Here is a 115,343-nt window from a genome sequence, read left to right as displayed (position 1 = left end):
TGAAGGGCTGGCCCTCGGCGGACGACGCCGGCGTGCGGCGGGCCGCCGGGATCACGAAGACCTATCCGGCCTCGCGGGCGGCGCACTGGTTCTCCCAGGCACTGCTGCGGGCGGTCATGCTCCTCGACTCCCAGCCCGGGCACGAGTCCCTCATCGTGCTGCCGGACCTGCTGCGCTACCGCGGCCTCGCCGAGCGCACCCGGACCGGACGCGCCGCCGCGGGCGTCCACGTGCTCTTCGTCAGTGAGACCGGGTCCGTCGACGCGCCGGACTGGACCCCGTAGCGCTGGGGAGTGTCTGACGGATCGACGTGCCCTTCCTACCGTCAGGCCGACGTATCTGTTGTCGACCATGGAGAAGTGCGGCTTCCACGGCCCTGGAAACCCGCTCTTCTCCATGATCAACCGGGATCCCGGGGTCGCAGACCCATGTCCCCCCGGCTTCGGACGATCAGTACTCTGACGCGCATGGACACCGCCGTCACCGACCACTTGCTCAGCACGACGCGCGCGGTCCGGCGGAAGCTCGACCTCGAGCGCGAGGTGGAGCCCGAGGTCATCACCGAGTGCCTGCGCCTCGCGGTCCAGGCACCGACGCCGGGCGCCGCGCAGAGCTGGCGGTGGCTGGTGGTCCGCGACCAAGAGCTACGCAACCAGCTCGGCGCGATCTTCCGCGAGGTCGGCACGGCGTACATGCAGCACCGGCGCGAGGCCGCGGGCGAGGCGGCCGAGCGGCAGCCGATGAAGCGGATCCTCGAGTCCGGCCAGTACCTCGTCGACATCATCGAGCGGGTGCCGGTGTTCGTCATCCCGTGCGTGCAGGGCCGGCCGCACGGCACCAACGCCGCCGACTCCGTGTTCTACGGCGGCATCTTCCCGGCCGTGTGGAGCTTCCAGCTGGCGCTGCGCTCGCGCGGGCTCGGCTCCACGCTGACGTCGTACCACCTGGTCAAGGAGGCCGAGGCGGCGCGCATCCTCGGCATCCCCGACGACGTCACTCAGGTGGGCCTGCTGCCGATCGCCTACACGACCACCCAGGACTTCAAGCCGGGCACCCGCCAGCCGGTCGAGGACCTCAGCTACCTCGACCGCTGGGGCACCCCACTGGTCCCCTAGAGCGCCTGGCCGGTGGTGCTGGCGATGTGCGCGGGCGTGTCACCGTCGTGGTCGCCGGTGTTGACGGTGCCGGTCGGCTCGAACATGAGGATGGACGCGCCCTCGGCGGACGACGGGCGGTGCTGCGTGCCGCGCGGGACGACGAAGACGTCACCACGCCGCAGCGCCACCGAGGAGTCCGGCAGCGAGATCGTCAGCTCGCCGTCCAGCACCAGGAAGAACTCGTCGGTGTCGTCGTGCGTATGCCAGACGAACTCGCCCTGGACCTTGGCGATCCGGACGTCGTAGTCGTTGATCCGCGTGACGATGCGCGGGCTCCACAGATCCTCGAACGAGGCGAGTGCGGCGTCGAGGTTGATCGGGGCGGAAGAGGTCATGCCACCCAGCCTCCGCCACGACACAGCCGCACCGTGAGTGCTAGGAATGGCATATGTCGCAAGGATCCTCGCAGTCACGACGACGGCCAGGACGGCACCGGGTCGCGCTGGTCGCCGGGCCGGGGTCGAACCCGCTCGAGATGGCGATCGGCATGGAACTGTTCGGCATCAGCCGGCCGGAGCTCGACGTCGACTGGTACGACCTCGTCGTCTGCTCCGCGGGCGACGACCTCGACGTGCGCGAGGGGCTGTTCACCATGCGCTGCCCCGGCACGCTCGACGACGTCGCGACGGCGGACACCGTGATCGCGCCGAACCGGCCGGACCCGGAGGCGGGCTTCGGCGCCGACACCCTCGAAGCCCTTCGCGCCGCCCACGACGACGGCGCGCGCATGGTCAGCTTCTGCACCGGCGCGTTCACCCTGGCCGAGGCCGGCGTGCTCGACGGGCATACGGTCACCACGCACTGGCGCTGGGCCGACCGGTTCCGCCGCCGCTTCCCGAAGGTCGACCTGCGGCCGAACGTGCTGTTCGTCGACGACGGCCAGGTGCTGACGGCGGCCGGCAGTGCGGCGGCCATGGACCTGTGCCTGCACATCATCCGGTCCGACCACGGCGCGGCCGTCGCCGGCGCCGTCAGCCGGCGGCTGGTCTTCCCCGCCCACCGCGAGGGCGGCCAGCAGCAGTTCATCGAGCGCCCGGTCCCGCGGCCCGACGAGGCCACGCTCGCCGGCGTCCTCGACTGGGCCGCCACCCACCTGGACCACCCACACACCGTCGCCGACCTGGCCGGCCGCGCGGCGATGAGCCCCAGCACGTTCCACCGCCGCTTCCTCGCCGAGACCGGCACGACCCCGCTGCGCTGGCTGCACCACGAGCGCATCGACCACGCCCGCACGCTGCTCGAGACCACGGCCATGGACGTCGCCGAGATCGCGCGGGCCGCCGGGTTCGGGACCGCCGCCAACCTGCGCCAGCACTTCCGCCGGCAGACCGGGCTCGCGCCGACGGCGTACCGGGCGGCTCACGCTGTCGGGTAGCCGCCATTGGCAGCAACCGGTCACGTGATCTTCGCGAGTCAGTCTTTACACCGTCCATGACTGGTCTATACCGTTGCGCACCATCCTGCGCCGTTTCGCCCCGATTCCGCAGTCGGGTGACGGCGCTGACTCGGTGGTGAAGGGCGGTCACCATGCCTGTACGCACGCTGCTCCCACGCACGCTCGCGCTGCTCCTGGTGCCGCTGCTGGCTCTCGGCCTGGTGCCACCGGCGGCGACGGCGTCCGGCTCACTCCCGGTGCGGGCCGCAGTCACGACGGCGAAGGCGGCGGCCGAAAGCGAGGCCGTTCCCGCCGACCTGACCGCAGGACTGCCCGTCGACCCGTCCGAGTTCGGCTCCGGCACCGGGACCCCGGCGGATCAGGAGACCGCGGCACCCACCGGAGTGGAGGACGCCGTCCGCACCGCAGTAGCGGACGACGGCACCGTCCCGGTGATCATCCGGCTGCGCGACCAGGCCGACCTCGACGCCGTGGCCGCACAGGCCGACGCCGCCGCGGACGCGGCACGCGCCCGCCACCGCAGCAGCAGCGCCGCCGCCCTCGAGGCCGCCCGGGTCGCCCGCACCGAGACCGTCATGACCGAGCTCCAGGCGGCCGCCGACGCCACCCAGCCCGCGGTGCTCGACCTGCTCGCCGACCGCGGCGCCACCGCCGTCACCCCGTACTGGATCTTCAACGGCGTCGCCGCCACCGTCGACGCCGAGACGCTCGCCGCCCTCGAGGCCCATCCCGGCGTCGCCAGCGTCGGGCTGGACGAGGAGATCACCCTCGAGGAGCCGATCGAGCCCGCGCCCGGCGTGCCGCTGCTGCCCAGCTGGAGTCTGGAGAAGATCCACGCGCCGCAGGTGTGGGGCGAGTACGGGGTCCGCGGCGAGGGCGTCGTGGTCGGCATCATGGACGGCGGCGCCGACGGCGGCCACCCGGCGCTCAGCGCGTCCTGGCGCGGTACCACCGGCGACCCCGCCACCAGCTGGTACGCCCCGACCGGCGAGAACTACCCGACCCCTGGCGACGGTCACGGCCACGGCACCCACGTCACCGGCAGCATCGTCGGCAGCGCGCCGGGGGAGCTGACCGGCGTCGCGCCCGGCGTCCAGTGGATCGCGGCGAAGATCTTCCGCGACTCCGGCAGCACCACCGAGTCGATCATCCACGACGGCTTCCAGTGGATGCTCGCGCCCGGCGGCGACCCGGCCGCCGCGCCCGACGTCGTGAACAACTCGTGGGGGTCCGACGCGGGCGGCGCGACGACGTTCTGGGACGACGTCGCCGCCTGGGAGGCCGCCGGCATCGTGCCGATCTTCGCCAACGGCAACAACGGCCCGGCGCCGGGCACGGTCGGCTCACCGGGCAGCTTCCCGCACGCGATCGGCATCGGCGCGACGGACGTCAACGACGTGGTCGCGAGCTTCTCCAGCCGCGGCCCGGCGATCTGGGACGGCGAGCGCATCCGCAAGCCGCAGGTCAGCGCGCCCGGCCACCAGATCCGCTCGACCTGGCCGCGGGACCTGCCCGACGGCGAGGACGGTTACCACACGATCTCCGGCACCTCGATGGCCTCGCCGCACGCCACCGGCGTCGTCGCGCTGATGCTCTCGGCCAACCCGGGCCTCACCATCGACGACATCCGCGCCCTGCTGGAGGACACCGCTCGCACCGAGCCGCACATGGGCGACCTGCCGAACGACAGCTACGGCGCCGGCATCGTCGACGCCTACGCCGCCGTCACCCGCGCGGCCTACTCGGGCACGGTCTCCGGCACCGTCACCGGCCCGGACGGCGACCCCGTCGCGGGCGCCACCATCGCCGTCGGCGACACCGCCACCGCGACCACCGACGACACCGGCGCCTACGCCGTCCCCGTCGCGGCCGGCGACCACACCGTCACGGCCGCCGCCTACGGCTACGTCACCGCCACCGAGGACGTCACCGTCGCGATCGGCGAGACCACCACGATCGACCTCGCACTCGACGCCGCCGCGACGCACGACCTCACCGGCACCGTCACCGGGCCCGCCGGACCCATCGCGCATGCCCGCGTCACCCTGGCCGGCACCCCGTTCGACGCCGTCAGCACTGACGACGAGGGCCGCTTCGGGTTCGACGGCGTCGCCGCCGGCACGTACGAGGTCCGGGTCAGTGCGGCCGGACACCAGCCGGCGACCCTCGACCTGACGCTCGACGGCGACGAGCAGCTCGACGTCGCCCTCGACGCCCTGGACCAGCCCACCGACCCCGGCTGGTCGCAGTACCAGAACAACGCCACCCGCAGCGGCATGAGCGGCGACGCTCTGGCCGCCGGCACGCTGCAGCCGAGCTGGACGCAGGACGCGGACAGTCCGGTGACGTTCGCCTCGCCGGTCATCGCCGGCGGCCGGGTGTTCCTCGGCTCCGATGCCGGCCGGCTGGCCGCCTACGACGCCGGCAGCGGCGAGCGGCTCTGGTCGTTCCAGGCCGGCGACGTTCTGCGCGGCACCCCGGCCGTGGCCGGCGACCTGGTCGTCAGCGGCGGCGGGCTCGACGGCGGACTGGTCGCCCTCGACGCGGCCACCGGCGCCCAGCGCTGGTCGGTCCCGACGCCGGACCGGCTCACCGTCTACACCGCGCCCAGCGTGGTCGGCGGCGTCGTCTACGCGGCGACCGGCCCGACGCAGGACCGCGAGGACACCGTGTTCGCGCTGGACGCGGCCACCGGCGAGCAGCTCTGGGCCACCGACGTCGGCACCTCGGTCTTCGCCGGCCCCTCGGTCGGCGAGGGCCTGGCGATCGTCGGGAACGCCGACGACGGCGAGCTGATCGCGCTCGACGCGGCCAGCGGAGAGGTCCGCTGGACCCTGACCCGTGAAGACGACTACTTCATCGGCGGCGCGAGCATCGTCGACGGCACCGTGTTCGTCCCGACGACGGACGGCGACGGCGGCGGCAGCCTGCTCGCGGTCGACGCCGCCACCGGCACGCTGCGCTGGGAGGCCGGCACCCACGGCGACGGCCAGGGCAGCACGCCGGCCGTCTACGGCGACCTCGTCATCGCCGGGTCGCACGGCCTCGGGCTGGTCGTGGCCTACGACCGCGAGACCGGAGAGCAGGTCTGGCAGTACGCGGTGTCCGGCGCCGTGAGCGCGTCGGTCGCGGTCACCGACGACGGCTTCGTGGTCGGCGGCTCGCAGCTGGACTACCGGCTCTGGGCGCTGGACGCCGCGACCGGCGAGCTGGTGTGGGAGGCGCCGGCCGAGGGCAACGTGACGACCTCGCCCGCCTACGCCGACGGGCTGCTGGTCAGTGCCGACGTCCGCGGCAACGTGTTCGCGTTCCACCCGACCGGCACCATCCGCGGCACCGTCGCCGGTCCCGGCGGACCGGTCGCCGCGACCGTCCGGATCGAGGAGACCGGTGCCGAGGCCACGGCCGACCCGGGCACCGGTGCGTTCGAGCTCACCGAGCCGCCTGGCAGCTACACAGTCACCGTCGCGCACTACGGGCTCAGCACGCACACCGAGACGGTCGAGCTGGCGGCCGGCGCCACGGTCACGATCGACGCCGAGCTGACCGCCGTCGAGACCGGAGCCGTCACCGGCACCGTCCGCGACGCGGCCGGCGATCCGCTCGACGGCGTCGCCGTCACCCTGGCCGGCACCCCGCTCGACCCCGTCACCACGGACGGCGGCGGCAGCTTCGGCTTCGGCGACGTCGCCGCCGGCACCTACACCGTCGAGGCGGAGCTGACCGGCTACGCCCCGCTGCGTGAGCGGATCACCGTCACCGCCGGCGAGACGGCGGACGTCCAGCTGACCCTCACCCGGTACGAGGTCGCCGTCGTCGGTGACGACCGCGGCCGCATCCTGGCCGTCCTCGAGGACCTCGGCTACGCCGCGCAGGCCACCGACTACGCTGACGTCGCCGCGCGGCCGGGCGACTTCGAGGTCGTCGTGGCCAACGGCGCCGACGGCACCGAGCCCGGCCAGGAGGCGTTCGACGCGTTCCTCGCCGCCACCGACGCGGCCGGGACCAGCGTCGTCTGGCTGGACCAGTGGTCGCTGGGCTGGGGTGCGATCAACCACCTCGTCGACTACACCGGCGACCCGCAGGCCGCGCCCGGCGACCTCGGCAGCGCCGGCCGGATCTCGCTGGTCGCGACCGCGGAGCACCCGCTGACCGCGGGCCTGTCGCCGGGCGAACGGACCGAGATCCTGACGCCGGGCTCGGCCTGGTCGGCGTTCACGGGCTACTCCGGCGTCACCGTCGCCGAGCTGCACACCGACGAGACCGGCGCGGCGGGCAGCGGCATCGGCTACGCGCCGCGCGGCACCGGCAGCGCGCACGTGCTGCTCGGCTCGCTGGCGGCGGCCGCCAGTTGGGGCGTCCCGGACACCGACTGGCTCGCGCCGGCGTTCGCCGTCCTCGACAACGCCGTGCGCTACGCGGCAGACGCGGAGTTCGGCGCGGTCGCGGGCACGGTCGTGGACGAGACCGGCCAGCCGCTCGCGGGAGCCACCGTCCAGGCGGGTGCGCAGAGCGCCACCACCGGCGCCGACGGCCGCTACCGGCTGCTGCTCGAGCCCGGCGACCACACGCTGCGGTTCGCCCGGCCCGGCAGCACGCCGGTCGAACAGGCCGTCACGGTCACCGCGGGCGGTGAGCTCACCGCCGACGCGACCCTCACGAGCTCCGGCCTCGGCGCGGTCAGCGGCACCGTCACCAGCGGCCGCGACGGCGCCCCGGTCGCGGGCGCGCTGGTCGCGCTCTCCGGGACCGAGCTGACCGCCACGACCGACGCGACCGGCGCCTACGCGCTGGCCGACGTCCCCGGCGGGACGTACGAGTTGCGGGTGTCGGCCGGCGGCCACTTCTCCGCGACCGCAGCGGTCACCGTCGTCGCCGGTCAGGAGGCCGTCGCGGACGTCGAGCTGGAGCCGGCGCCGCGGGTCGGAGTCATCGGCGACTACGCGAGCGACGGCATCGTCGCCCTGCTGACGGGTGCGGAGATCGCCGCCGAGCCGATCGCGTTCACCGACGTCACCCGCGTCGGCGAGTTCGACGTCATCGTCTTCAACGACCCGCCGGACCCGGGTGCCGACGCGTTCGAAGGATTCCTCGACGCGATGGACGCCGCGCAGGTCAGCGGCATCTTCCCGGACGACCGGTTCAGCTCCGACGGTGGCGTGCGGCTGCTACGCAAGTATCTCGGCGACCCGGCCGGCACGACGCCGGTCAGCGGCGAGGGCATCGTCTCGCTGGCGCCGACGCGGCCGGACCACCCGCTGTTCGCCGGCTTGTCCGGCCAGCCGGAGATCCTGCTCGCCGACCGGTACAGCACCGGGATCGTCGGCTACTCCGGCGTCCCGCTGGCGCACACCGTCACCGAGGAGGGTGGCGACCGCGGCGTCGGCGCGGCCTACACCGCACGCACGCCCGGCAGCGTCCACCTGCTGCTCTCGGGCCTGGCCGCGACGCTGCTGCAGCACCCGGCCGAGGACTGGACCGACGACGGCCGCGCGCTCTACCTCAACGCCGTCCGCTGGGCCGCCGCGCCCGGGCTGGGCAGCGTCGAGGGCACGGTCACCGGCGCCGACGGCGTCCGCGTGCCTGCCGACGTCGAGGTCGTCGAGACCGGCCGCTCCGTGTCGGCCGACGAGACCGGCGCGTACGTCGTCCCGCTCGAGGCCGGCGAGTACACGCTGCGGATCAGCGCGTTCGGCTACAAGACCGTCGAGCACGGCGTCACCGTCACCCGCAACGGCGTCACCAGGCTCGACGCCGAGCTGACCCCGGCCGACACCGGGACCGTCCGCGGCCGGATCACCGGCGAGGCGGAGATCAGCGGGCCGTCCGCCCTGGGCGAGCCGATCGCCGGCGCGACGGTCGCGCTGCTCGGCACCCCGCTGACCGCCACGACCGCCGAGGACGGCACCTATGCGCTCGGGCTGGTCGAGCCGGGCGACTACGAGCTCGAGGTGGTCGCCGACGGGCACGTGCGCACCCGGGTCCCGGTGTCGATCACGATCGGCGCGGAGACCGGCGCCGACGTCGAGCTGCGGTCCTCGCCCACGGTCGGCGTCCTGGACGACCACCAGGGGCGCCTCGCCGGGTACCTGCAGCACTGGGGCTACACGCCACAGCCGCTGACCTGGGCCGACACCGCCGCCGTCGGCGACCTCGACCTCGTCGTCGCCAACCTCGGCTCGTCGTCCGGGTTCGACCCCGGCGCCGCGGGCCACGCCGCGTTCGACGACGCGCTGAACCGCGCCAGCGTTCCGGCGATCTGGCTGGACCAGTTCGGCCGCGGCTCGTTCCGCTACCTGTCCGACTACGGCGGCGACCCCGGCGTGGCCGGCGAGACCCGCAACGACGGCGCCGTCACGGCGTCCGCCGCCCAGCCGGAGCACCCGCTGCTGGCCGGCCTGCCGGCGACGTTCCCGCTGGTCGAGGACGACGCCGAGTACTCCTGGTTCGAGGAGTTCAGCGGCACGACGGTGGCGACGGTGCGCTCGGACGGCGGTACCGAGCGCGGCCTGGCCGGCGTCCGGCACCGTGGCGCCCGCGCCGTCGACGTGCTGCTCGGGACGCTGTCCGTGAGCACTTATGGCTACCCGGCGTACGGCGCACAGCCCGGGCTGAGCTGGTCGCCGGAGGCGGAGCGGTTGCTGCGCAACGCGCTCGGCTACGCGCTGGACACCGACCGCGTCGGCGCCGAGGTCCGCGGCACCCTCACCGACACCGGCGGCACGGCGCTGACCGGCTCGGTCACCGTCGCCGAGACGGGTGCGACGGTGCCGGCGCGGCCCGGCGACGGCAGCTTCGTCGTCCCGCTGCCGCCCGGCACGTGGACGCTGCGGGCGGAGAGCTTCGGGCACGTGACGGCGGATGTGCCGGTCACCGTTGCCGCCGGCCAGGTGCTCACCCGGCCGATCCAGCTCGCGACCCGGCCGATGGGCACCGTCGCGGGAACGGTCACGGGTCCCGACGGCGCCGCGGTCGGCGGTGCGCGGGTCGAGCTGCTCGGCACGCCGTTGTCGACGACGACGGGCGCGGACGGCTCGTTCTCGATCGGGTCGGTGCCGGCCGACGGGTGGACGCTGCGCGTGACGGCCGCGGGCTTCCAGGCGTTCGAGCGGTCCGTGGCCGTGCCGGGCGGCGGGACGGTGGACGCCGACGTCCGGCTGCGCGCGTCGCTGCCGGTTGCCGTCGTCAAGGACCTGTCGTCGTCGATCACCGGGCTGCTGCAGGGCGAGGGCTACGCCGTCGAGCAGGTCAGCGGGGCGCAGCTGGCCGGCCTCGCGGAACGGGTCGGCGACTTCCGGCTGGTCGTGTTCAACGGCACGATCCTGACCTCGGAGCGGGCCGCGTTCGGGCAGGTCGTCGACGCCGCGGCGGCCGCGGGCGTCTCCGTCGTCCACGCCGGCCAGTGGGGCGGGTACGCCGTCGGCGCGCTGTCGGCCCTGCGCGGCGACCCGGCCGCCGTCGAGTACGACTTCGTACCCGAGACGGTCGAGGTCGTCCCCACGGCCGAGCATCCGATCTTCGCCGGGCACCCCGTCGGCGAGCCGATCCCGCTGCTGGTCAACCCCGGCGGCAACCAGCAGTACCTGACCTACTCCGGCTACAGCGGCACGACGGTGGGAACCCTGCGGTCCGGGACGGACGGGATGGGCCTCGGCGACGGCATCGGCTACCGGTTCACGTCGGGGACCAGCGTCGAGATCCTGCTCGGCGGGCTGGCGGCCAGCTCGTACGGCCGGCCCGGCGACCGCTGGACGTCCGACGCGGCACGGATCTACCTCAACGCCGTCGCGTGGGCGACCGAGGCCCGGCAGGCGCAGGTCGCGGGGGTCGTGACGGCGGACGGGTCACCGCTCGACGGCGCCACCGTGACGGCCGTCGAGGCGGCGGTGTCGGCGACCACCGGGGCCGACGGCGCCTACGTGCTGGGGCTGGCGGCCGGCGCGCACACGATCCGGGTCGAGGCGTTCGGGTTCGCTCCGGCGACGCGGACCGTCGAGGTCCCGGCCTCGGGGACGGTGACGCTGGACGTCGCGCTGACGCCGCTGCCGCGAGGGAGCGTGGCCGGCACCGTCACGTCGGCGGGCGGCGAGCCGGTGGCCGGCGCCGTCGTCACCGGCACCGGGCCGGACGGCTGGACCGCGACCGCCGATGCGTCCGGCGCGTACGTGGCGAACGGCCTGCTCGAGGGCTCGTACGCCGTCACCGTGACCGCCGCCGGCCACCTGCCGGCGACGGCGTCGGTGGTCGTGACGGCGGACGCCACGGCCACGCTGGACGTGACGCTGGAGCCGCTGGACGTCGGTGTGCTCGGCGACGTGGGTGGAGCCGTGACGGCGTTCCTGCGCGACTCCGGGGTCGCCGCCGCACCGCTGGATTGGACCGTCGCGGCTGGGAGCCTGGACGCCTACGAGGTGGTCGTGGTCAACGGCGGCGAGCCGGACCGCGCGACGTTCGAGGGCGTGCTCACCGCGGCCGACGCCGCCGAGGCGAGCCTGGTCTTCACCGGCACCTGGGGCGTGGACCAGGGCGGCGTCCGCCTGCTCGAGGCGTACACCGACCGGGTCGCCGTCGGGGCCCAGGGCTACGGCGACGGACCGGTGACGATCACCGGCTTCGACCCGTCGCACTCGCTGTTCGCGGGTCTGCCGGACCCGGCGACCCTCATCACCGACGGCGGCTACTACAGCGCGCTGGCGTCGTACGTGGGCCGGCCACTGGCGATGCTGTCCTCGCCGGCGACGGGGATCGCGGCCGGGTACGACTGGCGCACCGGCGGCAGCGTCGAGGTCGTGCTGTCCGCGAGCGCGGTGACCGGCGCGGTCGGTCCCGGGCTGGGCTGGACCGGCGAGGGCGAGCGGCTGTTGCTCAACGCCGTCGACTGGGCCCGCGACGCTTCTCTGACGGCGCCGTCGGTTCCGACGCTGGAGGCGCCCGCGGTCACCGTGAGCGGCACCGTCGCGGCGACCGGCACGGCGGACTGGCCGTCGACGGTGACGGTGCTGGCCGGCGGCTCGGCGGTGGCGACCGCGCGGACGGCGCCGGACGGCACCTGGAGCGTCGCCGCACCGGTCGCCGTCGGCGGGAACGAGCTCACCGCCGTCGCCGCCAACTCCGCGGGCGAGTCGGCCGCGACGGAAGCGGTCGCCGTCGAGCGATGGGAGCCGCAGTGGAGCGTCACCGGCTCCGGCCGGGTGCGCCCCGTCACGCTCGACTTCGAGGGCCCGTCCGCACCGGGAGCGCCCGCCGAGACCGCTGTTCTCGTCGTCCGCGACGCGACCGGCACCGAGGTCGGCCAGCACGACCTGCGCTGGGCCGCCGTGCGCTACCTGCACGTGCTGTCCGGGCTGGCCGGCGGCACCTACACGCTGAGCGCCGAGGTCTCCGTGTCCGGACTGCAGCTCGTCGTCCCCGGTCCCGCCGTGTCGATCCCCGGGACGGGTCGCGACATGGCATGGCCCGCGGGGGTAGGAATGGATCCATGAGTGCGGACAATGAGCGTGCAGTGGTCTCCGGGGTGCCGACCGACCTGCTGATCGGCGGCCAGTGGCGGGCCGCCGCCTCCGGCGCGAGGTTCGACGTCGAGGACCCGTCCACGGGCGAGGTCGTGGCCACCGTCGCCGACGCCACCGTCGAGGACGGGCAGGCGGCGCTGGCGGCGGCGGCCGGGGCGCAGGCCTCGTGGGCGGCCACCCCGCCGCGCGAGCGCGGCGAGCTGCTGCGCCGGGCGTTCGAGCTGGTCACGGAGCGCGCGGACGACCTCGCGCTGGTGATGACGCTCGAGATGGGCAAGGCGGTCAAGGAGTCCAAGGCCGAGGTCACCTACGCCGCGGAGTTCCTGCGCTGGTTCTCCGAAGAGGCCGTGCGCGTCAGCGGCGGCTACTCGGTGGCGCCGGCCGGCGGCAGCCGCCTGCTCACCCTGAAGCAGCCGGTCGGGCCGTGCTTCTTCATCACGCCGTGGAACTTCCCCATGGCCATGGGCACCCGCAAGATCGCCCCGGCCATCGCGGCCGGCTGCACCATGGTCGTGAAGCCGGCACACGAGACGCCGCTCTCGATGCTCGCGCTGGCGCAGATCCTGCGCGAGGCCGGCCTGCCCGACGGCGTCCTCAACGTCATCCCGACCACCGCCAGCGGCGAGGTCTCCGAGCCGATCATCCGCGACCCGCGGCTGCGCAAGCTCTCCTTCACCGGCTCCACCGGCGTCGGGCGCCGGCTCATCGAGCAGTCCGCCGAGCAGGTGCTCCGGGTCAGCATGGAGCTGGGCGGCAACGCGCCGTTCCTGGTGTTCGAGGACGCCGACCTCGACGCCGCCGTCGACGGCGCCATGCTCGCCAAGATGCGCAACGTCGGCGAGGCGTGCACGGCGGCCAACCGCTTCCACGTCCACGAGTCGGTGGCGGACGAGTTCACGTCGCGGCTGGCCGAGCGCATGGGCGCGCTGACGGTCGGCCGCGGCACCGACGACGGCGTCGACGTCGGTCCTCTGGTCAGCGCGAAGCAGCGCGGCACCGTCGAGGAGCTGCTCGCCGACGCCGTCGACCGCGGCGCGAAGCTCGTCACCGGCGGCGGCCGGGTCGGCGACACCGGCTACTTCTTCCAGCCCACGGTCCTCGCCCAGATCCCCGACGACGCCCGGCTGCTGACCGAGGAGATCTTCGGCCCGGTCGCGCCCGTCACCACCTTCTCGTCGGACGACGAGGCGGTGGCGCGGGCCAACGCCACCGAGTACGGCCTGGTCGCGTACGTCTTCACCCGCGACCTGCAGCGGGCTCTTCGGGTGAGCGAGGCTCTCGAGGTGGGCATGGTCGGCCTGAACGCCGGCATCGTCTCGAACCCCGCCGCCCCCTTCGGTGGCGTCAAGGCCAGCGGCTTCGGCCGCGAGGGCGGCGTGCAGGGCATCGAGGAGTTCCTCGAGACCAAGTACGTGGCGATCAGCCTTCCGTAGCGTCGGGGCCGGGAGTACGGTCGCGAAGGTGCGACATGACCATCACGGCCGTACCCACCGGCTCGAGCTCGACGACCAGACGCTGCGCGAGTGGGACTGCACGGTTGTGGCCAGCGATCCCGAGGACGGTCTGGTGCTGGACCGCTCCGCCTTCTACCCGGGCGGCGGCGGCCAGCCGCCGGACCAGGGCGTCCTGATCTGGGGCGGCGTCCAGACCCGCATCGTCGGCGTCCGCCCGCGCGACGACCTCTGGCTGGTCCCCGACCCCGACGACCCGCTGCCGCCGGCCGGCACCGTCGTTCGCGGCGCCGTCGACGACGACCGGCGCAGCCTGCTCATGCGCACCCACTCGGGCCTGCACGTCCTCTGCGGCGTCATGGCGCGCGACTTCGGCGTGCCGGTGACCGGCGGCAACATGGAGCCGGGCGTGGCCCGGCTCGACTTCGACCTCGCCGAGGTGCCGGCCGGGTTCAAGGACGACCTCACCGCGGCGCTCAACACCGAGGTGACGGCCGACCGCGCCATCCAGGTCCGCGTGCTGCCCCGCGCCGAGGCCTACGCGCTCGGCCCCATCGTCAAGACGGCGACCGACCTGCTGCCGCCCGACCTCGAGGACATCCGCCTGGTCGATGTGGTCGGGTTGGACCTGCAAGCCGACGGCGGCACCCATGTCGCGTCGACGAAGCAGATCGGGCGCATCGAGGTGGCCAAGGTCGAGAACAAGGGCCGCGGCTTCCGCCGTATCCGCCTGCGCATCGCCGACTGAGGGCGCTCAGTCGAAAACCGGCTATGATACTTATCAAGCGACAAGTATCATTAGCTCGGGCGAGTGATAAGAAGGTATCGATGCGGCTCGACGGCTTCAGCGCCGCGCAGCGGGCTCATGTGGTGCGTGCGAAGAGCGGCTACAACGCGTTCGTTCCTCCGCCGCTGCCACCTGCCGTCGAACTGTCGCACGCTCTGGCGCGCCGCCTCTCCTCCGCCGACCGCGCTCTGGGTGAACTCGCCGGCATGGCTCGGACCATCGCCAACCCGGCATTGCTGTCCCAGACGATGATGCGCCGCGAGGCCGTGTTGTCCAGCCGCATCGAAGGGACCCGGTCCTCACTGTCGGACCTCGTCCTGTTCGAGGTGGAACGACCTACGGGTGCGGCCTCCGACGACGCCCGCGAGGTCTTCAACTACCTGGCCGCACTCGACCATCTCATCGCGCCCGGGCGACGATTCCCGGTGAGCCTGCCGTTGCTCAAGGAGGCTCACGCGCTGCTGTTCGACGGCGTGCGCGGTGCGAGTACAGCCACACCCGGTGACTTCCGGCGGTCTCAGAACTGGATCGGCGCGTCCGGCTCGCTGCTCGCCGACGCAGCCTACGTACCGCCGCCACCAGAACAGATGTGGTCCGCTCTGGATGCCTTCGAGAAGTACCTGCACGCGGATCACGAACTTCCGCCTCTGCTGACCCTGGCGGCGGTGCACTACCAGTTCGAGGCGATCCACCCGTTCCTCGACGGGAACGGGCGCATCGGGCGACTCCTCGTGATCCTTCTGCTCGTGGAGTGGGGCATCCTGCCGGCCCCCGTGCTGGATGTCTCCGCGTACATCGAGCCACGGCGGGACCGTTACTACGACGGCCTGCTGAAGGTGTCGACACAAGGTGACTGGCCGACGTGGTTCGCCTTCTTCCTCGAGATCGTCGAGGAGCAAGCACGTGACGCGGTCCGCCGGGCCGCTCGGCTGCAGGCCCTTCGCGATGACTACCGCGCCCGCGTCGCCACCGTGGGCTCGTCCGGGCTGCTCGGTCTGCTGGTCGACGAGGTGTTCCGAGTGCCGGGCCTGACCATCGGCCGTGCCCAGGAGGTGCTGGGGGTGACCCACCGGACCGCAGCACTGAACATCGAGAAGCTGGTCAAGGCGGGTGTCCTCGTCGAACTCGCCGGCCATGCCCGGCCGCGGTTGTTCATCGCCAGCGGCATTCTCGACGTCCTCGACGGCGCGGGGGCCGACTGAGGGCGGCTCACTCGCCGACGGCGCCGTCGATGGCTTGGCGGAGGAGGTCGAGGTGGCCGCAGTGCCGCCCGGTCTCCTCGATCAGGTGGACGACGGCGTAGCGCAGGTCGAAGTCGAAGCCCTCGCTGCGCGCGACGTCGTCGAGGGAGTGGGCGGCGATGACCTCGTTGGAGCGCGCGCACTCGGCGAGGTAGGTGCGCACGACGGACGCGAGCGTCTCGCCGGGCTCGAGGTCGAAGCCGCCGGCGTCGTGCTCGCCCCAGGGGTCGGGGACGTCGGGCAGGGCGGCGAAGTCGAGCGCGAACCACCACCGCTCGACGCACATGAGGTGACGGACGATGCCGGCCGGGGTGAGGGTGCTGGGCGGCACCGGGGCCGTGGTGGCCTGCTCGGTGGACAGCCCGGCCACCTTGTTGACCACGGTCTCGCGCAGGAAGTCGAGGCGCAGCACGAGTGCGTCCTTCTCGGCTGCCCGCAGCGGCGGTTCGACCCTCGTGAGCGGCACCACGGCGTCGACGTCGGTCATCGGCCTCACCTCGTGGCTCAGACCGTAGCGGACCCCACCGACAGCGGCTGGACGTTCGGCATTCCGATCCGATCACGCCCATCGATCACGGTTTGAAGAATTCTTCAATTTCGCAGATGATGGATTCATGCCGGTCCCGCTGCACCACGCCAAGGCGGAGTTCTTCCGCATGCTCGGCCACCCGGTCCGCATCCGGGTGCTCGAGCTGCTCCAGGACGGCCCGGTGCCGGTGCGCGACCTGCTCGAGCAGATCGACGTCGAGCCGTCGAACCTCTCACAGCAGCTGGCGGTGCTGCGCCGCTCGGGCATCGTCACGTCGGCCCGCGAAGGGTCCACGGTGGTCTACGCCATGGCGGGTCCCGACGTCGCCGACCTGCTGCGCGCCGCCCGCCGCATCCTGACCGAGCTCCTCGCCGGCCAGCGCGAACTCCTGCAGGAGCTCCGAGAGGAAGAGGCCGCCGCCCGATGAGCCGGGCGTGGTCCCGGCTCCGCTCCGTCCTGCCCACCCGCGCCGACCTCGCGAGCATGCGCCGCCAGCCCCGCCGCGACCTGCTGGCCGGGGCGACGGTCGCGATCGTGGCGCTGCCGCTGGCCCTGGGGTTCGGCATCTCGTCGGGACTGGGCGCGGCGGCCGGCATCGCCACCGCCGTCGTCGCGGGCGCCGTGGCCGCGCTCTGCGGCGGCTCGAACCTGCAGGTCTCGGGGCCGACCGGCGCCATGACGGTGGTGCTGGTGCCGATCGTCCACCAGTACGGCGCCGACGGCGTGCTGATGGTCGGCCTGCTGGCCGGGCTGATCCTCGTGGGCCTCGCCGTCGGCCGCGCGGGCCGGTACATGGCCTACGTCCCGGCCCCCGTGGTCGAGGGCTTCACCATCGGCATCGCCGCGGTCATCGCGCTGCAGCAGGTGCCGGCCGCGCTGGGGGTGCCGGTGCCCGACGGCGACCGCGTGGTCCTCGTGGCGGCCGAGGCCGTGCGCGACTTCGCGGCCGCGCCGGACTGGACCGCCGTCGGCATCGCGGCCGGGGTCGTCGCGGTCATGCTCGCCGGCGCTCGCTGGCGCCCGGCCGTCCCGTTCTCGCTGCTCGCCGTGGTCGCCGCGACCGCCGTCGCGGAGCTGGCCGGGCTCGACGCCGCCCGCATCGGCGCGCTGCCGGCGGGTCTGCCGGCGCCGTCCCTCGACTTCGTCGACCCCGCGATGCTGCCGGACCTGCTCGCGCCCGCCGTCGCCGTCGCGGCGCTGGCCGCACTCGAGTCGCTGCTGTCCGCCACCGTCGCCGACGGCATGAGCGTCGACCAGCGGCACGACTCGGACAAGGAGCTGTTCGGGCAGGGTCTGGCCAACCTGGCCACGCCGCTGTTCGGCGGCGTCCCGGCCACGGCGGCCATCGCGCGGACGGCGGTCAACGTGCGGTCGGGCGCGGGGTCGCGGCTGGCGGCGCTGTCGCACGCGGTGGTCCTCGCCGTCGTCGTGTTCGCGGCCGCGGCGGTGGTCGGCCGCATCCCGCTCGCCGCGCTGGCCGGCGTGCTGCTGGCCACCGCGGTGCGCATGGTCGAGGCCGGTTCCGTCCGGGCGATGCTGCGCGCCACCCGGTCCGACGCCGTCGTGCTGGTGCTGACGGCGGCCGCCACGCTCGCGCTCGACCTGGTGCAGGCGGTGATCCTCGGCCTGGTCGTGGCGGGCGCGCTGGCCCTGCGCGCCGTCGCTCGCAACGTCCGGCTCGACCAGGTGCCGTTGCACGACGACATCCCCGACGGCCACGGCGACGAGGAGCGGGCGCTGCTGATGTCGCACGTCGTCGCCTACCGTCTGGACGGGCCGCTGTTCTTCGCCGCCGCCCACCGTTTCCTGCTCGAGCTGTCCGAGGTCGCGGACGTGCGGGTCGTCATCCTGAGGATGTCGCGGGTGACGACCGTCGACGCGACCGGTGCTCTGGTGCTCAAGGACGCCATCGAACGCCTGGAACGCCGGCACACCGTCGTGCTGGTGTCCGGGCTCCGCGGCGGCCACGCCCGCCCGCTGGACCGGCTGGGCGTCATCTCGCGGCTGCGCGACCAGGGGCGGGTCTTCGCCACGACCCCCGAGGCGATCGGCTATGCACACGAGGTGCTGGCGGGCGCTCAGGCCAGGTGATACGTCTTGCAGGCGTCGGTGAGGTCGCTCGCCGACGTGAACAGGTGCGCCCGCATGCCGACCGCCGACGCGCCGCGGACGTTGGCCTGGGAGTCGTCGAGGAAGAGGACCGACGACCGCGGCACCCCGAGGACGCGCAGCACGTGCATGAAGATCCGCAGGTCCGGCTTGGCGACGCCGATCTCGGCGGAGTTGAAGACCTCGTCGAAGTCGTCGGCGATGCGCAGCTCGGCCAGCTCGGCGCCGATGCGGTCCGTGCCGTTGGTGAGCAGGCAGACCTTGACGCCGGCGACGCGCAGCCGGCGGATCGTCGCCAGCACCTCGCGGTCGACGGAGGGACGCTGCGTCGCCCAGGCGGTGGCGGCCACCGGCCCAACGGCCGCGGCCACGTGGTCGACCCACTGGGCCCGGGTGAGGCCGCCGGTGACGACCCGCTGCAGCAGCCGCGGCTCGAACGCCGTCTCGTGCAGCTTCCCCGGCGACAGTCCGGACCGCTTCTCGATGGCGTCGGTCGCCGCGGGGTCGTAATGGCGCACCACGCCGTCGAGGTCGAGCAGCAGGACGTCGATCAGACCCATGTGGACGAATGGTGCCAGGAACGATCATCCGGCGACAGCCGGACCCCTATACCCGTCAAAACCAGTCACATCGCCAGGTCGAGATTGGCCCGCCCGCCGACCGGCGACGACGCCAGCGCGTCCTCGCGACGGGGGATGCGGCCGGCCAGCGCGGCGTCGCGGCCGGCCTCGACCGCCAGCCGCATGGCCCGGGCCATGCGGACGGGATCGGCGGCGCGGGTGACCGCGGTGGCGAGCAGGACGCCGTCGCACCCCAGCTCCATGGCCTGCGCCGCCTCGGACGCGGTGCCGATGCCGGCGTCGAGGATGACCGGGACCGAGGCGTCGGCGACGATCGCGGCGATGTTGCGCGGGTTGAGGATGCCCAGCCCGGTGCCGATGGGCGCACCCAGCGGCATGACCGCGGCACAGCCGGCGTCGGCCAGCTTGCGCGACAGGACGGGGTCGTCGTTGGTGTAGGGCAGGACGGTGAAGCCGTCGTCGACCAGCTGCCGGGCCGCCGACACCAGCTCGACCGGATCGGGCAGCAGCGTGACGTCGTCGGCGATGACCTCGAGCTTCACCCAGTCGGTCTCGCACGCCTCGCGGCCGAGCTTCGCCGTCAGCACGGCCTCGGCGGCGGAGAAGCAGCCCGCGGTGTTCGGCAGCGCGCGGATGCCGTTGCGCTGCAGCAGCTCCCAGACCGACCCCTCGCCGCCGGCCTGCACCCGCCGCAGTGCGACCGTCGTCAGCTCCGTCCCCGACTCCAGCAGCGCCGCCTCGAGGCCGAGCAGGCTGGGCGCCCCGCCGGTGCCCATGATGAGCCGCGACGACAGCTCGACGCCGGCGATGACGAGCGGGTCGTCGGTGGTGGCGAGGGCGTGGTCGACGGACATGTCAGCCTCCTTGGACGGCGGTGATGATCTCGATCTTGTCGTCGGGCTGCAGGATCGTGGCCGGCCAGTCGGTGCGGGGCACGACGATCTGGTTGACGGCGACGGCGATGCCGCGGTCGCTGAACGTGCCGTCGCGCTTGGTCATGGTGCGCAGCACGACGTCGCCCAGCGTCGCGTCGGAGTCGAAGGCGACGATGTCGCCGTTGACCGTCACCACCGTGGTCATGTGGGTCCTCCCGTCACAGTCGCGGCGAACCGGCTCGGGTCCGCCGCCGTGGCCCACTCGGGCACCGTTCCCGCACCGTACCGAGCGGCGAGCACCGACGCGGTGAGCGGCGCGAGGAGGATGCCGTTGCGATAGTGGCCGGTCGCCAGCACCAGGCCCGGTATGCCCGAATCGCCGATCAGTGGCAGGTTGTCGGGGCTGCCCGGCCGGGCCCGCGCCGTCAGCTCCGTCACGGGCAGCTCGTCGATGCCGGGCACCAGCGCCCGTGCATCGCGCAGCACCGCGAACGTCCCGCCCGCCGTGACCTGCCGGTCGTCGGGCTGCTCCTCGCTGGTGGCGCCGACGACGACCTCGCCGTCGGCCCGCGGCACCAGGTACACCGAGCGGGCCTGGACGAAGCCGCGGACCACCCGGCTCAGCGTGAACCCGGGCTGCCCCGACGCGTCCAGCCGCAGCAACTGCCCCTTGACCGGCCGGGTCGGCACCCCGGTCAGCTCGCGGCTGGCCCAGCCGGCCGCCAGCAGCACCGACCCGGCCGGGTGCCGTTCGCCGGTCTCGTCGACCACCCCGTTGACGGTGCCCGACGGCGTCAGCTGCAGCTCCGTGACGCGGCGGCGGACCACCGCCACGCCCAGGTCCGCCAGCACGGCCAGCAGCGCCGCGTGCACCCGGCGCGGGTCGACCTGGTGCTCGTCCGGCGTCCAGGTGGCACCGGCGATGCGCGGGCCGAGCAGCGGCTCCAGCCCGCGGGCGTCGTCGACGGTGATCTCCTCGATGGGCAGGCCGAGGTCACGGCGCAACGACAGCAGCCGGCGTAGCTGCTGCCGGTCGCCGGAGTCGTAGGCGACGGTGAGCGTGCCGGTGCGCCGGAACGCCAGGTCCGCGCCGGTGGCCGAGGACAGCTCGGCGGCGAAGTCGGGCCAGGCGCGCGCCGAGGCCACGTTCAGCGCCGTGAGGCGGTCCTCGCCGAACTCCGCCTCGGTGACGTCGGCCAGCATGCCCGCGGCGGCGTGGGTGGCGCCGTCGCCGGGGGCAGGGTCGAAGCAGGTCACCGTGAGTCCCCGCTGCGAGAGGCGCCATGCGGCGGCGGCGCCGATGATGCCGCAGCCGACGACGGCCACGTCGACGGACGCACTCACCCTGATCGCTCCCTCCGCTGGCATGACCCAGTTCAGGTTCGACGGTCGGCCCGCTGGCCCTCTCAGCCCTGCCGCCAGGGCTCCCGTGCCCTTCCACCGTACCCCTCATCTCCGACGAGGCCGTGGCAGACTCCGCGTGTGACCTCCGGACCCGAGCGGACGCGGCGGCTGGCCGACGCCCGGCTGTACCTGTGCACCGACGCGCGGCGCGACCGCGGCGACCTCGAGCGTTTCCTGCGCGCGGCGCTGTCCGGCGGCGTCGACATCGTCCAGCTGCGCGACAAGACGCTGGACGCCCGCACCGAGCTCGAGCTGCAGCCGCTGGTGGCGTCGGTGGCCGCGCAGTACGGCGCGCTGGTGGCCGTCAACGACCGCGCCGACCTCGCGGAGCTGGCCGGGTCGGCGATCCTGCACACCGGCCAGGAGGATCTGCCGGTCGCGGCGAGCCGGCGGCTGCTCGGGCCGCACGTGCTGCTGGGCCGCTCGACGCACTCCGTCGAGCAGGCCGCCGTGGCCGAGGCGGACCCGGACGTCGACTACTTCTGCGTCGGGCCGGTCTGGCCCACGCCCACCAAGCAGGGCCGGCCGGCGGTCGGCGTCGACACGGTCCGGGCGGTCGCCGCCACGGCGCCCGTCACACCCTGGTTCGCCATCGGCGGCATCGACGAGCGCACCGTCGGCGAGGTCGTCGACGCGGGCGCCCGGCGGGTGGTCGTGGTGCGGGCCATCACCGCCGCGGACGATCCCGAGGGTGCCGCCCGCCGGCTGCGGGCGGCCCTGCGGGAGTAGTCGAGCTCAGCCGGCCACGAGGTCGGTGTACTCGGGGTGCCGCTCGAGGTATGCGGCCACGAACGGGCACTGGGGGACGACCTTGAGGCCGCCTTCGCGGGCGTCGTCGAGGAGTGCCCGGGCCAGCGCGCCGCCGACGCCCTTGCCCTCGGCCGCCTCTTCGACGACGGTGTGCAGCGCCACGATCTCGTCGTCGCGGCGGGAGTAGGTGAGTTCGCCGACCCGGGTTCCGCCCAGGTAGGCGGCGTAGCTGCGGGCGGTCCTGGTGATCTCGATGCTCACGCGCAGTCGCCTCCAGGGGTGCTGGATCGATGCCACAGACGGTGCTTGATCATTTCTATCGGGTGCGGGTGACCCTTCGTACCGGATCTTCCCGATTCGAAGGTGATCACCGATCTGCAACCGTAACGCACCCCCCGGACTCGGCGGTGGCACGGTGCGGGCGCCAGCCGGTTCGCCAAACCGGTCCGGAGACTGCCACGATGCGGGGATGCGCCTCGATCACGTCTCGTACGCCGCAGGACCGGACGGACTCGATGCCACGGCGGAACGGCTCGCGGGCGAGCTCGGTGTCGAGCTCGTCGACGGCGGGCTGCACCCGCGGTTCGGCACCCGCAACCGGGTGCTCCCGCTCGCCGGCGGCCACTACCTCGAGGTGGTGGCGGCCCTGGACCACCCCGCCGTCGACAAGGTGCCGTTCGGGCAGGCGGTGAAGACCCGCTCCGAGGCCGGCGGCGGCTGGCTCGGCTGGGTGGTCGCCGTCGACGACCTCACCCCGGTCGAGGAGCGGCTCGGCCGCCCCGCCGTCGACGGCCACCGCGTGCGGCCCGACGGGTTCGACCTCGTGTGGCGGCAGATCGGCGTCATGGGCCTGATGAACGATCCGCAGCTGCCGTTCTTCGTCCACTGGGAGTCCGACCCCGCCGAGCACCCGTCGAAGGGCGGCCACGACGTCGAGCTGGTCAGCCTCGAGATCGCCGGCGACCCGCACTTCGTGACGGCCTGGCTCGGCGAGCCCGAGGACCACCCGCTCGACGACGTCGACGTGCGCTGGCTGCCCACGAACGGCGGGCCGGGCGTGCGCTCCGTCCGGTTCCGAACGGCCCACGGCGAGGTCACTCTCTGAGCCACAATGAGCGCATGGTCACCATCACGGTCGCCGGGACCGCCCAGCGTCTCCTGCCCGCCGAGCGGGGCACCGTCCACCTGCGCGCCACGGCCGAGGCGCGTCGGTCGGCCGACGTCGTCTCCGTCGTCGCCGAGCTGCACGCCCGGCTCTCCGCCGACGCCGAGCGGCACGTGGCGGCCGGCGCGGCCACGCGGTGGTCGGCCGACCAGCTCTACGTCTCCACCGTCCAGCGCTACCTGCGCGACTCCGACGTCAGCGAGACGTTCCAGGTCGCGGCCGCTGGGGTGGCCGTGCGGTTCACCGACTTCACGGCGCTGTCCGCGTGGGTCACCGAGACCGGCACCGTCGACGGTGTGGTCGTCGACGGCGTCGAGTGGGAGTTGACGGACGAGCGGCGCCGCGAGGCCGAGCGCGAGGTGCGGGCCGAGGCGGTGCGCGACGCCCGCGAACGGGCCGCCGCCTACGCCGCCGAGCTGGGCTTCGCCACCGTCGAGGTCGTCGCGCTGTTCGAGCCCGGGCTGCGGCCGCACACCCAGCCCGTGTACGACGGCGGCTCGCCCCGGTTCGCCCGCATGGCCGCCGACGCCGGCGGCGCCGTGGTCTCGATGCGCCCGGAGCAGATCGAGATCACGGCCACCGTCACCGCCGACTTCAGCGGCTCCTGAGCACGGCGCCGGTCAGGCGTCGCGCTTCTTGAACAGGTACCAGGCGATGGCCAGGATGATCGCCACGAACGCGGCGAACACGCCCCCGGACTCCCACCGGCTCAGGTAGTCGAACTCCGGCCCGCCGTTCGCCTCGTACGGACCCGTGGCGAGCAGCCGCGAGCCGGCCGAGAACGGCAGGAACTTCAGCGCCGGCTGCAGCCAGTCGAGCGCCGGCACCAGCGACAGCCCGGAGATCAGCCCCTCGACCAGCAGCGGCGTCACCAGCAGCACCACGATCGCGCTGGGCACGCCGCGGAACAGCTGAGCGAGCGCCAGCCCGCAGATGCCGTACAGGATGACGAGCACGAAGTAGCCGGGAATGACCTGGTCGAGCGGTTCGCCGAACGACGGCGTCTCGCCCCAGAAGATCATGCCGATGACCAGGTTGATGGCCAGCGACAGCGCGACCACCACGACGCAGCAGATCGCCACCATGATGATCTTCGCCAGCAGCAGCCGCGAGCGCTGCGGGATGGCCGTGAGCGTCGGCTGGATGGTGCCGTGGCGGTACTCGTGGCCGGTGGAGAAGATGCCGATGATCGCCATGAACACCGGGATGAACGTGGCGAAGTCGGCGCCGCCGGTGAGCACCTGGGCCGCGATGTCGGCGTCGAGCGGCTCGTTGCGGGTGGCGTAGGCGATGATGAACGCCACGCCGGCGGTGATGAGCAGCCCGATGCCGATGAGCCAGTAGGTCGAGCGCAGGGTGCGCAACCGCACCCACTCGAAGCGGAGCGCGCTGCTCATGCCGCACCTCCCGGAGTGGGGCCACCGGGTTGCGACGGCGGAACCGGCGGTGCCGCGGGCGGACCGTCCTGCGGGCCGGCGGGCGGTGTCTCGTCGAGATCGTGCGCCCGGTACTCCACCGACTCGCCGGTGGCCGTCATGAACGCCGTCTCGAGCGAGGCGGTCTGGGTCGAGAGCTCGTGCAGCATGATGCCGTTCTGGAAGGCGAGCTCGCCGACGGCGGCGGTCTCGATGCCGGACACGCTCAGGCCGGGCGACGCCGCCGGGGCCTGAGCCGCGACGACGGCCTGTCCGTCGGGCGCCGCTGCCCCGGAGTGCCGATGCTGGTCCGTCAGCTCCTCGACGGTGACGCCGTCGACCTGGCGCAGCAGCGTGGCCAGCTGCGCCGCGTTCGGCGAGCGCACCACGACGGTGGCCTGGGTGAAGTTGCGGACGAAGCCGTCGACGTCGCCGTTGTAGATCATGGTGCCGCGGCCGATGACGACGAGCTGGTCGGCCATGAGCGCCATCTCGGACAGCAGATGGCTGGAGACGAAGATCGTCCGGCCCTGGTCGGCCAGCGACTTGAGCACGGTGCGCAGCCAGTGGATGCCGCTGGGGTCCAGGCCGTTGGCGGGCTCGTCGAGGATCAGCGTCTTCGGGTCGCCGAGCAGCGCCTGGGCCAGGCCGAGGCGCTGCGCCATGCCGAGGGAGTAGTTCTTCGGCTTCTTGTTCTTGACCTCGGTCAGGCCGACGAACTCGAGCACCTCGTCGACCCGCGAGAACGGGATGCCGCTGCCCGCGGCCAGCATGCGCAGGTGGTTGCGGGCGGTGCGGGTGGGGTGGAAGGCCTTGGACTCCAGCACCGCGCCGATCTCGCGCATGGGATGGCGGATGGTCCCGAAGCGCCGGCCGTCGAACAGCGTCTCGCCGCCCCCGTTGTCGAGGTCGAGCATCAGCCGCATGGTCGTGGACTTGCCGGCGCCGTTCGGTCCGAGGAAGCCGGTCACCATACCCGGCCGCACCTCGAACGACAGATGGTCGACGGCGACCTTCGCGCCGTATCTCTTGTAGAGCCCTTGGGCGGTGATCATGCTTCTCCTGATGGTCGGTCGCCTGCGAACCTATCGGTTCGCGGGGCCGGACCAGCTCATTCGCACTGCTGAACGTGCGTGTCCGACCTCAGGAGGAGGGCGATTCCCCCGCGAACCGGTCCTCAGCCGGCGCGCAGGGCCTGCCGGGCCAGCTGGCCGGCCTGGGCGCCGTACGAGCCGCCGAACAGGACGGCGTGGACGAGCACCGGGTGCAGCTGGTGCAGCGCCGTCCGCTCGCGCCATCCGGGCGCCAGCGGCGCGGCCTCGTCGTAGGCGGCCAGGACGCGGTCGAGGTGCGGCAGCCCGAACAGCGTGAGCATGGCGAGGTCGGTCTCGCGGTGCCCGCCGTGTGCCGCGGGGTCGACGAGGTGGGCGTCGCGCTCGGTCCACAGGACGTTGCCGGCCCAGAGGTCGCCGTGGATCAGCGCCACCGGCTCGGCCGGACCGGCCAGCCGAGGGAGCTCGGCGATGACCTTCTCGACGTCGGCGACGGTGCGTTTGTCGACGGTGCCGGCCTTGCGGGCCGCGCGCAGGTACGGCTCGAGCCGGGCCGTAGGCCCACAGGTCGGACCAGGACTTCCACGGCCCGCCGGGCAGGTCCAGGCTGCCGATCCAGCCGTCGCCGTCGGCGCAGCCGAAGACGTCGCCTCCGGCCCGGTGGGTGGCGGCGAGCGCGCGGCCGAACCGCTCGGCGGCCGCGGCGGACGGCACGCCGGTGGCGATCCACTCGAGGATCAGGCAGCGGTCGTCGTAGGCGAGCACCCGCGGCACCGGGACGCCGTCGCGCGCGCCGCCCAGCCGTTCCAGGCCGTGCGCCTCGGTGCGGAAGAAGCCGGCCGGTGCGCCGTCGCGGGCCTTGACGAAGACGGTGCGGCCGTCGTCGAGCACCGCGCGATGGGCCACGCAGATGGAACCGCCGCCGACCGGGGTGAGCGATTCGACGGCGGTGCCCAGCAGCGTGTGCAGATGCTCAGTGTCGACTGGGCTCACCGCCCGGCACGTCGAGCTCGATCTCCTGCCGGACCGCGGCGACGAAGCCGTCGGCGGCCCGCTCGATCATGACCAGGACCTGCTCGAACGAGGCGGCGTCGCCGTAGTAGGGGTCGGGCACGTCGGTGTCGTCGCCGGCCACGGCGTCGGCGTCGTACCCGCGCAGCAGCTGCACCTTGGCGCGCGCGTCGTCGTCGGGCGCCAGGGCGCTGAGATCGGCGAAGTTCTCGCGGTCCAGCGCGAGCACGAGGTCGACGTCGTCGAACCACTCGCGGCGGAACTGCCGGGCGCGGTGGCTGTCGCCGTCGTACCCGTGGTCCAGCAGCGCCGTGAGAGCGCGCGGGTCGGCCTGCTGCCCGGAGTGCCAGCCGCCGGTGCCGGCGGAGTCGACGGTGACGAGGTCACCGAGCCCCGCGTCGTCGAGCCGCCGGCGCAGCACGAACTCGGCGATGGGCGAGCGGCAGATGTTGCCGGCGCAGACGACGCAGACGCGGTACGGGCGGGTGGGATCGGTCACGGCCGCGCGCCTCAGCGGCGCTGGCGCGCGAGCTCCCCGACGGCCAAGGCGAGCTCGGTGGCCAGATCGAAGGACCGCTCGTGGTTGGGGTTGCTGCGCATCCACAGGCAGATGGTCTGCACGACGGCGCCGGACCACGCGGGGTCTCGGCGCAGCGCGTGCCGGACCGACACCGGGCGCGGAGCGAAGGACGTGACGTCGAACCACTGGCCGTCGGCGAAGGCGAGCATGGGGTTGCCGTTCGGATCGTCGTAGACGACCTCGTAGACCATCGAGCCCACCAGCGCGTGCCGGTTGGTGTCCGGCTCCGGATACCCCGCAGGCGTGATCACCGCCAGCCGTTCCGGCCGCGGGGCGGACATGCCGCCGCCGGGGTGCCGGGCGCGCTGATGGCCCGAAGGAGGTTGCTCGTTCAAAACCGAACCGACGGGGCCGTAGCCGATCGTCATATGTTCACCATGCCCACACTGAGTTCAGGGCACAACGAACCCCCGTAGCACCCGTGGAAACGGGCGCCTATCCGTCGTGCAGAGGATGCTAGGCCAAAGGTACGTCAAACATCGGCCCAGCGGAAGAAGGGTCGTATCAAGTTGACGTTAAGGCCCACCCCGATACGACGGACGGACGACGGGCGGTGCTCCGTTCGTCAGTTGGGCAACAACAGATTCAGGATCCAGCTGACGAACGAGACCACCAGGGCTCCCAGCACGGCCTCCCAGAAGAACCCGTCGACGTGGAAGGGCACGTCGAGGACGTCGGCGATGGCGGAGGTCAGCCAGAACATGAACGCGTTGACGATCAATGTGAACAAGCCGAGCGTCAGCACGAGCAGCGGCAATGACAAGAGTTGGACCACTGGTTTGATGAAGGCGTTGACCAGTCCGAAGATCAAGGCCACGACAAGCAAGGTCAGAACCTCGCTTGACGTGCTGTCAGAACTGATGGTCACGCCATCGACGATCTGGGTGGCCACCCAGAGGGCGAACCCATTGACCAGCAGGCGGATGATGAAGGACGTCACGGCTGCCGAGCGTACACATCCGGGGCCCTCGGCGGGAGCGGCTATCGTGCCGAGCATGGTGCGCATACGCAAGGCTCTCGACGGTCTCCCGTCCTACCGGCCGGGCCGGCCGGCCGCCGCGAAGGCCGGTGCCGAGCAGGCGTTCAAGGTCTCGTCGAACGAGAACCCGTACCCGCCGCTGCCGGGCGTGCTCGAGGCCGTCACGGCCACCGCGGAGTCCATGAACCGCTATCCGGACATGTTCGCGACGGGCCTGGTCGCGGCCGTGGCCGACCGGTTCGGCGTGCCGCCGGAGCACGTCGCCACCGGCACCGGCAGCGTCGGCGTGCTGCAGCAGATCGTCCAGGCCACCGCCACCGAGGGCGACGAAGTGGTCTATGCCTGGCGCTCCTTCGAGGCCTACCCCATCGTCGTGGGCATCTCCGGCGCGACGGCGGTGCAGGTGCCGCTGGCGCCCGGGGCGCGCCACGACCTCGCCGCCATGGCCGACGCCATCACCGACCGCACCCGGCTGGTCGTCGTCTGCACGCCGAACAACCCGACGGGCACGGCCGTCCACCGCGACGAGCTCGCCGAGTTCGTCCGCCGCGTCCCCGAGGACGTCCTGGTGGTGGTCGACGAGGCGTACCGCGAGTTCGTGCGCGACCCCGACGCCGCCGACGGGCTCGAGCTCTACCGCGACCACCGCAACGTGTGCGTGCTGCGGACGTTCTCGAAGGCGTACGGCCTGGCCGGGCTTCGGGTCGGCTTCGCCGTGGCGCACGACGACGTGGCCGACGCGCTGCGCAAGACGGCGGTGCCGTTCGGGGTCTCGGGCATCGCCCAGCGGGCGGCCGTCGAGTCACTCGCGCGCGAGGCGGAGCTGCTCGAGCGGGTCGAGGTCCTGGTGGCCGAGCGCACCCGCGTGCGCGACGAACTGGTCGCGCAGGGATGGGAGATTCCTCACACCGAGGCCAACTTCGTGTGGCTCGACCTGGGTGATCGGACGGTCGACTTCGCCCGGTACTGCGAGGGCGCGGGGCTGGTCGTCCGGCCCTTCGCGGGCGAGGGCTGCCGGGTGACGGTGGCCGAGCCGGAGGCCAATGACAGGCTCATTCGACTGGCCGCTGACTGGCGGGCACGCTGACGCCGTCGTTCCTGCCAAGTTCCCCGAATGCTGGGGAAACAGAAGCACAGACGGTGTCCAGCGTTCGGGGGGCGAGACGCCGGACACCGTCTGTGCGGCTATGGGTGGTGCCTCAACAGCAGAAGTCGACAGGGCTGCGGGGCTGCATTTCCGCCGCGCCGGCCATCGGAGCTGCCACGAACGTGAGAGCGAGTGTGGCCATGATCGCGACCAGGATCCTCTTGGCGCCCCTCACCTCGATCGATCTCCCTAAAGTCGGAATTTGGACTGGAAAAACATGACTCGCTGTAGTCCAATACTGTCATGACCGTAGACCAGCCAGCAACAGAGGACGAGGCGCCGGTCCCGACGCCCGTCGGGCAGCGTATCCGATCCCGCCGGTTGGAGCTCGGCCTGTCCCAGGCCGAGATCGCAGAGGGCATGCTGTCCCCCAGTTACGTCTCGCTCGTCGAGAGCGGCCGCCGCCAGCCGGCGGCCTCCGCGCTCTCGCACATCGCCGAGCGCCTGCGCATCGACGTCGAGTACCTGCGCGACGGCGTCGACGCCTCCGTCCGCACCAAGGCCCGCCTCGCGCTCGGCCGCGCCGAGATGGCGCTGCGCGAGGGCCGCGCCGGCGAGGCGTACGAGCAGTTCACCATCCTGGTCGGCGACGCCGGCCTCAACGACGAGCAGAGCCGCGTGGCCCGGCTGGGCCGGGCGCTGGCCAAGGAGCGCCTCGGCGACCTCGAGGCCGCCATCGAGCTGCTGAGCGAGCTGGCCGAGGAGGCGCGCGACACGCCCGCCGTCCAGCCCTGGCTCGACGTCGCCATCGCGCTCACCCGCTGCTACGCGCACGCGGGCGACTTCGACATGGCCATCCAGATCGGCGAGGAGGCGCGCCGCGCCGCCTCGGGCCTCGGTCTCGACGGCACCGACGAGTACATCCGGCTCGGCTGCAACGTGCTGGGCGCCTACCACGGCCGCGGCGACATCGTCCGGTCGCAGGCGCTGGCCGCGGAGCTCGTCGAGGCCGCCGACTCGCTGGGCACGCCGCACACCCGCGGCGCCGCCTACTGGAACGCCTCGCTCATCGCCGAGTCCCGCGGCGAGCTGGCCCAGGCGCTCAACCTGGTCGACCGCGCGCTGGCGATGTTCGGCGAGGGCGACGACCTCCGCAACCTCGCCCGTCTCAAGGTCGCCTACGCCTGGCTGCTGCTGCAGTCGCGCGAGCCGCAGGCCGAGCAGGCGCTCGAGATCCTCGACAACGTCGAGGACAGCATCAACAAGCACGGCAGCAAGGTCGACGTCGGCAACCTGCACATCAAGCGGGGCGAGGCGCTGCTGCGGCTGGGCCGCCTCGACGAGGCCCGCGCCTCGGTCGAGACCTCGCTGCGTGAGCTCGAAGGCAACTCCCCGGTCGCGGCCGCCGACGCCCGGCTCACCCTCGCGCGCATCCTGCGGGCGCAGGGCGAGGCCGACGCCAGCATCCGCGAGGCGGCGCACGCGGCCTCGGCCCTCGAGGCCGTCCACGCCTCGCGCGTGGCGGCGGGTGCCTACCGCGAGCTGGCCGACCTCTACCGCGACCTCGGTCGCATCGACGAGGCCATGGACGCCTACGACAAGGCCCTGCGCTCGGTGCGCGTCGGCCCGTACGTCGGCGCCACCCTGGTCGACGAGGAGACCGCCTCGGTGGGCGAGTACGTCGGCACCACCGCCTGAGGTTCGTCCCACGCACGACGTGTGAAGGCGTGAGCGGCAGAGTCGCCGCTCACGCCTTCGCCATGTCCGGGGACCGTCCAGGGACGGGTCCGGGGGCGGCTTCCGCCGCGCGCTCAGACCATGGCCTCGTCGGGGGCCGGCTCGGGCGCCTTCTCCGCGCGCCGCGCCTTCGCCGACGCGCGCTCGCCGTTGACCACCAGCACGACGCCGCCGACCACCAGCGCTCCGCCGCCCAGCACGATGGCCGTCACGGGCTCGGAGAGGATCGCCCAGCCCAGGATCACCGCCACCACCGGGTTGACGTAGGCGTAGGTGCCGACCAGCGACAGCGGCGCGTTGGCCAGCAGGTACCCGTACGCGGTGTAGCCCAGCAGCGAGCCCAGCACCACGAGGTAGGCCAGCGCCAGCCAGCCCTTCGCCGGCACCTCCGCCACGTGCAGGTCGCCGAACTCGCCGGTCGCAGCCGACACCACCATCAGCAGCACGCCGCCGGTGAGCATCTCGTACGCCGAGGCCACCAGGGCGTTGCGCGGCAGTCCGAGCCGCGGCGAGAAGTAGGACCCGAACGCCCACGAGATGGTGCCGAAAAGCAGGATGCCGATGCCCCAGGCCTCGACGCCCTCGATGCCGCCGCGGGGTAGGCAGATGACCGCGACCCCGGCCAGCCCGACCAGCACGCCGATCCAGGTGAGCACGGGCGGCCGCTCGCCGCCGGCGACCTGCAGGAGCACGAACCACAGGGAGATGGCGCCGACGACCAGTGCGGCGAGCCCGCTGGGCACCGTCTGCTCGGCCACGGCGACCATCGCGTTGCCGAGCACGAGCAGCAGCAGTCCCATGACCGCCGCCCCGCGCAGTTCGCGCCGGGTGATGCGGATGCGCTCGGTGCCGTGCCGCAGCCACAGGTAGCCCAGCATGATGACGCCCGCGAACAGGAAACGCAGCCCCATGCCGAGGAACGGCGGGATGTCGGCCTCGACCACGACGCGGATGGCGAGATACGTCGAGCCCCAGACGACGTAGACGACGATCAGCGCGGCCCAGATCATCGCCGGCCGCGCGGGGGCCTGAGTCATGAGTGTCTCCCTATGTGAGTCCTGACGACGCTCATTGTGACGGATCGCGAGCCAGCAGCGACAGCGAGTTTCGGCCATGTCGGTGCGACATCGGGACAACCGCCGGTGTCGCATGTGTCCCGGTGTGGGCGACCGGCTGGCGAGACACTAGATGTAGGTGACTTGCATCTGTGTAACTACCAGATAGTGTGACTCTTGCAGCTGGTTCCGCCGGTCATCCAGATCGGCGGAGGCAAGAGGGAACCCGGTGTGAGTCCGGGACTGCCCCGCAGCGGTGAACGGGAACGACCGCCGTCACGAAGCACTGGGCCCCACGGCCTGGGAAGCGACGGCCAGTAGATGGAACGCCATCAGCCAGGTGGCCTCCGCGCCCGTGAGTCCGAAGACCTGCCAGCGCACCGCACGTCCTACGCGTGCGGTGGTCCGCGGCTCCCGAGGGAGGGGCCAGGGGACGATACGACGACGTACTCACCGCCGCGCCCGGGGGCGCCACCAGCACCCCCGACGAACCCGGCGCGGCGCCGGCGACGCATCTCTCCTTGCCTCCCCGCCTTCGACGGCCGTGGACCGAGCCAGCCGAGCTCGCGAGGAGAGAGCATGAGCGTCAACGTCGTCAAGCGCGACGGGTCGGTGGAGCCCTACGACGGCTACAAGATCGCCCGGGCCATCGAGGCTGCCAGCGCGGGCCTGGACAACCAGGTCGCCCGCGTCACGCAGCTGCAGTCCGAACTCGAGATCACCCTGTTCGACGGCATCAGCAGCCAGCAGCTCGACGAGGCCGTCATCCAGGTCGCGCTGCAGAACGTCCGCGACGACCCGGCCTTCGACACCGTGGCGGCCCGCGTGCTGCTGAAGACGGTGTACAAGCGGGTCCTGGGCGACTACGAGACCCCCGGCCAGCTCGCCGAGCTGCATCGTCAGAGGTTCCCCGGCTACGTGGCGGAGGGCGTGGCCGCCGGGCTCCTCGACGAACGGCTCGCGACCCGCTTCGACCTCGACCGGCTGGCCGCCGCGCTGGACCCGTCGCGCGACGACCTGCTGAAGTACATCGGCGCGGTCACCATGAGCAACCGCTACATGATCAACGACCGCGACGGCCACCGGCTCGAGGTGCCGCAGTTCTTCTGGATGCGCGTCTCCATGGGCCTGTCGCTGAACGAGGACGACCCGACCGCCGCGGCCATCGGGTTCTACGCCAAGATGTCCCGCCTCGACTACCTGGCCGCCGGGTCGACGCTGGTCAACGCGGGGACGGCGTATGCGCAGCTGTCGAACTGCTTCGTCATGGAGATGCAGGACGACATCGAGCACATCGCCAAGAGCGTGCGCGACGTCATGTGGCTGACCAAGGGCACCGGCGGCATCGGGCTGTCGGTGACGAAGCTGCGCGCCGAGGGCTCGCCGATCCGCAGCAACAACACCGTCTCGACCGGCCCGATCCCGTTCATGCACACCATCGACTCCACGCTGCGGGCGGTGTCGCGTGGCGGCAAGAAGTTCGGCGCGCTGGCGTTCTACATCGAGAACTGGCACCTCGACTTCGGCCAGTTCCTCGACCTCAAGCAGAACGCCGGCGACCCGTATCGCCGGGTCCGCACCGCCAACACCGCGGTCTGGATCTCCGACGAGTTCATGACCCGCGTCGCGAACGACGACGACTGGTACCTGTTCGACCCGCTCGAGGTCCAGGACCTGCCCGAGCTCTACGGCGCCGCCTTCAGCCGGCGCTACGCCGAATACGTCGCCGCGGCCGAGGCCGGCGAGCTGCGCGCGTTCACGAAGATCAAGGCGCGCGAGCAGTTCCGGGCCATCCTGGTCGCCCTGCAGACCACGTCGCACCCCTGGCTGACGTGGAAGGACACCATCAACAACCGCGCGCTCAACGACAACACCGGCACCATCCACCTGTCGAACCTGTGCACCGAGATCACGCTGCCGCAGGACCGCGACAACATCTCCGTCTGCAACCTGGCCTCGATCAACCTGTCCGCGCACCTGGCCGACGGCCGCATCGAGTGGGACCGGCTGCGCGAGAGCGTCCGGCTGGCGGTCCGTCAGCTCGACAACCTCATCGACATCACCATCTCGTCGGTGCCGGAGTCGGAGCGCTCCAACGAGCTGAACCGCGCCGTCGGCCTCGGCGTCATGGGCTTCACCGACGTCGTCGAGCGGCTGGGCTGGTCGTACGAGAGCGAGCAGTCCTACGACCTCATCGACCGGCTGATGGAGTTCGTCAGCTACCACGCCATCGACCAGAGCGCCGACCTCGCCCGCGAACGCGGCGCCTACGCCAACTTCGAGGGCTCGGGCTGGAGCCGCGGCCTGGTCCCGATCGACACCGTCGACCGTGCCGAGCGTGAGCGCGGCGTGCCGATCACCGTCACGCGCTCCAGCCGCCTGGACTGGGACGTCCTGCGCGACAAGGTCCGCGGCGGCATGCGCAACGCGACGCTCATGGCGATCGCCCCGACGGCGTCGATCGGCCTGGTCGCGGGCACGACGCCGGGCCTGGACCCGCAGTTCTCCCAGTTGTTCAGCCGGGCCACCAGCTCGGGCAAGTTCCTCGAGGTCAACCGCAACCTGGTGGCCGACCTCAAGGCGCGCGGGCTGTGGGAGCAGGTGCGCGACGACCTGCTGCGCGCCCAGGGCGACGTGTCCGCGCTGGACGCCGTGCCCGCCGACCTCAAGGCGATCTACAAGACGTCGTTCCAGCTCTCGCCGTACGCGTTCATCGAGGTCGCCGCCCGGGCGCAGAAGTGGATCGACCAGGCCATCAGCCGCAACATGTACCTCGAGACCCGCGACATCGGCGACATGGTCGACATCTACGCCACGGCCTGGGCCAAGGGCGTCAAGACCACGTACTACCTGCACGTCAAGCCGCGGCACACCGCCGAGCAGAGCACCGTCCGGGTCAACAAAGCCGAAGCGCTGAACGGTAGTGGTTCTGCGCCGAGCGGTCCTCGGCGTGGCTTCGGGGCGGCTCGGACCGCCGTCCGGACCGCACCGCAGGCCCTTCCCGTGGTGAGCGAGCCGGAGGCGGACGCCTGCCCCGTCGATCCGCAGGAACGCCTGCAGTGCGAGTCGTGCCAGTGAGCGGGGAGCAGACGATGAGGATTCTCGGCACCGGCATCCAGGAGGGCCTGCTGCTCAAGCCGGTCCGCTACCCCTGGGCGTACGAGCTGTACAACCAGGCCGTCGCGAACACCTGGTTCCCGCACGAGGTCCAGCTCGGCGAGGACATGGCCGACTTCAAGAAGATGTCCGACGAGGAGCGGCACGCGCTGACGTTCCTCATGAGCTATTTCAACCCCAATGAACTCTTGGTGAACAAGGCGCTGGCCTTCGGGGTGTACCCGTACCTGAGCGCGGCCGAGGCGCACCTGTACCTCGCCAAGCAGATGTGGGAGGAGGCCAACCACGTCATGGCCTTCGAATACGTCCTCGAGACGTTCCCCATCGACCGCGAGCAGGCCTACGCCGCCCACGTCAGCGTGCCGTCCATGGTGGCGAAGGAGGAGTTCGAGGTCCGCTACATCAAGCGGATGACCGAGCAGACGCTCGACATCACGACCGTCGAGGGCAAGCAGGACTTCGTCCGCAACCTCGTCGCGTACAACATCGTGCTCGAGGGCATCTGGTTCTACAGCGGGTTCATGGTCGCGCTGAGCTTCCGGCAGCGGAACCTGCTGCGCAACTTCGCCTCGCTGATCGACTGGATCGTGCGCGACGAGAGCCTGCACCTGAAGTTCGGCATCAACCTCGTCCTCACCGTGCTGGACGAGAACCCCGAGCTGCAGACGCCGGAGTTCGCCGCCGAGATCGAGCAGATGATCCTCGACGGTGTCGCCATGGAGGAGCAGTACAACCGCGACCTGCTGCCCACCGGGATCCTGGGGATGAACGCCGACTACATCAACCAGTACGTCAGGTACCTGGCCGACCGGCGGCTCGAGGAGCTCGGCTTCGAGCCGCACTACAAGGTCGCCAATCCCGCCAAGTGGATGGCGACTGCCAACGACACGCTGCAACTGGTGAACTTCTTCGAGTCCATCAACACCAGCTACGAGGTCGACGCCCGAGCCAGCGGAGGATAGGACCCATGTACGTACGGGTGCGGCGTCGCCGTCCGGACCGGCTGGACGGGCCGCCTACCCGGCTGCCCGGCGCGGGACTGGGCCTGCTCGGTCCCGCGTTCGTGGCGGCGGTGGCCTACGTCGACCCCGGCAACGTCGCGACCAACCTCTCGGCCGGCGCCGGCTACGGCTACCTGCTCGTGTGGGTGCTGGTCATGGCCACGGCGATGGCCGGGCTGGTGCAGTACCTGTCGGCGAAGCTCGGCGTGGTCACCGGCTCGTCGCTGCCCGAGGTGCTGCGCGACCGGCTGCCCCGCGGCGGGCGGCTGGCGTACTGGCTGCAGGCCGAGGTGGTCGCCATGGCCACCGACATCGCCGAGGTGGTCGGCGGGGCCATCGCGCTGAACCTGCTGTTCGGGCTGCCGCTCTGGCTCGGCGGCGTCATCACCGGCGTGGCCTCCATGGCGCTGCTGACGATCCAGAACGGACGGGGTCAGCGGGCGTTCGAGCGGGTGGTCACGACGGCGCTGCTGGTCATCGCCGTCGGGTTCGTGGCCGGGCTGTTCGTCGAGCCGCCGTCGCCGTCGGGCATCGTCTCCGGGCTGACCCCGAGGTTCGAGGGCACCGAGACCGTGCTGCTGGCGGCCGGCATGTTCGGCGCGACGGTCATGCCGCACGTCGTGTACCTGCACTCGGCACTGGCCCGCGACCGGTTCGGCGCCACGCCGGAGCCCGGCCTCGTCGGCCGGCTGCTCAAGGCGACCCGGGCCGACGTCGGCGTCGCGATGCTGGTGGCCGGCAGCGTGAACATCGCCCTGCTGCTGGTCGCCGCGGCGTCGCTGCGCGGGGTCGACGGCACCGACACCATCGCCGGCGCCCACGCGGCGGTCGAGTCCGGGCTGGGCACGGCGATCGGCGCCCTGTTCGCCGTCGGGCTGCTGGTGTCGGGCCTGGCGTCGACGTCGGTGGGCTGCTACGCCGGCGCGGTGATCATGGAGGGCCTGCTGGTGCGGCGCATCCCGCTGCTGCTCCGGCGCCTGGTCACGCTGGTGCCGGCGGTCGCGATCCTGCTGACCGGCGCCGAGCCGACCTGGCTGCTGGTGCTGTCGCAGGTGGTGCTGTCGTTCGGCATCCCGTTCGCGATCATCCCGCTGGTCTCCGTCACGGCGAAGTCGTCGGTCATGGGCCGGTGGGCCAACTCGCGGCTGACCACGGCGCTGGCCGTGCTGGTCAGCGCCGTGGTCGTCGCCCTCAACGTCGCCCTGCTCGCGCTCACCATCACCGGCTGACCCCGCCGGGAATGATCACGTTCACCACGGAATCCCGTGGTGAACCAGGCCTGCGATCGTGGTGAAGCGCGGGTAACCCTCGTGACGTCGACGAAGGGCAGCTGGAAAGCGATTGCCCGCGCCGGCTCGGCCACATCACCCGGATATCCCGTGCATCACGAGGCCTGCAGGCCTGGTGTGGCACGGGATTCCGTGGTGAACGTGATCATTCCGGGGCGGCGCCGAGGGATTCGAGGTCGGCGACGCGGGTCCGGGCGAGGCGCAGCTCGTTCTGGACCGCCTCGTAGAGACCGGTGGCGCTCTCGAGCGGGGTGCGGGTCGAGACGGTGTAGGGGTCGGTCGCGACCTGCTCGGTCACCGTCTTCAGCCAGCGCTCCGGGACGGCGTCGATGCCGCGCATCGCCGCCGACCAGCCGCCGGCGATGTAGGCGCGGCAGTCGGTGTCGCGGCCCAGGTTGACCGCCTGGACGATGGAGTCCTCGACGTGGCCGCCGGTGATCTGGAAGATCGCGGCGCCGCCGGACAGGATCTCGACAGCGTCGGACATCCAGTGGCCGAGGTACTTGTCCTGGAACTTCGGCCGCAGGTCGCGCCAGTCGGCGGCGTCGCGCGCCCAGCCCAGCGCCGTCTCGACCTCGCGCCGCGGCACCCGGCTCAGCTGCTCCAGCGCCACCGCCAGGACGGAGTCGACGGTGGCCGACGGCTTCAGCGCCTCCGCCGTGCCGGCCGCGATGGCCGCCGCCACCTCGAGCGAGTAGTTGTCGCGCGGGCCGCGGACGTCCTTGATGCGCCCGACGTCGAGGGCGTCGCGGGCCGCCTGCCGCGGGTCGCAGGCGTTCACCGTCCCGATGGCGATCATCATCTTCGAGGTGCCGATCATGCCCGGGAACGTGGCGTACCGGCCGGACTCCCACGGCCAGACACCGGCCTTGAGCGCATAGTAGATGACCTGGTCCTGCGGGCCGAGCAGGTAGCCGAACTTCGCCGGGTCGATGTCGCGCATCCAGATGCGGGCGACGTCCTCGACGGTGACCCGGCCGCCTTTCTCGATGATCGCGGTGACGGCGAGCCGGTGCCGCTCGTGCCCGTCCTCGCTCTGCCCCGGCGGCCGGTCGTGCGGGTACCAGACGAAGTCGTTGCCCCACTCCTGCGGCATGCGGGCCGGGCCGTTCTCGTCGGCGCTGATGCCCATGACCGGCCGGCTGCCCCACTTGTTCGGCTGCGGCAGCAACTCGGTGACCAGCCCGTATCTCTCCTCGATCTCGAACCAGGTCAGGCCCTCGAGCACGTCGCCCATGGAGTTGGCGATGGTGGTGGCGGCTTCGACTCCGTAGATCTTCTCGAACAACGTCGGCATTGATGTCCTCCCGGTTGGGTCGGGGTGAGAAGCGCGGGGATGCGTTGACCAGAGTACAGAATGTGGAATACCATCCACCGCCATGGAGCTCCGCAGTGGATGGGAACCCGTGCCGACGACGACCGGGAGGGACATGGCGCCGCACGCACAGTCCGACGGTGAGCAGGACACTCCGAACGACGGCCGCCTCTACGACCGCATCCTCGCGGTCGAGATCGCGGCGACGGTCGGCCACTCGATGGGTGACGTCACCGAGGTGATGCACTGGAAGGACATCGAGGAGCAGTTCGGCCTCGTGACGACCATGCTGCCGCAGCCGGACAAGTGGAAGGACAAGTTCCCGAACCTGCCGGTGGTCCGCGGCTACCCGAACACCTACCAGGTGCACGACCGCCCGCCCGGCATGAGCGAGGACGGCCACGAGCGGCACCGCCTCACCGTCACCGCCGTCATCGAGAAGGGCGGCCGGGTCACCGTCGAGGACGTCGCGAAGATCTGGGTCCGCGACATCGACCCGTCGAAGTTCGGCATCCTGCTCGGCGGCCAGGACCAGGTCATCTACTACTCCGCCAAGGCCGGCGTCCCGCCGTGGGAGATCGGCAAGTTCGCCTACTTCCCGGGCGCCTGGGGCGTCACCGCGATGATGGCCGCCGTCGGCGTCGTCAACGCGGGCAACCCGGCCCAGGCCGCCGCCGACGCCCTCGACGTCGGCCGGCTCAAGGACCAGAGCGGCGTCCCGGGCAACTACGCCCTCGAGGTCGCGTCCGCCGTCGCCGCCGGCATCGCCGAGGGCCTCAGCGCCGACGCCACCGCGGACACCGTCATCGACGCCGCGCTGGCCCGGCTCTCGCCGCTGCCGCGCGCCGAGATCGAGCACATCCTCGAGCACGTCCCCGCGGGTGGCGACTGGCGCAACCTGCGTGGCCTGCTCGACGACGAGTACGCCGGCCGCACGATCCTGTGGCCGGTCGAGACGCTCGGCACGGCGCTGGCCGCCGTGAACATCAGCCGGGCCGACCCGTACGAGGCCGTCGTCGCCGCCGTCAACCTCGGCCGCGACACCGACGGCCGGGCCTGCGTGGCGGGGTCGCTCTGCGCCGCGCTGCGTGGCACGGGGGCGCTGCCCGCCGACTGGGAGCCCACCATCACCGCCCAGGTGGCCACCGACCCGTACACCGTCTCCACCCGCACCCCGAAGGAGACCGCGGACGGCCTGTACGCGGCCGTCCAGGGCAACCTCGCCCAGCTCAGCCGCCAGCTCGGCCGCGTCGCGTCGTGATCTGACGCCACTCGGACCCGCAGCCGGCGCCCCCGCACTCTGCCGTGATCGATAGCTCTCAAGGAGGAGACCGCTATGACGGTACGGACTACGCGTCAGCGGGCAGTCACAGCTCTGACGGCGACGATGTGCGCCGTGCTCGTCGCCGGCCTCGCGGCCTGCGGGTCCGACGGCGACTCCGCCGGCGCCGAGGGTGGCGACGGTGACGTCTCGCTGCGGATCGCCTGGTCCGGCTCGGACGAGCGCAACACCCGCACGCAGGATGCCCTCGACCTGTTCATGGAGCAGAACCCGAACGTCGACATCAGCGTCGAGTACACCACCGCGACGAACTTCTGGGACCGGCTGACCACACAGGTCGCCGGGGGCAACGCCCCGGACATCATCCAGATGTCCGGCCAGGTGCTCTCGCAGTACGCGACCAGCGACGTGCTGCTCGACCTCGGCCCGTTCGTCGACGACGGCACCATCGACGTCGAGGGCTGGGAGGAGGAGCCGCTCGAGGCACAGACCATCGACGGCACGCTCTACGGCATCCCGCCGGGCCTCGACGGCCACGCGCTCGTCTACGACGCCACGAAGCTGCAGGAGCTGGGCATCGAGCCGCCCAGCGAGACGTGGACCTGGTCCGAGTTCGGCGACCTCGCCCGCGAGATCGCGGCGGCCGGCGGCGAGGGCTACTACGGCACCGAGGACGGCGGCCCGCAGTACGAGGTGCTGCAGTCCTTCCTCAACCAGCGCGGCAAGCAGCTGTTCGAGGGCAACGAGCTCGGCTTCGAGGCGCAGGACGTCAAGGACCTGTGGCAGTTCTGGGGCGATCTGCGCGAGGACGGCGCCGCGGTGCCGGCCGACCTGCAGACCGCGCAGGGCGCCAACCCCGAGAACTCCGGCGTCGTCCAGGGCTACGCGGCCATGGACTTCACCACGTCGAGCCAGTACACGAACTTCGTCGGCCTGAGCCAGGGCGAGGTCGGCATGGCGACCTACCCGTTCGGCGACGACGGCGAGCCTGGTCAGGTCTGGCGGGCCGGCATGGCCTGGAGCATCACGCGGACCAGCGCCAACGCCGAGACGGCGGCGAAGCTCATCGACTTCCTGGTCAACGACTCCGAGGCGGGCGCGCTGCTGCAGACCACCCGCGGCGTGCCGGCGTCCCCGGCCATCCGCGAGGAGGTCCTGGGGACCGTCGACGAGACCGAGCAGCGCTCGTTCGAGCACCTCGAGACCGTGCAGTCCTTCGACGCCCAGGTGACGCCGGTGCTGCCGACCGGGTTCGGCGACTTCAACGACCTCTACCAGCGGGTGTACTACGAGTACGCGTTCGGCCGCATGAGCCTGGACGAGGCCGTCGACCAGTTCATGAGCGAAGCGCCGGGACTCCTCGGCTGATGTCCGCCGTCGCGACACGAGGCCGGGTCGAGAGCCCGCCGGAGCGGCCCCGCCGCGCCGGCGGGCGCCGGTTCCGGATCAGCGAGAACGTGGCGGGGTACCTGTTCCTGTCGCCCTGGCTGGTCGGGCTGTTCGTCATCGTCATCGGCCCGATGATCGCCTCGCTGTACCTGTCCTTCACCGAGTACAACCCGCTGACGTCGCCGACGTGGATCGGGCTGGACAACTACGTCCGGATGTTCACCGACGACCCGCGCTTCATCGCGTCGGTCAAGGTCACGCTGATCTACGTCGTGGTTTCGGTGCCGCTGCAGCTGGCGTTCGCGCTGTTCCTGGCCATGGTGCTGGACAAGGGGCTGCGCGGGCTCTCGTTCTACCGATCGGTGTACTACCTGCCGTCGCTGCTCGGCTCGTCGGTGGCCATCGCGATCCTGTGGCGGCGGGTGTTCAGCGGCGACGGCCTGGTGAACGGGTTCCTCGGCGTCTTCGGCATCGAGGGCCGGAGCTGGATCTCCGAGCCCGCGACCGCCGTGTACACGCTGGTCGCGCTGAGCGTGTGGACGTTCGGCGCGCCCATGGTGATCTTCCTGGCCGGGCTGCGGCAGATCCCGGACATGTACTACGAGGCGGCCTCGGTCGACGGCGCCGGCCGGGTGCGGCGGTTCTTCTCGATCACCGTGCCGCTGCTGACGCCGGTCATCTTCTTCAACCTGATCCTGCAGATGATCGGCGCGTTCCAGGCGTTCACGCCGGCGTTCGTGGTCAGCGACGGCACGGGCGGGCCGGTCGACTCCACGCTCTTCTACACGCTGTACCTGTACCAGGAGGGCTTCGCCAGCTTCCGCATGGGCTACGCGTCGGCCATGGCCTGGGTGCTGTTCGTGGTCATCGCCCTGTTCACGGCGCTGAACTTCGCCGCCTCGAAGTACTGGGTGTTCTACGGAGACGAGCGATGAGCGCGGCGACGACGCTGACGGGACGCCCGTCGCGGGCGAGGCGGCTGCTCAAGCACGTGGCGCTGGTGGCGTTCGGGCTGCTGCTGCTCTACCCGCTGATCTGGATGCTGTCGAGCTCGTTCAAGCCGACGGAGCTGATCTTCAGCGACTCGGGGCTGTGGCCGAGCGCCTTCACGCTGGCGAACTACACCGACGGCTGGAACGCGCTGCGGATCCCGTTCTCGACGTTCTTCCTCAACTCGTTCATCGTGGCGATCGGGTCGATCGTCGGGAACCTGGTGGCCTGCTCGCTCGCGGCGTACGCGTTCGCGCGGCTGAACTTCCGGTTCCGGCGGTTCTGGTTCGCGATCATGCTCGCGACGATCATGCTGCCGCAGCACGTGGTGCTGATCCCGCAGTACGTCCTGTTCTCGGAGCTGAACTGGATCGACACGTTCCTGCCGCTGATCGTGCCGAAGTTCCTGGCCACGGACGCGTTCTTCATCTTCCTCATGGTGCAGTTCATCCGGACGCTGCCGCGTGAGCTCGACGACGCCGCGAAGATCGACGGCTGCGGCTGGTGGGGCATCTACTGGCGGGTGATCCTGCCGCTGACCATGCCGGCGCTGGCCACCACGGCGATCTTCACGTTCATCTGGACGTGGAACGACTTCCTGTCGCCGCTGATCTACCTGTCGACGCCGGACAACTACACCGTCCCGCTGGCGCTGCGCGCGTTCATGGATGCCGAGGGCGAGTCGTCGTGGGGGCCGCTGTTCGCGATGTCGATCCTCTCGCTCGGCCCGATCTTCGGGTTCTTCCTCGCCGCGCAGAAGTACCTCGTCCGCGGGGTCGCGACCACGGGGCTGAAATGACCGCCACCCACCCCCAAGAGGAGCAGCTCATGCCGCTGACCATCGGGCGCGTGGTCCTGGGCACCATGACGTTCGGCGCCCAGGTCGACGAGGCCGGCGCCACCGAGATGGTGCGGGCCGCCCGCGAGGCCGGGGTGACGATGTTCGACACCTCGAACAACTACCAGGGCGGTGCGTCCGAGGAGATCCTCGGCCGCGCGGTGAAGCCGTTCCGCGACGAGGTCCTGCTGGCCACGAAGGTCGGCAGCCACGTCGAGCAGACCGACGAGTCGCTCAAGGGACTGGGCCGGGCGGCGCTGACGAAGGCCGTCGAGGCCAGCCTGCGCCGCCTCGGCACCGACCACATCGACGTCTACTACCTGCACCGGCCCGACTACCACACGCCCATCGAGGAGACCCTCGAGACGCTGGACGGCCTCGTGGCCGCCGGCAAGATCCGCCACGTCGGCCAGTCCAACTTCGCCGCCTGGCAGATCACCGAGGCGCTGCTGCTCGCCCGGGCGAACGGCTGGCCCGAGCCGCTGGTCTCGCAGCCGATGTACAACCTCGTCGGCCGGCGCATCGAGGCCGAGTACGCCGCCTGCGCGGAGCACTTCGGGCTCACGAACATCGTCTACAACCCGCTGGCCGGCGGCCTGCTCACCGGCAAGCACCGCATCGACCGGGCCCCGGAGCCGGGCACCCGGTTCAGCCGCGAGGTCTACCGCGACCGGTACTGGAACGGCCCGCTGTTCGACGCCGTCGACCGGCTGGCCGGGGTCGCCGACGCCGCCGGCATCACGCTGGTCGAGCTGGCGCTGCGCTGGGTGGCGCACCGGCCGCTGACCAGCGCGGTGCTGCTCGGGGCGTCCCGGCTCCAGCAGCTCGAGGCGAACCTGCGGGCGATCGACGGCGGACCCCTGGACGACGCCACGGCGGCGGCGTGCGACGAGGTCTGGGCGGACGTGGGTGGCGCCGCGCCGCTCTACAACCGGTGAGGAGACACCGATGAAGATCACGGACATTCGCGCGACGACGGTGGCGATCCCGCTCGAGGCGCCGCTGCGGCACGCCAACGGCGGGCACTGGGGCCGGTTCGTGCGCACCATCGTCGAGGTCGACACCGACGAGGGCCTGACGGGGCTGGGCGAGATGCGCGGCGCCGGCAAGGCGACCGAGGACGCGTTCCGCGGGCTGCTGCCGTACCTGCAGGGCCACGACCCGTTCGACCTCGAGGCGATGCGGTTCAAGCTGCTCAACCCGACCGCCGCGCTGTACGGCAACCGCACCCACCTGCACGCGGCTCTGGAGTTCGCCTGCATCGACCTCATGGGCAAGGCGCTCGGCCTGCCCGCCTCGCAGCTGCTCGGGGGCAGGCTGCGCGACCGGGTGGAGTTCGGGTCGTACCTGTTCTTCCGCTACCCGAACGAGGACGGCTCCGGCGAGGTCCGCACCGCCGAGCAGCTGGCGGCGCACACGCTGGACCTCAAGGAGCGCTTCGGCTTCCGCACCCACAAGCTCAAGGGCGGGGTCTTCCACCCCGACTACGAGCGCGACGCCTACGAGGCGGTGGCCGAGGCCGCGCCGGAGGACGGGCTGCGCTACGACCCGAACTCGGTGCTCAGCGTCGAGGAGTCGATCCGGTTCGCCCGCGGCATCGAGCACCTGCGCAACGACTACTTCGAGGACCCGACCTGGGGCCTCAACGGCATGCGCCGGGTCCGCGAGGCCATCAACATCCCGACCGCCACGAACACCGTCGTCGTGAACTTCGAGCAGCTGGCGGCCAACGTGCTGCAGCCGGCGGTCGACGTCATCCTGCTCGACACCACGTTCTGGGGCGGCATCCGGCCGTGCGTCAAGGCGGCCGGGGTGTGCGAGACGTTCCAGCTCAGCGTGGCGATGCACTCGTCGGGCGAGCTGGGCATCGGCCTCGCGACCATGCTGCACCTCGGCGCGGTGCTGCCGGCGCTGCCGTTCGCCGTCGACACCCACTACCACCACCTGGCCGACGACGTCATCGTCGGCGGCAAGATGACCTACGAGAACGGCACCATCGCCGTCCCCGACGGGCCCGGGCTCGGCATCGAGCTCGACCCGGACAAGATGGCGAAGTACGCCGAGCTGTTCCAGAAGGTCGGCAACTACACCTACGACCGCGACCCGGCCCGGCCCGACTGGTACCCGCTGATCCCGAACGAGCGGTGGGCCGACCCCGCATGACGGAGGCCGACCCGATCCCGCTCGACGTCCTGCGGGCGCACTGTGCCGCCGTGCTGGGCGCGACCGGGCTGCCGGCGGCGACGGCGGACCTGGTGGCCGGCTCGCTCGTCGATGCCGAGGCGCGCGGCGTCGGCTCGCACGGCGTGGTCCGGCTGCGGGTCTACGCGTCGCGGCTGCGCTCCGGCGCCGTGGACCCGCTGGCGGTCCCGGTGGTCGAGCGCGACGGCGCCGCCGCCCGGGTCGACGCCCGCAACGCCGTCGGGCAGCTCGGTGCGCTGACGGGGCTGGAGGCGGCGGTCGCCCTGGCCGGCGAGCACGGCGTCGGGGTGGCGGGCGTGCGCGACTCGAACCACTGCGGCACGCTCGCCTTCCTGACCCGGCGCGCGGCGGCCGAGGGGTACGCCGTCGTCGCCCTCTCGAACGCACCCCCGACCATGACCTACCACGGCGGCCGCGGCCGCGCCGTCGGCACCAACCCGCTGAGCATCGCCGTCCCGCGCGACGACGGCCCGCCGCTGGTGCTCGACATCGCGACCAGCGCCACCGCCCGCGGCAAGGTGATCGTCGCCGAGCAGCAGGGCCGGGCGATCCCGCCGGGCTGGGCCGTCGACACCGAGGGCCGCCCGACCACGGAGGCCACCGCCGCGCTGGCCGGCGCGATGCTGCCGTTCGCCGGGCCGAAGGGGTCGGGCCTGGCGATGATGATCGAGCTGCTGTGCGGCGGGCTGGTGGCCGGGGTGACCGGCCACTCCCTGGGCGACATGTACCTGCATCCGGATCGCCCGCAAGGGGTCAGCCACCTGTTCCTCGCCCTCGACCCGGACCGCTGGCGGGGACGGGCCGCGTTCGCCGCGCACGTCGAGGGGTTCGCCCGCGAAGTGCACGACCTCCCGCCGGCCGACGGTGTCGAGCGCGTCCTGCTGCCGGGCGAGGTCGAGGACGCCGCACTGGCCGCCGCCGAGCGCGACGGGGTGCGGCTGTCCGCCGCCGCCCGTGCCGAGCTGGACGCCGTCGCCGCCGACTTCGGACTGCCGGACCGCCTGCCCGCCCTCACGGAAGTGGAGTGACCATGCCCGTCGACTGCCCGATCCACCCGGCCACCCCACTCCCACCCACCGAGCTGGTCGACCGGCTCACCAAGCTCGCGACGTCACTGGTCTCCGACGTGTTCGGCCGCTGGGCCGGCGCGCCCGGGCTGCTTCCCGTCGCCGGGCTCACGACCGGCCAGGTGGTGGCCGGGCCGGCGCTGACGGTGCGCACCCGGCCGGGCGACAACCTCGTCGTGCACAAGGCGCTCGACCTGGCCCGGCCCGGCGAGGTGCTGGTGGTGGCGGGCGGCGGGCAGACCGACCGGGCGGTGCTCGGCGGGCTCATGGGCCAGTACGCCACGACCCGCGGGCTGGCCGCCCTCGTCGTCGACGGCGCTGTGCGCGACCAGGCCGACCTCGCCGCGCTGGCGCCGCCGGTGTTCGCGACCGGCGTGAGCCACCTCGGCCCGTACAAGGACGGCCCCGGGGAACTGCGCTGCCCGGTCGCGCTGGCGGGGGTGGCGGTGGCCGACGGCGACCTCGTCATCGGCGACGCGGACGGCATCGCGGTCATCCCGCGGGCGCGGGCCGAAGAGATCGTCGCGCTGGCCGAGGAGAAGCGGTCGGCCGAGGAGGCGGAGCGGCGGGCGATCGAGGCCGGGACCTGGGACCGCGCCTGGATCGACGCCGCGCTGCGGATGGTGGAGCTGCCGTGACGCGTTATGGATCAACATCCGGAACACACGATACTGTTCTCGGAAGACCAAACGGGCCGTCGTCGCAGATGAAGGGGGTTGATCCGGCCGTGACGTCGCTGCAGCCCATCGAGACCGTCCAGCTGGGCGACCGCGCCTTCGAGTCCATCCGCGAGGCCATCGTCCGCACCGAGCTGCCCCCCGGCGCGCCGGTCAAGGACCGCGAGCTCGCCGATCTGCTCGGCCTGAGCCGCACCCCGGTCCGCGAGGCGCTGCACCGGCTCGAGGCGGCCGGCCTGCTGACCCCGCGCGGCCGCGGCGGCTGGGTGGTCACCCCGTTCTCCGAGCAGGACGTGCACGAGCTGTTCGAGCTGCGCCGCCGGCTCGAGCCCGCCGGGCTGGACCGCCTCGAGGAGGAGCCCGACGACGACGCCATCGAGCGCATCGCCACCTTCTTCGACGGCTACCAGCACCCGATCCTGCCCGACCGGTTCGACGACTACTTCGGCCACGACCACTCGTTCCACACGTTCCTGGTCGCGTGCAGCAAGAACGTGCGGCTCCAGGGGTTCTACACCGTCATCGAGAACCACATCGTCCGCGGCCGGCACTACCTCTCGTCCGGGGTGCCGCTGCGTGTCGACGACACCCTCGACGAGCACACCGGCATCGCCGAGGCGGTGGGCCAACGCGACTTCGAGCTGGCCCGGCAGCGGCTGCTGGCGCACCTGCGCACCGGCGAGGCGCGCATGACCGAGCAGCTGCGTCAGAAGCTCGCAGGCGGCGGCTGAGGGCCGGCGGCTGACGGCTGACGGCGTCAGGTCACCCTGATGCGGGCCAGCTGCCGCGACTGCGCGACCAGGGCGCCGTCGGCGTCGTAGACCTCGGCCTCCTCGTCGAACCAGCCGTCGCGGACCAGCCGGCCGCGCAGGTGCACCGTCAGCCAGCCCGGCGCCGGCAGGCTGCGGGTCAGCACCGTCAGCTGGACGGTGGGCGCCCAGCCCAGCCGGCCGAGGCCGAAGACCGTCGGCGGCAGGGAGTCGACCGCCAGGGCCAGCACGACGGGGTCGGGCTGGGTGCCGTCGGCCAGCCGGACGTGGCCGCGCATGGAGAGCTGGCCGGCCGGGCGGCCGGAGAACCAGCCCAGGGTCTGCGGGTCCAGCCGCAGGTCGACGTGCTCGAGCAGGCCGACGTGGGTGCCGTCGGGAAGGTCGACGACGGCGCGGATGCACTCGTCGACCGGCGCCACGGGCTCGGGCGGCGGGCCGACCCACTCGACCGGTGAGGTGCGCGACAGCGTGCTGGTGGTGATGGTGGCCTCGACCCGCGGCTGGTCGTCCTGGACCAGCGTCGCGCGCAGCGTCTCGATGGTGCGGCCGGTGCGGACGACCTCGACCTTCACCTCGGCCGGGCCGGCCGTGGGCGGGGCCACGAAGTGCGCGTTGGTGCTCACCGGATGCGGGTGGGCGGACTCGCCGAGGGCGGCGCGCAGGATCAGCGCGAGCAGGTAGCCGCCGTTGGGCACCTCGCCCACCGACCAGGTCCCGTCGATGTCGACGCTGTGCAGACCAGGGGACACTCGGCGCGTGGCCGACGCTTCGTCGAAGTCAGGCACGGGTCAAGACCCTATGCGACTCCGCGCGGCGCCGACAGGCCCGGGGCGCGACGACCGCCGGTCATGTCCCTGTCACAGGGGTTCTTTCGATTCGTCCCGATATCCGATAGCCTGCGGCGGTTCTCGGGGGAGGGTGCACAATCACGAAGGAGAACCCTTGTCCAGCCATGTCCGCCGGCGCTCCGTCAGCGCCGGTGTCGCGGCCGCGCTCGGCGCGGCCGTTCTGCTTTCCGGATCCGCCACCGCCGCCGACATCGAGACCGCCGACGCCGAGGCGAAGGCCGGCCGCTATCCGGAGGGCGACGTCCCCGGATACGGCGTCAACGTCTCCATCGGCGACGCCAGCACGCTGCTCATCGGCCTGCGCGCCGACGACGGCGCGGTGCTGAAGACGTACTGCGTCGAGCTGTCGGTGCCCATCGACGGCGCCGCCGAGATGATCGAGGTCCCGTGGGACGCCTATCCGGCGCCCGACGCCCCGTTCACCCAGAACGCCGACCACATCCTGTGGGTCCTGCAGCGCTCCTACCCGGTGCTGCCGGTGGCCGACATCGAGGCCGCGCTCGGTGACGTCGACTTCAACGACGGCCTCGACGAGCGCGAGGCGATCACCGCCACCCAGCTGGCCGTCTGGCACTACAGCGACGCGGCCGAGCCCGACCGCGACGACATCACGCACGCGGGCGGCGAGGTCGACGCCGACGTCCTGGCGCTCTACGACCACCTGACCGGCGACGACAACACCGGCATCGGCGAGCAGCCCGCGCCGGCCCTGGCGCTGGAGCCGGCGTCGGTCTCGGGTGAGGCCGGCACCGTCCTCGGGCCGTTCACCGTCAGCACCAACGCCGACACCGTCGACGTCACCGCGGAGCTCCCGGACGGCGTCGAGCTGGTCGACGGCGACGGCGCACCGCTGGGTGACCAGGTCGTCGACGGCGACACCATCGGCGTCGACGTCCCGGCCGACGCGCAGGCCGGCGACGCCACCGTGCGGCTGCGGGCCGAGGCGCACCTGAACATCGGCCGGCTGTTCGTCAGCGACACCGACGAGATCCGCAGCCAGTCGCTGATCCTGGCGCAGTCGGAGAAGACCGAGCTCGAGGTCGAGGGCACGGCCGACTGGACCGCCGCGCCGACGCCGACCCCGACGCCGTCGGACACCCCGTCCGAGACGCCGAGCGCGACCCCGACGCCGTCGCCCAGCGACACCCCGGACGAGGACCTGCCGGACACCGGTAGCTCGCCGACCGTGCTGCTGACGCTCGGCCTGGGTCTGGTCGCTGCGGCCGCGTTCCTGCTGCGCCGCCGGTTCAGCGGAGCCGCCGAGTAACGCAGAACACATCGCCGAGCCGCGCGGCGCGTCTGACGGGACGCACCGCGCGGCTCGCGTCGTGTGAGGTCAGCGCGCGACGGTTACTCGGACGGCAGAGGACTTGTGTGGTTGGTGCAGCGTCCAGGCGAGGAAGTTTGTCCGGAACGACGAGCCTTCCGGCCAGCCCCAGCGGGCAGGCTGACAGGAGGTGCTGCAGGATGGAGCCCCACCTGCCGCCTCGATGCACCCGTCCGACCCCGGATCTGGGTACCGTGGCGGTAGCGAGGTCGTGACTCCGGTCACGGTCATGCACCGCGGCGAGGATGAGGACCCACCCGTAGTCCTCACCCACGCCGCCGGTGGTCACGAGGAGCAGGCTCCCGCGGCAATCCTGCGGAGCCGACGACGTGAAGGAGACACATGACTGTCGAGACGGCGGCCGGGGCCACCCCGCCCGAACCCGAGCTCGTCCAGCTGCTCACCCCCGAGGGACTGCGGGTCCCGAACGAGCACTACGACGCCCTCATCGCCGACATCACCGGCGACGACGTCCGGGCCATGTACCGCGACCTGGTGCTGGGCCGCCGCGTCGACGGCGAGGCCGTCGCGCTGCAGCGCCAGGGCGAGCTGGGCCTCTGGGCCAGCCTGCTGGGCCAGGAGGCCGCCCAGGTCGGGTCCGCCCGCGCACTGCGCGCCCAGGACCACGTCTTCCCGACGTACCGCGAGCATGCGGTCGCCTTCTGCCGCGGCGTCGACCCGGTCAAGCTGCTGGCGCTGTTCCGCGGCGTCGACCAGGGCAGCTGGGACGCCGCCGAGACGAACTTCCACCTCTACACGATCGTCATCGGCGCGCAGACGCTGCACGCCACCGGCTACGCCATGGGCATCCAGCGCGACGGCGCCATCGGCACGGGCGACCCCGACCGCGACGCCGCCGTCATCGCCTACTTCGGCGACGGCGCCACCAGCCAGGGCGACGTCAACGAGGCGTTCATCTGGGCCAGCGTCACCAACGCCCCCGTCGTGTTCTTCTGCCAGAACAACCAGTGGGCCATCTCCGAGCCGCTGGAGCGCCAGACCCGGGTGCCGCTGTACCGCCGTGCCGCCGGCTTCGGCTTCCCGGGCGTCCGTGTCGACGGCAACGACGTGCTGGCCTGCCTAGCCGTCACCCGCGAGGCACTGCAGCGGGCCCGCGACGGCGAGGGCCCCACGCTGGTCGAGGCGTTCACCTACCGCATGGGCGCTCACACCACCACCGACGACCCCACCCGCTACCGCCTCAACGCCGAGCTCGAGCACTGGAAGCTCAAGGACCCCATCGAGCGGGTCAAGGCGTTCATGGTCCGCGGCGACCTCGCCGACCAGGCGTTCTTCGACGGCGTCGAGGCCGAGGCCGAGGAGCTGGCCGTGCACCTGCGCGCCGCCTGCCGGGCCCTGCCCGACCCCACGCCGACCTCGATCTTCGACCACGTCTACGTCGAGCCCACGCCCGACCTCGTCGCCCAGCGCGAGTCCATGACGACCTACCTGGACAGCTTCGCCGAGGAGGTGGCCCGATGACCGACCAGCCGACGGGCGTGCAGAAGCTCAACATCATCAAGGCCATCAACGCGGGCCTGCGCCGGTCCATGGAGCACGACGCCAAGGTCCTGGTCATGGGCGAGGACGTCGGCAAGCTCGGCGGCGTCTTCCGCGTCACCGACGGCCTGCAGAAGGACTTCGGCGAGGACCGCGTCATCGACACCCCGCTCGCGGAGTCCGGCATCATCGGCACCGCGGTCGGGCTGGCGCTGCGCGGCTACCGCCCGGTCTGCGAGATCCAGTTCGACGGCTTCGTCTACCCGGGCTACGACCAGATCGTCAACCAGGTCGCGAAGATGCACTTCCGCTCCGGCGGCCGGCTGCGACTGCCCATGGTCATCCGCATTCCCTACGGCGGCAGCATCGGCGCCGTCGAGCACCACAGCGAGAGCCCCGAGGCCTACTTCGCCCACACGCCGGGCCTCAAGGTGGTCACCTGCTCCAACCCGCTCGACGCGTACTGGATGATCCAGCAGGCCATCCGGCTCGACGACCCCGTGGTCTTCTTCGAGCCGAAGCGGCGCTACTACGAGAAGGCCGAGGTGGACATGGATGCCCGAGACGGCATTCTGCCGCTCGAGTCCGCCCGCGTGGCGCTGCCCGGCACGGACGCCACGGTGGCGGCCTACGGCCCCATGGTGAAGACGTGCCTCGACGCCGCGGCCGCCGCCGCCGACGACGGCCGGTCGCTCGAGGTCATCGACCTGCGCACGCTGTCGCCGCTGGACCTGCGCGCGGTGTACGACTCCGTCCGCCGCACCGGCCGGCTGGTCGTGGTGCACGAGGCGCAGCGCACGCTCGGCGTGGGCGCCGAGGTGGCGGCCCGGGTCACCGAGGAGTGCTTCTACTCCCTCGAGGCGCCGGTCCAGCGCGTCACCGGCTACGACACCCCGTATCCGCCGGCGCGGGTCGAGGAGGAGTACCTCCCCGACCTCGACCGCGTGCTCGACGCCGTCGACCGCACGTTCGCCTTCTGAGGAGGTCTGCATGAGTGTGTCGCAGTTCAACCTCCCCGACGTCGGCGAGGGGCTGACCGAGGCGGAGATCGTGTCCTGGAAGGTCAAGCCCGGCGACCACGTCAAGGTCAACGACGTCATCGTCGAGATCGAGACGGCCAAGTCGCTGGTCGAGCTTCCCTGCCCGTTCGCCGGCGTGGTCGAGACGCTGCTGGTCGACGAGGGCACGACGGTCGACGTCGGCACCCCGATCATCGCGGTGCGGACGGGGTCCGAACCGGCCGCCGCGGAGCCCGCCGTGGGGGGTGGCGCCGAGGACATGGTTCCGACGCCGCCGGTGCCCGAGGCCGAGCCCGAGGCGGAGCGGCAGGCCGTCCTCGTCGGCTACGGCCCGCGCACGACGGCGGCGAAGCGGCGGGCGCGCAAGACGGCGGAACCGCCGGCTGCCCCCGTCGCACCCGCTCCGGTGGCGACCCCCATGGAACCCGAGCCCGAACCCGTCGTCGCCCGGGGCCCGGTGCTGGCCAAGCCGCCGGTGCGCAAGCTCGCCAAGGACCTCGGTGTCGACCTCGCCACCGTCATGCCCACGGGGCCCAACGGCACCATCTCGCGCGACGACGTGCAGACCGCGGCCGCCGCGCCCGAGCCCGCCGCGGCGCCGAGCGTGACGCCGCCGGGCAACGGCTGGGACGGCCTGGCGCGGCAGGAGCGGGTCGCGATCCGCTCGGTCCGCAAGGCGACGGCGAAGGCCGTCACCACGTCGGCGTTCACGGCGCCGCACGTCACCGAGTTCGTCACCGTCGACGTCACCCGCACCATGAAGCTGGTCGAGCGGCTGCGCGACTCCCGCGAGTTCCGCGACGTCCGGCTGTCGCCGCTGGCGGTGCTGGCCAAGGCGGTCTGCATCGCCGCACGCCGCACGCCCGACGTCAACGCCCGCTGGGACGAGGCGGCGGGCGAGATCGTCCTGCAGCGCTACGTGAACCTCGGCATCGCCGCGGCCACGCCGCGCGGGCTGGTCGTGCCGAACGTCAAGGACGCCGACCGGCTGCCACTGCGCGAGCTGGCCGTGGCCATCAACCAGCTGGCCGCCACGGCGCGCGAGGGCAGGACACCGCCCGAGGACATGCTCGGCGGCACCATCTCCATCACCAACGTCGGCGTCTTCGGCGTCGACACCGGCACGCCGATCCTGCCGCCGGGCGAGGCGGCCATCGTCGCGTTCGGCGCGGTGCGCAAGCAGCCGTGGGTGCACAAGGACAAGGTGCGCCCGCGCTGGGTCACCACGCTCGCGCTCTCCTTCGACCACCGGCTGGTCGACGGCGAGCAGGGGTCGCGGTTCCTGGCCGACCTCGCGGCGCTGCTCGAGGACCCGGGCAACGCCCTGGTCTGGGGCTGACGCCCGGCGGACTGCTCAGGGGCGGGCCAGGAGGACGCTGATCCCCTGGCCCACCCCGATGCACATGGTGGCCAGCGCGTGCCGCGACCCGCGCCGCTGCAGCTCCAGGGCCGCCGACAGCGCGATGCGGGCGCCGCTCATGCCCAGCGGGTGCCCCAGGGCGATGGCGCCGCCGTTGGGGTTCACGTGCTCGGCGTCGTCGGGCAGCCCGAGCAGCCGCAGGCACGCCAGCGACTGGGCGGCGAACGCCTCGTTGAGCTCGACGTTGCCGACGTCGGCCAGCGCGACGCCGGCGCGGGTGAGCAGCTTGCGGGTGGCCGGCACCGGGCCGAGGCCCATGACCCGCGGCTCGACGCCGGCGGTGGCCGCGCCGGTGATGCGCGCCAGCGGCTCCATGCCGTGTCGCTCGACGGCGGCGGCGCTCATGACCAGCAGGGCGGCCGCGCCGTCGTTGACACCGGAGGCGTTGCCGGCGGTGACGGTGCCGTCGGGGCGCACGACCGGCCGCAGCTTCGCCAGCGCCTCGAGCGAGGTGTCGCGCGGGTGCTCGTCGAGGTCGACGACGACGGCGTCGGCGCGCTTGCGGGGCACGGTGACGGGGACGATCTCTGCCGCGAGCTCCTTGCGGTGGGCCGCGGCGCGCTGCTGGCTGCGCAGGGCGAACGCGTCCTGGTCGGCCCGGCCGACGCCGTGCTCGGCGGCGACGTTCTCGGCCGTCTCGGGCATGGCGTCGGTGCCGTACGCGGCCTCGAGCGCCGGGTTCACGAACCGCCAGCCGATGGTGGAGTCGTAGACCTGCGCGTTGCCGCGGTCGAACGCGACCTGCGCCTTGGGCAGCACGAACGGTGCCCGCGACATCGACTCGACCCCGCCGGCCACGACGACGTCGGCCTCACCCGTGCGCACCGTCCGGGCGGCGTAGGCCAGCGCGTCCAGGCCGGAGCCGCACAGCCGGTTCACCGTGACGCCCGGCACCGACGGCGGGTAGCCCGCCAGCAGCACGGCCATGCGGGCGACGTTGCGGTTGTCCTCGCCGGCCTGGTTCACGCAGCCGAGCACGACCTCGTCGATGACGTCGGCCGGGACCGACGGGTGGCGGACCAGCAGCTCGCGCAGCACGTGGGCGGCGAGGTCGTCCGGCCGCACCGCCGACAGCGCGCCGCCGTAGCGCCCGATGGGGGTGCGGACGCCGCCGACCAGGAACGCCTCGGTCATGTCTCCTCCTCGCCGGGCACGAGCGTGCCGGGGATCTCGCGGGATCGCCCGCGGAACTCCGCGATGACCGCCTCGTCGGGATCGACCCGCCGGACGGTGACGTCGTAGAGCCCGCTGCGGCCGTTGCGATGACGCTCCTGGGCCGTGGCCACCAGCAGGTCGCCCTCGCGGGCCGGCGCCAGGAACGTGATGTCGGCGCCCTGTGCCACGGTGGAGCGGTTGTAGGAGTTGCAGGCGAACGCGAACGCGGAGTCGGCCAGGGTGAAGATCAGGCCGCCGTGGCAGATGCCGTGGCCGTTCACCATGTCGGCCCGCACCCGCATGCTCACCTCGGCCCGGCCGGGCCCGACCGACTCGAGGGTCATCCCCAGCGCCTGCGACGCGGCGTCGCCGGCCCACATCGCGTCCGCGGCCCGCCTGGCCAGCGTCGCCCCGCCGTCGCCGGCACGGTCGCGCAGCTGCGGCGACACCCGGTAGCGGCCCGGGTCGTCGGCGGCGGCCAGCGCGTCCAGCATCCCGGCCACCCAGTCCCAGCCGAGTCGCTCGCCCCACGCGAAGGGGCCGCGCGGGTAGTTCACCCCCAGGCGCATCGCGGTGTCGACGTCCTCGGCCGTGGCCACGCCGGAGTCGACGGCGTCGGCGGCCGCGGCGGCGAGCGTGGCCACCGTGCGGGCGACCACCAGCCCGGGGACGTCCGGCAGCACCGTGACGGCGTGACCGAGCCTCTGCAGGAACCCGACGGCGGCCTCGACGTGCTCCTTCGGCGCCTGCTCGGGAGCCGCCAGGCCGACCCGCGCCGGGGTCGCGTCGAGCGCCAGGTCGACCAGCACGACGGTGCGCGGGCCGCCGCCGGTGTGCTGCGCCGCCGTCCGGCCGTCGGTGAGCCGCAGCTCGACGTCGCCGTCGTCGATACGCCACCCCGGCGTCGACGGGTCGAACCCGCCGGCACCGGTCCACGGTGCCGACGTGCCCGTTCCCGCGACCGGGTCGGCCGTCGACGGCGCGGGGGGCGGCTCGTCGTCGGCGTAGATGCCGCCGCCGGTCTTGCGGCCCAGCCGGCCGTCGGCGACCAGGCGCTCCTGCAGCACCGACGGCGTGAACCGCGGGTCGCGGCCGAACGCCTCCCACACCGACCGGCTGACCGCGAGGTTGACGTCGTGGCCGATGAGGTCGGCGAGCTCGAACGGGCCCATGCGGAAGCCGCCGGACTCGCGCAGCAGCGCGTCGACGGTCGCGGCGTCCACCGAGCCCGCCTCCAGCAGCCGGAACGCCTCGCCGTAGAACGGCCGGGCGACCCGGTTGACGATGAACCCCGGCGTCGATGCCGCCCGTACCGGGGTCTTGCCCCAGGCGGTCGCCGTCGCGACCAGCAGGTCCGCGACGCCTGCGTCGGTGCGGGCGCCGCTGACCACCTCGACCAGCGCCAGCACCGGCGCGGGGTTGAAGAAGTGCAGGCCCGCGACCCGGCCGGGCAGCGCGAGCGACTCGGCGACGGCGTCGACGGACAGCGACGACGTGTTGGTCGCGAGGATCGCGTCGGGGCCGCAGACCGCCTCGAGCCCGGCGAACAGCGCCCGCTTGACCTCGAGGTCCTCGACGACCGCCTCGACGACGAGGCCGCAGCCGGCCAAGTCCTCCAGGGTGTCGACGGCGCGCAGCCGGGTCGCGGCGTCCTCGGCCTCCTCCTGGAGCAGCCGGCCCTTGTCGACCGCGCGGGCCAGCCGGGCGAACGTGGCCTCGACGGCGGCCGCGGCGGCGCCGTCGACCGCGTCGTACACCCGCACCTCGTGCCCGGCGACCGCGGCCACCTGGGCGATGCCGGCGCCCATGGTCCCGGCGCCGACGACGCCGACGGGCACGGAACGGGCGATCGCGTCCATAGGAACGAGTCTCTCCCCTCATGGACGGGCGGCGGGTCGTTGTGACAGAGTGGAAGCAACTGTGCGTCAGTCTGTCACATTCTGTGGAGGTCCTGCGATGGCGCTGGGTGTTCTGATCGATCGGCACCGCGACCTCCTCGGCAAGGCCGAGGCGGCGATCCGCGACCGCGCCTTCTTCTCCGCCTATCCGGAGTCGCCCAGCCCCCGTGTCTACGGCGAGACCGCGGCCGCCGACGGGCTCGCCGCCTTCGAGGCCTGGCGGGGCGCGGACTTCCCGCTCGAGACGCCCGGCGCCGACGGCACCGTCGCCACCGAGGTCAGCCCGTTCGGCCCGGAGCTCGGCATCCGCTACCCGCGGGTGCCGGCCACCGACGAGGCCGTGACGACGCTGCTCACCGCCGCGCAGGCCGCGATGCCGGCCTGGCGTGACGCCGGCGCCGACGCCCGCGCCGCGGTCTGCCTCGAGGCGCTGTCGCGGCTGCACGCGCGCATCTTCGAGCTGGCTCAGGCCGTCATGCACACGTCCGGCCAGGCGTTCGTCATGGCCTTTCAGGCCGGTGGCGCGCACGCGTTGGACCGCGCGCTCGAGGCGGTCGCCTACGCCCACGCCGAGCAGGCCCGTGTCCCCGGCAGCGTGCTCTGGGAGAAGCCGGCCAAGGGCGAGCCGCTGCGCATGGAGAAGACCTTCCACGTGGTGCCGCGCGGCGTCGCGCTGGTCGTCGGCTGCAACACGTTCCCCACGTGGAACTCGTGGCCCGGGCTGTTCGCGTCGTTGGCCACCGGCAACGCCGTCGTCGTCAAACCGCACCCGAACGCCGTCCTGCCACTGGCCGTCACGGTGCAGGCGGTCCGCGAGGTGCTCGGCGAGTACGGCTTCGACCCGAGCCTCGTCACGCTCGCCGCCGAGGACCCGGCCGACCGGCTGGCCGCCGTCCTCGCCGTTCGGCCCGAGGTCCGCATCATCGACTTCACCGGCTCGACGGCCTTCGGCGACTGGCTCGAGGACCACGCCCGCCAGGCCGTCGTGTTCACCGAGAAGGCCGGGCTGAACACCGTCGTCGTCGACTCCACCGACGACCTCCGGGGCCTCGTGGGCAACCTCGCGTTCTCGCTCAGCCTCTACACCGGGCAGATGTGCACCGCGCCGCAGAACGTGTTCGTGCCGCGCGACGGCGTGCTCACCGACCAGGGGAAGATCACCTTCGACGAGTTCGGCGCGGCCCTCGCGGGCGCCGTCGACAAACTGCTCGGCGACGACGCCCGCGCGGTCGAGATCCTGGGCGCCGTGGTCAACGACGGCGTGCGCGAGCGGGTCGACGCGCTGGCGGGCGACGGCGGCACGGTCCTCGCCGCGCGCACGCTGGCCCACCCGGCCTGGCCGGACGCCACCGTCCGCACGCCCGCCGTCGTCGCCGTCGACGTCGCCGACGAGGACCGCTACTCCGCCGAGTGCTTCGGTCCGGTCTCGTTCCTCATCGCCGCCGACTCCACGGCACAGGCGCTGGAGCGGTTCGCGTCGTCGGTCCGCGAGCACGGCGGCATGACGGCGTCGGTCTACTCCACCGATCCGGCCGTCCTGGACGCCGCGGAGCAGGCCGCGCTCGAGGCCGGCGTCCCGCTGTCGGTCAACCTCACCGGCGGGGTCTTCGTCAACCAGTCGGCGGCGTTCTCGGACTTCCACGGCACGGGGGCCAACCCGGCCGCGAACTCCTGCATCACCGACTCCGCGTTCGTCGCGTCGCGGTTCCGGGTGGTCGCCTCGCGCCGGCACGCCTGAGCCGTCCCGTGTCACATCTCACACCCACCAGTACGGCGTGACGTAATCGTTACGGCGAAGTTGCCGATGGGCTCTTGCAATTTTCGAGCGTAAACGTTTTCGTTCATGCACTGGGATTCGAGCGGCAGGTGCTCGGACCGATCCCTTCTGGGAGGGAGACAGACACATGGCGATGAGCAGCGCCCGCAAGGGCTGGGCGGCTGTCGGCCTCGCTGCAAGCGTGTCGCTCGTCCTGGCCGCTTGTGGCGGCGACGACGACGGCGGCGACGACACCGCTGGGGGCGGTGAGACCAGCGGAGGCGGTGGCGACTGCGCCTTCGCGGAGGACTTCACGGACCTCGACGGCACCACGGTGACCGTCTACAGCACCATCGTGGCGCCGGAGGACGCGCCGCTCGAGGCGTCCTTCGACGCGTTCGAGGAATGCACCGGCATGACCGTGGTCTACGAGGGCTCGGACGAGTTCGAGGCGCAGCTGCCGGTGCGCATCCAGGGCGGGTCGCCGCCCGACCTCGCGATCATCCCGCAGCCGGGGCTGCTGGCGACGCTGGTCCGCGACTACGACGCCGTCATCCCGGTGCCGGACGAGGCCCGGGCCAACGTCGAGGCCTCGTTCGACCCCGCGTGGATCGACTACGGCACCGTGGACGGCGAGTACTACGGCACGCCGTTCGGCGCCAACGTCAAGTCCTTCGTCTGGTACTCGCCGTCGGCGTTCGCCGACGCGGGCTACGAGATCCCCGAGACCTGGGGCGACCTGATCGCGCTCTCGGACCAGATCGTGGCCGACGGCGGCATTCCGTGGTGCGCCGGCTTCGGCTCCGGCGACGCCACCGGCTGGCCGGGCACCGACTGGGTCGAGGAGGTCATGCTGCGTACCGCCGGCATCGACGCCTACCGGCAGTGGTACCAGCACGAGATCCCCTTCAACGACCCGCAGGTGGTCGAGGCGTTCGACACCGTGGGCGAGATCCTCAAGAACGACCAGTACGTCAACGGCGGCCTGGGCGACGTGTCCAGCATCGCCACCACGCGGTTCGAGGACGGCGGCCTGCCGATCCTGCAGGGCAACTGCTGGATGCACCGTCAGGCCTCGTTCTACCAGGCCAACTGGGGCGAGGGCGTCGAGGTGGCCGAGGACGGCGACGTCTACGCGTTCTACCTGCCGGGCATCGACCCCGAGCAGGGCAACCCGGTCCTGGGCGGCGGCGAGTTCGTGGCCGCGTTCACGGAGCGTCCGGAGGTCCAGGCCTTCCAGACGTACCTGTCCACCGACCACTGGCACGCCGAGCGCGCCAGCAAGGGCAACTTCGTCTCGGCCAACCGGACCGTTCCGGTCGACGCGTACGACAGCCCGGTCAACCAGCTGTCGGCCGAGATCATCGCCGACCCCGAGGCGGTGTTCGGGTTCGACGCGTCCGACCTGATGCCGGCCGAGGTCGGGACCGTCGCGTTCTGGACCGGCATGGTCAACTGGATCACCGGCGCCAGTACGCAGGAAACGGTCGACGCCATCGAGAACGCCTGGCCGTAACGGGTGCGGTGTGGGCGGGCGGGGATCATCCCGCTCGCCCACACCGGCCTGAGCGCCCCTGACCTCCGCATCGAGGTGGTGACACGTGGACAATTCCGAGAAGCTCCTGCAGATGGTCCTGGCGATCGCCTTGTTCGGCGCGCTGATGGGCCTGATCCTGCTGCTCACCGGCCGGGTCCGGAAGCGCGCGGACCTCTGGCAGTCGCTGGCCTTCGTGCTGCCAGCCCTGCTGCTCCTGTCGGTCGGCCTGATCTATCCGGCGATCCGGACCACCTACCAGTCGTTCTTCGACCGCGCCGGCGAGTTCGTGGGTGGCGACAACTACCAGTTCGTCTTCACCAACGACGCGATGATCACGGTGCTGCGCAACACCGCGATCTGGGTGTTCCTGACGCCGCTCCTGTCGACGTTCATCGGGCTGGTGTACGCCGTCCTGGTCGACCGCAGCCGGGTCGAGGCGGCCGCGAAAGCCGTCATCTTCCTGCCGATGGCCATCTCGCTCGTGGGCGCCTCGATCATCTGGAAGTTCGTCTACGAGTACCGGCCGGACCAGCAGGGCATCGAGCAGATCGGCCTGCTGAACCAAGTGCTCGTCTGGCTCGGCGCGGAGCCACGGCAGTTCCTCATCGGCGAGCCGTGGAACACGCTGTTCCTCATCGTCATCATGGTGTGGGTCCAGGCCGGCTTCGCCATGACCGTGCTGTCCGCGGCCATCAAGGCGATCCCGTCCGACATCACCGAGGCGGCCCAGCTCGACGGGCTGACCGGGGTGCGGATGTTCCGCTACATCACGGTGCCGAGCATCCGGCCGGCGCTGGTGGTGGTGCTGACGACCATCGCGATCGGCACGCTCAAGGTCTTCGACATCGTCCGCACCATGACCGGCGGCCAGTTCGGGACCAGCGTCATCTCCTACGAGTTCTACACGCAGGGCTTCCGCACCCTGAACACCGGCGTCGCGTCGTCCATGGCCGTGATCCTGTTCGTGCTGGTGGTGCCGATCGTCGTGTACAACGTCCGGCAGATGCGAAAGGCGGAGTACCGATGAGCGCCGTCATCCCGACCCCCGCCGTCCAGGAGGAGCTCGCACAGGGCGAGCCCGCCACCATCTCGGGCCGGGCGAAGAAGCGGCTGACGTCGCGCTGGGCCTCGCTGGCCGCGCTGATCGTGGCCGTGCTCTGGACCATCCCGACGTTCGGCCTGCTGCTGACGTCGTTCCGGCCGGAGCAGTCGCTGAAGACCACCGGTTGGTGGACCTGGTTCACCAACCCGGAGCTGACCCTCGCCAACTACGACGAGGTGCTCTACGGTCAGACGGCGCTGTCGACGTACTTCATCAACTCGATCGTCATCACGATCCCGTCGGTGGTCATCCCGGTGTTCCTGGCCTGCCTCGCGGCGTACGGGTTCGCGTGGATGCGGTTCCCGTACCGCGACACGATCTTCGTCGCCGTGTTCGCGCTGCAGATCGTGCCGCTGCAGATCGCGCTGATCCCGCTGCTGCGGATGTACGTCGACAGCGGCATCCACGGCGGGGGCTCGTTCTGGCCGCTGTGGATCTCGCACACGATCTTCGCGCTGCCGCTGGCGATCTTCCTGCTGCACAACTTCTTCAAGGAGGTCCCGGCGGAGCTGGTCGAGGCGGCCCGCGTCGACGGCGCCGGCCACGTCACCATCTTCATGCGGATCATGCTGCCGCTGGTGACACCGGCCATCGCCGCGTTCGGCATCTTCCAGTTCCTCTGGGTCTGGAACGACCTGCTGGTGGCGGTCACCATGGTCGGCGGCACCCGCGACGTGGCGCCGCTGACGGCCCGCATCGCCGAGCTGTCCGGCAGCCAGGGCACGGAGTGGCATCTGCTGACGGCGGGCGCGTTCATCTCGATCGTCATCCCGGTGATCGTGTTCCTCTCGCTCCAGCGCTACTTCGTCCGAGGACTGCTCGCAGGTAGCGTCAAGGGGTGACCCTGGACCCGTCTGCGGCGGAGAGACCTGTGCGATGACCGGAATCGTCGACGTCGCGGCCCGCGCCGGGGTGTCGGTGGCGACGGTGTCGCGGGCGCTGCGGGGGCTGCCGGGGGTGTCCGCCACCACGCGGCAGCTCGTGCAGGACATCGCGGCCGAGCTGGGCTACGTCGCGTCGCCCAGCGCGGCCGGCCTGCCCACCGGCCGCACCGGCGCCGTCGCCGTCGTGTCCCCGGTGGCCCGCGGCTGGTACTTCACCGCCGTGCTCGAAGGGGCTCAGGAGGTGCTGGCGCAGCACGGCTACGACGTGCTCCGCTACGACCTCTCCGAGGTCGAGACCAACCGGCGCAAGGTCTTCGACACCCAGCTGCTGCGCAAGCGCGCCGACGGCCTGCTCATCATGAGCCTGCCGCTCGACACCGACGAGGTGGCGGCGCTGCACGCCATGCACCGGCCGGTCATGGTGGTCGGGCCCATCGTGCCGGGCATCTCCTCGGTCCGCGTCGACGACGTCGAGGTGGGCCGGCAGGCCACCCGGCACCTGGTCGAGCTCGGCCACCGGGTCATCGCGTTCGCCGGCGGCGACCCCGACGACCACCTCGGCTTCCCCGTCTCGCCGGAGCGCAGGCTGGGCTACCTCGAGGTGCTCCGCTCGGCCGGCGTCGAGCCCGACCCGCGGCTGTCCGTCCCGGCCAAGTTCACCGTCGAGGCGGGCATCGCCGCGTACGCCGAGCTGGCCGCCCGCGACGTCATGCCGACGGCGGTGTTCGCGGTCTCCGACGAGGTCGCCATGGGCATCATCTACGCGGCGCGGCAGGACGGCGTGCGGGTGCCCGAGGACCTCTCTGTCATCGGGGTCGACGACCACGACCTGTCCTGGCTGTTCGGGCTGAGCACCGTCGCGCAGGACGTCCGCGAGGAGGGCCGGCTGGCGGCGGCCGCGTTGGTCGACCGGCTGCGCTCCGGCGTCGACACCGAGCCGTCGGTGATCACCGTCGCGACGAAGTTGATCGCACGGACCAGCACGGCGGCCGTGCGTACGTAGTTGCGTAGGTAGTGCGGTTCTCTCCGCCGGATCGGCGTGATAGGCAGGAAAGGTGACAGAGCCCACGCCGGAGACCCCGGACACTCCACCCACCCCGTTCCACGATCTGGACGCCTACGTGGCACTGCCGCGCACCGGCGGGTTGACGCTGTCACCCGACGGCACCCGGCTGGTGACCGCGGTGTCCACCCTCAACCCCGACAGGACCCGTTACGTCACCGCGCTCTGGGACGTCGACCCCGCGGGCGAGCGCCCGGCCCGGCGGCTGACCCGCAGTGCCAAGGGCGAGAGCGGCGCCGCCTTCCTGCCCGACGGCTCGCTGCTGTTCGGCTCCGCCCGCCCCGACCCCGCCGTGTCCGGAGACACTGCGGACGACTCCGTTCCTCTGTTGTGGCTGCTCCCGGCCGACGGCGGTGAGGCGCGGGTCGTCGCCCAGCGGCCCGGCGGTCTCGGCGGCGTGGTCGTCGCGCGCGAGTCCGGCACCGTCGTCGTCGCCTCCAGCACGTTCCCGTCGTCCACCGACGTCGAGTCGGAGGAGAAGCGGCGCAAGGAGCGCAAGGAGAAGAAGGTCGCCGCCATCCTGCACGAGCGGTACCCGGTCCGGTACTGGGATCACGACCTCGGCCCCGACGCACCGCGGCTGTTCGCCGGCAGGCTGCAGGACGGCGAGTCCCCGCTCGACGACCCCGCGGTCGAGCTGCGCGACCTCACGCCCGACGCCGGCCGGTCGCTGGACTCCGCCGGCTACGACGTCAGCCCCGACGGCAGCACCGTGGTCTCGGTGTGGAACAAGCCCGAGCGCGGCGGCTTCCGCCAGGTCCTGGTGGCCGTCGACGTCGCGACCGGCGAGCGCCGCATCCTCGCCGACGTCGACGACCACGAGTTCGACGCGCCGAAGTTCAGCCCCGACGGCGCGACGGTGGCCGCCATTCAGGGCAAGCGGTCGACGCCCACGGAGCCGGTCGACCAGGAGCTCGTCCTCGTCACGCTCGCCGACGGCGCCATCCGCTCGCTCACCGCCGACTGGGACCGCTGGCCGGGCGCGCCCGTGTGGACGCCCGACGGCGCCGCGATCCTCTTCTCCGCCGACGACGACGGCCGCGCCCCGGTGTTCCGCATCGACGTCGCGAGCGGCTCGATCACCCAGCTCACGGCCGACGACTACGCCTACTCCGACCTCGTCGTCTCGCCCGACGGCCGGACCGCCTACGCGCTGCGCACGTCCTACCTCGAGCCGCCGCGGCCGGTCCGGCTGTCGGCGACGGAGGCCGGCCAGCAGTCGTCGCCGCTGCCGGCCCCGGCGCCCGTGCCCGTGCTGCCCGGCACCCTGACCGAGGTCGAGACCACCGCGGCCGACGGCGTGCGGGTGCGGTCCTGGCTGGCGCTGCCCGAGGGCGCGTCGGCCACCAGCCCGGCGCCGCTGCTGCTGTGGATCCACGGCGGCCCGCTCGGCTCGTGGAACGCCTGGTCGTGGCGGTGGAACCCGTGGCTGGCGGTCGCGCAGGGCTACGCCGTCCTGCTGCCCGATCCCGCGCTGTCCACCGGCTACGGCCTCGACTTCGTCCGCCGCGGCTGGGGCGCGTGGGGCAAGGCACCGTTCACCGACCTCATGGCCGCCACCGACGCAGCCGTCGCCCGCGACGACGTCGACGACACCCGCACCGCCGCCATGGGCGGCTCGTTCGGCGGCTACATGGCCAACTGGGTGGCCGGCAACACCGACCGCTTCGACGCCATCGTCACGCACGCCAGCCTGTGGGCCCTCGACCAGTTCGGCCCGACCACGGACGCCGCGTTCTACTGGGTCAAGGAGATGACGGCCGAGATGGCGGCGGCGAACTCGCCGCACCACCACGTCGACTCCATCACCACCCCCATGCTCGTCATCCACGGCGACCGCGACTACCGGGTGCCCATCGGCGAGGCGCTGCGGCTCTGGTTCGAGATCGCCTCCCGCGCCGAGGCCGAGGACGGCGAAATCCCGCACAAGTTCCTGTACTTCCCCGACGAGAACCACTGGATCCTCACCCCGCAGCACGCGAAGGTCTGGTACCAGACGGTGTTCGCCTTCCTGGCGCACCAGGTGCTGGGCAAGGACTGGGAGACGCCGGCGATCCTCACCTGACCGCCGGCGCCTCCGTGCCTGACCGAGGCCGCCGTCAGCGCGCGCTCGCCCTGCCCACCGCGGGCGGGGCGAGCGGCGACCGCGCCTCGGCGCATCAGCGGCTCCCGATCCGGGTGAGCTCGAGCCAGTCGAGGTTGAAGTTCTGGTAGGCGTCCGGGTCGATCCGGACCGTGAAGTGGTGCGTCCCGCGGTCCAGTACGATCTCGCCGGCCGGCTGGGTCATGAAGTTGTTGTGGCCGGTGGTGGTCCGCACGTCCACCGGGCCGAGGCTGCCGCCGTCGTCGAACTCGAGCGTGAACCGGCCGGCGGGGCGGTACGGCGACGACACCCGCGCGGTGACGGCGTACCGGCCCGGCACCCGCACGTCGGCGGAGTAGCGGATCCACTCGCCGCCGCGGATCCAGCAGACGACGGTCGCGCCGCCGTTGTCGCAGACGTCGACGCCCTCGTACTCGCGGGCCGCGCCGCCGCGGTTCTCGGCGTCCTGGTCGGAGTAGCCGACGCCGACGCCGTCGATCGAGTAGTCCTCGGCCTGCACGCGCACCGTGCCGGGCCGGGGCTCCGCCGGCCAGTCCCGGCCGGCCTCGCGCGCGGCCAGCCAGTCGACCAGCTGGTCCTGGTCGTCGGTCTGGATCATCGACGCGCCGTGCCGCTCGACGACCGGCTCCCACCCGTCGGCCGGGTCGACCAGCGACCTCTCGTCGGTGTAGCCGGCGGCCAGGCCGTACCACATGGTGTTGATCCAGACCCGCGCGTGCTCCCGGATGCCGGCGACCGTGGCCGGCTGGATCTGCGGGTCGGTCAGCCGGTCGAAGACCAGCTCGTACGCCTGCGGCCGGGTGGCATCGGTGAAGGTGCCGATCGACGACGCGTTCCCGTCGCCGACGACGTGCGTGTAGAGGATCTCCGGGTCGCGCGCGAGGAACGCCTCGACCTCGGCGACCGGCGCGTCGCTCTTGAAGATCGCGTTGCGCAGCGTCCCGGTCCGGGCGAGCAGGTCGTACTCCTGGTCGCGGAACGGCCAGCCCTTGTCGAGGTTGACCATCGCCCGGTCCTTCACGACGGCGAGGGCCTCTTCCAGCGTGGGCACCTGGTGGTCGGTGACGGCGGCCTGCGCGCCGCCGAGGTGCTCCTTGAGCCGCAGCGCCTTGATCTGCGCGAGCGTCAGCGACGAGACCGCGCCGGTGCCGTTCGTGGTCCGGTCACGGTGGTGTCGTGCATGAGCACGAGGTGCCCGTCGGCCGTGCGCTGCACGTCGATCTCGACGACGTGCGCGCCGCGGTCGATCGCCTGCTCGACGGCGGCGATCGAGTTCTCCGGCGCGCCGCGCCAGTAGCCGCGGTGCGCGATGACCATCACGCCCGCGTCGAGGCCGTGGTCGAGGTACATCTCGTGGATGTCCTCGATGCCGGTGACGCTGCTGCTCGGTTGGGTCGTCGCAGCGGTGACGGGGTCGGCTGCGGCGGGCGGTGGCGGCGGCGCCTGGTCGTCCGCGCGGACGAAGCCGGCGACCGTCAGCGCGACGGCGGCCGTGGTGATCGCCGTCGTCCTCAGGGTGCTGGGCATGGGTTCTCTCCCGGGGGGGGTGGGGGTGAACCCACTACTTTCGGGAGGAAAGGTGTGCGGTGAAGGGCCTCCGGGTGACGCCCGCCCGACGCTCCTGTGAAGTCGGGCGCCTTGACGCACGACGGGGCCGGCTCGCGCCGACCCCGTTCGCTCCCTGCGGTTCGCCCCGGCTACCTCAGCAGCGCGACGAACAGTGACAGGGAAACACCCAGAACCAAGGACACTCCCCGGATGATCGGCCTGAGATCCCGAAGGATCAGGCTGACGACCTCGGTGTGCTGTCGCAGCCTTTGCAGGCGTTCCAGCAAGGTGCGTCCTCGACTGTTGTTGTGGTTCACGAGATACCTTCCCTCGCGGGGGCACCAGGTGAACCGCTCTAACAGTCCGCCCGGTAGCCCGTTTCCGGACTACGTCGGGCGGAGTCCCAATGTAGTTAGCCCTGCAGCATGACACTTGGTCAGCGAATTCGTCAACGCGTAGACTGGTGCCGCCGGAGTAGGTGCTCTAACACCGATGATCCCGGTGAGAGCCCCGGCGCGTGGGTTGTGGTTCCGCGTCGGGGCTCTGTCATGTGCGGGGCTCTCACCCGGCCAGAGGTATCGGGCGCGCAGAATGGTGGACATGGCAACGACTGGACGGGCCCGGGTCCGCGCTCCCGAACTGGTGGGCCGCGGCGGCTGGCTGAACACCGGCGACGTGTCGCCGACCCTCGCGGGCCTGCGCGGACGCTTCGTCCTGCTCGACTTCTGGACCTTCTGCTGCATCAACTGCCTGCACGTCCTCGACGAGCTGCGCCCGCTCGAGGAGGCCTACGCCGATGAGCTGACGATCATCGGGGTGCACTCGCCGAAGTTCGTGCACGAGGCCGAGCACGAGGCCGTCGTCGCGGCGGTGGAGCGCTACGGCGTGCACCACCCGGTCATCGACGACCCCGACCTCACGACCTGGCAGAACTACGCCGTGCGGGCCTGGCCCACGCTGACGCTGGTCGACCCCGAGGGCTACGTCGTGGCGCAGTTCTCCGGAGAGGGGCACGCGCACGCGCTGGCCGCGATCCTCGACGAGCTGATCCCGGTGCACGAGACCAAGGGCACGCTGCGCCGCGGCGACGGCCCGTACGTCCCGCCGGAGCCCGAGCCGACCACGCTGCGCTTCCCCGGCAAGGTCGTCGCGCTGCCCGGCGGGACCTTCCTCGTCAGCGACAGCGGCAACCACAGCCTGGTCGAACTGGCCGACGACCTCGAGACGGTGGTCCGGCGCATCGGCACCGGCGAGCGCGGCCTGGCCGACGGCGGCCCCGGCGAGGCCCGCTTCAACGAGCCGCAGGGCCTGACGCTGCTGCCGCCGGAGCTGCGTGAGCCGGCCGGCTACGACGTGCTCGTCGCCGACACCGTCAACCACGTCCTGCGTGGCGTGCGGCTCGCCGACGGCCAGGTCACGACCGTCGCCGGCACCGGGCGGCCGTGGATGCAGGGCGACCTCGAGCCGGGCTCTCTGTCGTCGCCGTGGGACGTCGTCTGGTCGCCCAGGGACGAGACCGTCGTCGTCGCGATGGCCGGCATCCACCAGCTGTGGCGGTTCGACCCGGTGGCCGGCATCGTCGCGCCGCTGGCCGGCACCACGAACGAGGGCCTCGTCGACGGCAAGCTCGGCGAGGCGTGGTTCGCCCAGACGTCCGGGCTCACGGTCGGCGGCGACGGCGTGGTCTGGCTTGCCGACTCCGAGACGTCGGCGCTGCGGTGCCTGCGCGACGGCGTCGTCGAGACCGCCGTCGGCACCGGCCTGTTCGACTTCGGCTTCCGCGACGGCCCGGCCGGCCAGGCGCTGCTGCAGCACCCGCTCGGCGTGACGGCGCTCCCGGACGGCTCCGTCGCCGTCAGCGACACCTACAACAACGCCGTCCGCCGCTACGACCCCGCGACCGGCGAGGTGAGCACGCTCGCCACCGGGCTGCGCGAGCCGAGCGGCGCGGTCGTCGACGGCGAGCACCTGGTGGTCGTCGAGTCGGCGGCGCACCGGCTCACCCGGGTGCCGCTGGGTTCGGCGGCGACGGCGTCCGGCTCGGCCCACCGCACCCAGCGCCCCGTGCTCGACGTCGCGCCCGGCGAGGTCGAGCTGGTCGTCGTCTTCGACCCGCCGCCGGGGCAGAAGCTGGACGAGCGCTACGGCCCGGCGACCCGGCTGACGGTGTCGTCGACGCCGGGGACGCTGCTGGCCGGCGGCGAGGGCCGCGACACCGCGCTCACCCGCCGGCTGGTCGTCGAGCCGAGCGGCGACGGCGACGGTTCCGGCGTGTTGCACGTCGCCGCCATGGCCGCCTCGTGCGACGACGGCGGCGAGAACGCCGCCTGCCACATCCACCAGCAGGACTGGGGCATCCCGGTCCGCCTGGTCGACGGCGGCACCGCGCGCATCGAGCTCGTGCTGTCCGGCGGCTGACCTGCACTGACACTGCGCACTACCGATTCCTGGAAGTGTCGCTAGAATCTTGGTCATGCGACCAAGAAATGAGGCGACCGACCAGAAGCCCCGGTCCTTCATCGAGGCCGCCCGCCGCGACCAGATCGTCGCGGCCGCCATCGAGACCCTGGCTGAGCTGGGCTACGCCAAGACGTCCTTCGCCCGCATCGCCGAGCACGCCGGCATCAGCGCGGGGCTCATCTCGTACCACTTCGACAACAAGTCCGAGCTGTTCCAGCAGGTCGTCGCCGACATCAACGGGCTCATGGACGGCTGGCTCACCGAGCACATCGGCGACGCCGGCTCCTACCGCGAGGCGCTGCAACGTCTCATCGAGGGCTTCGTGGTGTTCTGCGACACCCACCGCGCGCAGGTGCTCGCGCTCGGCCAGCTGCTGGCGGGGGTGGGCGGGCACGAGAACGGCGAGCTGGTCCGGTCGCAGCGCGAGCAGTCCGTCGGCCAGATCGAGCAGATGCTGCGCGAGGGCCAGGAGCACGGCGAGTTCCGCGACTTCTCGCCCCGGTTCATGGCCGTCACCCTGCTCGGGAGCATCGAGGCCATCCCGGCCGAGCTGTTCGCCAGCCCCGACACCGACGTCGCCGCCTACGCGAAGGAGCTGTCCATGACGTACGACCTCGCCGTCCGCCGGTCGCGCCTGAGCCGGATGACCCGTGGCTGAGCAGCCGATCGCCCTGCGCTCGCCCGAGCACCGCGTCGAGCGGCGCGCCATGGGCCTGTGGGCGCTGCAGTCGCTCATCGGCTTCGGCGTGCTCGCCGGCCTGGTGACCGCGGCCTACCTGATCTTCGACGGCGCCCGGTCCTGGCTGGGCCCGATCCTGGTCGTCGTCGCCGTCTGGGGTGCGGTCGTCACCGTCGTGATGCCGCTGTGGCGCTACGCCGTCCACCGCTGGGAGGTCACCGAGGACGCCGTCTACGCCGTGTCCGGCTGGGTCGTGCGCGAGTGGCGGGTCGTGCCGCTCTCGCGCATCCAGACCGTCGACACCATCCGAGGTCCGCTCGAGCAGGTCATGAACCTCGCGACCCTGGTGGTCACGACGGCGTCCTCGCGCGGCGCGGTCAGGGTGCCGGGCATCGACGCGACGGTCGCCGCCCGCGTGGCCGAGGAACTGACGAAGATCACCCAGCGCACGCCCGGCGACGCGACATGAGCACCGAGGAGGTGCCCTGGCAGCGCCTGGACACCCGCGTCGTCTGGGTCGACGCCGCCAAGACGCTGCTCTCCATGGTCCCCGCCGGCATCGCCATCGCGTTCTTCGGCGCCGAGATCAACTGGGGCACCATGGGCCCCATCCTCGGCGCCACCGCGTTCGGCGTCCTCGGCGGCATCGCCGACCTGCTGCGCTGGGTCAAGACCCGCTACCGCATCACCGACGAGTACGTCGAGCGGCGCACCGGCCTGTTCGTCCGGCAGCACCGCTCCATCCGGCGCGACCGCATCCGCAGCGTCGACACGTCGGCGAAGCTCCGGCACAAGCTCGCCGGGCTGCGCGTCGTCACCGTCGGCGCCGGGCAGCACAGCGCGGCCGGCGAGGCGGCCCTGATGCTCGACGCCGTCCGCACCGAGACCGCGGAACGGCTGCGCCAGGAGTTGCTGTACGGCGTCACTCCGGCCGCGGCTCCGGCGGGAGCGGACCCCGTCGACGAACCCGCCGAGGCACGCCCGGACGGGAACGTGCTGGCACGCCTGGAGCGGTCCTGGGTCCTCTACAACATGTTCAGCATCTGGGCGTTCCTCATGGCGGCCGGGCTGCTGTGGGGCACGTACTGGCTGCTGCAGATGTTCGGCCTCGACCCGGCCGGCTTCGTCCAGGGCCTCGCCGACTGGGACGCCGTCGGGACGGCGTGGACCGTCCTCATCGCGGTGGCGGCGGTCGGCGTGGTCGGCGTCGTCGGGCTGGCGGTCAACTTCTTCACCGAGAACTGGCGGTTCGTGCTCGAACGCGTCCCGGGCGAGCGCGGCACCGTCCTGCGCACCACCCAGGGCCTGTTCAAGACCCGCGAGGTCAACCGCGACGACAACCGCCTGCGCGGCGTGCAGATCGCCGAGCCGCTGCTCTGGCGCTGGATCGGCATGGCCGACACCACGGTCGTCTCGACCGGCCTGAGCATCTGGAGCATGACGCCGTCGGCGCAGATCCTGCCGCGCGGGCCGGTCTCGGTCGCCCGCCGGGTCGCCGCCGAGGTCCTCGGGACCACCCCCGGCCCGCTCGACCGGACACTGCGGGCGCACCCGCGCCGGGCCCTGCGCCGCCGGGCCGGCTGGGCGCTCACCACCACCGCGCTCGTCACCGGACTGCTGGCCTGGCTGACCACGCTCATCGACGCCCTGCCCGACGGCGTCTGGCTCGCCGGGCTCGGGGTGCTGCCGGTGGGTCTGGCGCTCGCCGTCGTCGCCTACCGCGCGCTGGGGCACACCGTCGCCGACGGCTACCTCGTCGTCCGGTCCGGCGCGTGGGCCCGCACCACCGCGGCGCTGCAGAGTCGCGCCGTCGTCGGCGTCACGTTCCGGCAGTCGCTGCTGCAGCGCCGGCTCCGCCTGGCCACCGTCGAGGTCACGACGGCGGCGGGCACCGGCGGGTACTCGGCGCTCGACGTCGCGTCGGCCGAGGCCGTCGACCTCGCCGACGCTGCCGCGCCGGGGCTGCTCGACCCGTTCCGGGCGAGCACGCGACCCCGTCCGGCCGAGACGGTGGCCGACGTCGTCGAGGCTCAGGCCCGCCCGTAGACGTGGTCAACCGCGATGCTCACCAGCACCCGCTCGTCGCGGACCATCGCCGCGCGGAAGTCGTCCCAGTCCGGGTGCTCGCCCCGGGCGTCGCGGTAGTGCTCGACCAACGCCTCGACGGTGTCGTCGTGCGGGTCGCGCGCCACCGGGGTGAGCGTGGCGACACCCTCGGCCGCCACCCATGTGCCGCCGCCCGGCCCCGTCGCCTGCAGCGTCGCCCGCGGGTCGCGGCGCAGGTTGCGGGTCTTGGCCAGCGGGTCGCGGACGGAGACGCGGACCAGGTCGGTGCCGAGGTCGTAGTGGTAGGTCACCACGGACACCTGCGGCCGGCCGTCGCGCTTGACGGTGGCCAGCACGCCGAGGTTCTGTCCGGCCAGGAGCTTGCGGAGGGCGTCGTCGCTCATGTCCGCGATCAACGCGGCCGGCCCGGGACCGCATTCCGCCCTGCTCGCGGGTGGTGGTGACGAGCGTCTCCGTCGCCGATGGTGTCCCTCGGCCGCGGAACCGGTAGACTGGGGGACAAGCCAAGGCCTCGTGATCGTGCGAGGCCTGATTTTGTGCCCGAATTCTGTGACGGTGGAACGTCGAGGGAAAGTCGGGTACCCCGCGCCCCTCGAAGGCCTACCGTGCGTCCGCCCGCTTGCGGACGTGCTGGGGTGCGCGCCCGCGCTCTACCGATTCGGAGCACAGTGACTTCGTACGACCCTGCCGGCGGTTCGACCGGCACCGATTCCCGTTCCTCCTCCGGCTACCGCCAGCAGCGTTCCGACCGCCGTGGCGGTCCGCGCCGCGAGGACGGCGGCTACCGGCGTGAGGGTGGCTTCCGCCGTGACGGCGAGTTCCGTCGCGACGGCGGGTTCCGCCGTGACGGCGAGGGCCGCCGGCCGTTCCGTGGCGACCGCCGCCAGGGCGGCCGCCCCGCCGACCGCCGGCCCTTCGATCCCGAGCGGCGCGCCGCCATCGAGGCGTTCGACCCGGCCGGCTCGGCGTTCTCCGGCATGGGCGTGCCGGACCGCGTCGTGAAGATCCTCGGCGTCGACGGCATCGTCGAGCCGACCCCCGTCCAGGCGGCCGTCATCCCCGACGCCATCGCCGGGCGCGACGTGCTCGGGCGCGCCAAGACCGGCTCAGGCAAGACGCTGGCGTTCGGCCTGCCGATCCTCGCCCGCCTCGACGGCAAGCGCAGCGAGCCCAACCGCCCGCGCGCGCTCATCATCGTCCCGACCCGCGAGCTGGCCGGCCAGGTCACCACGGCGCTCGAGCCGCTGGCCGAGGCGCTGCGGCTGCGCATGGTCACCGTCTACGGCGGTGCGCCGTACGACCGGCAGATCCGCCGGCTCGACCGCGGCGCCGACGTCGTCGTGGCCACCCCGGGCCGGCTCAGCGACCTCATCGAAAAGGGCATCTGCAAGCTCGACGACGTCGAGGTCGTCGCGCTCGACGAGGCCGACCACCTGTGCGACCTCGGCTTCTACCCGGTCGTCGACGAGCTGCTCGCCGCCACGCCCGAGGGCGGGCAGCGGATGCTGCTGTCGGCCACGCTCGACGGCGACGTCGACAAGCTGGTCCGCCGGCACCTCAACGACCCGGCCAAGCACGAGATCGACCCCGACGCGGGCTCGGTCACGACCATGGACCACCACGTGCTGGTCGTCGGCCCGTACAACAAGCTCGAGGTCATGACGGAGCTGATGCGGGCCAACCCGCGCAGCATCGTCTTCACCCGCACCAAGGACGGCGCCACGCGCCTGGCCGAGGACCTCGAGGACGCCGGCGTCGCCGCCGTCGACCTGCACGGCGACCTGTCGCAGCGGGTCCGCGAGCGCAACCTCGACCGGTTCCGCTCCGGCCGCGCCAAGGTCGTCGTCGCCACCGACGTCGCCGCCCGCGGCATCCACGTCGACGGCGTCGGCATGGTCGTGCACTTCGACCCGGCCGGCGAGCCCAAGTCGTACCTGCACCGCTCGGGCCGCACGGCTCGCGCCGGTGCCACGGGCGCCGTCGTCACCGTCGCGACCCCGCGTCAGGTGCGCGGGCTCGGCGACCTGCTGCGCCGCGCCGGCGTGACGGCCAAGAACGTCGACGCCCGCGCCGTCGAGGGCCCCATCACCCCGACGTCGCTCGCCGACGCGCCGGCGATGGTCCAGGAGCGCGAGCGGCCCCGCTCGTCCGGCAACGGCCGGCCGAACCGGTCCGGCTCGGGCCGCCCCTACAAGGGCGCCGGCGCCGGCCGCGGCCGGCCCTCGGGTGGCTACGGCCGCCGCCGCGACTGACCCCGTCGCACGACAGCACCGACGACACGATGCGCCGTCGCGACTCGATCCCGGGTCGCGGCGGCGCGTCGCCGTCTCCCGTCCGGCGCGGGGGTCGGGTCAGGGGCCGAGCAGTTCCGCGCGCACGTCGCGCCGTGTGGCCGCGACGTGCTCGCGGGCCAGCCGGCCGGCCGCCGCGCCGTCGCGCCGCCGGATCGCGTCGACCAGCGCCTCGTGCTGACGGCGGGAGGTGTCCTGCCGCTGCGGCGCGACGGTGGAGAAGTAGAACCGGGCCCGCATGCTCAGCGTGCGGACGAACCCGGCCATGAGGGTGTTCTGCGAGCAGTCGGCCATGGCGCTGTGGAACTCGGCGTTGATGCGGGCCAGCTCGACGGGGTCGGTGGAGCGCCGCTGCCGGCCCACGATGTCGTCGAGGATGGCGAGCTGCTCGCCGGTGCGACGCTCGGCCGCCAGCGAGGCGGCGTGCGCCTCGAGGAATGTGCGGCTCTCGAACAGGTCGGCCAGCTCCTGCTCGCTGCGCCCGCGGACGAACGCGCCCTGGTGCGGCCGGAACTCGATCCAGCCGTCGACGCCGAGGGCGCGCAGGGCCTCGCGGACCGGGATGTGGCTGATGCCGAGCTGCTTGGCCAGGCCGTCGGCGTTGAGGTGCGCCCCCGGCTGCAGCACGCCCTGCAGGATGGCCTCTTCGAGGAGGTCGCGGACGTGCGGCGCGGTGCGCCCGGCGCGTTGCATGCGATTCAGCGGTGCGAGCCCGGCGATGCCGGTGGTGACGGCGCCCGTGGACACGATGCAACTCCCTCCGCGCGAACAGCGAGATCCTATCCGATCGTTCGCTGCCGACGGAGTGGCGCGGACGGGTAACTCTGCAGATCAGGGGCGGTTCCTGGCGCTTTACCGCGAGGCAACACAGCGGAAACGCGACGGTGATCCTATAGGTTGGGCCGCGGTGACCCGCGGCGGCGGAACCGTGCCCCGGCGGGGGTCCGTTGACCACCCCCGCCGCCGGATCTAAGGTATCCGTATGGCGATGCATTCAGTTCCGGATTGCGGAAAATGACCTGGGTCGCGGAGCTCACCGAGGCCCTCGGCGCTGAGAACGTCATCACCGACCCGGCCCGGCTGCGCACCTACGAGTGCGACGGTCTCACCGGCTACCGCGTGGTCCCGGCCATGGTCGTGCTGCCGCGGTCCACCGACGAGGTGGCCGCCGCGGTCCGGGTCTGCGCCCGGCACGGGGTCCCGTTCGTCGCCCGCGGCGCCGGCACCGGGCTGTCCGGGGGCGCGCTCCCGGTGGCCGACGGCATCGTCGTCTCGCTGCAGCGCCTGCGCCGCATCGTCGAGGTCGACCCCGTCAACCTGCGCGCCGTCGTCGAGCCGGGTGTCACGAACCTCGACATCAGCAAGGCCGCCGCTCCGTACGGGCTGTACTACGCGCCGGACCCGTCCAGCCAGCAGGTCTGCACCATCGGCGGCAACGTCGCCGAGAACTCCGGCGGCGCGCACTGCCTGAAGTACGGCTTCACCGTCAACCACGTGCTGGCCGCCGAGGTCGTCCTGGCCGACGGCACCGTCACCACGCTCGGCGGCGACTCGCCGCAGCTGCCCGGCTACGACCTGCTCGGCGCGTTCATCGGCTCCGAGGGCACGCTCGGCATCGTCACACAGGTCACCGTGCGGCTCCTGGCCAAGCCGGCCGCCGTCCGCACCATGGTGGCCGACTTCGCGACGGTGGCCGGCGCGGGCGACGCGGTCACCGGCATCATCGCGGCGGGCATCGTCCCGGCGGCCGTCGAGATGCTCGACAACCTCGCCATCCAGGCGGTCGCCGCGTCCACCGAGAGCGTCTACACCCCCGACACCGCCGCCGCGCTGGTCGTCGAGCTGGATGGCCCGCCCGACGACGTCGCCGAGCAGTTCGACGAGGTGCAGGAGATCTGCCGGGCGCACGGCAGCACGAAGATCATGCTGGCCAGGGACGCCGAGCATCGCGCGCTGATCTGGAAGGGCCGCAAGGCGGCGTTCGCCGCGGTCGGACGGATCAGCACCGACTACTTCGTCCAGGACGGCGTCGTGCCGCGTGGCCGGCTGGCCGAGGTGCTCGGCCGCATCGCCGCCATGGCCGACGACGCCGGCATCCGGGTCGCGAACGTCTTCCACGCCGGCGACGGCAACCTGCACCCGCTGGTCCTCTACAGCGAGGCCGAGGGCCAGCACGACCGCGCCGAGCAGCTGTCGACGGAGATCGCGGAGCTGTGCGTCGAGCTCGGCGGGTCGCTGTCGGGCGAGCACGGCATCGGCGCGGACAAGGCCTGCTCGATGCCGCGGATGTTCGGCGAGGACGACCTCGCGACGATGCTGCGGCTGCGCTCGGCGTTCGACCCCGACGGCCTGTGCAACCCCGGCAAGGTGTTCCCGACGCCGCGGCTGTGCGGCGAGCGGCCCGGGCGGTACCGGCCGCACCCGCTGGAGGAGGCCGGGGTGATCGAGCGGCTATGAGCGACACCTACCGGCCCACCGGCCTGGCCGAGCTGCGCGACGCCCTGGTGGACAGCAAGGGCGAGCGGCTGGCCGTCGCCGGGGGCGGCAGCGCAGCGGACTGGGGTGGTGCGCCCGAGCACGACGCCGTCCTCGACACCACCGGCATGAGCGGCCTGATCAGCTACAACCCGACGGACATGACGGTGGCCGTGCAGGCGGGCATGCCGTTCGCGACGCTGCAGGAGACGCTGGCCGAGAACGCGCAGTGGGTCGCGCTCGACCCGGCCCGCGCGGCCACCGTCGGCGGGCTGGTCGCGACGGCCGACGCCGGGCCGGTGCGGCACACGTACGGCACGTCGCGCGACTCCGTCATCGGCGTGACGGTCGTGCTGGCGGACGGGACGGTGGCCCGCTCCGGCGGGTACGTCATCAAGAACGTCGCCGGCTACGACCTCGCGAAGCTGTTCCACGGCTCGCTCGGCACGCTGGGCGTGCTGGCCGAGGTGATCCTGCGGCTGCACCCGCGCCCGGCGGCGACGGCGACCCTGGCGGTCCCGTGCGACGCGGCGACGGCCTTCGACCTTGGCGGGACGCTGGTCCACGGCGGCCTGGAGCCGGTCGCGTTGGAATGGTCGGACGGTGTTCTGCTCGCCCGCTTCGACGGGACGGCGGGCGGGGTCGAGGACCGCCTGCGCCGGGCCCGCGCACTCGCCGGCGCGGACGCGACCGAGGCGGCAGCAGACGCCTGGGATGCCGTCGCCGATCTCGTCCGCGGCACCGACGGTGACACCGTCGTCCGCCTCGGCACGGCGCCGGACCGCACAGCGTCGCTGGCCGCGCTGGTCGGCCGCGAGGCCTCGGCGCACGCCGTCGATGCCGCCATGGCCAGCAGCCCGTACGCCGGCGCGCACACCGTCCGGCTGCGTGGAGCGACGGCGGCCGCGCACGCCGCCGTCGTCACCGCCCTGCGTGGCGAGTACCCCGCCGCCACCATCTGCCGCTGGGCCGACGGCCTGCGCGACGAGCTGCCCGCGTGGGGCGAGCCGCCGCCCGCCGTCGCCGTCCTGCGCGCGGTCAAGCGCAGCTTCGATCCCGACGACCGCTTGTGCCCCGGAAGGTTCGCACCATGGTTCTGATCCCCGGCGAGACCGGCTCGTTCGACGCGCACCACCCGCCGCGGCGCGACCTGCTCGACGACTGCGTGCACTGCGGGTTCTGCCTGCCGACCTGCCCGACGTACCTCGTCGACGGCGAGGAGATGGACTCCCCGCGCGGGCGCATTTATCTGATGGACCTGGCCCAGCGCGGCGAGATCCCGCTCGACCGGACCATGGCCGGGCACATCGACTCCTGCCTGGGATGCCTGGCCTGCGTGCCGGCCTGCCCGTCGGGCGTGCAGTACGACCTGCTGCTCGAGGCGACCCGGCCGCAGCTCGAGCGGCACGTCCCGCGCACCCGCATGGACCGGCTGGTCCGCCGGGCGATCTTCGCGGTGTTCCCGTACCCCGCGCGCATGCGGGCGGCGGCGGTGCTCGGCGTGCTGTACCGGCGGCTGGGGCTGCGCTGGCTCGCGCACTCGCTCGGGATCGTGCACCGGCTGCCGGCCCAGCTGCGCGCCGCCGAGGACCTGCTGCCGCCGGTGCCGGTGCGCTCGCTGTTCCGCCGGCTCCCCGCGGGCGCGACGGCGGCCGGCGAGAAGCGGCTGCGGGTCGCCATGCTCGAGGGCTGCGCGCAGCGGGTGCTGTTCGGCGACGTCAACGCCGCGACCATGCGGGTGCTGGCGGCCGAGGGCTGCGAGGTCGTCGTGCCGCAGGGCCAGCAGTGCTGCGGTGCGCTCGAGCTGCACTCCGGCCTCGAGAACGACGCCGCCGCGCGCGCCCGCCGGATCGTCGACATCTTCGAGGAAGCCGAGGCGGACGTCGTCGTCGCCAACGTCGCCGGCTGCGGGTCGTCCATGAAGGAGTACGGGCAGCTGCTGCGCGACGACCCCGCCTACGCCGAGCGTGCCGCCCGGTTCGCCGCGTCGGTGCGCGACGTCCACGAGGTGCTCGCCGAGCTGGAGCCGCGGGCGCCCCGGCATCCCATCCACGCGAAGGTCGCGTACCACGACGCCTGCCACCTCGCGAACGCCCAGCGCATCCGCAAGCAGCCGCGTGACCTGCTGCGCGCCGTCCCGGGCGTCGAGGTCACCGACATCCCCGAGGCGGAGATCTGCTGTGGCTCGGCCGGCATCTACAACCTCGTCCAGCCGGACACCGCCGAGGAGCTGGGCCGGCGCAAGGCCGCCCACATCGAGTCGACCGCGCCCGACGTCATCGCCACCGCCAACGCCGGCTGCCTGCTGCAGGTGCGCCGCTTCCTCAGCGAGGACATCCCGCTGGTGCACCCGATCGAGATCCTGGACGCCTCGATCCGCGGCGTGCCGCTGGCGAAGGCGCGACGGTGACGGCGTCAGGCGCGGGTCTGGCCGATCAGCTCGTCGGAGAGGTCGCGGGCGGCCCGGGTCAGCAGCGGCACGGCGCGCTCCACGAGCTCGTCGGTGACCCGCGACGACGGCCCCGAGATGGACAGGGCGAGCTTCGACGGCGCGTCGGGCACGGCGACGGCGACACAGCGCACGCCGATCTCCTGCTCGCCGTCGTCCATGGCGTAGCCGCGTTCGGCGGTGAGGGCGATCTCGCGCACGAACGCCGCCGGGTCGGTGATGGTGTGCTCGGTCTGCTTCGGCATGCCGGTGCGCTGCAGCATCTCGTCGACCGTCCGCTCCGGCAGCGTCGCCAGCACGGCCTTGCCGACGGCGGTGCAGTGCGGCCAGACGCGGCGGCCGACCTCGGTGAACATCCGCATCGAATGGCGCGACGGCACCTGGGCGACGTATACGATCTGGTCACCGTCGAGCATCGCGAGGTTCGCCGACTCGCCCAGCTCGTCGACCAGGTGAGTGAGCTGCGGCCGCGCCCAGGTGCTGAGCATGGTCGAGGAGCTCTCGCCGAGCCTGATCAGGCGCGGCCCGAGGGCGTAGCGTCGCGACGGCTCCTGACGCAGGTAGCCGAGGTCGACGAGGGTACGGACGATGCGGTGGATGGTCGGCAGTGGCAGTCGCGAGACCGTGGCCAGCTGGGACAACCCCATGCTGCCGCCGTGGTCGGCCATGGTTTCGAGCAGGCCGAACGCGCGCTCGACCGACTGCACGCCACCCGAGCGAGCCCTCGACGAGGCAGGATCTTCCCCGTGCCGTCGGCCGGCGGCCCGTTGTCCGCTTTCCACACAGCAGATACTAACCTCCGCAATACGAACTTTGGAGAAGACGCATGGCAACACCCAGCCCGGGATACGCGATCACGGTCCGCGTCGAGGCGCCGTCCTCGTCGACGGCCACCAGTGGCCTGGCGGCCGCCGTCAGCGCGGCCGGGGGTGCGCTGACCGCTCTCGACGTGGTCGAGTCCTTCGCCGACCGGCTGGTCGTCGACGTCACCTGTGACGCCGTCGACTCCGACCACGCCGAGTCGATCACCAAGGCGCTGGCGCAGGTCGCCGGCGTCACCGTCCGGAAGGTGAGCGACCGGACGTTCCTCATCCACCTCGGCGGCAAGCTCGAGGTGAACCCCAAGGTGCCGCTCAAGCACCGCGACGACCTCTCCCGCGCGTACACGCCCGGCGTCGCCCGGGTCTGCCTCGCCATCGCCGAGAACCCCGAGGACGCCCGCCGGCTCACCATCAAGCGCAACACCGTCGCCGTCGTCACCGACGGGTCGGCCGTGCTGGGGCTGGGCAACATCGGCCCGGCCGCCGCGCTGCCGGTCATGGAGGGCAAGGCGGCGCTGTTCAAGCAGTTCGCCGGCGTCGACGCCTGGCCGGTCTGCCTCGACACCCAGGACAGCGACGAGATCGTGTCGATCGTCAAGGCCCTCGCGCCGGTGTACGGCGGCATCAACCTCGAGGACATCGCGGCGCCGCGCTGCTTCGAGATCGAGGCGCGGCTGCGCGAGGCGCTCGACATCCCCGTCTTCCACGACGACCAGCACGGCACCGCCATCGTGGTGCTCGCGGCGCTCTACAACGCGCTGCGGGTGGTCAAGAAGTCGCTCGACGACGTCCGCGTGGTCGTGAGCGGCGTCGGCGCGGCCGGGCACGCGATCATCCGGCTGCTGGCCGCCCAGGGCGTCACCGACATCGTCGCCTGCGACCGCCGCGGCGCCGTCCACCCCAACGGCGAGGGCCGCGACGAGTTCCGCCGCTGGATCGCCGAGAACACCAACCCGCGCGGCGTCACCGGCACGCTCAAGGAGGTGCTGGCCGGCGCCGACGTCTTCATCGGCGTCTCCGGTCCGAACCTGCTCACCGGCGACGACATCGCGACCATGGCGTCGGACGCGATCGTGTTCGCGCTGGCCAACCCCGACCCCGAGGTCGACCCCATCGCCGCGCGCGAGCACGCCGCCGTCGTCGCCACCGGCCGGTCGGACTTCCCGAACCAGATCAACAACGTGCTGGCGTTCCCCGGCTTCTTCCGCGGCATGCTCGACGCCGGCGCGCACGAGATCACCGACGCCGCCATGCTCGCCGCGGCCCGGGCCATCGCCGACGCCGTCGGGCCCGAGCAGGTCAACGCCAGCTACATCGTCCCGTCGGTCTTCGACCCCGAGGTCGCTCCCGCCGTCGCCGCCGCCGTCAAGCACGCGGCCCACGCGACCGCCTGACGCCTCGAGTCTGCTCGCTGGTCTGGGCCGCCGGCCCAGACCAGCGACTCGGTCGGGCAACGCGTCAGTCGAGCCGTATCAGGAGCCGGTCGATGATCAGCTCGGTCGCGGAGGTGAGGTCGTAGCCGTCTGGGCGGCGGACCATCAGCGGTTCGAGGTCGACCTGGAATGAGCGGTCGGCGAGCTTGGCGCGCAGGTTTGCGATGGCCTTGGCCGAGGTGAGGCCGTCCGGCCGGTACGGCGCGAACGCGTCGAGGATCTCGTCCGCAGGGATCTCCAGTTCCACCAGCGCGAGCCACAGGTCGAAGAGATCGCGTCCCTTCGAGCGCTGGTAGAGGGCGCGGATCTTGGTGGCCACCAGCTCTGCGGTGTGGAAGGTCAGGACCTCGGCCTCACCGGTCCACCACGGCGAGTCGACCCGATGAACGAGGCGGTGGTGCGGCCTGGCAGGGGATCGCTCATGGGTGTTGACCTCGATCTTAATGCGGATCCGCGTGCCCTCGGTCGATGTGGTGCGCCACAGCACCTTCGGATGCTGCGTGATTCGGGTGCGGACCTCGAACCCAAGCGTCTCGCCCAGGTCGGTGAGAGCGCGCGTCATCTCACGGATGCCGCCAGAGCTCGACCGGACATAGTCGAGATCTTCGCTGTAGCGGTACGCGGCGCCGACATGGAGCTTGTGAAAGGCGGTCCCGCCGCGGAAGACGAGTTCCTCGCCGAGATAGGTATCTGTCGCGATCGCACAGATCGCCCGGGAGAGCAGCAGATCCTGCTCGACTTGCGCCGTCGTCGGCCACGGATGGGCTACGGACCACGAGGTGATGGCGTCGCGGGGGATCACCAGGACTCCTCTTCGACCTCTCGGTTGATGCGCAGGCGCCACCGCGTGTCCAGCCCGCCCTCGTGCGGGCCGGTCGGGTCGAGCAACGAGGGTGAAGTCGTCCTGGCGTACACGGCCTCGCGCAGCGGTTCGAGGTCCACCCCAGGCGCGAAGCGATCGAGGAACCACCCGGCGCGCCGTCCCACCGTCGCCGCAAACAGTTCTGCCGCCTGGGCGAGGGCCTCGACATCGAGTCGGCTCTGGTCGGCGAGTTCGGCGATGACGGTGGCCGCGTTGTCGATTCCGCCGGCTGCATCGAGGTCGGCCGCGATGTCCAGCACCGTCAGCTCAGGCGTCGCCACCCGGGCGGTACCGGACCGCGTCTGCTGCTCCACCACCGGCCGGTCTCGCACTGAGTCACGTTCCAGGAAGGTGAACCGGGAACGCCCGATTCGACGTGATCGCACATGCCGGCCAGTGGCCACCTGGAAGACCTGCGGCGCCTGGTGAGAAGCGCCGTGGAGCTCGGCGGCGGACAGCCAGCCCACGTAGTAGTCGACATCCAGGTGCCGCATGAGGACGTCGACGATTTCGATGCCGGGTGGCGCCCCCCACGTCCTGAACTCCGGGGACACGGGGATCCAGAGCCCGTGCGCCGGCGTCACCCATTCTCCTCGGCGCGTCGGAGCGTGTAACCGCCGCCGGACCTGGTCCGGCGGCACGGCTAGCAGGTCCGCTGCGTCAGCGGTCGTCACGGCTCCCACGCCCAGGGAGAGCAGCCGGTCGGCGAGTTCCGGTGCCCGCACACGGTCGGCATCCCGGTTGTTCATATGGACAATCGTCACGCTTTCCGTGACGTTTTGCAATATCAATCACGGCGCCGTGTGCCTGGCCCGGGCGAGACGAGACCCGCCGCCCGGTTGTGCCGGGCGGCGGGTTCGGTGTGCGTGAGCCGTGTCGTTCGTCAGGGCATGCGCTCGTAGGCGGGCAGGGTGAGGAAGTCGACGTAGTCGTCGGCGAGGGAGAGGTCGGTGAAGGTGGCCCGGGCCTCGGCCCAGTGGACGCCGCCGAAGGCGTCGGCGCCGACGCGCTGCTCGATGGCCGCGCACTCCTCGTCGATGAGCCGCTCGACCAGCTCGCGGGTGACCTGCTGGCCGTCGGCGAGCTTGACCCCGTTGTGCCGCCACTGCCAGACCTGGCTGCGACTGATCTCGGCGGTGGCGGCGTCCTCCATGAGGTTGTTGATGCCGACGGCGCCGGTGCCGCCCAGCCAGGCGGCGAGGTACTGGACGCCGACGGAGATGTTGCCGCGCAGGCCGGCCTCGGTGACCTCACCGGGCGTCGAGGCGACGTCGAGCAGCTGCGCGGCCGTCACCTGGACGTCGTCGCGGGTGCGGTCGATCTGGTTCGGCCGGTCGCCGAGGACGGCGGTGAACGCGTCGCGGCAGGTCTCGACCATGCCGGGGTGTGCCACCCAGGAGCCGTCGAAGCCGTCGCCGGCCTCGCGCGTCTTGTCGTCCTGGACCTTCGCGAACGCGGCCGCGTTGATCTCGGGGTCGCGGCTGGGGATGAACGCCGCCATGCCGCCGATGGCGTGCGCGCCGCGCTTGTGGCAGGTGCGCACGAGCAGTTCGGTGTAGGCGCGCATGAACGGCACCGTCATGGTGACGGAGTTGCGGTCCGGCAGCACCCAGTCCGAGCCGCGGGTGCGGAAGTTCTTGATGACGCTGAACATGTAGTCCCAGCGGCCGGCGTTGAGGCCCGCGGAGTGCTCGCGCAGCTCGTAGAGGATCTCCTCCATCTCGAACGCGGCCGGGTAGGTCTCGATGAGGACGGTGGCGCGGATGGTGCCGCGCGGGATGCCCAGCGCCTCCTGGCCGATGACGAACGCGTCGTTCCAGAGCCGCGCCTCGAGGTGGCTCTCCATCTTCGGCAGGTAGAAGTACGGGCCCTGGCCGCGGTCGAGTTGGTTCTGACCACTGGTCGCGAGGTACAGCGCGAAGTCGACGAGGCCGCCCGACGTCGGCTCGCCGTCGACGAGGATGTGCTTCTCGGGCAGGTGCCAGCCGCGCGGCCGGACGACGATCGTGGCCAGCGGCTGGTCGGTACGCAGCGCGTAGTGCTTGCCGTCGGGGTTGGTGAACTCGATGGTCCCCTCGATGGCGTCGAGAAGGTTGAGCTGGCCGCCGACGACGTTCTCCCACAGCGGGGTGTTGGCGTCCTCCTGGTCGGCCAGCCACACCTTCGCGCCGGAGTTGAGCGCGTTGATGGTCATCTTGCGGTCGGTGGGGCCGGTGATCTCGACCCGGCGGTCCTCGAGGCCGGGCGCCGGCGGCGCGACCCGCCACGAGTCGTCGGCGCGGACGTCCGCTGTCTCGGGAAGGAAGTCGAGCTGGGCGCCCGCGGCGATGGCGGCCGTGCGCTCGGCGCGTCGCTGCAGCAGCTCGAGCCGGCGCGGGTTGAGCTCGCGGTGCAGCCGTTCGATGAGGCTGAGCGACGTCGGGGTCAGCACCTCGTCGAACCGTTCGTGCAGAGGACCGGTGACCTCGATACCCGCCATGGTGCGCACTCCTCAATTTCCGCTATTCGGAAGTTGCTATCCGAATAACAGGATACGGGCGCGCTGAAGCGACGGTCAACCGAGTGTGAGCGAATCAGCTCTGGGTCTTGAGCTGCAGGGCGGCGCCGAACCGTTCGATGTGGCTGCGCATCTCGGTGCCGGCCAGCTCGGGGTCGCGGCGGCGCAGTGCCTCGAGCACCGGCACGTGCGTCTCGGCGATGGCGCCGAGGTCGAAGTCGGACGTGATGACGCTGACCAGCGTGCGCGCCTCGATGCGCAGCGACCGCCAGACCTCGAGCAGGGTCTGGTTGCCGGCCGCCTCGAGGATCAGCTCGTGGAACCGGGCGTCGTGGACGAGCTGCTGGTGGACGTCGTTGCGGGTGGCAGCCTCGCGCATGCCGGTGAGCTCGGTCTCGAGGCCGGCGAGGAGGTCGTCGGTGACGAGCGGGGCGGCGGCGCGCCCGGCCACCTCCTCGAGCGCGGCGCGGACCGGGTAGATCTCGGCCAGCTCCTTGGCGGTGACGGCGCGCACGCGGGCGCCGCGGTAGGGCTCGCTCTCGATGAAGCGCATGGCCTCGAGGTCGCGGACGGCCTCGCGGATGGGCGCCTGGCTCACGCCGAACTCCTGGGCCAGCTGCAGCTCGATGATGCGGGTCCCCGGAGGGTAGGTGCCGTCGAGGATGCGCTCGATGATCAGTTCCTTGATCTGCTCGCGCAGTACGGTGCGGTTCAGGGCTGCCACGCGTCGACCTCCTGCTCCTGCGGATGGCCGCGGCCCGGTGGGGCCGCCGCCGGCCGGCCCGCGAGCTTGTCCCACAGCGAGCCGGCGTTGAGCGTCTGGATGTGCTGCATCATGTACCCCTGCCCGACGTCGACGGGGTAGCGCTCGGCGAACGACACGCGCTCGACCGTCTCCGGGCGCGACCAGCCCAGGGCGACGGCCTCGGCGACGGCGTCGACCCACTCGAGCAGCACCTTGCGCTGGACGTCGAGGTACGACGGCGTGGTGACGGGTCCGTGGCCGGGCACCACGTGGTCGACGTCGAGGGCGGCGATGCGCTCGAGCGCCGTCAGCCACTGGTCGATGTCGGAGTTCATCAGCCAGGTCTGGCACTCGGAGAAGACGGTGTCGCCGGTGAACACCACCCGCTCCTGCGGCACGTAGACCGCCGTCTGGCCGGGGGTGTGGCCGGGCGTGTGCAGCAGATGGAAGGTGTGCCGGCCGACCGTCAGCGTGAGGTCGCCGGTGAAGACGACGGTGGCGCGATGCGCCTCGGCGAAGTACTGCTCGCGCGACGGCAGCAGCTCGGCGCCGCCGGGGTCGTCCATGGGGACGGCCGAGGCGGCGTAGTCGAACGGCTCGAGCTCCGGCCCGCCGGCCATGAACAGCCGGTCGATCTCGCGGTGGTTGACCAACTCGCCGGCGCCCTTGAACCAGTGGTTGCCGAAGACGTGGTCGACGTGGTGCTCGGTGTTGACGACGTAGCGGACGGGGCCGTCGCGCTCGGCCTCGGAGCGCAGCCGGACGGCGTGCGTGGGCAGCTGCGGGGTGTCGATGACCACGACGCCGTCGCTGGTGGTGACGACGCTCGGGTTGCAGCCGCGCACCGTGGTCACGGTCCGGACGTTCGGCGTCACCGTCTCCACGGGATCGTCCTCCACGGCAGGTATCGATTATCGACAGTGTAGCGGGGAAGCGGTATCCGGGCCGGTCGCAACGGTTGGTCGACACAACCGTTCGTGCTTGACAAAGAACCGCTCGCAATGATTGATTATCGATAATCAATGGTTGGGAGGCCGCGCGGATGACTCGGTACGTGACGTACGCAGCCGACGGCGCCACCCGGGTCGGATACCTCGACGGCGACGACGTCGTCGACCTCGGGTTCGACGGCGACATGGTGGCGTTCATCGAGGCCGGAGCGCCGCACGGGACCACCCGCCGGGTCCCCGACGCCGTGCTCAGGGCGCCGCTGCGACCACGCACCATCCGCGACTTCCTGGCCTTCGAGGGCCACCTCATCAACGCGTTCGGCCGGCTCGGCCGCGAGATCCCCGGCGAGTGGTACGAGGTCCCGGCCTACTACAAGGGCCTGCCCGACACCGTCATCGGGCCCGAGGAGGAGATCCCCTGGCCCGCGTACACCGACGAGCTGGACCACGAGCTCGAGCTGGCGGTCATCATCGGCCGGCAGGGCAAGGACATCACGACCGGCGCGGCGATGGACCACGTCTTCGGGTACACGCTCTGGAACGACATGTCGGCGCGCGACGCCCAGCGCAGCGAGCTGCCGGTCGGCATGGGCCCGGGCAAGGCGAAGGACTGGGACGGCTCCAACGTGCTGGGCCCCTGCATCGTCACGCCCGACGAGATCGACCCCGGCAACACCTGGCTCACGGTGCGCATCAACGGCGAGGAGTGGGGCCGCGACACCACCGCCAACATGCGCTACACCTTCGCCGACCTCATCGCCTACGCCTCCGAAGAGCTGACGCTGCGCCCGGGGGAGCTGCTGGGTTCCGGAACCGCCAAGGGCGGCTCCGGGCTGGAACTCGATCGCCGGCTCGAGCCCGGTGACGTGATCGAGCTGGAAGCCGAACCGGTGGGGGTGCTGCGCAACCGCGTGGGCCCCCGCCCCATCCGAAAGGACTGACATGGCATTCGTCGTCGCCGCCGTCTGGAAGGCCAAGCCCGGCGAGGAGGGCCGCGTCCGCGAGGTCATCGAGACCATGACGCCGCTGTCCCGCGCCGAGGACGCGTGCCTGTACTACCAGGCGCAGGTGTCGCCCGACGACCCCACCACGTTCTTCCTGTACGAGCAGTACGCCGACGCCGACGGGTACGAGGCGCACAAGGCGTCGGAGCACTTCCAGAAGCACGTGTTCGGCTACATCATCGAGTACCTCGAGGCCCGCGAGGTCAAGACCTACGAGACCATCGACGTCTGAGTGGGCTCCATGAGCCAGGGTTTCCTCACGACCGTCGATCCCGCCACGGGGACGGAGCTCTCGTCGTACCCCGTCATGGATCCCCGGACGGCGCACGACCTGCTGGATCGCGCCGTCCGGGCGCAGGCCGAGTGGGCCCGGGCCGACCGCCACGACCGGGCCCGCATGGTCGCCACCCTCGGCGAGGCGCTGCGCCGCGACCAGAAGAGCCTGGCCGAGCTGGCGGTCGCCGAGATGGGCAAGCCCATCGGCGAGGCCATGGCCGAGGTGGCCAAGTGTGCCACCGCCTGCGACTACTACGCCGAGCACGGCCCGGCGGCGCTGGCCGACGAGTTCGTCGACGGTGTCGGCGGTCCCGGCGCCCGGGCCTGGACCCGGTACGAGCCGCTGGGTGTGCTGCTCGCCGTCATGCCGTGGAACTTCCCGTTCTGGCAGGTGCTGCGGGTCGTGGCGCCGGCGCTGGTGGCCGGCAACGCCGTCCTGCTGAAGCACTCGCCCAACGTCACGGGCTGCGCGCTCGCGCTGGAGCGGCTGTTCCTCGACGCCGGGCTGGCCCAGGGGCTGTTCGGCGCGCTGGTGCTGGCCGAGTCCGACGTCCCGGCGGTCGTGGCCGAGCTGGTCGCCGACGACCGCGTCGCCGCCGTCACGCTCACCGGCAGCGAACGGGCCGGCTCCGCCGTCGCCTCGGCGGCCGGAGCGGCGATCAAGAAGAGCGTGCTCGAGCTGGGCGGGTCCGACCCGTTCGTCGTGCTCGACGACGCCGACCTCGACACCGTCGTGACCCGGGCCGTCGCCTCCCGCTACCTCAACGGCGGGCAGAGCTGCCTGTCGGCGAAGCGGTTCGTCGTGCACGAGAGCCTGGCCGCGGAGTTCGCGGCGGCGCTCGCCGCGGCCACCGCGGCGCTGGTGGTCGGCGACCCCGCCGACCCGGCGACGCAGATCGGGCCGCTCGCCCGGGCCGACCTCGTCGACACCCTGGACGCCCAGGTCCGCCGCTCCGTGGCCGACGGCGCCCGGGTGCTGGTGGGCGGGGCGCCCATGGACGGGCCGGGCTGCTGGTACGCGCCCACCGTCCTGGCCGGCGTGACCCCGTCGATGCCGGTCATGACGGAGGAGACGTTCGGCCCCGTGGCCGCCGTCGTCGCCGTCGCCGATGACGACGCCGCCGTCGAGGTGGCCAACCGGACGAGGTACGGGCTGGCCGCCAGCGTGTGGTCGCGCGACACCGAGCGGGCGCTGCGGGTGGGCGCGCGCCTCACGTCAGGCGCGCTGTTCGTCAACGCCGTCGTCGCCTCGGACAGCCGCATGCCGTTCGGCGGCGTGAAGCGGAGCGGCTACGGCCGCGAGCTCGGCGTGGCGGGTGCCCGCGAGTTCACCAACCTGCGCAGCATCGTCGTCGGCACCGCCGGCGCCTGAGCACCGAGGAGGACCGATGAGCGTCACCATCACGCGCGTCTCGACCGCCGACTACGAGTGGAAGCGCGAGGTCCCGATCACCAACGGGCTGCACACGTACACCACGTCGGAGATGACCGTCGTCAAGGTCGAGACCGACGCCGGCGTCACCGGCTACGGCGTCGGGCGGCCGCGCGCCGGCGAGAACGAGTTGCGGGCGTCGTTCCTGGCGCAGCTGCCCGGCCGCGACGCCCTCATGACCGAGCGCATCTGGGCCGACCTGTGGAGCCCGAAGCTCTCCGGCCGGCGCGGCAACGAGACCCGGGCGCTGTCGTCCATCGACATCGCGCTGTGGGACATCAAGGCGAAGGTCGCCGGGCTGCCGCTGTACGCGCTGCTCGGCGGGTACCGCAAGGACATCCCGATCTACATCGCCGGCGGCTACTACACCGAGGGCAAGGGCGTCGGCGGGCTGCAGGACGAGCTGTCGTCGTACGTCGCGCTGGGTGCCCGCGCCGTGAAGATGAAGATCGGCGCCGTCCCCATCCACGAGGACGTCACCCGCATCGCCGCCGCCCGCGAAGCGGTCGGTCCCGACGTCAAGCTCCTCCTCGACGCGAACTGCGCGTACCGCTATTACGAGGCCATCCAGCTCGCGCGGCGGGCCGAGCCGTACGAGCCGTACTGGTTCGAGGAGGCCGTCCAGCCCGACGACTACGAGGGCTTCCGCAAGATCGCCGCCCACACGACGATCCCGCTCGCGACCGGCGAGAACGAGTACACCAAGCACGGGTTCCGCGACCTCATCGCCACCCAGGCCGTCGCCATCCTCAACCCCGACGTCCGCTACATGGGCGGCGTCACGGAGTTCATGAAGGTGGCCGCGATGGCGCAGGCGCACGGGCTGGACATCTGCCCCCACGGCGACCAGCAGGCGCACCTGCACCTGCTGGCCGCGATCCCGAACGCGCCGCTCCTCGAGTTCTACCCGAAGGAGGTCAACGCCATGGCGGGTCGTGTGTACCGGCACACGCCGGAGCTCAACGCCGACGGCACCGTCACCGTCCCCGAGGTCCCCGGCGCCGGCCTCGACCCCGACGAGGACGCCCTGGAGCCGCACCGCATCGCCTGACCCCTCCCGGACCGCTACCTGCTCAGGCGGCGCAGATCCTCCAGTTCGGCGACGGCGGCGGAGAGGGCATCGGTCAGCTGGGTGACCTGGACCTGCAGACTGCGCAGGGCCTGCGCATTGCTGAGGGTTTCGACGTGGACCGGCCGGCGCTTGCTGAGGTCGCCTCGCGCGGCAACGCTCTTCGCCAGGTCGATGGCGTTGCGCATGATGATGATGTTGTGCTGCATGGCGAGCCCCCTGCCTGCGGCGCCACGCCTCGATGCGCGGCGTGGTCGCACTGTAGGAGGGGCGGCGGACACTTCTCGCCGCACGAATCCTCGTTGATCTTGGAGTAAGCGCGGAATTGAAGGGCGATATGTCGGGCGATTGATGGCCCGGTTTCTCCAAGATCAACGCGGGCGGCGTGGCGATCGAGGCGCGTCGGACAGTTGCCGCCGTCAGGTGCCGAGCATGCTCAGTCCGCCGTCCGCCGCCAGGAAGGTCCCGGTCAGATGGGCGGCGTCGTCGGAGGCGAGGAAGAGCGCCAGCCCCGCCATCTCCTCCGCCGTCGCCACCCGCTCCAACGGGGTCGACGCGAGCAGCGTCGGCTCGCGCTCGGCCCATTCCGGGCGCGACAGCGTCGACGGGGTGGCGACGAAGCCGGGCGCGAACAGGTTGACGCGGACCGACGGGGCCAGCGCGTGCGCGTAGGACTTCGTGACGCCCAGCAGCCCGGCCTTCGCCGCCGCGTACTGCGGTGCCCGGGCGCTGCCCCGCACCACGACCGCCGACCCGACGTTGACGATCGCGCCGCCGCCCTGGTCGACCATGCGCCGGCCGAACTCGTGCACGCAGATCAGCGTGCCCTTGAGGTCGGTGTCGATGACGCGGTCCAGCGACGACGGCGTCAGCTCGGTCCACGAGCGCTGCTCCGGGATGGGCGTCCCGGCGTTGTTGACCAGGACGTCCACCCGCCCGAGCGCAGACCACGCGGCCGACGCGAGCGCCGTCACCTCGTCCCAGCGGGCGATGTCCGCCTTCAGCAGCACCGCCGAGCCGCCCGCATCCGAGATGCGCCGTACGGTCGACGCTGCGCCGGCCGACGACCGCCGGTAGTGCACGCCGACCCGGGCGCCCTCGGCGGCCGCCCGGACCGCGATGGCCGCGCCGAGCCCCGTCCCGGCCCCGGTGACGACGACGGTCCGCCCGGCGAACCGGCCGGCGGCCCCACCGGTCAACCGAGGTCCTCGCGGGGCACGAGGTCGTGGCGGGTCTCGTGGCCGGCGAAGCAGCGCAGCAGCTCGTCGACCATGAGGTCGAAGAAGCGCGGCCCGCACTCGGCCGTCACGCCGGCGATGTGCGGGGTGAGGAAGACGTTCGGCAGGGTCCGCAGTTCGGAGTCGGCCGGAATGGGCTCCGGGTCGAACACGTCGAGGCAGCCGACGACGTCGCCCCGCCGCAACCGCTCGAGCAGCGCATCAGAGGACACGACCGGGCCGCGCGACACATTGACGAACACCGCGCCCGGCTTCAGGGCGCCCAGCTCAGCGGCCCCGATCATCCCGCGGGTCTGCGACGTCAGCGGCGCGAGCACGACCACCACGTCGGACAGCTCGAAGAGCCGCGACAGGCTGGTCATCGTGAGGTCGTAGACGTCGGCCAGCACCCGCGGCGCGTACGGGTCGTGCACCAGCACGTTCACCCGGAACGGCGCCAGCAGCTCGACCAGCCGTCGCCCGATGTGCCCGAATGCCACCAGCCCGACGGTCTTGCCGGTCAGCTCGCCGCGCAGGTAGGCGGGGTCGGCGCGCAGCTCCATGCGGTCGGTGAACAGCACCTCGCCCGCGATCATCCGCCGGAACAGCGATCCGGCGTTGCGCAGCCCGTTGAGGATCAGCCCGAGCGCCCACTCGGCGACGGGGTCGGACGAGCCGTGCGTGGTGTCGACCGCCCGCACGCCGCGGGAACGGGCGGCCGCGACGTCGACGCGCCGGCCGAACCGGTCGCCCTGCAGGTCGCCGACGAGCTTCAGCCGTGGCGCAGCGTCGAGCACCGACGGCGTCACCTTGGGGCAGCCCTTCGAGATGACCAGGCCGTCCAGATCCGCCGCGAACGAGGCCAGCCGCTTCTCGGCAGCGGCATCGTACGGCGGCGGGTCGGTGTACCCCTTGGAGTCGTCCTCGAAGTCGGCCCAGACGACATCGGCCACTCCGCGCAGCTTCTCCAGCGACGACGGCGTCACCGTGAGGTCGCGCGTGCGCCGGTTGCAGGCGATCCCGACCCGCAGCGCACCGGGGCCGCCGTCGGCGGACAACGTCTCGGTCATGCCACAGAGCTCCTCGCCGGCAGCAGCGCCGCCAGGTTGCCGCCGAGCACGCCCGGCAGGTCGGCGGGGTCGATGAACGTGCAGTGCCGCCGCACGATCTCCAGCGTCTGCCGGTAGGTCAGCGCCCGCCGGTGCACCGGGTGGTCCGACGCCCACACCAGCCGGTGCGGCCCCCACTCGTCGTGGAAGGCGCGGGCGACGTCGAGCCGGGCGGCGTGCGGATACTCCCACGGCTCGGACGAGGCGTAGTACCAGCCGGACACCTTGACGAACAGGTTCGGCAGGTCGCGCCCGGGCAGCACCAGCCGGAGCCCCTCGTCGGCCCCGCCCGGCCAGTTGAGGACGTTGCCCAGGTGGTGCACGACGATCGGCAGCGCCGGGTTCTCGCGCGCCACCACCCGCAGATCCTCGTGCCAGGGCGGCGCCGCGGCGAGGCTCAGCACCAGCCCCAGCGACGCCGCCGTGCGGAAGAACGCCCGGCCCTCGTCGCCGACCAGCCAGCCGTCGTTCTCCTTGGCCAGGTAGTGCGTCACCACCCGCACGCCGTACCGCGAGACCGCCTCGCGCAGCCGGTCCGCCGCGCCCGGCCGGTGGTAGTCCGGCGTCCACCGGCAGTCGACGTCGGCGGCGTGCACCAAGCGGTCGGGAAACCGCCGCACCGCCGCCGCCACGTACGCGTTGTTGTCGGTGTTGCGGTCGATGCCGGCCGCCACGACCAGCGCGCGGCCGACCCCGTTCTGGTCCATCTCGAACAGCAGGTGCTCGACGCTGCCGCGGGTGGCGTCGTCGGGCACCGGCGGCTGGTACGGCCAGCGCGGCCAGGCGTGCGCGTGCGCGTCGACGACCTCGGACGGCGGCACCGCCCCGCCCTCAGCGGTAGGCGACGGAGCCATCGGGCCGCCGGGGCGTCTTGGGCTTGCGCGGGAACGTCGGGGTCGCGGCCAGGCCGGCGTCGTCGAGCTCGATGCCGAGACCGGGCACCTCGGGGACGACGAAGTAGCCGTCGACGATCTGCGCCACCTGGTTCACGACCGCCGACCACGGCGCCACCGTCTGGTCGCGGTGCTCCTGCACCTCGTAGTTGGGCGTCGCGGCGCCGAGCTGCACGTGCGCCGCCGTCGCCACCGGCCCGGACGGCACGGCGTGCGGGATGACGCCGACGTGGTGCGCCTCGGCCAGCGCGCAGATCTTGCGCAGGTGCGTGAACCCGCCGGCGATGCCGATGTCGGGGCGCACGTGGTGCACGCCCGCGGCCTCGATGTACTCGCGGAACTCCCAGATGGTGGTGTTGCGCTCGCCGGCCGCCATGGGTACCCGCGACTTCGCCGACACCTCGCCGAAGGACAGGACGCTGTCCGGCGGCACCGGGTCCTCGACGAACAGCGGCCGGGTGTCCTCGAGCTCGCGGATCAGCGCGATCGCCTCGCCCGGCGACATGTTGCGGTGCAGCTCGAAGCCGAGGTCGACCTCGGGCCCGACGGTGTCGCGGACGGCGTGCGCGCGCTCGACGAGGTCGGCGATGCGCGCGGCGTGCGGCATGGTGTGGTGCTCGGGCTGGAACAGCAGCACCTTGAGCGCGGTGTACCCCTCGGCGACCCCGGCGGCGGCAGCCGCGTTGACCTCGTCGACGGTGCCGTAGCGCAGCACCAGCATGGCCCGGACGCGGTCGCGGACCCGGCCGCCGAGCAGCTCCCACACCGGCGCCTGCAGGTGCTTGCCGCGGATGTCCCAGAGCGCCTGGTCGATGGCGCTGAGCGCGCTGGTGACCTCCATGCCACGCATGGACCGGCCGCGGTAGAGGTCGAGCCAGTGGTGCTCGACCCGCATCGGGTCCTCGCCGCGCAGCCGCTCGGCGAACGACTTCACGATGACCTCGACCGACTCGGGCCACATGAAGAACGTGGACTCGCCGACGCCGGTCAGCCCGGTGTCGGTGTGGACGCGGACGAACAGCCAGTCGTGCGCGGTGAACGTCTCGATGTCCTCGATCTTCACGAGGTGGTCTCCTTCACGGGGTAGACGAAGGCCGGCTCGCGGCGCACGGACGGTGCCTCGATCAGCTCCAGGACGGCGGCCAGCGGGTGGTCGGTGTCGAAGTAGGCGAACGCGCCGTCGCCGGTGGCACCGAAGCCGCGGGCGCTCTGCAGCGGCCGGTAGCCGGCGGCCAGGACGCGCTCGACGGCGGCGGCGTGGTCGTCGACGTAGACGCCGAGGTGGTGCAGGCCCTCGCCGTGCTCGGCCAGGTGGTCGGCCCAGATGCTCGGCCCGGACAGCGGCTGCACGAGCTCGAACTGGACGGTGTCGGTCCAGGCCAGCGCGTGCCGGATGCTGAACTCGGCCGGCTCGCCCAGGTAGGTCATGTCCTTCAGGACGCCCGGGCCGAGCTCGTACGCCGTCCACGGGCCGACACCCAGCTGCTCGGTCCACGCGCGCACCGAGGCGTCGAGGTCGCGGACCACGAGCGCCACCTGCTTGATCGGACCGGCGATGGTCGGCACGTCCAGTCCCGGGATCATCGGGCCACCTCCGTCAGGCCGAGCTGCGCGTCGACGGGGTCCTGGTAGGCCGACACCGTCGCGTCCAGCAGTTCCTTCATGGTGACCGGCCGCCCGAGCAGGCCGCTCTCGTAGGCGCCCAGCAGGCCGGCGACGGCGGTGGTGCCGCCCTCGCCGTCGACCTCGGGCGGGGTGCCGGTGAGCACGGCGCGGCCGAAGTCGTGCAGCTCGATGGCCAGGCCGCCCGCGTCGGCCTCGCCCGCCGGCAGGTCGTACTCGACGCCGTCGGCCCCGAACAGCGCGGACGTGACGTCGTCGAGCGCGAAGTCCGGCAGCTCGGCCAGGATCTCGCGCCCGGTCAGCGTGGCGCCGTCGCGGTGCAGGACCGGGCCGCGGCCGCTGCGGTCCTTCGAGATCTCCAGCGACCCGAGCCGCCCGTGGATGCTGCGCGACAGGTAGCGCTTGCCGAGCCCCGAGTTCACGTAGGACAGCTGCACGCGCACGCCGGACTCCATGCGGTACAGCGCGACGACGGAGTCCTCGCCGGTCGCGGTGACCTGCTCGGGCAGCTTCTCCCAGGCGGCGCGGTAGGCGGGGAGGTCGCGCGACGGCGACGGCCGGCGGCGCCGTACGGGCTCGGCGATGAAGCCGTCGCCGTAGACGCTCGCGATGGGCCCGAAGTAGTACTGGAACACGTCGGTCAGGTGCACGCCCATGTCGAGGCCGATGGCGCCGCGGTCCTTGAGGTGCCGCCACGGCGTGGTGATGATGAGGTCGCTGCCGCCCAGCCGGGTCTCCTGGGCCAGGAAGACCTCGCCCAGCAGCCCGGCGTCGAGGACGGCGCGCACCAGCCGGTTCGGTGGGTCGCGGCGGTAGTTCTCCGCCGTTGCCAGGACGGCGCCCGACGCCGCGGCCGCCTCGACCATGGCCAGGCAGGACCGGACGGTGATGCCCAGCGGCTTCTCGCTCAGCACGTGCTTGCCGGCCCGCAGCGCCGGCAGCGTGACGGCGAGGTGGCTGCTGGCCTCGGTGACGACGTCGAACGCGGCGATGTCCGGGTCGGCGACGGCGTCGGCGATGGACAGGTGCACCTTGGGCCGGCGGCCGAGCAGCTCCTCGGCCTCGCCGGCGGCGCGCTGTGCGGCGGTCTCGTCGAGGTCGCAGACGGCGACGAGGTCGACGGTGGACAGCCCGGTGCGCTGCAGCGCGGCCAGGCCCAGGATGTGCCGGCTGCCCATGCCGCCGCAGCCGACCAGGCACAGCGCCACCCGGTCCGAGGTCATCGCACCTCCTCCTCGGCCTGCAGGAAGCCCTTCATCGCGGCGAAGTCCACGTCGAAGCCGAGGCCCGGCCGGTCCGGGGGCGAGAGCCGGCCCTCGGCGTCCAGCTCGAGCCGCTGCTCGAACATGACCTCCTTCAGCGTGTTCAACGCGTTGTCGTAGTACTCCACGATGAGCCCGTTCGGCTGCGATGCGACCAGGTGCACGTGGATCTCCTGGTCGCCGTGCGGCGCGACGGGGATCTGGTGGGTCTCGGCGAGGGTCGCGCACTTGCGCCACTCGGTGATGCCGCCCAGGATCTGCGCGTCGGCGTTGAGCACGTCGGCGGCCCCGGCGTCCAGCACGTCCTTGAAGCCGAACCGGGTGTACTCGTTCTCGCCCAGCGCCACCGGCAGGTCGCTGCCTCGGGCCAGCGCGGCGGCGCCCTCGAGGTCGTCGGGGCTCAGCGGCTCCTCGAACCAGAAGATGTCGCGCTCCTCGAGCTTGCGGATCATCCGCTGCGCGTCGATGCGGTCGTAGGCGTTGTTGGCGTCGACCAGGATCCGCACGCCCGGCCCGGCCGCCTCGAGCGCGGCGTCGATGCGCACGACGTCCTCGTCGACCGGCACCGCGCCGATCTTCATCTTGATGGCGCGGGCGCCGCCGGCCACCTGCCGCGCCATCTCGGCCTGCAGCTCGGCCAGCCCCTCGCCCTCGCGGTAGTAGCCGCCGGCCATGTACGCCGGCACGGTGTCGCGGAACCCGCCGAGCAGCTTGTACAGCGGGAGGTCCGCCCGCTTGCCCAGCGCGTCCCACAGCGCGATGTCGAGGGCGCTGATGGCCCGCGTCGTGAGCCCCTTCCGGCCGAACAGCTTCGGCTGGTACATGACCCGCCAGAGCTTCTCGGTGTCGGTCTCGTCCTGCCCCAGGATCCGCCGGGCGATCGCCGTCATCGCGTGGAAGACGATGCTCCCGCCGTGGCACCAGCCGAGGCCGACCAGCCCGGAGTCGATGCGCACCTCGCAGGTCACGATCTCCGTGGACGTGTAGGTGTACAGGCCGTTGGTGATCGGTGTGTCGTACGGAGCCTCGTAGGCGGCGACGCGGACGCCGGTGATGGTCAAGAGATGCCACTCCCTAGGTGTTGTCGGTGCCGGTCCCCACCACGCCCTGGATGTACCAGCGTTGCGTGAAGACGAAGACCAGCAGCACGGGGATGACGCTGATGACGGCGGCCGCCATGCCCACGTTCGGCGGGACGTTCGACAGTCCCTCCTGGTAGGCCAGCGGCGCCAGCGCCACCGTCATGACCCGGTAGTCGTCGCCGGGTGCTGCCACCAGCGGCCAGATGAAGTCGTTCCAGCTGTTGAGGAACGTGATGGACGCGTAGGCGGCGACGGCGGGTCCGGACAGCGGGACGGCCACGTGCCGCACGATGCGGAACCAGCCGGCCCGGTCGAGCTTGGCCGCGTCGATGAGGCCGTCGGGAAGGGTGAGGAAGAACTGCCGGAACAGCAGCGTCGCGAACGCCGTCCGGCCCACGATCGGCAGGATCAGCCCGGCGTAACTGCCGATGAGACCGAGTTCGTTGGTGACCACGTAGAGCGGCACCAGCACCACGTTGTTCGGCAGGAACATCGGGATCGCGAAGAACACCAGCAGCGCCCGCGATCCGCGGAAGCGCACCTTCGCCAGCGCGAACCCCGCGGGCAGCGCGATGCACAGCTGCAGGATCACGATGCCGAAGCTGTAGATGAACGAGTTCGCGATGGTCCGGGCGCCCAGGAAGTCGTAGGCGTCGGTGAAGTTCGCCCAGCGGAACTCCGGCGGCACCAGGTGCGGCGGGTAGGCGCTGACGTCCTGCGGCGTCATCAGCGACGACGAGAACAGGTAGAACAGCGGCAGGCCCATGGCCAGCCCGATGACGAGGATGGCGGTGTACCGGGTGACGGTCACCGCGGTCGACGGCTTCATGCGCCCCTCACCCGCACTCGGTGGATCAGCCGCAGGCCGCCGGCCAGCAGCACGATGAGCAGGAACTGGATCATCGACAGCGCGCTGCCGGCACCGATCTCGCCCTGTTCGAAGGCGACCCGGTAGATGTACAGCGACAGCGCCGTGGTGGAGTCGATGGGACCGCCCTGGGTCATGATCAGCGCGGTCTCGAACGGCGCGGACAGGAAGTTCAGCACCTGCAGCGCCAGCACCAGCAGCGTCATGGCCGACACGTTCGGCCAGATGATCTGCCAGACCCGCCGCCAGGCGCCGGCGCCGTCGATCTTGGCCGCCTCCATGATCTCGTCGGGGATTCGCTGCAGCGCCGCCAGGTACAGGATGATCACCAGCGGCAGGCTCATCCAGATGATCATCAGCGTCAGCGCCGGCAGCGCCCAGCTGGTGTTCGCCAGCCACGCCGGGCCGTCGATGCCGACCAGGCTGAGCAGGTAGTTGAAGATGCCCGACTGCGGCTGGTACAGCCACGACCACAGCACCGACGCGACCGCCGTCGACACCACCAGGGGCACGAAGTACAGCACCCGGACGGTGCCGACGCCGCGCATCCGGGTGTTGACCAGGACCGCCAGGACGAAGCCGACCAGCACCGTCGGCAGCACGCCGAGCACCATGAACTCGATGGTGTTGACCATCGCCGCCCAGGCGTCGTCGTCGGTCAGCACGTCCTGGTAGTTGGCCAGGCCGACGAAGACCGGGTCGTCGAAGAGGTTCCACTCGTAGAAGCTCAGCGCGACCCCGGCCAGCGCCGGGATGATCACGAACAGCAGGTACATGATCGCGTTCGGGGCGATCATGACGGCGGCCGCGGTGCCGTCGCGGCTGATGAACCGGCGTCTGGCCGGACCGCGGCCCGGGTCCGCCGAGCGCGGGCGCGGGCCGCCGGTGTCGGCGGCCCGCCCCTCGCGTCCGGTCTTCGCCTCCGCGGACTTCGTCCTCATCCGGTCACCCTCGTCGTCGCGTCGGCGGACGGGTTCATCGCCGGTCACTCCTCAAGTGCGTCGTTCACATCCGACGCGGCCTCGCCGAAGGCGTCCTCGACCGACGCCCCCTCGAGCAGGACCTTCTGCTGGGCGGCCAGCAGGGCGGCGGCCAGCTCCGGACCGGCGGCCCGGGGCAGCTGCGGCGCCATCTTGGCGTCGGCCACGGCGTCGGCGAAGACCTGCACGTTGGCCGGCGGGCCGGGGAGGTCGCGCCAGCTGCCGGACTCGACGCCGTCGAGGGTCGGCGGCACCGTGGCGTAGTTCTCCTGCATGATCTTCATGCCGCCCTCCTCGGTGTAGAACCAGGTGAGGAAGTCCCAGGCGTTGTCCTTGCACTCCGACCGCTCCGACATCGACAGCCCGTAGCTGCCGCCGCCGATCGGGTGCTCGCCGTTGAGCATCGGCACCGGGGCGACGTCCCAGTCGGCGGTGAGCTGGTTGCGGAAGTTCGGCACGTTCTTGCGCGTGCTGAACGCCATGGCGACGCGGCCGCTGGCGAAGTCCGGCGGCGACGGGCTGGAGCCGATCTCGAACGGCGCGTAGGTGCCGTCCTGGTACGGCTGGAGCAGGAACTTCCAGGCCTCGATGGCCTCCGGCTCGCCGATGCCCGTCGTGTTGGAGTCCTTGTCGTAGACGAACCCGCCGTAGCTCTGGATGACGGGGTTGAACGTCGGCTGCGGGAGGTTGGCCCCCACGAAGCCGAACACCTCGCCGTTGCCCGCCGTGGTGATCTCCTTGGCGGCGGCGTAGAAGTCGTCCCACGTCCAGTCCTCGGTCGGGAGGTCGACGCCGTACTGCGCGAACAGGTCCTTGTTGTAGAACAGCACGTACGCGTCGGCGGCGACCGGCATTCCGTGGATCTCGTCGGGCAGGTCGATGGGCCGGTAGGCGTCGAGGAACTGCGGCAGGAACGAGTCCTCCTGCAGGTCGCCGTCGGACAGGAACGGCGTGAGGTCGGCGGTCACCTTCGACTCCGCCATCGCGTTGACCAGCGTGTCGATGTTCTCGAGTACGTCGGGCATCTCGTCGCCCATGCGCTGGGCCACGATGCTCTGCTGGTACTGCGCGTTGTCGTCGGGCAGCGTCTGCAGCTCGGTGTCGGCGCCGGACTCGTCCTCGTAGGCGGCGAGCACCTTCTCCATGTTCGGCGCGAACTGGGACCGGACCGCGACCTTGAGCGGGGCGCCCTCGCAGGCGCCCGAGGCGGAGTCGCCGCCGTCGCTCCCGCTGCCGCCACACGCGGCCAGCGCCAGGGAGCCGACCAAACAGATCGGCAGGAGGGCAGCCAGCCCATGTCTGCCGGGGTGTTGACGGACGTTCACCATCTGCCGGATCCCTTCTCCGTTGAAAGCGTCCTGCGGGCCGATTGATTATCGATAATCTAGCGCCACCGTCGGTCTGTCAAGACGTTTCAATCGCCCATGTGTCGCGAGGCGGTCCCCAGTTTCCGCCTGCCGGAATAGTCACGATGGTGAGGGGTGCCGGACAGTCGACGGCCCCCGGACCGTGGGTGGGACGGTCCGAGGGCCGACGTGCGGGGGCGGCGGGCGCCGCGTGTGGAGGACGGGGTGGGCTGGGGTCAGAAGGCGGCTTCGTCGAGGTCCATGAGGGAGTTGTCGGTGGCCTCGGCGACGGCGCGCTCGGCCGCCAGCCGGGGCAGGACCTGGCGGGCGAAGAACTGGGCCGCCGCGACCTTGCCCTCGTAGAACGCCTGGTCCTTGGCGGAGACCTCGCCGTCGAGCCGGCCCAGCGCCACGGCGGCCTGCCGCAACAGCAGCCACGCGACGACGAGGTCGCCGGCGGCCAGGAGGAGCCGGGTGGTGTTCAGGCCGACCTTGTAGACGTTGCGGACGTCGCCGCCCTCGGTGCGCTCGTCGGCGGACATGAGGAAGCCGACCATGGTGCCGAGGATGCCCTGGACGTCGGCGAGCGCCTTGGCCAGCAGCTCGCGCTCGACCTTCAGCCGGCCGCCGCCGAGCTCGTCGTCGACGGTCTGCTGGATCTGCTGCGAGAGCCAGCCGAGGGCCTGGCCGTTGTCACGGACGATCTTGCGGAAGAAGAAGTCCTGGCCCTGGATGGCGGTGGTGCCCTCGTACAGCGTGTCGATCTTGGCGTCGCGGACGTATTGCTCGAGCGGGTAGTCCTGCAGGAAGCCGGAACCGCCGAAGGTCTGCAGCGACTCCGAGCCCAGCAGCACCCAGGACCGCTCGGACCCGTACCCCTTGACGATGGGCAGCAGGAGGTCGTTGACGCGCTCCGCGGTCTCGTCGACCTCGCCGCGCGCGGCCGCCGCGGCGACGGCGTCCTGCATGGTGGCGGTGTAGAGGACCAGCGCCCGCATGCCCTCGGCGTGCGCCTTCTGGGTCATGAGCGAGCGGCGGACGTCGGGGTGGTGGGTGATGGCGACCCGCGGCGCGGTCTTGTCGGTGGCCCGGGTGAGGTCGGCGCCCTGGATCCGCTCCTTGGCGTACTCGAGCGCGTTGAGGTAACCCGACGAGAGCGTGGCGATGGCCTTCGTGCCGACCATCATGCGGGCGTACTCGATGATCTGGAACATCTGGGCGATGCCGTCGTGGACGTCGCCGAGCAGCCAGCCGACCGCGGGCTCGCCGTCGCCGAAGGTGAGCTCGCAGGTGGTCGAGACCTTGAGGCCCATCTTCTTCTCGACGTTGGTCGCGTAGACGCCGTTGCGCTCGCCGAGCTCGCCGGTCGATGGGTCGAACCGCACCTTCGGCACGATGAACAACGACAGCCCCTTGGTGCCCGGGCCGCCGGCGCCCTCGACCCCCACCGGCCGGGCGAGGACCAGGTGGACGATGTTGTCGCTCATGTCGTGCTCGCCGGACGTGATGAACCGCTTGACGCCCTCGATGCGCCAGGTGCCGTCGGGCTGCTGGAACGCCTTGGTGGTGCCGGCGCCGACGTCGGAGCCGGCGTCGGGTTCGGTGAGCACCATGGTGGCCGCCCAGCCGCGCTCGATCATGAGCTCGGCGATGCGTTTCTGTGCTTCGGTGCCGTTGCGCCAGATGACGCTGGCGAACGACGGGCCCGACGCGTACATCCAGGCGGCGGCGTTGGAGCCGAGAATCAGCTCGGCCGCGCCCCAGAAGACCGACGGCGGCAGCGGCGTGCCGCCGAGGCCCTCGGGCAGCGCGAAGCGCCACAACTCGGAGTCCATGAGCGTGGCGAAGCTCTTCTTGAACGACTCGGGCAGCACGACGGAGCGCTCGGCGGCGTCGTAGACCGGCGGGTGGCGGTCGGAGTCGGTGTACGACGCGGCGAGGTCCTCGCGGCTCATGCGGTCGACCTCGGCGAGGATGCTGCGCACCGTGTCGGTGTCGAACTCCGCGTAGCGTCCGCCGCCCAGCTGCTCGCCGCTGCCGAAGACGTCGAACAACGCGAACTCGATGTCGCGCAGGTTGGACTTGTAGTGGCCCATCGGGATCCTCCGTCGCAATTACTACCGGCGAGTAACTCCATGGTGCTACTAGTCGGTAACTTCGCGCAACCCAGGAACGCCCGGCGGCCCGCGTCCGTCCCATGGATATGCGACGACTAGGAACTCTCGCCGCGGTGGCCGGCATCGCGCTGCTGGCCGCCTGTGGCAGCGAAGACGCCGGCGACGACACCACCGCGGTCCCCGGCGACTCCTCTGAATCCGACAGCTCCACCGAGCCGGGTGTGCCGATCGTCGGCAGCCGCTGGGTGCTCGACGAGGTGACGGCCCAGGGCGCGACGGTCGAGCGCCCGGCCGACGCCGACGCCTACTTCCAGATCGACGAGAACGGCGACGTCACCGGCTCCACCGGCTGCAACGGCTTCAGCGGGTCGGCCGAGGTGAGCGACTCCAGCATCAGCTTCACGCCGCTCATCTCCACCCGCCGCGGCTGCTCGGGCGAGCTCGGCAAGATCGACTCCTCGATGCTGCAGGTGCTCAACGGCGACGTCACCGTCGAGGTCGCGGGCGACGTGCTCACGGTCACCAACGCCGAGGGCGACACCCTCAGCCTGACGGCGTCCGACGCCCCGTCCACGGACCTCGGCTGACATGCGACGCCCAGCAGCCCTCCTCCCGCTGCTGGGCGTCGTGCTGTTCCTGGCCGGCTGCGGCGACACCGCGGCGGGCGACGACGGCGACGGCTCCGGCGCCACGGGCGGTGGCGACTCCGGAGCCCTCGCCGGGCGCACGTTCGTCTCCACCGAGGACGTCGGCATCCCGGGCGGCGGCCCGCTGAACCTGCAGTTCACCGACGACGGGCGGCTGCTGGCCTCGGCGGGCTGCAACAGCGCCAACGGGCCGGTGTCGCTCGACGGCGGCCGGCTCGGCACCGGCGGCGGCCTCGCCATGACCGAGATGGGCTGCCCGGGCGAGCGCATGGACGCCGACCAGTGGCTCAGTGACCTGCTGGCCGCGGAGCCCACCTGGGAGCTCGCCGACGCGAACACGTTCGTGCTCACCGCGGGGGAACTCGTGATCTCGCTGACCGACCTCGAGGTGGTCGAGCCGCCGGTCGAGCTGACCGGGCGTCAGTGGGACGTCGACGGCCTCACTGACGGTGAGGTGGCCTCGTCCATGCCGGCCGGATTCGCCGCTCACCTGCGCTTCGACGACGGCGCCGTCACCGGGCACACCGGCTGCAACGAGCTCAGCGGCACGGCCACCGTCGACGGCGACGCCGTCACGTTCGCCGACATCGTGGTGAGCGACGCCGCCTGCGCCGACGGCGCCGCCTACGTGCAGGACATCGTGCTGCAGGTGCTCACCGGCGAGGCGCGGTTCGAGATCACCGGCAACCGGCTCTCGCTCGAGGCGCCCAGCGGGTTCGGACTGCAGGCGGTGGCGGCGGCCTGATGGAGGGCGGCGCACACCGGCGGCGACTGGGGCCGGAGGCACCCACGAGTCGTCGGTCGAGAGCGTGAGGGACTCGGAGCGAGTGAGTGTGGCGTGCGCCGCCCGACAGGCGAGATGTCGTTGACCGTGCGGTGCATCGTTTGTCACGGTTCGGCGCGGGTTTCCACAACTGATCCACAACCTGTGGGTCACGGACCGTATCGACCCGTCTGTGCCGGTGTACGTGCAGGTAGAAGACCCCTCGGACCCTTACCCCGAGGGGTCTTCACGATTCTTATCGCATCCGCGGATGAACGGTGCGTAACGACACGGCGTATCGCCGGGATCGATTCGAGTTGGTCGATCCCCAAACGTCCGCAATGCCTCACCCGTTACATTGATCACCGAGAACGGCAGGGGTGAGATGGCCGGACCAGGAGGCAGGGTGCGCGACAGGCTCAGCCGTGCCGAGTCGGCGCTGCGGTCGGCCGTGGCGCGGGGCGGCGAGGCGGACCTCGGGCGCGACATCGATCCCCGCTCCGTCGAGTCCGCCGATGCCTGGGACGAGGCGCGCACCGTCCGGGCCAAGGTCATCGACGAGCTGCTGCGCGACACCGGCGGCGTGCCCGGCGCCGCCGTCCGGCTCACCGGCGCCCGCATCACCGGCGGGCTGCAGCTGCGCTACGGCCGTCTCGAGCGCCCGCTGCGGCTGGACATGTGCTGGATCGACGACATCCTCATGCTGGCCGAGCTGACGGCGGCCGGCGTCGAGCTGATCCGCTGCCGCGTGCCGGACCTGCGCACCGAGTCCGTCGACGTGCAGAACGCCATCGCCGTCCGCGAGTGCCTGGTCGGCTCGGTCAGCATGGTCGACACCCACGTGCACCGGTCGGCGTCGTTCGAGGACAGCCGGTTCACCGGGCACGCCACGCTCGTGCACGCGCGCAACCTCAGTGTCGGCGGCGACCTCCTGCTCACCCGCGCCCGGCTGTTCGCCGCGTCGGGCGAGGCGGTCAACGCCGAGCGGCTGCGCGTCGACGGCGGGCTGGGCCTGGTCGGCGCCCGGGCCCGCGGACCCATCGTGCTGTCCGGCGCGACGGTGTCCGGCCGGGTCGACCTCACCGACGCCGTCCTGCGCAACCGCCACGGCGTCGCCCTCGACGCCCGTCGGCTGGTCGCGGGCGGCGTCCAGGGCCACGGGCTGCGCTGCAGCGGCACCGTCGACCTCGGGCACGCCACCATCGCCGGCAGCGTCGTGTTCGACGCCGCGGTGCTGGCCAACCCGGGCGGAGACGCGCTGGTGGCCAGCGACATCGAGGCCGACCGGCTCGAGGTCGAGAACGGCGCCCGCATCATCGGGCGCATGCTGATCCCGCGCGGCGTCGTCCGCGACACCCTCGCGCTGCGCGGCGTCGAGATCAGCAACCCCGGCGGCTACGCGCTGGTCGGCATCGGCGCCGCTGTCGGGTCGCTGGTGGCCGACCGCGCCCGCCTGGTCGGCCGGGTCATGCTCGATGACCTCGAGGCGACGTCCGCGCGGCTGGTCGGCACCCGGGTCACCAACCCGGACGACTCCTGGGCGGTCAGCCTGCAGTCGGCGACGGTGCGGCGCGACCTCAACCTCGAGCGGCTGACGGCCATGGGCGGGCTGAACATCAAGGGCATCCGGGTCGGCGCGGCGGTCTTCCTGGGCGGGGCGCACCTCGACGGCGGCTACCGCGCGCTGGCCGCGTCGCGCGCCGTCATCGGTGAGCGGCTGGTGCTGGGCCGCCGGTTCCGCTGCCGCGGCGACGTCGACCTCGCCCACGCCGACCTCGGCAAGAGCCTGGCCATGGACGGCGCACGCGTCCAGGGCCAGCTCCGGCTGTTCCAGGCACGTGTGCGCAGCGACGTGCTGTTGCGCGGCGCCTACATCGAGTCCTCCGGCATGGGCGTCGACGCCATCGGCCTGCGGGTCGACGGCCGGCTCACCGCCCGCGGCATGGTGTGCGACGGCGCCGTGCGGCTGACGGCTGCGGTCGCCGACAGCGTCGTGCTGACCGGCGCGCAGATCTACAACCCCGACGGCAACGCGCTCATCGCGCCGCGCATCGAGGTCCGCGGCGACTTCGTGGTGGGCGACGACCCGTACTCGTCCGACCTCGGCGGCTTCTGGGCCGACGGCGGCATCGTCATGCGCGACGGCAAGGTCGGCGGCGACCTCGTGCTCGACGGCGCCGTGCTGCGCCGGCCCGACCACCGGGTGCTCGACGGTACCGGCGTGCAGGTGGGCGGCAAGGTGTCCATCGAGCGGGCCGAGATCCAGGGCACCGTCTCGTTCGACCAGGCGCACGTGCGCCGCCGCTTCGTGCTCAGCGCGTCGACGCTGAGCGGGCACGGGGTGGGGTCCACCGACGGGCCCATCGTCTTCAGCGCCATCCAGACCATGTCCGACGAGTTCCTGGTCGACGGCGGCGTCTTCCGCGGCGCGCTGCGGCTCACCGGCTCGACGTTCGCGGCCGGGCTCAGCCTGCGCCACGGCGAGTTCGTCGCGCCCGGCCAGACGGCGCTGCTGCTCCCCGACGTCACCTGCGGGGTGTTCCGGCTGACCGCGCTCGACGTCGACGGCGCGGTCATCGTGGCGCGCTCGCGGGTGGGCGGCGACCTCATCGTCGACGGCGGCCGCTTCCGCCACCCCGGGCGGTTCGCCGTCGACGTCGCCGGCAGCACGGTGGGCGGCTCGCTGGTCGTCCGCGAGGCCGAGCTCACCGGCGGCATGGCGCTTCGGCGGGCCGAGGTCGGGTTCAGCGTGGTGCTGACGGCGCTGCACGGCGAGACCGGCGTCCGCGCCGACGGCCGCACGCCCGTCGAGGAGGTCGTGGCGGCGGCCGGGCTCAAGGTCGAGGGCAACCTCGAGTGCCGCGACGTCGAGCTGACCGGGCAGCTCTCGCTGGCCGAGGCCGCGCTGGCGGGCCGGCTGCTGGTCCGCGGCCGCACGACCCTGCGCAACCCCGGCCGCACCGCGGTGTTCGCGCCGAACCTGCGGGTGTCCGGCGCGGTCGAGCTGGGCTCGCGGCGCTCCACCGGCAACGGGCCGCTCACCATCGTCGGCGACGTCCGCCTCGACCGCGCGAACATCGGCGAGCTCTCCTGCGAGCAGGTCTCGATCAGCCAGGAGCCGCCGGCGGCCGGGCGCCCGGGCGGGACGGAGCAGGTGCGGCCGCTGGTCACGCTGCACGAGGCGGTGGTGGCCCGGCGGGTGCTCATGAACGACCTCAGCATCGAGACCGCGCCCACCTCGCGCGGCCGGCGGGCGGTCATCGACCTGTCCGAGATGCAGGCCGGCACCGTCGAGCTGCCGGCCGGCGAGATCGCCGTCGACCTGCGCGACTCCGAGGTCCGCACGCTGGTCATGGACCCCACTGACACCTCCATGGTCATGCTGTCGGGGCTGACCTTCGACGACCCCGGCGACGCCGACGTCGAGACCGCGCTGGCGTGGCTGCGCCGCGACCCCACCGGCTACCAGCACCAGGTGTACGAGCAGCTGGCCAACCACTACCGCCGCTCCGGCGACGACGCCGCCGCGCGCACCGTCCTGCTCGCCCGGCACCGCCACCGCCGCGACCTGCTGGGAACGTCGTCGCTGGGCCAGCTGCTGATGAAGGGCTGGGGCTACCTGCAGGACGTCACCGTCGGGTTCGGCTACCGGCCGGGCCTGGCCGCCATCTGGTTCGTCGGGCTGCTGGCGTTCGGGACTGCGTACTTCTGGGGCCGCGAGCTGGACCCCGTCGAGGTGAACGTCCACCCCACGTTCAACCCGATCGGCTACACGCTGGACCTGCTCATCCCGATCCTCAGCCTCGGCCAGGACAACGCCTGGGACCCCCGCGGCCTCGATCTGGTGGTCGCCTACGGGCTGGTCTTCTCCGGCGCGGTGCTCGCCACGACCGTCGTCGCAGCCGTCACGCGGGTACTGAACCGGCGGTGATCCGCGAAGTTGTCCACAGTTTCTGTGCACAGGGGTGTGGGTAACGCGGCCCTTCGCGCTCAGTACCTTGTGGACATCCTTGTGGGCGGCGGCCGACGGAGAAAATCTTGGTGAAACCCTCTTGTGCGGCTCTGACGACAGGACTAGAAATACCTCATCGTCATCGACGAGTTCGGAGCCGGAAAGCCGGGGTGACCTGGCCAAACGCGCCGAAGGAGTCGAGGGCGGGCCGGACGGATAACGGCAGTTCGCCACGTCGGGGCAACCCGGCGAACCGCACTCCGATGCGCGGGGCGGCTGACGGAGCCGGACGGCAGACCGGAAGGGCTGCGAGGCACCCACGGGCAACCGTGAGCCTTGCCGACTCGAGCCACCGTCATCGGAGGTGGCGAGCATCCGGCCGGTTCAACCGGTCGTGATGGTTCCGGTCGACTGAGAAGGCCCCTCGGACCCTTACTCCGAGGGGCCTTCGCCTTGCTCCCCTCCAGTCTAATTGCGTTGCCGCGTCCCCCGGTCAGGGGTAGACAGGGCGCGTGATCAACGCAGCCGCCGTCGCGGCCACGCCCACCCTCACCGGCGAGCGCATCCGGCTGGTCCCGCTGGGTCCGCAGCACGCCGCCGCGGTCTACGAGTCGCTGTTCGACGCCGAGTCCATGCGGCTCACCGGCACCCACCGCACGTTCACCCGTGCCGAGATCGACGCCTACTGCGCCAGCCGGGCCGAGCAGGACGACCGGCTCGACTGGGCCATCGAGGACGTCGGGACGGGCGAGTACGCGGGCGGCATCTCCGTCAACGACGTCGACGCCGACAACGAGGCCGGCGGCTTCCGCATCGACCTCGTCGAGTCCTACCGCGGCCGCGGCATCGGCCCCGAGGCGATCGAGCTCATGCTGGCCCACCTGTTCGAGGAGGTCGGGCTGCACCGCGTCGATCTCGAGGTCTACGCGTTCAACCCGCGGGCGCAGCGGTCGTACGAGAAGGCCGGGTTCGTGGTCGAGGGGCGGCTGCGCGAGTCGCTGCTCTGGGACGGCGAGCGGGTCGACACCATCGTCATGGGCCTGCTCCGCACCGACTGGCAGGCCCGCCGCAGCTTCTGAGGTGGGGCTGACCCCCCTGTGGAGCCGCCGGTCAGCGCCATGGGTGTCGCGTCGCCCGCTCCGTAGCGTCGATCCCGAGGTCGCGCACCCGGCGCGACGAGACCTCGGGAGCATCCGATGTTCGGTCTGGCGGTACGGACCCTGCGCCATCGCGCGGGAACCTTCGCGGCGGCGTTCGTGGCGATGGTGCTCGGCGCCGCCATCGTCATGGCCTGCGGCGGGCTCATGGAGACCGGCATCCGCACCGCGGTGCCGCCGCAGGAACTGGCCGGGGCGGACGTCGTCGTCGCGGGGGAGCAGCGCTACGACATCCCGGGCACGGACGAGTCGGCGCTGCTGCCCGAGCGGGTGCGCCTCGACGACGACCTGGTCGCGACGGTGTCCGCTGTCGACGGCGTGGCCTCGGCCGAGGGACGGGTCCTGGACGCCCCGGCTCCGTCGGGCACGGTCGACGCGATCGCCGTCACCGCCGCGCCGGGTGTCGGCACGGGCGCGCTGAAGGAGCGCATCGACGCAGCGCTGGACGGCGTGCCCGCGACGACGCTGACCGGCGACGCCCGCGGGCAGGCCGAGGTGCTGACGGCCCGGTCCAGCAGCGAGGACCTCATCGCGTTGGCCGGCGTCTTCGGCGGCTGGGCGACCATGGTGTCGATGTTCGGCGTGGCGTCGATGCTGGCGCTCTCGATCCAGCAGCGCGGCCGCGAGCTGGCGCTGCTGCGCACGGCCGGCGCGACGCCCGGCCAGCTGCGGCGCATGGTGCTCGGCGAGACGCTGCTGCTGTGGTTCGTCGCGACGGCGGCGGCGCTGGTCCCGGGCCGCTTCCTCGGCGAGCTCCTGTTCGAGCGGATGGCGGACGCGGGCGTGGTCCCGGCGGGCATCGAGTTCCGGCAGGGCTGGATCCCGGTCGTGACGGCGGTCGGCGCGGCCCTCGTCGCGGCCGTCGGCGGGGCGCTCATCGCCGGTCGCCGAGCGGCCGCCGTCCGGCCCACGCAGGCGCTGACCGAGGCCGCCCTCGACATCCGCGGCATGAGCCCCTGGCGGTGGCTGTTCGGCCTGCTGGCGCTGAGCGGCGGGGTCGCGCTCGGGATCGTCACGGTGACGGTCATGAGCGGCCCGCTGACGTCGAGCACCGCCGGTCCCGCCGTGATCCTGTGGGCCATCGGGATGGCGCTGCTCAGCCCGGTGCTGATCCGGGGCCTGACGGCGCTGCTGCAGTGGCCGCTCCGCGCGGTCGCCGGGACCGCCGGACACCTGGCGGTCCTCAACACCCGCGGCCGCACGAGCCGCACGGCCGCCGTCGTCGCCCCCATCATCATGCTGACCGGCATCGCCACCGGCACGCTCTACCTGCAGTCCACCGAGGACGCGGCGAACCGCGACGCCTTCGCGCGCGGGCTGGTGGCCGACGCCGTCGTGACGTCCGCGGACCCCGCCGGGCCCGAGCTGGTGGAGCGCGTCGCCGCCCTCCCCGGGGTGGCCGGCGCCTCGGCGCTGGTCCGCAGCACCGGCTTCGTCGAGACCCCGCACGACGACGCGCAGAGCGACGAGGGCTGGACGCTGCAGGGCGTGACGGCGGCGGGCGCGGCCGCGACCACCCCGGTCACGCCGGTCGAGGGTGCGCTGACCGGCCTGACCGGCGACACCGTCGCGCTGGCCGCGGACCACGCCCACACGCTCGGCGTCGGAATCGGCGACGAGCTGACCCTGCGGCTGGGCGACGGAGCGGCGGCGACGGTGCGCGTGGCCGCGACGTTCGACGCCGCCGACGACTACGACACGCTGCTGCTGCCGGCGGACCTGCTGGCGCCGCACACCGCGGCCGGTGGGGTGCACGAGGTCCTGGTGGCTGCCGAGGGCGACCCGGACGCCGTCGTCGCGGCCGTCGAAGAGCTGGCCGCCGCGACGCCCGGGCTGACCGTCGCCGGCCGCGACGCGCTCTTCGACGACTACGGCCACCTGCAGCGGACCATGGCGTTCGCCAACTACACCGTCGTCATCATGATCGTCGCCTACGCCGCGATCTCGGTGATCAACGTGCTGTCGGCGAGCACCGGCGCGCGGCGGCGCGAGTTCGGGCTGCAGCGGCTCACCGGCGCCACCCGCGCGCAGGTGATGCGCATGGTCGGCGCCGAGGGCGTGCTGGTGGCGGCCGTCGGCATCACGCTCGGGACGCTCGCCTCGGCCGCGACGCTGGTGCCGTTCAGCCTGGCGCGGGCCGACTCGACGACGCCGTCGGGCTCGCCGCTGGTCTACCTGGGCGTCGTGGCCGTGGCCGTGGTGCTCACGCTGGGCGCGACGCTGCTGCCGGCCCGGCGCGCGTTGCGGCAGCGGGCGGCCGAGGCGGCCCGGGCGGCGGACTGACGACCGGCGCGGGTCAGCCGGGCTGGGAGACGCAGAACTCGTTGCCCTCGGGGTCGAGCAGCACCGTCCACCGGTCGTGGACGCTGTGCACGCTCGCCCCGAGGGCGACCAGGCGGTCGACCTCGGCCGCGCGGTCCGGCGCCTCGACGTCGAGGTGCACGCGGTTCTTCACCGACTTCGGCTCCGGCACCTGCTGGAAGAACAGCGTCGGGCCGGGGCCGCCGACCCCCACCGTCGGGTCGGTCTCGGGGGTGAAGCCGAGGCCGGCCAGCCGCTCGATCTCGGCGTCGTCGTAGGGGAGGACGTCGTAGCCGTCGAGCACCGCCGCCCAGAACCGGGCCAGGCCGGGGGCGTTCTCGCAGTCGACCACGATCTCGCGCAGGGCTGCCATGGGCGAGAACGCTAGACGACGAGAGCCCCGGCCCACAGGGTGCGGGGCCGGGGCTCTTCGGACGTGCGGCGGGTCAGTCGTCGGTCTGGTCGTCGATCACGGCGTCCACGGCGTTGCGCCGGATCGAGTCGATGCCGTTGAGCGCGCTGCTCTTGCTCGTGTACGCCTCGCCGACGGCGATCGTCTCGCCGTTGCCGGCCTTCAGGCGGAAGCGGTACTGGTCGGACTTGTCCTTGTAGAGCTCGAACTTGCCTGCCATGAGGGTCCTCCGTGGGGTCGCCAGAGTTGGCAGCGCCAGATTAGAGCGCGCGGGTGAACCCTCGCAGCCCGAACCGGCCGTGTCGCACGCCGACGCCGTGGTCGGCCGGCGGATCGGGCCAATGTAGGGTCGACGGGGTGAGGACCGTTCTGGCCGTCATCGTCGTCCTGGCGATCGTGCTCGTCGCCGTCTGGGTCGTCCGGGCACTGCGGTCCCGGTCCGCGCCGGCACCGGCGCCCGTGCCCCGCGACCCGTTCGATCCGGGCGAGAGCACCTTCGGCGACCCCCGCACGCTGCGCGCCGGCGACATGGTCGAGCTGCTCGGCGAACGGCTGTTCGTGCGCGGCTCGCTGCGGCTGCGCGAGGGCGGCTACCAGTGGAGCGAGCACTTCCTCGACGACGTCGACGGCAGCCGGAGCTGGCTGTCGGTCGAGGAGGACCCCGACCTCGAGGTCGTCAAGTGGCTGAAGCTGCGCAACAGCGGGCTGAAGCCCAGCGCGGCGACGCTCAGCCACGACGGCGTCGAGTACCGCCGCGACGAGCACGGCACCGCGCAGTTCACCTCCGAGGGCACGACGGGCCTCGGGTCCACCGGACGGGTCGAGTACGTCGACTTCGAGGGCCCGCGCGGGACGTACCTCTCGTTCGAACGGTTCGAGGGCGGCGAGTGGGAGGTGGCCCGCGGCGAGCGCGTGCCGCCCGGCACCCTCACGATCTACCCCGGCAGCGACCCGGCGCCGCGCTGACGTGCTCGCGACCCTGGACGTACCCTACGTCGACACGCGGGCGGCCGACCTCGCCTGGACCCTCGACCACCCGGTCGTGCCGGCGCTCGCCGTCCGGGCGGCCGGACCGCTGGAGCTGCGGGTGCTGGGCGCCTCGCACCAGGTGGTGCTCGGCGGGCTGGTCGAGACGGTGGCCTGTCTGCCGGGTGTGCCCGCGGAGCTCCCCGGCGAGGTGCGCCGCCGGGCCGGCGGGTGGCACTACCGGTTCCACGCCGCCGTCGAGGAGCTGCCGCTCGCGACGCTGCGCGCCCGGGCTGCCGAGCTGCGCCGCCTGGCGGCCGAGCCGGACGCCGTCGTCGCCGCGTTCCCGGGCGACCCCGATGCCGTCACCGCCCTGCGCGCCGACCGGCTGGACGCCGACGCCGTCGCCTGGTCGACCTGGCACGTCTACCCCGGCGCCGGCCAGCTGGTCGGCACCCGGACGGAGCTGACCCGATGAGGCGCGCGCTCGTAGCCGGGCTGGTGGCCGCCGCGCTGACGCTGTCGGCCTGCGGGAGCGCCGACGACGACGTGCGCCGGGTCATCTCCGACAACTACGAGCTGGTCAGCCAGGACGGCGACTACTCCACCTACCGCTCCGACGACTCCGTCGACACCGTCGCGGCGATCGTCGAGGACGCCGCCACCGCGGGCCGCGACCACCAGGACACCACCGGCCGCTACCTCGGCTACGAGGACACCATGGTGCACATCGTGCCGGCGGCCGGCGGCGACGGCTCCGACATCGAGGTCACCGACGTCCGCGACGGCTACGACCGCTGGGGCCCGGTGATCATCCCGATCTGGGGCGCGTTCGGCGGCGGCTACCGCAGCGGATTCGCCGGTGGCGGCTCCGGGTTCGGCAAGTGACTGCTGTGAGAGGACGAGACCGATGATGATCGGCGACATCGACGTCGGCGAGCTGGCCGAGGAGGCCGGCGTCGTGCTGGCCTACTGCGGGGTCGGCCTGGCGATGCTGCTGCTCGGCTTCGTGCTCATCGACGTGCTGACACCGGGCAGGTTGCGCGACCTCATCTTCGTCGAGCGCAACCACAACGCCGCGGTGCTGGTCTCGACCGGGTTCCTCGCGCAGGGGCTGATCGTCGTCGCGGCCATCTACGCCAGCGCCGACGACGTCGCCGACGGCCTGGCCGGCACGGTCGTCTACAGCCTCATCGGGCTGGTGGTGAGCACGCTGGTGTTCCTGCTGGTCGACCTGCTCATCCCGGGCCGGGGGCGCCACGACCTCGTCCACGAGACCCCGCACCCGGCCAGCTGGGTGCTCGGCGTGCTGCGCATCGTGGTCTCCGGCATCATCGCGCTGGCCATCGTCTAGCGGCACGGAGGCCGGGCCACGTCCACCACCTCGACGACGACGCCGCGGGAGGCGCCGGCCGGCGGCTTCTCGCGGCCGGCGCGCGCGGTCATCCTGGCCGCGGCGCTGGTCTGCGCGGCCTGCGGGCTGGTCTACGAGCTGGCGCTGATCGCGCTCGGCGGCTATCTGATCGGCGACACCGTCGTCCAGGCATCGATCGTCGTCTCGGTCATGGTGTTCGCCATGGGCATCGGGTCGCTGCTGGCCAAGCCGCTGCAGCGGGCGCCGGCGGTGTCGTTCGTGCTGGTCGAGTCGCTGCTCGCGCTGCTCGGCGGGTCCGCGGTGCTGGTGCTGTACCGGGCGTTCGCGACCACCGAGCTCTACACGCCGCTCATGGTCGTGCTGGCCGCCCTGATCGGTGTGCTGATCGGCGCCGAGATCCCGCTGCTCATGACCATGCTGCAGCGCATCCGCGCGCAGGATGCCGGCAGCGCCGTCGCCGACATGTTCGCCGCGGACTACCTCGGCGCGCTGCTCGGCGGGCTGGCCTTCCCGTTCGTCCTGCTGCCGGCGCTCGGGCTGGTGCGCGGCACCATCGCGGCCGGCGTGCTGAACCTCGTCGCCGGCACCGTCGTGGTGGCCTGGCTCTTCCGGCGAACGGTGTCGCGGCGCGGTTGGACGGTCATCGCGGCCCTGGTGCTGACGGTGGGCGCAGTCCTGGCCGTGCTGCTGGTGCGGGCCGACGACCTCGAGGTCGACGCGCGGCAGCGGCTGTTCCGCGACCCGATCGCGCACGCCGAGCGGTCGGAGTACCAGGAGATCGTGCTCACCGAG

At 72.3% G+C, this 115,343-nt stretch carries 98 protein-coding genes, 3 pseudogenes and 1 riboswitch (2 of these 102 running past the window's edge); of the genes and pseudogenes, 59 read left to right on the top strand and 42 right to left on the bottom strand.

Features of this window, described 5'->3' with window-relative positions:
* Positions 1-284, top strand: partial view of a hypothetical protein gene (locus tag HD601_RS07945; RefSeq protein ID WP_184820814.1) — the end only. It extends 424 nt beyond the left edge of the window; only the last 284 of its 708 coding nucleotides appear in the window; its start codon lies off the left edge, out of view; it ends in the stop codon at positions 282-284.
* A 183-nt stretch (positions 285-467) separates the two neighbouring features.
* Positions 468-1,115, top strand: a complete 648-nt coding sequence (locus HD601_RS07940) for a nitroreductase family protein (protein WP_184820812.1) — start codon at positions 468-470, stop codon at positions 1,113-1,115.
* On the opposite strand, the gene HD601_RS07935 is transcribed toward HD601_RS07940, so the two are convergent.
* Complete coding sequence (locus tag HD601_RS07935) at positions 1,112-1,492, bottom strand: cupin domain-containing protein (RefSeq protein WP_184820810.1); 381 nt, start codon at positions 1,490-1,492, stop codon at positions 1,112-1,114. The two genes, HD601_RS07940 and HD601_RS07935, sit on opposite strands and share 4 nt — an antisense overlap.
* A gap of 53 nt (positions 1,493-1,545) precedes the next feature.
* On the opposite strand from HD601_RS07935, the gene HD601_RS07930 reads away from it, so the two are divergent.
* The 5 genes from HD601_RS07930 (at position 1,546) to HD601_RS07910 (ending at position 15,505) form a co-directional block, all read left to right on the top strand.
* A complete protein-coding gene (locus HD601_RS07930; RefSeq protein WP_184820808.1) occupies positions 1,546-2,532 on the top strand; it encodes a helix-turn-helix domain-containing protein in 987 nt (328 codons plus the stop codon).
* A 152-nt stretch (positions 2,533-2,684) separates the two neighbouring features.
* Positions 2,685-12,035 carry a carboxypeptidase regulatory-like domain-containing protein gene (locus tag HD601_RS34660; RefSeq protein WP_184820806.1) on the top strand — a complete coding sequence of 3,117 codons (9,351 nt, stop codon included), beginning with the start codon at positions 2,685-2,687 and terminating at the stop codon, positions 12,033-12,035.
* Positions 12,032-13,498 (top strand): NAD-dependent succinate-semialdehyde dehydrogenase, encoded by a 1,467-nt coding sequence (locus tag HD601_RS07920; RefSeq protein ID WP_184820804.1) that lies wholly within the window; start codon positions 12,032-12,034, stop codon positions 13,496-13,498. Before HD601_RS34660 ends, HD601_RS07920 begins: the two co-directional genes overlap by 4 nt.
* 28 nt (positions 13,499-13,526) lie before the next feature.
* Positions 13,527-14,264: an alanyl-tRNA editing protein gene (locus HD601_RS35510; protein ID WP_184820802.1), complete on the top strand. Its 738-nt coding sequence runs from the start codon at positions 13,527-13,529 to the stop codon at positions 14,262-14,264.
* 80 nt (positions 14,265-14,344) lie between these two features.
* Positions 14,345-15,505 carry a Fic family protein gene (locus HD601_RS07910; RefSeq protein WP_184820800.1) on the top strand — a complete coding sequence of 387 codons (1,161 nt, stop codon included), beginning with the start codon at positions 14,345-14,347 and terminating at the stop codon, positions 15,503-15,505.
* 7 nt (positions 15,506-15,512) lie between these two features.
* Here the strand turns inward: HD601_RS07910 and HD601_RS07905 are convergent, their stop codons facing one another.
* Complete coding sequence (locus HD601_RS07905) at positions 15,513-16,031, bottom strand: DinB family protein (RefSeq protein ID WP_184820799.1); 519 nt, start codon at positions 16,029-16,031, stop codon at positions 15,513-15,515.
* Positions 16,032-16,158: 127 nt separating this feature from the next.
* On the opposite strand from HD601_RS07905, the gene HD601_RS07900 reads away from it, so the two are divergent.
* Complete coding sequence (locus HD601_RS07900) at positions 16,159-16,500, top strand: ArsR/SmtB family transcription factor (protein WP_184820798.1); 342 nt, start codon at positions 16,159-16,161, stop codon at positions 16,498-16,500.
* Positions 16,497-18,164 carry a SulP family inorganic anion transporter gene (locus HD601_RS07895; protein ID WP_184820797.1) on the top strand — a complete coding sequence of 556 codons (1,668 nt, stop codon included), beginning with the start codon at positions 16,497-16,499 and terminating at the stop codon, positions 18,162-18,164. The genes HD601_RS07900 and HD601_RS07895 overlap by 4 nt, the downstream gene beginning before the upstream one ends.
* Here the strand turns inward: HD601_RS07895 and HD601_RS07890 are convergent.
* From HD601_RS07890 to thiO, 4 genes are all read right to left on the bottom strand, one after another.
* A complete protein-coding gene (locus HD601_RS07890; protein ID WP_184820796.1) occupies positions 18,152-18,742 on the bottom strand; it encodes an HAD-IA family hydrolase in 591 nt (196 codons plus the stop codon). The genes HD601_RS07895 and HD601_RS07890 overlap by 13 nt on opposite strands.
* 65 nt (positions 18,743-18,807) lie before the next feature.
* Positions 18,808-19,617 carry a thiazole synthase gene (locus HD601_RS07885; RefSeq protein WP_184820795.1) on the bottom strand — a complete coding sequence of 270 codons (810 nt, stop codon included), beginning with the start codon at positions 19,615-19,617 and terminating at the stop codon, positions 18,808-18,810.
* A gap of 1 nt (position 19,618) precedes the next feature.
* A complete protein-coding gene (gene thiS / locus HD601_RS07880) occupies positions 19,619-19,843 on the bottom strand; it encodes a sulfur carrier protein ThiS (RefSeq protein WP_184820794.1) in 225 nt (74 codons plus the stop codon).
* On the bottom strand, positions 19,840-20,982 hold the full coding sequence (thiO, locus tag HD601_RS07875) for a glycine oxidase ThiO (protein ID WP_221440692.1): 1,143 nt from the start codon (positions 20,980-20,982) through the stop codon (positions 19,840-19,842). Before thiO ends, thiS begins: the two co-directional genes overlap by 4 nt.
* A gap of 138 nt (positions 20,983-21,120) precedes the next feature.
* Here thiO and thiE point away from each other — a divergent pair, with 138 nt between their 5' ends.
* A complete protein-coding gene (thiE, locus tag HD601_RS07870) occupies positions 21,121-21,771 on the top strand; it encodes a thiamine phosphate synthase (RefSeq protein WP_184820784.1) in 651 nt (216 codons plus the stop codon).
* 6 nt (positions 21,772-21,777) lie between these two features.
* On the opposite strand, the gene HD601_RS07865 is transcribed toward thiE, so the two are convergent.
* A complete protein-coding gene (locus HD601_RS07865) occupies positions 21,778-22,053 on the bottom strand; it encodes a GNAT family N-acetyltransferase (RefSeq protein WP_184820782.1) in 276 nt (91 codons plus the stop codon).
* Positions 22,054-22,261: 208 nt separating this feature from the next.
* Here HD601_RS07865 and HD601_RS07860 point away from each other — a divergent pair, with 208 nt between their 5' ends.
* Together HD601_RS07860 and HD601_RS07855 are read left to right on the top strand one after the other, a co-directional pair.
* Positions 22,262-22,897, top strand: a complete 636-nt coding sequence (locus tag HD601_RS07860; RefSeq protein ID WP_184820780.1) for a VOC family protein — start codon at positions 22,262-22,264, stop codon at positions 22,895-22,897.
* 14 nt (positions 22,898-22,911) lie between these two features.
* The gene (locus HD601_RS07855) at positions 22,912-23,565 is read left to right on the top strand and encodes an SIMPL domain-containing protein (RefSeq protein ID WP_184820778.1); all 654 of its coding nucleotides are present in this window, start codon (positions 22,912-22,914) and stop codon (positions 23,563-23,565) included.
* Positions 23,566-23,577: 12 nt separating this feature from the next.
* Here HD601_RS07855 and HD601_RS07850 read toward each other — a convergent pair whose 3' ends face one another.
* The 7 genes and pseudogenes from HD601_RS07850 to HD601_RS07825 form a co-directional block, all read right to left on the bottom strand.
* Positions 23,578-24,354 carry an ABC transporter permease gene (locus tag HD601_RS07850; RefSeq protein WP_184820776.1) on the bottom strand — a complete coding sequence of 259 codons (777 nt, stop codon included), beginning with the start codon at positions 24,352-24,354 and terminating at the stop codon, positions 23,578-23,580.
* On the bottom strand, positions 24,351-25,427 hold the full coding sequence (locus tag HD601_RS07845) for an ABC transporter ATP-binding protein (RefSeq protein WP_184820774.1): 1,077 nt from the start codon (positions 25,425-25,427) through the stop codon (positions 24,351-24,353). The genes HD601_RS07850 and HD601_RS07845 overlap by 4 nt, the downstream gene beginning before the upstream one ends.
* 122 nt (positions 25,428-25,549) lie before the next feature.
* On the bottom strand, positions 25,550-25,960 hold the full coding sequence (locus HD601_RS34655; protein ID WP_343076489.1) for a fructosamine kinase family protein: 411 nt from the start codon (positions 25,958-25,960) through the stop codon (positions 25,550-25,552).
* Between the two features lie 82 nt (positions 25,961-26,042).
* Positions 26,043-26,330: pseudogene (locus HD601_RS35505) on the bottom strand (fructosamine kinase family protein); the annotation flags it as partial.
* Positions 26,331-26,397: 67 nt separating this feature from the next.
* Complete coding sequence (locus HD601_RS07835) at positions 26,398-26,934, bottom strand: arsenate reductase/protein-tyrosine-phosphatase family protein (RefSeq protein WP_184820772.1); 537 nt, start codon at positions 26,932-26,934, stop codon at positions 26,398-26,400.
* Positions 26,935-26,945: 11 nt separating this feature from the next.
* Entirely contained in the window at positions 26,946-27,383 is a 438-nt protein-coding gene (locus HD601_RS07830; RefSeq protein WP_184820770.1) for a hypothetical protein, read from the bottom strand.
* A 197-nt stretch (positions 27,384-27,580) separates the two neighbouring features.
* Positions 27,581-27,955: a phage holin family protein gene (locus tag HD601_RS07825; protein ID WP_184820769.1), complete on the bottom strand. Its 375-nt coding sequence runs from the start codon at positions 27,953-27,955 to the stop codon at positions 27,581-27,583.
* Between the two features lie 55 nt (positions 27,956-28,010).
* On the opposite strand from HD601_RS07825, the gene hisC reads away from it, so the two are divergent.
* Positions 28,011-29,081 (top strand): histidinol-phosphate transaminase, encoded by a 1,071-nt coding sequence (hisC, locus tag HD601_RS07820; RefSeq protein ID WP_184820767.1) that lies wholly within the window; start codon positions 28,011-28,013, stop codon positions 29,079-29,081.
* A gap of 303 nt (positions 29,082-29,384) precedes the next feature.
* Positions 29,385-30,779 (top strand): helix-turn-helix domain-containing protein, encoded by a 1,395-nt coding sequence (locus HD601_RS07815; RefSeq protein WP_184820765.1) that lies wholly within the window; start codon positions 29,385-29,387, stop codon positions 30,777-30,779.
* 113 nt (positions 30,780-30,892) lie between these two features.
* Here the strand turns inward: HD601_RS07815 and HD601_RS07810 are convergent, their stop codons facing one another.
* Complete coding sequence (locus tag HD601_RS07810; protein WP_184820763.1) at positions 30,893-31,855, bottom strand: EamA family transporter; 963 nt, start codon at positions 31,853-31,855, stop codon at positions 30,893-30,895.
* Between the two features lie 185 nt (positions 31,856-32,040).
* Positions 32,041-32,264, top strand: a riboswitch (cobalamin riboswitch).
* A gap of 188 nt (positions 32,265-32,452) precedes the next feature.
* Here HD601_RS07810 and HD601_RS07805 point away from each other — a divergent pair.
* From HD601_RS07805 to HD601_RS07795, 3 genes are read left to right on the top strand one after another with little or no spacing between them, the layout of a single operon-like run.
* A complete protein-coding gene (locus HD601_RS07805; RefSeq protein ID WP_184820761.1) occupies positions 32,453-34,951 on the top strand; it encodes a ribonucleoside-diphosphate reductase subunit alpha in 2,499 nt (832 codons plus the stop codon).
* Between the two features lie 14 nt (positions 34,952-34,965).
* The gene (locus HD601_RS07800; RefSeq protein WP_184820760.1) at positions 34,966-35,952 is read left to right on the top strand and encodes a ribonucleotide-diphosphate reductase subunit beta; all 987 of its coding nucleotides are present in this window, start codon (positions 34,966-34,968) and stop codon (positions 35,950-35,952) included.
* A 5-nt stretch (positions 35,953-35,957) separates the two neighbouring features.
* Positions 35,958-37,220 carry an Nramp family divalent metal transporter gene (locus tag HD601_RS07795; RefSeq protein ID WP_184820758.1) on the top strand — a complete coding sequence of 421 codons (1,263 nt, stop codon included), beginning with the start codon at positions 35,958-35,960 and terminating at the stop codon, positions 37,218-37,220.
* Positions 37,221-37,425: 205 nt separating this feature from the next.
* Here the strand turns inward: HD601_RS07795 and HD601_RS07790 are convergent, their stop codons facing one another.
* On the bottom strand, positions 37,426-38,577 hold the full coding sequence (locus tag HD601_RS07790; protein ID WP_184820756.1) for an ADP-ribosylglycohydrolase family protein: 1,152 nt from the start codon (positions 38,575-38,577) through the stop codon (positions 37,426-37,428).
* 133 nt (positions 38,578-38,710) lie between these two features.
* Here HD601_RS07790 and HD601_RS07785 point away from each other — a divergent pair, with 133 nt between their 5' ends.
* The 9 genes from HD601_RS07785 (at position 38,711) to HD601_RS07745 (ending at position 47,771) form a co-directional block, all read left to right on the top strand.
* On the top strand, positions 38,711-39,856 hold the full coding sequence (locus HD601_RS07785) for an ADP-ribosylglycohydrolase family protein (protein ID WP_184820754.1): 1,146 nt from the start codon (positions 38,711-38,713) through the stop codon (positions 39,854-39,856).
* 75 nt (positions 39,857-39,931) lie between these two features.
* A complete protein-coding gene (locus HD601_RS07780) occupies positions 39,932-41,245 on the top strand; it encodes an ABC transporter substrate-binding protein (RefSeq protein ID WP_184820752.1) in 1,314 nt (437 codons plus the stop codon).
* Positions 41,245-42,201, top strand: a complete 957-nt coding sequence (locus tag HD601_RS07775; RefSeq protein ID WP_184820750.1) for a carbohydrate ABC transporter permease — start codon at positions 41,245-41,247, stop codon at positions 42,199-42,201. Before HD601_RS07780 ends, HD601_RS07775 begins: the two co-directional genes overlap by 1 nt.
* Positions 42,198-43,055 carry a carbohydrate ABC transporter permease gene (locus HD601_RS07770; RefSeq protein ID WP_184820748.1) on the top strand — a complete coding sequence of 286 codons (858 nt, stop codon included), beginning with the start codon at positions 42,198-42,200 and terminating at the stop codon, positions 43,053-43,055. Before HD601_RS07775 ends, HD601_RS07770 begins: the two co-directional genes overlap by 4 nt.
* Positions 43,052-44,032, top strand: coding sequence for an aldo/keto reductase (locus tag HD601_RS07765; protein WP_221440688.1), 981 nt, complete (start codon positions 43,052-43,054; stop codon positions 44,030-44,032). The genes HD601_RS07770 and HD601_RS07765 overlap by 4 nt, the downstream gene beginning before the upstream one ends.
* A 10-nt stretch (positions 44,033-44,042) precedes the next feature.
* Complete coding sequence (locus tag HD601_RS07760) at positions 44,043-45,257, top strand: enolase C-terminal domain-like protein (protein ID WP_184820746.1); 1,215 nt, start codon at positions 44,043-44,045, stop codon at positions 45,255-45,257.
* Positions 45,254-46,324, top strand: a complete 1,071-nt coding sequence (locus HD601_RS07755; RefSeq protein WP_184820745.1) for an Ldh family oxidoreductase — start codon at positions 45,254-45,256, stop codon at positions 46,322-46,324. Before HD601_RS07760 ends, HD601_RS07755 begins: the two co-directional genes overlap by 4 nt.
* A 2-nt stretch (positions 46,325-46,326) precedes the next feature.
* Entirely contained in the window at positions 46,327-47,001 is a 675-nt protein-coding gene (locus tag HD601_RS07750; protein ID WP_184820743.1) for an RraA family protein, read from the top strand.
* Between the two features lie 89 nt (positions 47,002-47,090).
* Positions 47,091-47,771 carry an FCD domain-containing protein gene (locus tag HD601_RS07745; RefSeq protein WP_184820741.1) on the top strand — a complete coding sequence of 227 codons (681 nt, stop codon included), beginning with the start codon at positions 47,091-47,093 and terminating at the stop codon, positions 47,769-47,771.
* A gap of 26 nt (positions 47,772-47,797) precedes the next feature.
* On the opposite strand, the gene HD601_RS07740 is transcribed toward HD601_RS07745, so the two are convergent.
* Positions 47,798-48,595 (bottom strand): acyl-CoA thioesterase domain-containing protein, encoded by a 798-nt coding sequence (locus tag HD601_RS07740; RefSeq protein ID WP_184820739.1) that lies wholly within the window; start codon positions 48,593-48,595, stop codon positions 47,798-47,800.
* Positions 48,596-48,752: 157 nt separating this feature from the next.
* Here HD601_RS07740 and HD601_RS34650 point away from each other — a divergent pair, with 157 nt between their 5' ends.
* The 4 genes from HD601_RS34650 (at position 48,753) to HD601_RS07720 (ending at position 53,843) form a co-directional block, all read left to right on the top strand.
* Positions 48,753-49,925 carry a thioester domain-containing protein gene (locus HD601_RS34650; RefSeq protein ID WP_184820737.1) on the top strand — a complete coding sequence of 391 codons (1,173 nt, stop codon included), beginning with the start codon at positions 48,753-48,755 and terminating at the stop codon, positions 49,923-49,925.
* 402 nt (positions 49,926-50,327) lie between these two features.
* On the top strand, positions 50,328-51,467 hold the full coding sequence (pdhA, locus tag HD601_RS07730) for a pyruvate dehydrogenase (acetyl-transferring) E1 component subunit alpha (RefSeq protein WP_184820735.1): 1,140 nt from the start codon (positions 50,328-50,330) through the stop codon (positions 51,465-51,467).
* Complete coding sequence (locus HD601_RS07725) at positions 51,464-52,465, top strand: alpha-ketoacid dehydrogenase subunit beta (RefSeq protein WP_184820733.1); 1,002 nt, start codon at positions 51,464-51,466, stop codon at positions 52,463-52,465. The genes pdhA and HD601_RS07725 overlap by 4 nt, the downstream gene beginning before the upstream one ends.
* A 10-nt stretch (positions 52,466-52,475) precedes the next feature.
* Positions 52,476-53,843, top strand: coding sequence for a dihydrolipoamide acetyltransferase family protein (locus tag HD601_RS07720; protein WP_184820731.1), 1,368 nt, complete (start codon positions 52,476-52,478; stop codon positions 53,841-53,843).
* Positions 53,844-53,858: 15 nt separating this feature from the next.
* On the opposite strand, the gene pcaF is transcribed toward HD601_RS07720, so the two are convergent.
* The gene (pcaF, locus tag HD601_RS07715) at positions 53,859-55,058 is read right to left on the bottom strand and encodes a 3-oxoadipyl-CoA thiolase (protein ID WP_184820729.1); all 1,200 of its coding nucleotides are present in this window, start codon (positions 55,056-55,058) and stop codon (positions 53,859-53,861) included.
* Positions 55,055-56,938 carry a hydroxyphenylacetyl-CoA thioesterase PaaI gene (paaI, locus tag HD601_RS07710; protein ID WP_184820727.1) on the bottom strand — a complete coding sequence of 628 codons (1,884 nt, stop codon included), beginning with the start codon at positions 56,936-56,938 and terminating at the stop codon, positions 55,055-55,057. The genes pcaF and paaI overlap by 4 nt, the downstream gene beginning before the upstream one ends.
* Positions 56,939-57,035: 97 nt before the next feature.
* Between paaI and paaN the strand changes: the two genes are divergently transcribed.
* The 6 genes from paaN (at position 57,036) to HD601_RS07680 (ending at position 65,384) form a co-directional block, all read left to right on the top strand.
* A complete protein-coding gene (paaN, locus tag HD601_RS07705) occupies positions 57,036-58,715 on the top strand; it encodes a phenylacetic acid degradation protein PaaN (protein WP_184820726.1) in 1,680 nt (559 codons plus the stop codon).
* A gap of 166 nt (positions 58,716-58,881) precedes the next feature.
* Positions 58,882-60,249, top strand: a complete 1,368-nt coding sequence (locus tag HD601_RS07700) for an ABC transporter substrate-binding protein (RefSeq protein WP_184820724.1) — start codon at positions 58,882-58,884, stop codon at positions 60,247-60,249.
* A 112-nt stretch (positions 60,250-60,361) separates the two neighbouring features.
* On the top strand, positions 60,362-61,297 hold the full coding sequence (locus HD601_RS07695) for an ABC transporter permease subunit (protein WP_184829577.1): 936 nt from the start codon (positions 60,362-60,364) through the stop codon (positions 61,295-61,297).
* Complete coding sequence (locus HD601_RS07690) at positions 61,294-62,214, top strand: carbohydrate ABC transporter permease (protein WP_184820722.1); 921 nt, start codon at positions 61,294-61,296, stop codon at positions 62,212-62,214. The genes HD601_RS07695 and HD601_RS07690 overlap by 4 nt, the downstream gene beginning before the upstream one ends.
* 34 nt (positions 62,215-62,248) lie before the next feature.
* Positions 62,249-63,259 carry a LacI family DNA-binding transcriptional regulator gene (locus tag HD601_RS07685; protein ID WP_184820720.1) on the top strand — a complete coding sequence of 337 codons (1,011 nt, stop codon included), beginning with the start codon at positions 62,249-62,251 and terminating at the stop codon, positions 63,257-63,259.
* A 52-nt stretch (positions 63,260-63,311) separates the two neighbouring features.
* The gene (locus tag HD601_RS07680) at positions 63,312-65,384 is read left to right on the top strand and encodes an alpha/beta fold hydrolase (RefSeq protein WP_184820718.1); all 2,073 of its coding nucleotides are present in this window, start codon (positions 63,312-63,314) and stop codon (positions 65,382-65,384) included.
* Between the two features lie 94 nt (positions 65,385-65,478).
* Here HD601_RS07680 and HD601_RS07675 read toward each other — a convergent pair.
* Positions 65,479-66,950: pseudogene (locus HD601_RS07675) on the bottom strand (glycerophosphodiester phosphodiesterase family protein).
* A gap of 621 nt (positions 66,951-67,571) precedes the next feature.
* On the opposite strand from HD601_RS07675, the gene HD601_RS07670 reads away from it, so the two are divergent.
* Genes HD601_RS07670 through HD601_RS07655 form a run of 4 tightly spaced genes read left to right on the top strand, consistent with a single transcriptional unit; the run spans position 67,572 to position 72,156 of the window.
* Positions 67,572-69,389, top strand: a complete 1,818-nt coding sequence (locus HD601_RS07670) for an NHL domain-containing thioredoxin family protein (RefSeq protein WP_184820716.1) — start codon at positions 67,572-67,574, stop codon at positions 69,387-69,389.
* Between the two features lie 55 nt (positions 69,390-69,444).
* Entirely contained in the window at positions 69,445-70,089 is a 645-nt protein-coding gene (locus HD601_RS07665; RefSeq protein WP_184820714.1) for a TetR/AcrR family transcriptional regulator, read from the top strand.
* Entirely contained in the window at positions 70,082-70,579 is a 498-nt protein-coding gene (locus HD601_RS35500; protein WP_221440680.1) for a PH domain-containing protein, read from the top strand. Before HD601_RS07665 ends, HD601_RS35500 begins: the two co-directional genes overlap by 8 nt.
* Positions 70,576-72,156: a PH domain-containing protein gene (locus HD601_RS07655; RefSeq protein WP_184820712.1), complete on the top strand. Its 1,581-nt coding sequence runs from the start codon at positions 70,576-70,578 to the stop codon at positions 72,154-72,156. The genes HD601_RS35500 and HD601_RS07655 overlap by 4 nt, the downstream gene beginning before the upstream one ends.
* Here HD601_RS07655 and HD601_RS07650 read toward each other — a convergent pair.
* Positions 72,141-72,560, bottom strand: coding sequence for a PPOX class F420-dependent oxidoreductase (locus HD601_RS07650; RefSeq protein WP_184820710.1), 420 nt, complete (start codon positions 72,558-72,560; stop codon positions 72,141-72,143). The genes HD601_RS07655 and HD601_RS07650 overlap by 16 nt on opposite strands.
* A gap of 285 nt (positions 72,561-72,845) precedes the next feature.
* Between HD601_RS07650 and HD601_RS07645 the strand changes: the two genes are divergently transcribed.
* Entirely contained in the window at positions 72,846-74,429 is a 1,584-nt protein-coding gene (locus HD601_RS07645) for a DEAD/DEAH box helicase (RefSeq protein WP_221440676.1), read from the top strand.
* 99 nt (positions 74,430-74,528) lie between these two features.
* Here HD601_RS07645 and HD601_RS07640 read toward each other — a convergent pair whose 3' ends face one another.
* Complete coding sequence (locus tag HD601_RS07640; protein ID WP_184820709.1) at positions 74,529-75,215, bottom strand: FCD domain-containing protein; 687 nt, start codon at positions 75,213-75,215, stop codon at positions 74,529-74,531.
* Positions 75,216-75,482: 267 nt separating this feature from the next.
* On the opposite strand from HD601_RS07640, the gene HD601_RS07635 reads away from it, so the two are divergent.
* Genes HD601_RS07635 through HD601_RS07625 form a run of 3 tightly spaced genes read left to right on the top strand, consistent with a single transcriptional unit; the run spans position 75,483 to position 79,353 of the window.
* Entirely contained in the window at positions 75,483-76,925 is a 1,443-nt protein-coding gene (locus HD601_RS07635; RefSeq protein ID WP_184820708.1) for an FAD-linked oxidase C-terminal domain-containing protein, read from the top strand.
* Positions 76,922-78,043 carry an FAD-binding oxidoreductase gene (locus tag HD601_RS07630; protein WP_184820707.1) on the top strand — a complete coding sequence of 374 codons (1,122 nt, stop codon included), beginning with the start codon at positions 76,922-76,924 and terminating at the stop codon, positions 78,041-78,043. Before HD601_RS07635 ends, HD601_RS07630 begins: the two co-directional genes overlap by 4 nt.
* Positions 78,034-79,353 (top strand): heterodisulfide reductase-related iron-sulfur binding cluster, encoded by a 1,320-nt coding sequence (locus HD601_RS07625; RefSeq protein ID WP_184820706.1) that lies wholly within the window; start codon positions 78,034-78,036, stop codon positions 79,351-79,353. The genes HD601_RS07630 and HD601_RS07625 overlap by 10 nt, the downstream gene beginning before the upstream one ends.
* 5 nt (positions 79,354-79,358) lie before the next feature.
* Here HD601_RS07625 and HD601_RS07620 read toward each other — a convergent pair whose 3' ends face one another.
* Positions 79,359-80,099: an IclR family transcriptional regulator gene (locus tag HD601_RS07620; RefSeq protein ID WP_343076387.1), complete on the bottom strand. Its 741-nt coding sequence runs from the start codon at positions 80,097-80,099 to the stop codon at positions 79,359-79,361.
* A gap of 119 nt (positions 80,100-80,218) precedes the next feature.
* Here HD601_RS07620 and HD601_RS07615 point away from each other — a divergent pair, with 119 nt between their 5' ends.
* A complete protein-coding gene (locus HD601_RS07615; protein WP_184820705.1) occupies positions 80,219-81,607 on the top strand; it encodes an NAD-dependent malic enzyme in 1,389 nt (462 codons plus the stop codon).
* A gap of 64 nt (positions 81,608-81,671) precedes the next feature.
* On the opposite strand, the gene HD601_RS07610 is transcribed toward HD601_RS07615, so the two are convergent.
* The 5 genes from HD601_RS07610 to HD601_RS07590 form a co-directional block, all read right to left on the bottom strand.
* Positions 81,672-82,448, bottom strand: a complete 777-nt coding sequence (locus HD601_RS07610; RefSeq protein ID WP_184820703.1) for a nucleotidyl transferase AbiEii/AbiGii toxin family protein — start codon at positions 82,446-82,448, stop codon at positions 81,672-81,674.
* The gene (locus HD601_RS07605) at positions 82,445-83,092 is read right to left on the bottom strand and encodes a type IV toxin-antitoxin system AbiEi family antitoxin (protein ID WP_221440674.1); all 648 of its coding nucleotides are present in this window, start codon (positions 83,090-83,092) and stop codon (positions 82,445-82,447) included. Before HD601_RS07605 ends, HD601_RS07610 begins: the two co-directional genes overlap by 4 nt.
* A 299-nt stretch (positions 83,093-83,391) precedes the next feature.
* Positions 83,392-84,987, bottom strand: a complete 1,596-nt coding sequence (aceB, locus tag HD601_RS07600) for a malate synthase A (RefSeq protein ID WP_184820699.1) — start codon at positions 84,985-84,987, stop codon at positions 83,392-83,394.
* A gap of 94 nt (positions 84,988-85,081) precedes the next feature.
* The gene (locus tag HD601_RS07595; protein ID WP_184820697.1) at positions 85,082-85,729 is read right to left on the bottom strand and encodes an FCD domain-containing protein; all 648 of its coding nucleotides are present in this window, start codon (positions 85,727-85,729) and stop codon (positions 85,082-85,084) included.
* Complete coding sequence (locus HD601_RS07590) at positions 85,717-86,634, bottom strand: MBL fold metallo-hydrolase (protein ID WP_184820695.1); 918 nt, start codon at positions 86,632-86,634, stop codon at positions 85,717-85,719. Before HD601_RS07590 ends, HD601_RS07595 begins: the two co-directional genes overlap by 13 nt.
* 170 nt (positions 86,635-86,804) lie before the next feature.
* Here HD601_RS07590 and HD601_RS07585 point away from each other — a divergent pair, with 170 nt between their 5' ends.
* From HD601_RS07585 to HD601_RS07570, 4 genes are read left to right on the top strand one after another with little or no spacing between them, the layout of a single operon-like run.
* Positions 86,805-87,641: a fumarylacetoacetate hydrolase family protein gene (locus HD601_RS07585; RefSeq protein WP_221440672.1), complete on the top strand. Its 837-nt coding sequence runs from the start codon at positions 86,805-86,807 to the stop codon at positions 87,639-87,641.
* A 1-nt stretch (position 87,642) separates the two neighbouring features.
* A complete protein-coding gene (locus HD601_RS07580) occupies positions 87,643-87,936 on the top strand; it encodes a putative quinol monooxygenase (protein WP_184820691.1) in 294 nt (97 codons plus the stop codon).
* Positions 87,937-87,945: 9 nt separating this feature from the next.
* Complete coding sequence (locus HD601_RS07575; protein WP_184820689.1) at positions 87,946-89,352, top strand: aldehyde dehydrogenase family protein; 1,407 nt, start codon at positions 87,946-87,948, stop codon at positions 89,350-89,352.
* A gap of 16 nt (positions 89,353-89,368) precedes the next feature.
* Positions 89,369-90,463: a mandelate racemase/muconate lactonizing enzyme family protein gene (locus tag HD601_RS07570; protein ID WP_184820687.1), complete on the top strand. Its 1,095-nt coding sequence runs from the start codon at positions 89,369-89,371 to the stop codon at positions 90,461-90,463.
* Positions 90,464-90,477: 14 nt separating this feature from the next.
* Here the strand turns inward: HD601_RS07570 and HD601_RS07565 are convergent, their stop codons facing one another.
* The 12 genes from HD601_RS07565 to HD601_RS07510 form a co-directional block, all read right to left on the bottom strand.
* Positions 90,478-90,690, bottom strand: coding sequence for a hypothetical protein (locus HD601_RS07565; RefSeq protein ID WP_184820685.1), 213 nt, complete (start codon positions 90,688-90,690; stop codon positions 90,478-90,480).
* A 210-nt stretch (positions 90,691-90,900) separates the two neighbouring features.
* Positions 90,901-91,680, bottom strand: coding sequence for an SDR family NAD(P)-dependent oxidoreductase (locus tag HD601_RS07560; RefSeq protein ID WP_184820683.1), 780 nt, complete (start codon positions 91,678-91,680; stop codon positions 90,901-90,903).
* Positions 91,677-92,768, bottom strand: a complete 1,092-nt coding sequence (locus HD601_RS07555) for an NAD(P)-dependent oxidoreductase (protein ID WP_184820681.1) — start codon at positions 92,766-92,768, stop codon at positions 91,677-91,679. Before HD601_RS07555 ends, HD601_RS07560 begins: the two co-directional genes overlap by 4 nt.
* A complete protein-coding gene (locus tag HD601_RS07550) occupies positions 92,765-93,628 on the bottom strand; it encodes an amidohydrolase family protein (protein ID WP_184820679.1) in 864 nt (287 codons plus the stop codon). The genes HD601_RS07555 and HD601_RS07550 overlap by 4 nt, the downstream gene beginning before the upstream one ends.
* Positions 93,629-93,638: 10 nt before the next feature.
* Entirely contained in the window at positions 93,639-94,763 is a 1,125-nt protein-coding gene (locus tag HD601_RS07545; RefSeq protein WP_184820677.1) for an enolase C-terminal domain-like protein, read from the bottom strand.
* On the bottom strand, positions 94,760-95,284 hold the full coding sequence (locus HD601_RS07540; RefSeq protein WP_184820675.1) for a VOC family protein: 525 nt from the start codon (positions 95,282-95,284) through the stop codon (positions 94,760-94,762). The genes HD601_RS07545 and HD601_RS07540 overlap by 4 nt, the downstream gene beginning before the upstream one ends.
* Positions 95,281-96,546 carry a Gfo/Idh/MocA family protein gene (locus HD601_RS07535; protein ID WP_184820673.1) on the bottom strand — a complete coding sequence of 422 codons (1,266 nt, stop codon included), beginning with the start codon at positions 96,544-96,546 and terminating at the stop codon, positions 95,281-95,283. The genes HD601_RS07540 and HD601_RS07535 overlap by 4 nt, the downstream gene beginning before the upstream one ends.
* Positions 96,543-97,646, bottom strand: coding sequence for a mandelate racemase/muconate lactonizing enzyme family protein (locus HD601_RS07530; RefSeq protein WP_184820672.1), 1,104 nt, complete (start codon positions 97,644-97,646; stop codon positions 96,543-96,545). Before HD601_RS07530 ends, HD601_RS07535 begins: the two co-directional genes overlap by 4 nt.
* A gap of 13 nt (positions 97,647-97,659) precedes the next feature.
* Positions 97,660-98,496 carry a carbohydrate ABC transporter permease gene (locus HD601_RS07525; protein ID WP_184820670.1) on the bottom strand — a complete coding sequence of 279 codons (837 nt, stop codon included), beginning with the start codon at positions 98,494-98,496 and terminating at the stop codon, positions 97,660-97,662.
* Positions 98,493-99,476, bottom strand: coding sequence for a carbohydrate ABC transporter permease (locus HD601_RS07520; protein WP_184820669.1), 984 nt, complete (start codon positions 99,474-99,476; stop codon positions 98,493-98,495). Before HD601_RS07520 ends, HD601_RS07525 begins: the two co-directional genes overlap by 4 nt.
* A gap of 44 nt (positions 99,477-99,520) precedes the next feature.
* A complete protein-coding gene (locus HD601_RS07515; RefSeq protein ID WP_184820667.1) occupies positions 99,521-100,783 on the bottom strand; it encodes an ABC transporter substrate-binding protein in 1,263 nt (420 codons plus the stop codon).
* A 314-nt stretch (positions 100,784-101,097) separates the two neighbouring features.
* A complete protein-coding gene (locus tag HD601_RS07510) occupies positions 101,098-102,957 on the bottom strand; it encodes an acyl-CoA dehydrogenase (protein ID WP_184820665.1) in 1,860 nt (619 codons plus the stop codon).
* Positions 102,958-103,058: 101 nt separating this feature from the next.
* Between HD601_RS07510 and HD601_RS07505 the strand changes: the two genes are divergently transcribed.
* The 5 genes from HD601_RS07505 (at position 103,059) to HD601_RS07485 (ending at position 111,780) form a co-directional block, all read left to right on the top strand.
* Positions 103,059-103,565, top strand: coding sequence for an META domain-containing protein (locus tag HD601_RS07505; protein ID WP_184820663.1), 507 nt, complete (start codon positions 103,059-103,061; stop codon positions 103,563-103,565).
* A 1-nt stretch (position 103,566) separates the two neighbouring features.
* Positions 103,567-104,370, top strand: a complete 804-nt coding sequence (locus HD601_RS07500) for an META domain-containing protein (protein ID WP_184820661.1) — start codon at positions 103,567-103,569, stop codon at positions 104,368-104,370.
* 424 nt (positions 104,371-104,794) lie between these two features.
* Positions 104,795-108,319 carry a hypothetical protein gene (locus tag HD601_RS07495; protein ID WP_184820659.1) on the top strand — a complete coding sequence of 1,175 codons (3,525 nt, stop codon included), beginning with the start codon at positions 104,795-104,797 and terminating at the stop codon, positions 108,317-108,319.
* 533 nt (positions 108,320-108,852) lie between these two features.
* Positions 108,853-109,419 carry a GNAT family N-acetyltransferase gene (locus HD601_RS07490; protein ID WP_184820657.1) on the top strand — a complete coding sequence of 189 codons (567 nt, stop codon included), beginning with the start codon at positions 108,853-108,855 and terminating at the stop codon, positions 109,417-109,419.
* A gap of 117 nt (positions 109,420-109,536) precedes the next feature.
* The gene (locus HD601_RS07485; protein WP_184820655.1) at positions 109,537-111,780 is read left to right on the top strand and encodes an FtsX-like permease family protein; all 2,244 of its coding nucleotides are present in this window, start codon (positions 109,537-109,539) and stop codon (positions 111,778-111,780) included.
* Between the two features lie 13 nt (positions 111,781-111,793).
* Here HD601_RS07485 and HD601_RS07480 read toward each other — a convergent pair whose 3' ends face one another.
* Together HD601_RS07480 and HD601_RS07475 are read right to left on the bottom strand one after the other, a co-directional pair.
* Entirely contained in the window at positions 111,794-112,171 is a 378-nt protein-coding gene (locus tag HD601_RS07480) for a VOC family protein (protein WP_184820653.1), read from the bottom strand.
* 73 nt (positions 112,172-112,244) lie between these two features.
* Positions 112,245-112,430, bottom strand: a complete 186-nt coding sequence (locus HD601_RS07475; RefSeq protein ID WP_184820651.1) for a YegP family protein — start codon at positions 112,428-112,430, stop codon at positions 112,245-112,247.
* A gap of 137 nt (positions 112,431-112,567) precedes the next feature.
* Here HD601_RS07475 and HD601_RS07470 point away from each other — a divergent pair, with 137 nt between their 5' ends.
* From HD601_RS07470 to HD601_RS07450, 5 genes and pseudogenes are all read left to right on the top strand, one after another.
* Entirely contained in the window at positions 112,568-113,176 is a 609-nt protein-coding gene (locus tag HD601_RS07470) for a DUF4178 domain-containing protein (RefSeq protein WP_184820649.1), read from the top strand.
* A gap of 1 nt (position 113,177) precedes the next feature.
* Positions 113,178-113,654, top strand: a complete 477-nt coding sequence (locus HD601_RS07465) for a DUF2617 family protein (protein ID WP_184820647.1) — start codon at positions 113,178-113,180, stop codon at positions 113,652-113,654.
* Positions 113,651-114,064 (top strand): DUF4247 domain-containing protein, encoded by a 414-nt coding sequence (locus tag HD601_RS07460; RefSeq protein ID WP_184820645.1) that lies wholly within the window; start codon positions 113,651-113,653, stop codon positions 114,062-114,064. The genes HD601_RS07465 and HD601_RS07460 overlap by 4 nt, the downstream gene beginning before the upstream one ends.
* A 22-nt stretch (positions 114,065-114,086) precedes the next feature.
* Positions 114,087-114,530 (top strand): DUF350 domain-containing protein, encoded by a 444-nt coding sequence (locus HD601_RS07455; protein WP_221440670.1) that lies wholly within the window; start codon positions 114,087-114,089, stop codon positions 114,528-114,530.
* Positions 114,531-114,545: 15 nt separating this feature from the next.
* Positions 114,546-115,343, top strand: a pseudogene (locus tag HD601_RS07450) (polyamine aminopropyltransferase); its annotated part runs 804 nt beyond the window's last position; the annotation flags it as partial.

Source organism: Jiangella mangrovi, assembly GCF_014204975.1.
Lineage (GTDB): Bacteria > Actinomycetota > Actinomycetes > Jiangellales > Jiangellaceae > Jiangella > Jiangella mangrovi.
Note: the sequence above shows the minus strand (reverse complement) of the source record. Positions and strands in the feature narration are given on the sequence as shown.

What these genes read in the sequence shown, in the direction of transcription:
- HD601_RS07940 (WP_184820812.1), top strand. Translation starts at nt 468, where the DNA reads ATGGACACCGCCGTCACCGACCACTTGCTCAGCACGACGCGCGCGGTC.
- HD601_RS07935 (WP_184820810.1), bottom strand. Translation starts at nt 1,492, where the DNA reads ATGACCTCTTCCGCCCCGATCAACCTCGACGCCGCACTCGCCTCGTTC.
- HD601_RS07930 (WP_184820808.1), top strand. Translation starts at nt 1,546, where the DNA reads ATGTCGCAAGGATCCTCGCAGTCACGACGACGGCCAGGACGGCACCGG.
- HD601_RS34660 (WP_184820806.1), top strand. Translation starts at nt 2,685, where the DNA reads ATGCCTGTACGCACGCTGCTCCCACGCACGCTCGCGCTGCTCCTGGTG.
- HD601_RS07920 (WP_184820804.1), top strand. Translation starts at nt 12,032, where the DNA reads ATGAGTGCGGACAATGAGCGTGCAGTGGTCTCCGGGGTGCCGACCGAC.
- HD601_RS07910 (WP_184820800.1), top strand. Translation starts at nt 14,345, where the DNA reads ATGCGGCTCGACGGCTTCAGCGCCGCGCAGCGGGCTCATGTGGTGCGT.
- HD601_RS07905 (WP_184820799.1), bottom strand. Translation starts at nt 16,031, where the DNA reads ATGACCGACGTCGACGCCGTGGTGCCGCTCACGAGGGTCGAACCGCCG.
- HD601_RS07900 (WP_184820798.1), top strand. Translation starts at nt 16,159, where the DNA reads ATGCCGGTCCCGCTGCACCACGCCAAGGCGGAGTTCTTCCGCATGCTC.
- HD601_RS07895 (WP_184820797.1), top strand. Translation starts at nt 16,497, where the DNA reads ATGAGCCGGGCGTGGTCCCGGCTCCGCTCCGTCCTGCCCACCCGCGCC.
- HD601_RS07890 (WP_184820796.1), bottom strand. Translation starts at nt 18,742, where the DNA reads ATGGGTCTGATCGACGTCCTGCTGCTCGACCTCGACGGCGTGGTGCGC.
- HD601_RS07885 (WP_184820795.1), bottom strand. Translation starts at nt 19,617, where the DNA reads ATGTCCGTCGACCACGCCCTCGCCACCACCGACGACCCGCTCGTCATC.
- thiS (WP_184820794.1), bottom strand. Translation starts at nt 19,843, where the DNA reads ATGACCACGGTGGTGACGGTCAACGGCGACATCGTCGCCTTCGACTCC.
- HD601_RS07860 (WP_184820780.1), top strand. Translation starts at nt 22,262, where the DNA reads ATGCGCCTCGATCACGTCTCGTACGCCGCAGGACCGGACGGACTCGAT.
- HD601_RS07855 (WP_184820778.1), top strand. Translation starts at nt 22,912, where the DNA reads ATGGTCACCATCACGGTCGCCGGGACCGCCCAGCGTCTCCTGCCCGCC.
- HD601_RS07850 (WP_184820776.1), bottom strand. Translation starts at nt 24,354, where the DNA reads ATGAGCAGCGCGCTCCGCTTCGAGTGGGTGCGGTTGCGCACCCTGCGC.
- HD601_RS07845 (WP_184820774.1), bottom strand. Translation starts at nt 25,427, where the DNA reads ATGATCACCGCCCAAGGGCTCTACAAGAGATACGGCGCGAAGGTCGCC.
- HD601_RS07830 (WP_184820770.1), bottom strand. Translation starts at nt 27,383, where the DNA reads ATGACGATCGGCTACGGCCCCGTCGGTTCGGTTTTGAACGAGCAACCT.
- hisC (WP_184820767.1), top strand. Translation starts at nt 28,011, where the DNA reads ATGGTGCGCATACGCAAGGCTCTCGACGGTCTCCCGTCCTACCGGCCG.
- HD601_RS07815 (WP_184820765.1), top strand. Translation starts at nt 29,385, where the DNA reads ATGACCGTAGACCAGCCAGCAACAGAGGACGAGGCGCCGGTCCCGACG.
- HD601_RS07810 (WP_184820763.1), bottom strand. Translation starts at nt 31,855, where the DNA reads ATGACTCAGGCCCCCGCGCGGCCGGCGATGATCTGGGCCGCGCTGATC.
- HD601_RS07805 (WP_184820761.1), top strand. Translation starts at nt 32,453, where the DNA reads ATGAGCGTCAACGTCGTCAAGCGCGACGGGTCGGTGGAGCCCTACGAC.
- HD601_RS07800 (WP_184820760.1), top strand. Translation starts at nt 34,966, where the DNA reads ATGAGGATTCTCGGCACCGGCATCCAGGAGGGCCTGCTGCTCAAGCCG.
- HD601_RS07795 (WP_184820758.1), top strand. Translation starts at nt 35,958, where the DNA reads ATGTACGTACGGGTGCGGCGTCGCCGTCCGGACCGGCTGGACGGGCCG.
- HD601_RS07790 (WP_184820756.1), bottom strand. Translation starts at nt 38,577, where the DNA reads ATGCCGACGTTGTTCGAGAAGATCTACGGAGTCGAAGCCGCCACCACC.
- HD601_RS07785 (WP_184820754.1), top strand. Translation starts at nt 38,711, where the DNA reads ATGGCGCCGCACGCACAGTCCGACGGTGAGCAGGACACTCCGAACGAC.
- HD601_RS07780 (WP_184820752.1), top strand. Translation starts at nt 39,932, where the DNA reads ATGACGGTACGGACTACGCGTCAGCGGGCAGTCACAGCTCTGACGGCG.
- HD601_RS07775 (WP_184820750.1), top strand. Translation starts at nt 41,245, where the DNA reads ATGTCCGCCGTCGCGACACGAGGCCGGGTCGAGAGCCCGCCGGAGCGG.
- HD601_RS07770 (WP_184820748.1), top strand. Translation starts at nt 42,198, where the DNA reads ATGAGCGCGGCGACGACGCTGACGGGACGCCCGTCGCGGGCGAGGCGG.
- HD601_RS07765 (WP_221440688.1), top strand. Translation starts at nt 43,052, where the DNA reads ATGACCGCCACCCACCCCCAAGAGGAGCAGCTCATGCCGCTGACCATC.
- HD601_RS07760 (WP_184820746.1), top strand. Translation starts at nt 44,043, where the DNA reads ATGAAGATCACGGACATTCGCGCGACGACGGTGGCGATCCCGCTCGAG.
- HD601_RS07755 (WP_184820745.1), top strand. Translation starts at nt 45,254, where the DNA reads ATGACGGAGGCCGACCCGATCCCGCTCGACGTCCTGCGGGCGCACTGT.
- HD601_RS07750 (WP_184820743.1), top strand. Translation starts at nt 46,327, where the DNA reads ATGCCCGTCGACTGCCCGATCCACCCGGCCACCCCACTCCCACCCACC.
- pdhA (WP_184820735.1), top strand. Translation starts at nt 50,328, where the DNA reads ATGACTGTCGAGACGGCGGCCGGGGCCACCCCGCCCGAACCCGAGCTC.
- HD601_RS07725 (WP_184820733.1), top strand. Translation starts at nt 51,464, where the DNA reads ATGACCGACCAGCCGACGGGCGTGCAGAAGCTCAACATCATCAAGGCC.
- HD601_RS07720 (WP_184820731.1), top strand. Translation starts at nt 52,476, where the DNA reads ATGAGTGTGTCGCAGTTCAACCTCCCCGACGTCGGCGAGGGGCTGACC.
- pcaF (WP_184820729.1), bottom strand. Translation starts at nt 55,058, where the DNA reads ATGACCGAGGCGTTCCTGGTCGGCGGCGTCCGCACCCCCATCGGGCGC.
- paaI (WP_184820727.1), bottom strand. Translation starts at nt 56,938, where the DNA reads ATGGACGCGATCGCCCGTTCCGTGCCCGTCGGCGTCGTCGGCGCCGGG.
- paaN (WP_184820726.1), top strand. Translation starts at nt 57,036, where the DNA reads ATGGCGCTGGGTGTTCTGATCGATCGGCACCGCGACCTCCTCGGCAAG.
- HD601_RS07700 (WP_184820724.1), top strand. Translation starts at nt 58,882, where the DNA reads ATGGCGATGAGCAGCGCCCGCAAGGGCTGGGCGGCTGTCGGCCTCGCT.
- HD601_RS07695 (WP_184829577.1), top strand. Translation starts at nt 60,362, where the DNA reads ATGGTCCTGGCGATCGCCTTGTTCGGCGCGCTGATGGGCCTGATCCTG.
- HD601_RS07690 (WP_184820722.1), top strand. Translation starts at nt 61,294, where the DNA reads ATGAGCGCCGTCATCCCGACCCCCGCCGTCCAGGAGGAGCTCGCACAG.
- HD601_RS07685 (WP_184820720.1), top strand. Translation starts at nt 62,249, where the DNA reads ATGACCGGAATCGTCGACGTCGCGGCCCGCGCCGGGGTGTCGGTGGCG.
- HD601_RS07670 (WP_184820716.1), top strand. Translation starts at nt 67,572, where the DNA reads ATGGCAACGACTGGACGGGCCCGGGTCCGCGCTCCCGAACTGGTGGGC.
- HD601_RS07665 (WP_184820714.1), top strand. Translation starts at nt 69,445, where the DNA reads ATGCGACCAAGAAATGAGGCGACCGACCAGAAGCCCCGGTCCTTCATC.
- HD601_RS07655 (WP_184820712.1), top strand. Translation starts at nt 70,576, where the DNA reads ATGAGCACCGAGGAGGTGCCCTGGCAGCGCCTGGACACCCGCGTCGTC.
- HD601_RS07650 (WP_184820710.1), bottom strand. Translation starts at nt 72,560, where the DNA reads ATGAGCGACGACGCCCTCCGCAAGCTCCTGGCCGGACAGAACCTCGGC.
- HD601_RS07635 (WP_184820708.1), top strand. Translation starts at nt 75,483, where the DNA reads ATGACCTGGGTCGCGGAGCTCACCGAGGCCCTCGGCGCTGAGAACGTC.
- HD601_RS07630 (WP_184820707.1), top strand. Translation starts at nt 76,922, where the DNA reads ATGAGCGACACCTACCGGCCCACCGGCCTGGCCGAGCTGCGCGACGCC.
- HD601_RS07625 (WP_184820706.1), top strand. Translation starts at nt 78,034, where the DNA reads ATGGTTCTGATCCCCGGCGAGACCGGCTCGTTCGACGCGCACCACCCG.
- HD601_RS07615 (WP_184820705.1), top strand. Translation starts at nt 80,219, where the DNA reads ATGGCAACACCCAGCCCGGGATACGCGATCACGGTCCGCGTCGAGGCG.
- aceB (WP_184820699.1), bottom strand. Translation starts at nt 84,987, where the DNA reads ATGGCGGGTATCGAGGTCACCGGTCCTCTGCACGAACGGTTCGACGAG.
- HD601_RS07580 (WP_184820691.1), top strand. Translation starts at nt 87,643, where the DNA reads ATGGCATTCGTCGTCGCCGCCGTCTGGAAGGCCAAGCCCGGCGAGGAG.
- HD601_RS07575 (WP_184820689.1), top strand. Translation starts at nt 87,946, where the DNA reads ATGAGCCAGGGTTTCCTCACGACCGTCGATCCCGCCACGGGGACGGAG.
- HD601_RS07570 (WP_184820687.1), top strand. Translation starts at nt 89,369, where the DNA reads ATGAGCGTCACCATCACGCGCGTCTCGACCGCCGACTACGAGTGGAAG.
- HD601_RS07565 (WP_184820685.1), bottom strand. Translation starts at nt 90,690, where the DNA reads ATGCAGCACAACATCATCATCATGCGCAACGCCATCGACCTGGCGAAG.
- HD601_RS07555 (WP_184820681.1), bottom strand. Translation starts at nt 92,768, where the DNA reads ATGACCGAGACGTTGTCCGCCGACGGCGGCCCCGGTGCGCTGCGGGTC.
- HD601_RS07540 (WP_184820675.1), bottom strand. Translation starts at nt 95,284, where the DNA reads ATGATCCCGGGACTGGACGTGCCGACCATCGCCGGTCCGATCAAGCAG.
- HD601_RS07535 (WP_184820673.1), bottom strand. Translation starts at nt 96,546, where the DNA reads ATGACCTCGGACCGGGTGGCGCTGTGCCTGGTCGGCTGCGGCGGCATG.
- HD601_RS07525 (WP_184820670.1), bottom strand. Translation starts at nt 98,496, where the DNA reads ATGAAGCCGTCGACCGCGGTGACCGTCACCCGGTACACCGCCATCCTC.
- HD601_RS07520 (WP_184820669.1), bottom strand. Translation starts at nt 99,476, where the DNA reads ATGAGGACGAAGTCCGCGGAGGCGAAGACCGGACGCGAGGGGCGGGCC.
- HD601_RS07510 (WP_184820665.1), bottom strand. Translation starts at nt 102,957, where the DNA reads ATGGGCCACTACAAGTCCAACCTGCGCGACATCGAGTTCGCGTTGTTC.
- HD601_RS07505 (WP_184820663.1), top strand. Translation starts at nt 103,059, where the DNA reads ATGGATATGCGACGACTAGGAACTCTCGCCGCGGTGGCCGGCATCGCG.
- HD601_RS07500 (WP_184820661.1), top strand. Translation starts at nt 103,567, where the DNA reads ATGCGACGCCCAGCAGCCCTCCTCCCGCTGCTGGGCGTCGTGCTGTTC.
- HD601_RS07485 (WP_184820655.1), top strand. Translation starts at nt 109,537, where the DNA reads ATGTTCGGTCTGGCGGTACGGACCCTGCGCCATCGCGCGGGAACCTTC.
- HD601_RS07480 (WP_184820653.1), bottom strand. Translation starts at nt 112,171, where the DNA reads ATGGCAGCCCTGCGCGAGATCGTGGTCGACTGCGAGAACGCCCCCGGC.
- HD601_RS07475 (WP_184820651.1), bottom strand. Translation starts at nt 112,430, where the DNA reads ATGGCAGGCAAGTTCGAGCTCTACAAGGACAAGTCCGACCAGTACCGC.
- HD601_RS07460 (WP_184820645.1), top strand. Translation starts at nt 113,651, where the DNA reads ATGAGGCGCGCGCTCGTAGCCGGGCTGGTGGCCGCCGCGCTGACGCTG.
- HD601_RS07455 (WP_221440670.1), top strand. Translation starts at nt 114,087, where the DNA reads ATGATGATCGGCGACATCGACGTCGGCGAGCTGGCCGAGGAGGCCGGC.